Source organism: Litchfieldella qijiaojingensis (assembly GCF_014651875.1).
Taxonomy (GTDB): Bacteria; Pseudomonadota; Gammaproteobacteria; order Pseudomonadales; family Halomonadaceae; genus Litchfieldella; species Litchfieldella qijiaojingensis.
Window position 1 is genome coordinate 57,672 of record NZ_BMXS01000004.1, and the last position, 111,516, is coordinate 169,187.

The 111,516-nt window shown below is 61.0% G+C and carries 117 protein-coding genes (1 of these 117 cut by a window edge); 45 read left to right on the forward strand and 72 right to left on the reverse strand.

All coding sequences use genetic code 11. The features are described from left to right. The 3 genes from IE093_RS05875 to ehuR all read right to left on the reverse strand — a co-directional run. On the reverse strand, nt 1-83 hold the beginning of the coding sequence (locus IE093_RS05875; RefSeq protein ID WP_189467127.1) for a nicotinamidase. The gene continues 487 nt to the left of window position 1, outside the view; 83 of the gene's 570 nt are visible here — the first part of the coding sequence; the start codon lies at nt 81-83; its stop codon lies off the left edge, out of view. 246 nt (nt 84-329) lie between these two features. Beyond that, nucleotides 330-1,256 carry a 2-hydroxyacid dehydrogenase gene (locus IE093_RS05880; RefSeq protein ID WP_189467129.1) on the reverse strand — a complete coding sequence of 309 codons (927 nt, stop codon included), beginning with the start codon at nt 1,254-1,256 and terminating at the stop codon, nt 330-332. Nucleotides 1,257-1,274: 18 nt separating this feature from the next. Further along, nucleotides 1,275-2,681 carry a MocR-like ectoine utilization transcription factor EhuR gene (gene ehuR / locus IE093_RS05885; protein ID WP_189467131.1) on the reverse strand — a complete coding sequence of 469 codons (1,407 nt, stop codon included), beginning with the start codon at nt 2,679-2,681 and terminating at the stop codon, nt 1,275-1,277. A 279-nt stretch (nt 2,682-2,960) separates the two neighbouring features. Between ehuR and doeA the strand changes: the two genes are divergently transcribed. The 12 genes from doeA to IE093_RS05945 all read left to right on the forward strand — a co-directional run bounded on the left by doeA (nt 2,961) and on the right by IE093_RS05945 (nt 18,524). Next, nucleotides 2,961-4,160 carry an ectoine hydrolase DoeA gene (gene doeA, locus IE093_RS05890; protein WP_189467133.1) on the forward strand — a complete coding sequence of 400 codons (1,200 nt, stop codon included), beginning with the start codon at nt 2,961-2,963 and terminating at the stop codon, nt 4,158-4,160. A gap of 55 nt (nt 4,161-4,215) precedes the next feature. Then, nucleotides 4,216-5,229, forward strand: a complete 1,014-nt coding sequence (doeB, locus tag IE093_RS05895; RefSeq protein WP_189467135.1) for a N(2)-acetyl-L-2,4-diaminobutanoate deacetylase DoeB — start codon at nt 4,216-4,218, stop codon at nt 5,227-5,229. Between the two features lie 5 nt (nt 5,230-5,234). After that, entirely contained in the window at nt 5,235-5,705 is a 471-nt protein-coding gene (locus IE093_RS05900) for an Lrp/AsnC family transcriptional regulator (RefSeq protein WP_189467138.1), read from the forward strand. Nucleotides 5,706-5,889: 184 nt separating this feature from the next. Then, nucleotides 5,890-6,759, forward strand: a complete 870-nt coding sequence (locus tag IE093_RS05905; protein ID WP_189467140.1) for a carbon-nitrogen hydrolase family protein — start codon at nt 5,890-5,892, stop codon at nt 6,757-6,759. 195 nt (nt 6,760-6,954) lie between these two features. After that, a complete protein-coding gene (locus IE093_RS05910) occupies nt 6,955-8,418 on the forward strand; it encodes a biotin carboxylase (RefSeq protein ID WP_189467142.1) in 1,464 nt (487 codons plus the stop codon). 71 nt (nt 8,419-8,489) lie between these two features. Further along, a complete protein-coding gene (locus tag IE093_RS05915) occupies nt 8,490-9,488 on the forward strand; it encodes a C45 family autoproteolytic acyltransferase/hydrolase (RefSeq protein ID WP_189467144.1) in 999 nt (332 codons plus the stop codon). A gap of 99 nt (nt 9,489-9,587) precedes the next feature. Continuing rightward, nucleotides 9,588-12,374: an aminotransferase class I/II-fold pyridoxal phosphate-dependent enzyme gene (locus tag IE093_RS05920; protein ID WP_189467146.1), complete on the forward strand. Its 2,787-nt coding sequence runs from the start codon at nt 9,588-9,590 to the stop codon at nt 12,372-12,374. A gap of 238 nt (nt 12,375-12,612) precedes the next feature. Continuing rightward, on the forward strand, nt 12,613-14,094 hold the full coding sequence (locus tag IE093_RS05925) for an NAD-dependent succinate-semialdehyde dehydrogenase (protein ID WP_189467149.1): 1,482 nt from the start codon (nt 12,613-12,615) through the stop codon (nt 14,092-14,094). A 124-nt stretch (nt 14,095-14,218) separates the two neighbouring features. Further along, nucleotides 14,219-15,625 carry an aspartate aminotransferase family protein gene (locus IE093_RS05930; RefSeq protein ID WP_189467151.1) on the forward strand — a complete coding sequence of 469 codons (1,407 nt, stop codon included), beginning with the start codon at nt 14,219-14,221 and terminating at the stop codon, nt 15,623-15,625. Nucleotides 15,626-15,693: 68 nt separating this feature from the next. Beyond that, nucleotides 15,694-16,692 carry a hydroxyectoine utilization dehydratase EutB gene (gene eutB, locus IE093_RS05935; RefSeq protein WP_189467153.1) on the forward strand — a complete coding sequence of 333 codons (999 nt, stop codon included), beginning with the start codon at nt 15,694-15,696 and terminating at the stop codon, nt 16,690-16,692. A gap of 98 nt (nt 16,693-16,790) precedes the next feature. Then, entirely contained in the window at nt 16,791-17,738 is a 948-nt protein-coding gene (locus tag IE093_RS05940) for a cyclodeaminase (protein WP_189467155.1), read from the forward strand. 105 nt (nt 17,739-17,843) lie between these two features. After that, the gene (locus tag IE093_RS05945; protein ID WP_189467157.1) at nt 17,844-18,524 is read left to right on the forward strand and encodes a haloacid dehalogenase type II; all 681 of its coding nucleotides are present in this window, start codon (nt 17,844-17,846) and stop codon (nt 18,522-18,524) included. Nucleotides 18,525-18,579: 55 nt separating this feature from the next. Here the strand turns inward: IE093_RS05945 and IE093_RS05950 are convergent, their stop codons facing one another. Further along, a complete protein-coding gene (locus IE093_RS05950) occupies nt 18,580-19,248 on the reverse strand; it encodes a DUF3047 domain-containing protein (protein WP_189467159.1) in 669 nt (222 codons plus the stop codon). Nucleotides 19,249-19,559: 311 nt separating this feature from the next. Here IE093_RS05950 and IE093_RS05955 point away from each other — a divergent pair, with 311 nt between their 5' ends. The 4 genes from IE093_RS05955 to IE093_RS05970 all read left to right on the forward strand — a co-directional run bounded on the left by IE093_RS05955 (nt 19,560) and on the right by IE093_RS05970 (nt 24,066). Next, nucleotides 19,560-20,018, forward strand: a complete 459-nt coding sequence (locus IE093_RS05955) for a DoxX family protein (RefSeq protein WP_268247388.1) — start codon at nt 19,560-19,562, stop codon at nt 20,016-20,018. A 135-nt stretch (nt 20,019-20,153) separates the two neighbouring features. Then, on the forward strand, nt 20,154-21,554 hold the full coding sequence (locus IE093_RS05960) for a sodium:solute symporter family transporter (protein WP_189467164.1): 1,401 nt from the start codon (nt 20,154-20,156) through the stop codon (nt 21,552-21,554). Beyond that, on the forward strand, nt 21,554-22,501 hold the full coding sequence (locus tag IE093_RS05965) for a metallophosphoesterase family protein (RefSeq protein WP_189467166.1): 948 nt from the start codon (nt 21,554-21,556) through the stop codon (nt 22,499-22,501). Before IE093_RS05960 ends, IE093_RS05965 begins: the two co-directional genes overlap by 1 nt. A 242-nt stretch (nt 22,502-22,743) precedes the next feature. After that, entirely contained in the window at nt 22,744-24,066 is a 1,323-nt protein-coding gene (locus tag IE093_RS05970; RefSeq protein ID WP_229803286.1) for a DcaP family trimeric outer membrane transporter, read from the forward strand. Between the two features lie 136 nt (nt 24,067-24,202). On the opposite strand, the gene IE093_RS05975 is transcribed toward IE093_RS05970, so the two are convergent. The 20 genes from IE093_RS05975 to IE093_RS06065 all read right to left on the reverse strand — a co-directional run bounded on the left by IE093_RS05975 (nt 24,203) and on the right by IE093_RS06065 (nt 38,617). Further along, the gene (locus tag IE093_RS05975; RefSeq protein ID WP_189467168.1) at nt 24,203-24,817 is read right to left on the reverse strand and encodes a class I SAM-dependent methyltransferase; all 615 of its coding nucleotides are present in this window, start codon (nt 24,815-24,817) and stop codon (nt 24,203-24,205) included. Between the two features lie 143 nt (nt 24,818-24,960). After that, the gene (locus tag IE093_RS05980; protein WP_189467170.1) at nt 24,961-26,004 is read right to left on the reverse strand and encodes a cytochrome c oxidase assembly protein; all 1,044 of its coding nucleotides are present in this window, start codon (nt 26,002-26,004) and stop codon (nt 24,961-24,963) included. A gap of 40 nt (nt 26,005-26,044) precedes the next feature. Beyond that, nucleotides 26,045-26,503: a c-type cytochrome gene (locus tag IE093_RS05985; RefSeq protein ID WP_189467172.1), complete on the reverse strand. Its 459-nt coding sequence runs from the start codon at nt 26,501-26,503 to the stop codon at nt 26,045-26,047. After that, a complete protein-coding gene (locus IE093_RS05990; RefSeq protein WP_189467174.1) occupies nt 26,496-27,362 on the reverse strand; it encodes a WD40/YVTN/BNR-like repeat-containing protein in 867 nt (288 codons plus the stop codon). The genes IE093_RS05985 and IE093_RS05990 overlap by 8 nt, the downstream gene beginning before the upstream one ends. Nucleotides 27,363-27,385: 23 nt before the next feature. Beyond that, nucleotides 27,386-28,129, reverse strand: a complete 744-nt coding sequence (locus tag IE093_RS05995; RefSeq protein WP_189467175.1) for a cytochrome c biogenesis CcdA family protein — start codon at nt 28,127-28,129, stop codon at nt 27,386-27,388. A 17-nt stretch (nt 28,130-28,146) separates the two neighbouring features. Continuing rightward, complete coding sequence (locus IE093_RS06000; RefSeq protein ID WP_229803288.1) at nt 28,147-28,527, reverse strand: hypothetical protein; 381 nt, start codon at nt 28,525-28,527, stop codon at nt 28,147-28,149. 9 nt (nt 28,528-28,536) lie between these two features. Next, complete coding sequence (locus IE093_RS06005) at nt 28,537-29,088, reverse strand: TlpA family protein disulfide reductase (protein ID WP_189467177.1); 552 nt, start codon at nt 29,086-29,088, stop codon at nt 28,537-28,539. Nucleotides 29,089-29,103: 15 nt separating this feature from the next. Further along, nucleotides 29,104-29,544 carry a DUF411 domain-containing protein gene (locus tag IE093_RS06010; protein WP_189467180.1) on the reverse strand — a complete coding sequence of 147 codons (441 nt, stop codon included), beginning with the start codon at nt 29,542-29,544 and terminating at the stop codon, nt 29,104-29,106. 67 nt (nt 29,545-29,611) lie between these two features. Further along, complete coding sequence (locus IE093_RS06015; RefSeq protein ID WP_229803290.1) at nt 29,612-30,307, reverse strand: SCO family protein; 696 nt, start codon at nt 30,305-30,307, stop codon at nt 29,612-29,614. A gap of 75 nt (nt 30,308-30,382) precedes the next feature. Beyond that, entirely contained in the window at nt 30,383-30,637 is a 255-nt protein-coding gene (locus IE093_RS06020; protein WP_189467182.1) for a hypothetical protein, read from the reverse strand. Nucleotides 30,638-30,881: 244 nt separating this feature from the next. Continuing rightward, entirely contained in the window at nt 30,882-31,613 is a 732-nt protein-coding gene (locus tag IE093_RS06025) for a sulfite exporter TauE/SafE family protein (RefSeq protein ID WP_189467184.1), read from the reverse strand. A gap of 31 nt (nt 31,614-31,644) precedes the next feature. Beyond that, nucleotides 31,645-32,154 (reverse strand): protein-disulfide reductase DsbD domain-containing protein, encoded by a 510-nt coding sequence (locus IE093_RS06030; protein ID WP_229803292.1) that lies wholly within the window; start codon nt 32,152-32,154, stop codon nt 31,645-31,647. After that, entirely contained in the window at nt 32,151-32,963 is an 813-nt protein-coding gene (gene lgt, locus IE093_RS06035) for a prolipoprotein diacylglyceryl transferase (protein WP_189467186.1), read from the reverse strand. The genes IE093_RS06030 and lgt overlap by 4 nt, the downstream gene beginning before the upstream one ends. 65 nt (nt 32,964-33,028) lie before the next feature. Beyond that, nucleotides 33,029-33,223, reverse strand: coding sequence for a c-type cytochrome biogenesis protein CcmI/CycH (locus tag IE093_RS06040; RefSeq protein WP_189467188.1), 195 nt, complete (start codon nt 33,221-33,223; stop codon nt 33,029-33,031). Next, the gene (locus IE093_RS06045; protein ID WP_189467190.1) at nt 33,214-33,738 is read right to left on the reverse strand and encodes a DsbE family thiol:disulfide interchange protein; all 525 of its coding nucleotides are present in this window, start codon (nt 33,736-33,738) and stop codon (nt 33,214-33,216) included. The genes IE093_RS06040 and IE093_RS06045 overlap by 10 nt, the downstream gene beginning before the upstream one ends. An 80-nt stretch (nt 33,739-33,818) precedes the next feature. Next, a complete protein-coding gene (locus IE093_RS06050; RefSeq protein ID WP_189467192.1) occupies nt 33,819-34,517 on the reverse strand; it encodes a TVP38/TMEM64 family protein in 699 nt (232 codons plus the stop codon). Nucleotides 34,518-34,575: 58 nt separating this feature from the next. Continuing rightward, entirely contained in the window at nt 34,576-35,406 is an 831-nt protein-coding gene (gene dsbG / locus IE093_RS06055; RefSeq protein WP_189467194.1) for a thiol:disulfide interchange protein DsbG, read from the reverse strand. Nucleotides 35,407-35,470: 64 nt separating this feature from the next. Then, complete coding sequence (locus IE093_RS22635; protein WP_268247387.1) at nt 35,471-35,605, reverse strand: hypothetical protein; 135 nt, start codon at nt 35,603-35,605, stop codon at nt 35,471-35,473. A gap of 26 nt (nt 35,606-35,631) precedes the next feature. After that, the gene (locus tag IE093_RS06060; RefSeq protein ID WP_189467196.1) at nt 35,632-38,121 is read right to left on the reverse strand and encodes a heavy metal translocating P-type ATPase; all 2,490 of its coding nucleotides are present in this window, start codon (nt 38,119-38,121) and stop codon (nt 35,632-35,634) included. Between the two features lie 88 nt (nt 38,122-38,209). Beyond that, nucleotides 38,210-38,617 carry a heavy metal-responsive transcriptional regulator gene (locus IE093_RS06065; RefSeq protein ID WP_189467198.1) on the reverse strand — a complete coding sequence of 136 codons (408 nt, stop codon included), beginning with the start codon at nt 38,615-38,617 and terminating at the stop codon, nt 38,210-38,212. Nucleotides 38,618-38,975: 358 nt separating this feature from the next. Between IE093_RS06065 and IE093_RS06070 the strand changes: the two genes are divergently transcribed. From IE093_RS06070 to IE093_RS06080, 3 genes are all read left to right on the forward strand, one after another. Then, complete coding sequence (locus tag IE093_RS06070; protein WP_268247389.1) at nt 38,976-39,674, forward strand: cytochrome c biogenesis CcdA family protein; 699 nt, start codon at nt 38,976-38,978, stop codon at nt 39,672-39,674. A 201-nt stretch (nt 39,675-39,875) separates the two neighbouring features. Further along, complete coding sequence (locus tag IE093_RS06075) at nt 39,876-42,275, forward strand: heavy metal translocating P-type ATPase (RefSeq protein ID WP_229803294.1); 2,400 nt, start codon at nt 39,876-39,878, stop codon at nt 42,273-42,275. A 40-nt stretch (nt 42,276-42,315) separates the two neighbouring features. Next, the gene (locus IE093_RS06080) at nt 42,316-43,944 is read left to right on the forward strand and encodes a multicopper oxidase family protein (RefSeq protein WP_189467204.1); all 1,629 of its coding nucleotides are present in this window, start codon (nt 42,316-42,318) and stop codon (nt 43,942-43,944) included. Between the two features lie 246 nt (nt 43,945-44,190). Here the strand turns inward: IE093_RS06080 and merA are convergent, their stop codons facing one another. Genes merA through merT form a run of 4 tightly spaced genes read right to left on the reverse strand, consistent with a single transcriptional unit; the run spans nt 44,191 to nt 46,730 of the window. Beyond that, a complete protein-coding gene (merA, locus tag IE093_RS06085; protein WP_189467206.1) occupies nt 44,191-45,840 on the reverse strand; it encodes a mercury(II) reductase in 1,650 nt (549 codons plus the stop codon). Beyond that, a complete protein-coding gene (gene merF / locus IE093_RS06090; RefSeq protein ID WP_189467207.1) occupies nt 45,833-46,078 on the reverse strand; it encodes a mercury resistance system transport protein MerF in 246 nt (81 codons plus the stop codon). Before merF ends, merA begins: the two co-directional genes overlap by 8 nt. Beyond that, nucleotides 46,075-46,368, reverse strand: a complete 294-nt coding sequence (gene merP / locus IE093_RS06095) for a mercury resistance system periplasmic binding protein MerP (protein ID WP_479691156.1) — start codon at nt 46,366-46,368, stop codon at nt 46,075-46,077. The genes merF and merP overlap by 4 nt, the downstream gene beginning before the upstream one ends. Before the next feature lie 11 nt (nt 46,369-46,379). Then, the gene (gene merT, locus IE093_RS06100; RefSeq protein ID WP_189467209.1) at nt 46,380-46,730 is read right to left on the reverse strand and encodes a mercuric ion transporter MerT; all 351 of its coding nucleotides are present in this window, start codon (nt 46,728-46,730) and stop codon (nt 46,380-46,382) included. 72 nt (nt 46,731-46,802) lie between these two features. On the opposite strand from merT, the gene merR reads away from it, so the two are divergent. Further along, the gene (merR, locus tag IE093_RS06105; protein WP_189467211.1) at nt 46,803-47,276 is read left to right on the forward strand and encodes an Hg(II)-responsive transcriptional regulator; all 474 of its coding nucleotides are present in this window, start codon (nt 46,803-46,805) and stop codon (nt 47,274-47,276) included. On the opposite strand, the gene IE093_RS06110 is transcribed toward merR, so the two are convergent. Further along, nucleotides 47,252-47,680 (reverse strand): hypothetical protein, encoded by a 429-nt coding sequence (locus IE093_RS06110; protein ID WP_189467213.1) that lies wholly within the window; start codon nt 47,678-47,680, stop codon nt 47,252-47,254. The genes merR and IE093_RS06110 overlap by 25 nt on opposite strands. Before the next feature lie 156 nt (nt 47,681-47,836). On the opposite strand from IE093_RS06110, the gene IE093_RS06115 reads away from it, so the two are divergent. Then, nucleotides 47,837-48,370 carry a TetR/AcrR family transcriptional regulator gene (locus tag IE093_RS06115; RefSeq protein ID WP_189467215.1) on the forward strand — a complete coding sequence of 178 codons (534 nt, stop codon included), beginning with the start codon at nt 47,837-47,839 and terminating at the stop codon, nt 48,368-48,370. A 107-nt stretch (nt 48,371-48,477) separates the two neighbouring features. After that, nucleotides 48,478-49,041 (forward strand): carboxymuconolactone decarboxylase family protein, encoded by a 564-nt coding sequence (locus IE093_RS06120; protein WP_189467217.1) that lies wholly within the window; start codon nt 48,478-48,480, stop codon nt 49,039-49,041. A 90-nt stretch (nt 49,042-49,131) separates the two neighbouring features. Here the strand turns inward: IE093_RS06120 and IE093_RS06125 are convergent, their stop codons facing one another. The 10 genes from IE093_RS06125 to IE093_RS06170 form a co-directional block, all read right to left on the reverse strand. After that, a complete protein-coding gene (locus tag IE093_RS06125; protein ID WP_229803296.1) occupies nt 49,132-50,079 on the reverse strand; it encodes an NHL repeat-containing protein in 948 nt (315 codons plus the stop codon). Between the two features lie 44 nt (nt 50,080-50,123). Continuing rightward, entirely contained in the window at nt 50,124-51,041 is a 918-nt protein-coding gene (locus IE093_RS06130) for a transporter (RefSeq protein WP_189467221.1), read from the reverse strand. Between the two features lie 17 nt (nt 51,042-51,058). Beyond that, on the reverse strand, nt 51,059-51,382 hold the full coding sequence (locus tag IE093_RS06135) for a heavy-metal-associated domain-containing protein (protein ID WP_189467223.1): 324 nt from the start codon (nt 51,380-51,382) through the stop codon (nt 51,059-51,061). Nucleotides 51,383-51,500: 118 nt separating this feature from the next. Then, nucleotides 51,501-52,067, reverse strand: coding sequence for a gamma-glutamylcyclotransferase family protein (locus IE093_RS06140; protein ID WP_189467225.1), 567 nt, complete (start codon nt 52,065-52,067; stop codon nt 51,501-51,503). After that, entirely contained in the window at nt 52,067-53,323 is a 1,257-nt protein-coding gene (locus IE093_RS06145) for an MFS transporter (RefSeq protein ID WP_189467227.1), read from the reverse strand. Before IE093_RS06145 ends, IE093_RS06140 begins: the two co-directional genes overlap by 1 nt. After that, on the reverse strand, nt 53,310-54,368 hold the full coding sequence (locus IE093_RS06150; protein ID WP_189467229.1) for a lysylphosphatidylglycerol synthase transmembrane domain-containing protein: 1,059 nt from the start codon (nt 54,366-54,368) through the stop codon (nt 53,310-53,312). Before IE093_RS06150 ends, IE093_RS06145 begins: the two co-directional genes overlap by 14 nt. Then, complete coding sequence (locus IE093_RS06155; protein WP_189467231.1) at nt 54,365-56,863, reverse strand: heavy metal translocating P-type ATPase; 2,499 nt, start codon at nt 56,861-56,863, stop codon at nt 54,365-54,367. The genes IE093_RS06150 and IE093_RS06155 overlap by 4 nt, the downstream gene beginning before the upstream one ends. Nucleotides 56,864-56,872: 9 nt before the next feature. Continuing rightward, nucleotides 56,873-58,342: a hypothetical protein gene (locus tag IE093_RS06160; protein WP_189467233.1), complete on the reverse strand. Its 1,470-nt coding sequence runs from the start codon at nt 58,340-58,342 to the stop codon at nt 56,873-56,875. Beyond that, a complete protein-coding gene (locus IE093_RS06165; RefSeq protein WP_189467235.1) occupies nt 58,339-59,019 on the reverse strand; it encodes a cytochrome c biogenesis protein CcdA in 681 nt (226 codons plus the stop codon). The genes IE093_RS06160 and IE093_RS06165 overlap by 4 nt, the downstream gene beginning before the upstream one ends. Then, on the reverse strand, nt 59,016-59,423 hold the full coding sequence (locus IE093_RS06170) for a MerR family transcriptional regulator (RefSeq protein WP_189467237.1): 408 nt from the start codon (nt 59,421-59,423) through the stop codon (nt 59,016-59,018). Before IE093_RS06170 ends, IE093_RS06165 begins: the two co-directional genes overlap by 4 nt. Before the next feature lie 167 nt (nt 59,424-59,590). On the opposite strand from IE093_RS06170, the gene IE093_RS06175 reads away from it, so the two are divergent. Then, nucleotides 59,591-60,637, forward strand: a complete 1,047-nt coding sequence (locus tag IE093_RS06175; protein WP_189467239.1) for a DUF3179 domain-containing protein — start codon at nt 59,591-59,593, stop codon at nt 60,635-60,637. Continuing rightward, nucleotides 60,634-61,170 carry a hypothetical protein gene (locus IE093_RS06180; RefSeq protein WP_189467241.1) on the forward strand — a complete coding sequence of 179 codons (537 nt, stop codon included), beginning with the start codon at nt 60,634-60,636 and terminating at the stop codon, nt 61,168-61,170. The genes IE093_RS06175 and IE093_RS06180 overlap by 4 nt, the downstream gene beginning before the upstream one ends. 79 nt (nt 61,171-61,249) lie before the next feature. Here IE093_RS06180 and IE093_RS06185 read toward each other — a convergent pair whose 3' ends face one another. Together IE093_RS06185 and IE093_RS06190 are read right to left on the reverse strand one after the other, a co-directional pair. After that, nucleotides 61,250-61,474 (reverse strand): zf-HC2 domain-containing protein, encoded by a 225-nt coding sequence (locus IE093_RS06185; RefSeq protein ID WP_229803298.1) that lies wholly within the window; start codon nt 61,472-61,474, stop codon nt 61,250-61,252. Next, entirely contained in the window at nt 61,474-62,064 is a 591-nt protein-coding gene (locus IE093_RS06190) for a sigma-70 family RNA polymerase sigma factor (RefSeq protein WP_189467243.1), read from the reverse strand. The genes IE093_RS06185 and IE093_RS06190 overlap by 1 nt, the downstream gene beginning before the upstream one ends. Before the next feature lie 300 nt (nt 62,065-62,364). Between IE093_RS06190 and IE093_RS06195 the strand changes: the two genes are divergently transcribed. Then, nucleotides 62,365-62,775, forward strand: a complete 411-nt coding sequence (locus IE093_RS06195; protein WP_189467255.1) for a hypothetical protein — start codon at nt 62,365-62,367, stop codon at nt 62,773-62,775. A 26-nt stretch (nt 62,776-62,801) separates the two neighbouring features. Here IE093_RS06195 and IE093_RS06200 read toward each other — a convergent pair whose 3' ends face one another. Together IE093_RS06200 and IE093_RS06205 are read right to left on the reverse strand one after the other, a co-directional pair. Further along, complete coding sequence (locus tag IE093_RS06200; RefSeq protein WP_189467263.1) at nt 62,802-63,458, reverse strand: TIGR04282 family arsenosugar biosynthesis glycosyltransferase; 657 nt, start codon at nt 63,456-63,458, stop codon at nt 62,802-62,804. Continuing rightward, on the reverse strand, nt 63,448-64,140 hold the full coding sequence (locus IE093_RS06205; protein WP_189467265.1) for a TIGR04283 family arsenosugar biosynthesis glycosyltransferase: 693 nt from the start codon (nt 64,138-64,140) through the stop codon (nt 63,448-63,450). The genes IE093_RS06200 and IE093_RS06205 overlap by 11 nt, the downstream gene beginning before the upstream one ends. Nucleotides 64,141-64,325: 185 nt before the next feature. On the opposite strand from IE093_RS06205, the gene IE093_RS06210 reads away from it, so the two are divergent. The 11 genes from IE093_RS06210 to IE093_RS06260 all read left to right on the forward strand — a co-directional run bounded on the left by IE093_RS06210 (nt 64,326) and on the right by IE093_RS06260 (nt 74,775). Then, on the forward strand, nt 64,326-64,640 hold the full coding sequence (locus IE093_RS06210; RefSeq protein ID WP_189467267.1) for an EthD family reductase: 315 nt from the start codon (nt 64,326-64,328) through the stop codon (nt 64,638-64,640). 23 nt (nt 64,641-64,663) lie between these two features. Continuing rightward, on the forward strand, nt 64,664-65,443 hold the full coding sequence (locus IE093_RS06215; protein ID WP_189467269.1) for a YiiX/YebB-like N1pC/P60 family cysteine hydrolase: 780 nt from the start codon (nt 64,664-64,666) through the stop codon (nt 65,441-65,443). A gap of 607 nt (nt 65,444-66,050) precedes the next feature. After that, complete coding sequence (locus IE093_RS06220) at nt 66,051-66,719, forward strand: cytochrome C peroxidase (protein ID WP_189467561.1); 669 nt, start codon at nt 66,051-66,053, stop codon at nt 66,717-66,719. Nucleotides 66,720-66,811: 92 nt separating this feature from the next. Continuing rightward, complete coding sequence (locus IE093_RS06225) at nt 66,812-67,513, forward strand: DUF6969 family protein (protein ID WP_189467271.1); 702 nt, start codon at nt 66,812-66,814, stop codon at nt 67,511-67,513. 382 nt (nt 67,514-67,895) lie between these two features. Beyond that, nucleotides 67,896-69,455 (forward strand): NfeD family protein, encoded by a 1,560-nt coding sequence (locus tag IE093_RS06230; protein WP_189467273.1) that lies wholly within the window; start codon nt 67,896-67,898, stop codon nt 69,453-69,455. Between the two features lie 6 nt (nt 69,456-69,461). Then, nucleotides 69,462-70,244, forward strand: a complete 783-nt coding sequence (locus IE093_RS06235) for a slipin family protein (protein WP_189467275.1) — start codon at nt 69,462-69,464, stop codon at nt 70,242-70,244. Further along, a complete protein-coding gene (locus IE093_RS06240) occupies nt 70,241-71,158 on the forward strand; it encodes a DMT family transporter (RefSeq protein WP_229803302.1) in 918 nt (305 codons plus the stop codon). Before IE093_RS06235 ends, IE093_RS06240 begins: the two co-directional genes overlap by 4 nt. A gap of 387 nt (nt 71,159-71,545) precedes the next feature. Beyond that, nucleotides 71,546-73,036 (forward strand): SulP family inorganic anion transporter, encoded by a 1,491-nt coding sequence (locus IE093_RS06245; RefSeq protein ID WP_189467277.1) that lies wholly within the window; start codon nt 71,546-71,548, stop codon nt 73,034-73,036. A 109-nt stretch (nt 73,037-73,145) separates the two neighbouring features. Beyond that, nucleotides 73,146-74,000, forward strand: coding sequence for a universal stress protein (locus tag IE093_RS06250; protein ID WP_189467279.1), 855 nt, complete (start codon nt 73,146-73,148; stop codon nt 73,998-74,000). A 43-nt stretch (nt 74,001-74,043) separates the two neighbouring features. After that, nucleotides 74,044-74,385, forward strand: a complete 342-nt coding sequence (locus tag IE093_RS06255; RefSeq protein WP_189467281.1) for a TraR/DksA family transcriptional regulator — start codon at nt 74,044-74,046, stop codon at nt 74,383-74,385. 30 nt (nt 74,386-74,415) lie between these two features. Continuing rightward, a complete protein-coding gene (locus IE093_RS06260) occupies nt 74,416-74,775 on the forward strand; it encodes a RidA family protein (RefSeq protein WP_189467283.1) in 360 nt (119 codons plus the stop codon). Nucleotides 74,776-74,780: 5 nt separating this feature from the next. Here the strand turns inward: IE093_RS06260 and IE093_RS06265 are convergent, their stop codons facing one another. From IE093_RS06265 to IE093_RS06370, 22 genes are all read right to left on the reverse strand, one after another. Continuing rightward, on the reverse strand, nt 74,781-75,389 hold the full coding sequence (locus tag IE093_RS06265) for a hypothetical protein (protein ID WP_189467285.1): 609 nt from the start codon (nt 75,387-75,389) through the stop codon (nt 74,781-74,783). A 98-nt stretch (nt 75,390-75,487) separates the two neighbouring features. Beyond that, a complete protein-coding gene (locus IE093_RS06270) occupies nt 75,488-76,180 on the reverse strand; it encodes a LolA family protein (protein WP_189467287.1) in 693 nt (230 codons plus the stop codon). A gap of 72 nt (nt 76,181-76,252) precedes the next feature. Further along, a complete protein-coding gene (locus IE093_RS06275) occupies nt 76,253-76,849 on the reverse strand; it encodes a 4'-phosphopantetheinyl transferase superfamily protein (RefSeq protein WP_189467289.1) in 597 nt (198 codons plus the stop codon). 5 nt (nt 76,850-76,854) lie between these two features. Continuing rightward, nucleotides 76,855-77,298 carry an excinuclease ATPase subunit gene (locus tag IE093_RS06280; protein ID WP_189467291.1) on the reverse strand — a complete coding sequence of 148 codons (444 nt, stop codon included), beginning with the start codon at nt 77,296-77,298 and terminating at the stop codon, nt 76,855-76,857. 72 nt (nt 77,299-77,370) lie between these two features. Beyond that, a complete protein-coding gene (locus tag IE093_RS06285; RefSeq protein WP_229803304.1) occupies nt 77,371-78,630 on the reverse strand; it encodes a beta-ketoacyl-ACP synthase in 1,260 nt (419 codons plus the stop codon). Next, nucleotides 78,630-79,355 (reverse strand): 3-oxoacyl-ACP reductase FabG, encoded by a 726-nt coding sequence (gene fabG / locus IE093_RS06290; protein WP_189467293.1) that lies wholly within the window; start codon nt 79,353-79,355, stop codon nt 78,630-78,632. The genes IE093_RS06285 and fabG overlap by 1 nt, the downstream gene beginning before the upstream one ends. After that, a complete protein-coding gene (locus IE093_RS06295; protein ID WP_189467294.1) occupies nt 79,352-79,846 on the reverse strand; it encodes a hotdog family protein in 495 nt (164 codons plus the stop codon). The genes fabG and IE093_RS06295 overlap by 4 nt, the downstream gene beginning before the upstream one ends. Continuing rightward, nucleotides 79,839-81,032: a beta-ketoacyl-ACP synthase gene (locus IE093_RS06300; RefSeq protein ID WP_189467296.1), complete on the reverse strand. Its 1,194-nt coding sequence runs from the start codon at nt 81,030-81,032 to the stop codon at nt 79,839-79,841. Before IE093_RS06300 ends, IE093_RS06295 begins: the two co-directional genes overlap by 8 nt. Then, the gene (locus tag IE093_RS06305) at nt 81,017-81,586 is read right to left on the reverse strand and encodes a DUF3261 domain-containing protein (RefSeq protein WP_229803306.1); all 570 of its coding nucleotides are present in this window, start codon (nt 81,584-81,586) and stop codon (nt 81,017-81,019) included. The genes IE093_RS06300 and IE093_RS06305 overlap by 16 nt, the downstream gene beginning before the upstream one ends. Nucleotides 81,587-81,591: 5 nt before the next feature. Continuing rightward, nucleotides 81,592-82,851 (reverse strand): NAD(P)/FAD-dependent oxidoreductase, encoded by a 1,260-nt coding sequence (locus tag IE093_RS06310; protein ID WP_189467297.1) that lies wholly within the window; start codon nt 82,849-82,851, stop codon nt 81,592-81,594. 4 nt (nt 82,852-82,855) lie between these two features. Continuing rightward, on the reverse strand, nt 82,856-85,180 hold the full coding sequence (locus IE093_RS06315; RefSeq protein WP_189467298.1) for an MMPL family transporter: 2,325 nt from the start codon (nt 85,178-85,180) through the stop codon (nt 82,856-82,858). Next, nucleotides 85,177-85,737, reverse strand: coding sequence for a LolA family protein (locus IE093_RS06320; RefSeq protein ID WP_189467300.1), 561 nt, complete (start codon nt 85,735-85,737; stop codon nt 85,177-85,179). Before IE093_RS06320 ends, IE093_RS06315 begins: the two co-directional genes overlap by 4 nt. Next, a complete protein-coding gene (locus IE093_RS06325) occupies nt 85,734-86,174 on the reverse strand; it encodes an acyl-CoA thioesterase (protein ID WP_189467302.1) in 441 nt (146 codons plus the stop codon). Before IE093_RS06325 ends, IE093_RS06320 begins: the two co-directional genes overlap by 4 nt. Continuing rightward, nucleotides 86,164-87,735, reverse strand: a complete 1,572-nt coding sequence (locus tag IE093_RS06330) for an HAL/PAL/TAL family ammonia-lyase (protein ID WP_189467304.1) — start codon at nt 87,733-87,735, stop codon at nt 86,164-86,166. The genes IE093_RS06325 and IE093_RS06330 overlap by 11 nt, the downstream gene beginning before the upstream one ends. Beyond that, complete coding sequence (locus IE093_RS06335) at nt 87,719-88,660, reverse strand: LpxL/LpxP family acyltransferase (RefSeq protein ID WP_189467306.1); 942 nt, start codon at nt 88,658-88,660, stop codon at nt 87,719-87,721. The genes IE093_RS06330 and IE093_RS06335 overlap by 17 nt, the downstream gene beginning before the upstream one ends. After that, entirely contained in the window at nt 88,657-89,415 is a 759-nt protein-coding gene (locus IE093_RS06340) for a glycosyltransferase family 2 protein (protein WP_189467308.1), read from the reverse strand. Before IE093_RS06340 ends, IE093_RS06335 begins: the two co-directional genes overlap by 4 nt. Next, a complete protein-coding gene (locus tag IE093_RS06345; RefSeq protein ID WP_189467310.1) occupies nt 89,408-91,111 on the reverse strand; it encodes an ApeI family dehydratase in 1,704 nt (567 codons plus the stop codon). The genes IE093_RS06340 and IE093_RS06345 overlap by 8 nt, the downstream gene beginning before the upstream one ends. Continuing rightward, on the reverse strand, nt 91,108-91,644 hold the full coding sequence (locus tag IE093_RS06350) for a COG4648 family protein (protein WP_189467312.1): 537 nt from the start codon (nt 91,642-91,644) through the stop codon (nt 91,108-91,110). Before IE093_RS06350 ends, IE093_RS06345 begins: the two co-directional genes overlap by 4 nt. 3 nt (nt 91,645-91,647) lie before the next feature. After that, complete coding sequence (locus tag IE093_RS06355; protein ID WP_479691158.1) at nt 91,648-91,914, reverse strand: acyl carrier protein; 267 nt, start codon at nt 91,912-91,914, stop codon at nt 91,648-91,650. Further along, nucleotides 91,904-92,173, reverse strand: coding sequence for a phosphopantetheine-binding protein (locus IE093_RS06360; protein WP_189467313.1), 270 nt, complete (start codon nt 92,171-92,173; stop codon nt 91,904-91,906). Before IE093_RS06360 ends, IE093_RS06355 begins: the two co-directional genes overlap by 11 nt. Next, on the reverse strand, nt 92,145-92,933 hold the full coding sequence (locus IE093_RS06365) for a lysophospholipid acyltransferase family protein (RefSeq protein ID WP_189467315.1): 789 nt from the start codon (nt 92,931-92,933) through the stop codon (nt 92,145-92,147). The genes IE093_RS06360 and IE093_RS06365 overlap by 29 nt, the downstream gene beginning before the upstream one ends. Continuing rightward, entirely contained in the window at nt 92,930-93,601 is a 672-nt protein-coding gene (locus tag IE093_RS06370) for a beta-ketoacyl synthase chain length factor (RefSeq protein ID WP_189467317.1), read from the reverse strand. Before IE093_RS06370 ends, IE093_RS06365 begins: the two co-directional genes overlap by 4 nt. Before the next feature lie 152 nt (nt 93,602-93,753). Between IE093_RS06370 and IE093_RS06375 the strand changes: the two genes are divergently transcribed. Then, nucleotides 93,754-94,479: a YajG family lipoprotein gene (locus tag IE093_RS06375; protein WP_189467319.1), complete on the forward strand. Its 726-nt coding sequence runs from the start codon at nt 93,754-93,756 to the stop codon at nt 94,477-94,479. A 98-nt stretch (nt 94,480-94,577) separates the two neighbouring features. Here IE093_RS06375 and IE093_RS06380 read toward each other — a convergent pair whose 3' ends face one another. Beyond that, complete coding sequence (locus IE093_RS06380; protein WP_189467321.1) at nt 94,578-95,432, reverse strand: MurR/RpiR family transcriptional regulator; 855 nt, start codon at nt 95,430-95,432, stop codon at nt 94,578-94,580. A gap of 276 nt (nt 95,433-95,708) precedes the next feature. On the opposite strand from IE093_RS06380, the gene zwf reads away from it, so the two are divergent. From zwf to IE093_RS06400, 4 genes are all read left to right on the forward strand, one after another. Then, entirely contained in the window at nt 95,709-97,202 is a 1,494-nt protein-coding gene (zwf, locus tag IE093_RS06385) for a glucose-6-phosphate dehydrogenase (RefSeq protein ID WP_189467323.1), read from the forward strand. Between the two features lies 1 nt (nt 97,203). Further along, the gene (pgl, locus tag IE093_RS06390) at nt 97,204-97,869 is read left to right on the forward strand and encodes a 6-phosphogluconolactonase (protein WP_189467325.1); all 666 of its coding nucleotides are present in this window, start codon (nt 97,204-97,206) and stop codon (nt 97,867-97,869) included. Between the two features lie 24 nt (nt 97,870-97,893). Then, entirely contained in the window at nt 97,894-98,556 is a 663-nt protein-coding gene (locus IE093_RS06395; protein WP_189467326.1) for a bifunctional 4-hydroxy-2-oxoglutarate aldolase/2-dehydro-3-deoxy-phosphogluconate aldolase, read from the forward strand. Nucleotides 98,557-98,967: 411 nt separating this feature from the next. After that, entirely contained in the window at nt 98,968-99,462 is a 495-nt protein-coding gene (locus IE093_RS06400; protein WP_189467328.1) for a hypothetical protein, read from the forward strand. Between the two features lie 182 nt (nt 99,463-99,644). On the opposite strand, the gene IE093_RS06405 is transcribed toward IE093_RS06400, so the two are convergent. The 6 genes from IE093_RS06405 to edd all read right to left on the reverse strand — a co-directional run bounded on the left by IE093_RS06405 (nt 99,645) and on the right by edd (nt 107,073). Next, complete coding sequence (locus IE093_RS06405; protein ID WP_189467330.1) at nt 99,645-100,604, reverse strand: carbohydrate kinase family protein; 960 nt, start codon at nt 100,602-100,604, stop codon at nt 99,645-99,647. Continuing rightward, complete coding sequence (gene pgi, locus IE093_RS06410) at nt 100,601-102,265, reverse strand: glucose-6-phosphate isomerase (protein WP_189467332.1); 1,665 nt, start codon at nt 102,263-102,265, stop codon at nt 100,601-100,603. The genes IE093_RS06405 and pgi overlap by 4 nt, the downstream gene beginning before the upstream one ends. A 127-nt stretch (nt 102,266-102,392) precedes the next feature. Further along, nucleotides 102,393-103,268, reverse strand: coding sequence for an aldo/keto reductase (locus tag IE093_RS06415; protein WP_189467334.1), 876 nt, complete (start codon nt 103,266-103,268; stop codon nt 102,393-102,395). Next, nucleotides 103,265-104,173: an aldose epimerase family protein gene (locus IE093_RS06420; protein ID WP_189467336.1), complete on the reverse strand. Its 909-nt coding sequence runs from the start codon at nt 104,171-104,173 to the stop codon at nt 103,265-103,267. Before IE093_RS06420 ends, IE093_RS06415 begins: the two co-directional genes overlap by 4 nt. Further along, nucleotides 104,170-105,138 (reverse strand): glucokinase, encoded by a 969-nt coding sequence (glk, locus tag IE093_RS06425; protein WP_189467338.1) that lies wholly within the window; start codon nt 105,136-105,138, stop codon nt 104,170-104,172. Before glk ends, IE093_RS06420 begins: the two co-directional genes overlap by 4 nt. 48 nt (nt 105,139-105,186) lie before the next feature. After that, nucleotides 105,187-107,073 carry a phosphogluconate dehydratase gene (gene edd / locus IE093_RS06430; protein WP_189467340.1) on the reverse strand — a complete coding sequence of 629 codons (1,887 nt, stop codon included), beginning with the start codon at nt 107,071-107,073 and terminating at the stop codon, nt 105,187-105,189. 199 nt (nt 107,074-107,272) lie between these two features. Between edd and gap the strand changes: the two genes are divergently transcribed. From gap to IE093_RS06450, 4 genes are all read left to right on the forward strand, one after another. Continuing rightward, entirely contained in the window at nt 107,273-108,274 is a 1,002-nt protein-coding gene (gene gap / locus IE093_RS06435) for a type I glyceraldehyde-3-phosphate dehydrogenase (RefSeq protein ID WP_189467342.1), read from the forward strand. A 316-nt stretch (nt 108,275-108,590) separates the two neighbouring features. Beyond that, the gene (locus IE093_RS06440; protein WP_189467345.1) at nt 108,591-108,914 is read left to right on the forward strand and encodes a hypothetical protein; all 324 of its coding nucleotides are present in this window, start codon (nt 108,591-108,593) and stop codon (nt 108,912-108,914) included. 64 nt (nt 108,915-108,978) lie between these two features. Beyond that, the gene (locus IE093_RS06445; RefSeq protein ID WP_189467347.1) at nt 108,979-110,286 is read left to right on the forward strand and encodes a sensor domain-containing diguanylate cyclase; all 1,308 of its coding nucleotides are present in this window, start codon (nt 108,979-108,981) and stop codon (nt 110,284-110,286) included. A 102-nt stretch (nt 110,287-110,388) separates the two neighbouring features. Further along, the gene (locus IE093_RS06450; protein WP_229803308.1) at nt 110,389-111,510 is read left to right on the forward strand and encodes a GNAT family N-acetyltransferase; all 1,122 of its coding nucleotides are present in this window, start codon (nt 110,389-110,391) and stop codon (nt 111,508-111,510) included. Nucleotides 111,511-111,516 lie beyond the last annotated feature (6 nt).

Sequence of the window (111,516 nt, forward strand, 5' to 3'; positions counted from 1 at the left end):
GCCCCTCCTTCACAGAAATCGTTCTGCATGTCGACGATCAACAAGGCATCGTCGGGGCGATATGTCACCTGTGGTTGCGTCATCGCTGCCTCCCCCTGGATTATCCAGTGTGGCTAAGGAAACACTGAATAAATGCCTGCACGGTTCAATCGCTGCGTTGCGCGGTGCGCGGAATCCTCACACCTATACCCCATAGGCTCCGGTTCCTGTGCTCCGGGCGCCTTGCGCTTGATGCCGTTCGTCGATTTATTCAGTGCTTCCAAGGCTTGTTTCTCAGCGTAACGCGTTGACGCTCAGCTTTGTAGGGCTTTGCGAACCTATCCTGGAAGTCAGTAGCCGGCTTCCGGGTCGACGCTTGGCACCGACTCGCCCGCTTCCCAGGCACGAACGGTTTCGACGACCTGTTCGACAGCTTCGTCGAGCGGGGTTGGCGCGGCCATGTGCGGCGTGATCCGCACTCGAGGGTGGGCCCACAGCGGGCTGTCGGTTGTTAACGGCTCCTCGGGGAAGGCATCGAGCAGCGCTCCGCGCAGGTGGCCTTCTTCTTTGTCGGGACCCAGAGCCTCGAGCAGGGCCGTTTCATCGACCAGGGTGCCGCGTCCCGGGTTGATCAGGGTCGCTCCGTTGGGCAGAGCCGCGAGGGTGTCGGCATTGACGATATGCCGGGTCGACGGGGTATCGGGCAGCAGCGTGACCAGGGTATGCACCTGACCCAGCAGCTTGCGCAGGCCGGCATCTCCATGGTGACAGGTCACTCCCTCGATTCGCTTGGGTGAGCGGCTCCAACCGTGTACGGGAAAGCCATCCGCGGCCAGCGTCTGGGCGACATGAGTACCGATGGCGCCGAGGCCGAGAATGCCGACTCCCCAGTCCCGCTTGGCGACAACCGGAATTTCCCGCCACAGCGCATCGGCTTCCTGGCTCAGGTAGCGATCGAAGTCGCGCTGGAAATGCAGCACACCGTAGCGCACGTAGTCGGCCATCAATTCTCCCATGCCGGCATCGTGCAGCTTGACGATGGGCACTCCCTTGGGCAGCCCCGGATTGTTGAGAAGAGCATCGACACCGGCTCCGAGATTGACGATACCCTTGGCGCCGGCGTGGCGTTCCAGCAACCTGGCCGGCGGCTTCCATACGGCTAGGTAATCGATGCCTTCGACCTCCTGGTCGCTGGTGAAAACCTCTGCTTCCGGCATACGCTTGGCCAGGGTTTCTCGCCATAGCTCGGCATCGTCGATGTGAACCAGAATGCGCATGCTTCCTCCCCTCTCGGTTCAGTATACGATCTGCATCATGGGCGGTGGCGCTTCGTCGAGCAAGCCGGCCAGGTAGTGCAAGCCCTCTTCCAGACGGGCGATGTCCGGCTCGGCACCCAGGCTCAGGCGGACCCGCTTCGGCGGTGGCGATTGCTCGACCATGAAAGGTTGCGCGGTGGTAATCGCCAGGCCTTCCTGTTCGGCCTGTTGCTGGAGTTCCTCGGGACGCCATAGCGGTGGCAATGACACCCAGACATGCAGGCTGGTGGGGCGTGATGATAAGTGGTGGGCCTCCAACAGGCGGGCGGCCAGGCGTTGCCGCTCGGCCAGCAATTCGCGCTGTTCCTGGGCCAAGGTCTCGACCGTTCCGTTGGCCAACCACAGGTCGGCGATCTCGAAGGTCAAGGGTGTGGCCATCCAACTCGTGGCGCGCAAGCGGGGCAAAGTGTGGTGAAGCTGCGAGCGGGGCACGCTCAGGTAGCCGGCCCGCAATCCCGGTACCGTGGCCTTGGTCAGGCTGGTGACATGGAAAGTCTGGCGCGGCAGGTAGGCGGCCAGTGGCATCAGGCCTGGCGGTTCGAGCAGGGCGTGCACGTCGTCCTCGATCAGCCATATGCCATGACGGTTGAGCACTTCGGCCACGGTGTGGCGTCGTCGCTCGCTCATGGTCGCTCCGGTGGGGTTCAACTGGGTTGGGGTCAGGCAGACGGCACTTGGGTGGAAGCGCTGGCAGGCGACTTCCAAGGCATCCGGAATCACGCCTTCGTCGTCGATGGAGACACCACGAAGCTGGAAGCCCAGGGTGCGCGACAGGGCGATCAGACCGTGGTCGGTAAGGGCCTCGGTGAGTACAACGTCCCCAGGCTGGACGACGGTGGAGATTGCCAGCATCAGACCGTGGGCGGCACCGTTGCACAGGATGCGATCGTCCACGTCACCGGGCACACCCAGGCGCCTGTGCAGCCAATCGTTGGCACGTTCGCGCTGGTGGACAAGGCCGGCGATCGGCCGACAGGCGCTGACCACGTCGGGATTGGCATGCTCGCTGAGCTCGGCCAGGGCCTCCCGAAAGCGCAGGTGATGACGCGGTGTGCAAACGGGGTGGGCGATCGACAGGTCGATCAGTGGAGTCTCGCGACGGGGTTCCAGGCCGCGCAGGTATTCAGACTCGCGGCTATCATCGAAGGCATTGACCCAGGTGCCGCTGCCGACCCGTGCCTGCACCAGACCCATTTTTTCCGCTTCGGTATAGGCCCGAGAGACGGTTTGTACGCTGACTCCGAGGGATTCGGCCAGTTGCCGGTGGGGAGGGAGGCGGCTGCCTGGAATCAAGCCGCCCTGACGTATCGCCTCGGAAAGCGCACGAGCGATGGCCAGGTACTTGGGGCCGTGAGTGGGAAGATAGGGGGTCAGGTCAATTGTCATGATCCAATAAAGCCTTTGACGGCGGGCTCAGGAGAGATGCTAGTATCCTCGTTAGGGCATTGACTGGCAATTGTCATGTTTTTGTTTATAGCAAATCATGACAATGATAACGCCAAATTTTCAACCGGCGTCCAGCACAGGTTCTGGCAATCAAGTAGTACCCGCCGTCGGCAATACCGGCGGTTTTTTCAGGCTCAGCAGGTCTGAAGCAAAGGGCTCGGCATTCTCAATTGACTGGGAAGGGCCGGTTTTGGCGATTTTTATTATGGCGAGTGGCCCATGATCGAGGTTTCCCTGCCTTTCACTCGTGAGGAATATGCACAGCGCCTATGGAAGGTGCGTGCAGAGATGGCCAACCGAGGCATTGATGTGCTGATCGTCAGCGACCCATCCAACATGGCCTGGTTGACGGGCTATGATGGCTGGTCTTTCTATGTGCACCAGTGCGTACTGCTTGGTCTGGAAGGTGAGCCGGTGTGGTACGGCCGACGCCAGGACAGCAACGGCGCCTTGCGCACCTGCTGGATAGACCCGGAGAACATCACCCACTACCCGGATTACTACGTGCAGAATCCGGATATGCACCCCATGGACTACCTGGCCCAGTCCATCATGCCTGATCGAGGCTGGCATGAAGGGGTGGTGGGAATGGAGATGGATAATTACTACTTCTCGGCCAAGGCCTATCAAAGCCTGTTGCGCGAGTTGCCGCATGCCCGCTTCCAGGATGCCAACGCCTTGGTCAACTGGTGCCGGGCGATCAAATCGCCACGCGAGATCGAGTACATGCGCATCGCGGCGAAGATCGTCGAGGGCATGCATGCGCGGATCCTGGAGGTGATCGAGCCGGGGTTGCCCAAGAGCAAGCTGGTCTCGGAAATCTATCGGGTCGGTATCGAGGGGTGGACATCACCGGACGGTATCGTCTACGGCGGCGACTATCCCGCCATCGTGCCGCTTTTGCCCACCGGCAAGGATGCGGCAGCGCCACACCTGACTTGGGACGATACGCCGTTTCGCGAGGGCGAGGGCACTTTCTTCGAGATCGCCGGATGCTTCAAGCGCTACCATGCGCCACTGTCACGCACAGTGTTTCTCGGTAAACCGCCACTGGACTTCGTGCGTGGCGAGTCGGCTCTGCTCGAAGGGATCGAGAATGGCCTGGCAGTGGCCAAGCCCGGCAATCGTTGTGCCGATATCGCCATGGCACTGGGTGCGGCAATGGACAAGTATGGCTTCGATCGCGGTGGCGCGCGTTGTGGCTATCCCATCGGCATCAGCTACCCGCCGGACTGGGGCGAGCGCACCATGAGTCTACGTCCTTCCGACGAGACGATTCTCGAGCCAGGAATGACCTTCCATTTCATGCCCGGTATGTGGATGGAAGACTGGGGGCTGGAGATCACTGAGTCTATCCTGATCACCGAAACCGGCGCCGAAACACTGGCCGATTTCCCGCGCCAGTTGTTCGTCAAGTAATGCCCTGGCCGTTGTGTTTCCCCACGCCAGCCAGGCGTTCGAGGAGAACGATTCCATGAGCAAGCGACCCAGTCCGATTTCCGCCACCGTCGACTTCGAGGCCGATGGTGTTCAGCATGGCTACCTCAAGCTGCCGATCTCGAACGACGAGTCGGCTTGGGGAGCGGTGATGATTCCCATCACCGTGGTCGCCAATGGCACCGGCCCTACCGCTTTGTTGACCGGGGGCAATCATGGCGACGAGTACGAGGGCATTACCGCCCTGTTGAAGCTGGCCAATACGCTAGAGCCCAAGGACGTGCACGGGCGGGTGATCATCGTACCGATGATGAACGCGCCGGCGGCGATGGCCGGAAGACGTACCTCGCCGATGGACGGCGGCAATCTCAACCGAAGCTTTCCGGGTGACCCGGACGGCACGGTGACCGAGCAGATCGCCGATTACTTCACACGCTACCTGGTACCGAAGTGCGACGTGGTGCTGGACCTGCACTCCGGCGGGCGCACCCTCGACATCGTGCCGTTCGCCGCCTCGCATGTACTGGAAAACAAGGACCAGCAGCGCCAGGCGCTGGATGGCGCCATCGCTTTCGGCGCGCCCACGGCGATGATGATGTTCGAGCTCGACGCCGCCAAACTGTTCGACACCGCTGTGGAAAGCCAAGGCAAGATCTTCGTTGCCACCGAGCTGGGCGGCGGCGGTACCACTACGCCGGAACGCCTAGCCATCGCCGAGCGCGGGGTGAAGAATTTCCTGATCCATTACGGTCTGATCGAAGGTGAGATCGAATCGCCCAGCGAACCGCAGGTCTACGTCGACATGCCGGATGCCAGTTGCTATGTGCAGAGCGAACATAGCGGGCTGCTGGAGCTGACGGTGGCGTTGGGCGAGGCGGTGGAGAAGGGCCAGGTGATCGCCCGCGTCTACGACATGACGCGCACCGGCACCGCTCCCGTGGAATATCGTGCCAATCGCGGCGGTCTGTTGGTGGCGCGGCGTTTCCCGGCCCAGGTCAACATGGGCGATACCATTGCGGTGATCGCCGAAGTCGTCGACTCCTTGGGTTAAAACGCATGAAGCTCGATCGTTATGACCTGAAGATTCTCGAGATCCTGGCCAAGGACGGCCGTATCACCAAATCCCGGCTGGCCGAGGCCATCAACCTTTCGGTCAGCCCTTGCTGGGAGCGGGTGCGCCGGCTGGAAAAGGCAGGAATCATCGAAGGCTACGGCGCCCGTATCAATCCACGGGTGTTGGTCAGGCGCACGCCGGTCTGGGTACAGGTCGAGCTGAAGCAGCACAATGCCGAGAGCTTCCAGCGCTTCGAGGCCGTAGTGCGCGACACTCCCGAGGTCACCGAGTGCGTGGCAGTGGGTGGCGGGGTCGATTATCTGGTCAAGGTCGAGGCCGACTCGATCGATGCCTATCAACGGCTAATGGACGCTTGGTTGATGTCGGATCTGGGCATCGAACGCTATTTCACCTATATCGTGACCAAGACGGTCAAACAAGAATCACCGCCGATTCAATTGGATAGCCAGTGAGTCGGTGCTCCTCTCCCACCTTAGCACCTCCTGCAAGTGTTTTCTGACGGCGGCGTCAAGTATGACGCCTCACTTACAAGTGGTAATGATCTGGCATAAGCTAGATTCGTGCCTTGTGCACGGAGGCGATGTCGCCGGTCAATCAATGTGAGTGTGTTCAGGCGATCGCCGTCAGAGGAAGCTTATGTCCTACTTCACGATTGCGGGGGTGCAGCTGTATGCCCTGCAACACGGTGACAACACCGATGCCATGCGTCACCGTATCGACTTGCTGATGTCCCGTTTTCCCCAAGTGCAGATGGTGCTGTTCAGTGAGTTGGTGGCCAATGGGGCATCCACCCACCATGCCCAACCCATGCCCAGCGCCATGGAGACGTTGTTCTGTCAGCTTGCCCAGGAATATCGTATCTGGCTGATTCCGGGTTCGATGTTCGAACGCGTCGACGACAAGGTCTTCAACACTCTGAGCGTGATCAATCCCCGCGGCGAAGTGGTCACCCGCTACCGCAAGATGTTCCCGTTTCGGCCCTACGAGAAGGGTGTGGAGGGAGGTAGCGAGTTCGTGGTCTTCGACGTGCCCAATATCGGCCGCTTTGGGGTCTCGATCTGCTACGACATGTGGTTCCCGGAGACCACCCGAACCCTGGCGGCGATGGGCGCCGAGGTGATCCTGCACCCGACCATGACCGACACCATCGATCGCGATATCGAGCTGTCCATCGCGCGGACCAATGCCGCTATCAACCAGTGTTACTTCTTCGATATCAATGGCGCCGGTGCTATGGGCAACGGTCGCTCCATTGTGGTGGGGCCGTCCGGTGATGTCATTCATCAGGCAGGTATCGGAGAGGAAATCATCCCCATCGAGATCGATCTCAATCGGGTACGCCGGGAGCGCGAGAGTGGCCTGCGTGGATTGGGACAACCTCTCAAGAGTTTCCGTGACCGGCAGGTGGATTTCTCGCTGTATCGCAGCGAAACGGGCTCCACTCAGTTTCTGGATACCCTGGGGCCGCTGGTCAAGCCGACCAGGGCCGATATCGAGGAGCACTGACGCCTTTTGGGCTTCCGCTTCAGGATGGCGTAGAACGAGCGAGGGTTTGCCATGGCCAATCATTTCATCGAGCGACTGCGACGCTTCCTTTCCCATTGGATCGCGCCCCGCGACGACCACCGGCCAGCGAAGGCCGTCGCGGGCCGGTCTCCCTCAACCGCCGAGATGGAAAGCACAACGACAGGAGCGATGGCGATGAACAAGATCACGAGCATCTCCGACGTACGGCGCTACTTTCACAGCAACAAGGAGCCGATCTACTTCATCTCGGCCACCAACTTCAACCTGTTGGGGATTGGTGACTGGGTGGGGAATTTCCGGCATATCAACTATATCGACTGCTTCGATGGGCGGCAGAAGAACGTCTTCGTGCCCAAGGAGAAGTTTCCTCGCGACTTCGAGAGCATCGAGGACATCAACAACTATCTGCTCGAGCACAAGGAAGTCATCGACTATCTGAAGTCGCGTGGTGGCAACGGGACCGCCTCCTTTCTCATGTTCGATGAGCACACCGAGGAGATCTGCCGGCAACTGGGGCTGAAAGTGGCGTTCCCGCCAGCGGCGCTGCGCAACAGGATGGACAATAAGATCGAGACGGTGCGCATCGGCAACAAGGTAGGGGTGCCCAGCGTGCCCAACGTGCTGGCGAAGGTGGGGAGCTACCAGGAACTGCAGGAGGTCAGCAGGGAACTGGGGAACGATCTGGTGGTGCAGACTGCCTTCGGCGATTCGGGCCACACTACCTTCTTCATCGCCAACGAGGACGACTACTACAAGTATGCCGAGGAGATCGAGGCCGAGCCCGAGGTCAAGATCATGAAGCGCATCAACTGCCGCGGCTCGGCGATCGAGGCATGCACCACCCGTTGCGGCACCGTGGTCGGTCCACTGATGACCGAGCTGGTGGGTTTCAAGTCATTGACCCCCTACAAGGGCGGCTGGTGTGGCAACGAGATGTTCGCCGGAGCCTTCACCCAGGAAGTACGCGACAAGGCTCGCGAATACACCTTCAAGTTCGGCGAGGCGCTGCGCGACGAGGGCTATCGCGGCTATTTCGAGCTCGACTTCCTGATCGACATGGAGTCCAACGATGTCTATCTGGGCGAATTGAACCCACGGGTGACCGGTGCCAGCTCTCTGACCAACGTGGCGGCCTTCGCCCATTCGGACGTGCCGCTGTTCCTGTTCCATTTACTGGAATTCTCCGGCCAGGACTTCGATATCGACATCGCCGAGCTCAACGATCGCTGGTCGCATCCCGACAGCATCGATAGCTGGAGCCAGTTGGTGATCAAGCATACCGACGAGTCGGTGGACCTGTTGACCCAGGCGCCTCAGTCCGGGGTTTGGAAGATGGCCGACGATGGCAGCATCTCCTACGACCATTACAGCTATCATCCGCATGCGGCCGAGAGCGAGGGGGAAGCGTTCTTCCTGCGCATCAGTGGTGTCGGCGACTTCCGGTACGAAGGGGCGGATCTGGGAATTCTGATCACACGTGGCCGGTTGATGGATGACGACTTCCAGCTCACCGAGCGGGCCAAGGCCTGGATCGACGGCATTCGTGGCCAGTTCGCCGGGCAGGCGCTACAGGACCCGGTAGTCGAGGAAGTGGCCGTTAACCATGCGATCGGCGGCGGCAATTTCAAGATCCTGTAATTACAGGAATTGACGACGGAGTGAGAGGTCTGGCGTCGCCGGGACATGCAGGCGATGGCAGGCGGGATGACATGAACAAGCAGCTCGAATTCCGTACCGTGCATGAGCTCGATGCAGGCGAGAAGTGGCGTGCACTTTTCGACCTGCATTGGCCGGCGTATGAGCGCTGGTATCTGTCGGAAACCGAGCGCGAACGCCCCGGCTATCTGGCTTGCTACAACGCGCTCAGCAAGCACATGCCGGAACTGGTGCCGACCTACGAGCGGCTGTGCGAGCTGGCCGGTGGCGGTGACCTGGCCGCCCGCATGCTGAGCCTCTATCGTCCACCAGCCTACATCACCGGTTGCTCTCAGGCGGTGCTGGCCAATGGCCACGCCAACGTGCTGGTACGCAACTACGATTATCCCCCTGAGCTGTGCGAGGGGACCATCTTCTACAGCCGCTGGAACGAGCGGCGCGTCATCGCCATGTCCGATTGCCTGTGGGGGGTACTGGACGGTATCAACGACAGCGGGTTGTCGGTCTCATTGGCTTTCGGCGGGCGCAAGGTGGTGGGGGATGGCTTCGGGGCGCCGATCATCCTGCGCTATATCCTCGAGTTCTGCGAATCCACCCCGGAAGCGGCCAAGGTGCTGGCTCGAGTGCCGACCCACATGGCCTACAACATCACCGTGGCCGATGCCCAGGGACGCTACATCACGGCGATGATCGCCCCCGACAAACCGACGTCCGTCAAGCGGGTGGCGGTCGCGACCAATCATCAAAAGAAGATCGAGTGGTATGCCCATGCGCTGGCGTCCGAGACGCTGATTCGCGAGCGTCAGCTATCGATCCTGGTGGATGACGATGCGACCACCGAGGAACGGCTGATTTCAGCGTTCTTCTCGCCACCGCTTTATCGCGGCGATTATCGGCGTGGGCTGGGCACCGTCTATACCGCGGTCTATCGCCCGGCTCAGGGCGAGGCCGAGTTTCACTGGCCGCAAGCCAGCCTGGGGCTGTCCTTCGACTGTTTCCCCGAAACGACTGTGAACATTCACTACACCAGCCGCGCCACTCAGGCGAGCTGATGGACAGGGAGGTCCGAGCGACACTTTGCAAAAACCTGAGGATGCCTGGGACCAGGGTCAGGCGAGACGTTAACGAACGGGGCACAGTCAGGTGACATCATGAGCGAGAAGACAGGATCGGATACGCCATACACGGCGCTTGGGTTTTATCACAAGATTTCCCAGCTGCGCGCCGATACATGGAACGCCTTGAAGCGCGATCTGGGCAAGTTGGTGCGTCTGGATGATGAGGGGCAGCGTCGCAACTTGGTCAAGGCCATGGATGTCAAGCTGACACGGCTCGAGATCATCGAGGATTATCACGCCTTTCCTTCGAAGGAAGATTTTCGCCACCTGTGGACGCTGTACGATCGCGAGGAGTTCGTGCTGCTCGAGAAGGTCGTCAAGCGCCTGGTGAGAGCTCTGATCAGCGAGTCCTATCGGCGCCGACATGTGGACCTCAGCGAGATCGATGCCGATGCCGAGGATCTCGAGACCATGGATGCCCTGGCCCAGCTGCGGCGTGGCCATCCAGCCTCCAACAGCGCGGCACAACCCTATTTCGAGCTATTGATCGTCGATGCCATGTCGCAGCAGGAAGAGGAAGTGGTGCGCGAGGCGTTCCACAACATGCGTCGCCCCGAGGACAAGTTCGTCTACGACGTGGTCACGGTCAGGAGCTTCGAAGACGCGCTGATCGCCATCCTGGTCAACCCCAATATCCAGGCCTGCCTGATCCGTTATGAGTTCCCCTACAAGTCGAAGTACAACCTCAGCGCCTTGCGCAACTACCTCGAGGGCCTGTCGGAGAAGGAGCTGGAACGTCAGTCGGAGGCGGAGCGCAGCATCCTGCTGAGCAGCATGATTCGCGAGATTCGCCCGGAAATCGACCAGTTCCTGGTCACCAGCGGCGATGTCGAGGCCACCGCCAGCAAGGATATCCGTCACTTCAACCGGATCTTCTACCGCGAGACCGACTACATCGAGCAGCACCATACGATCCTGCGCGCTATCGACGATCGCTATCGCACGCCGTTCTTCGACGCCTTGCGCGAGTACAGCCGCAAGCCGACCGGGGTCTTCCATGCCATGCCCATCTCGCGCGGCAAGTCGGTGACTCGCTCGCACTGGGCCGGGCAGATGATCGACTTCTACGGCATCAACATCTTCCTCGCCGAGACCTCGGCGACCTCCGGCGGACTGGACTCCCTGCTACAGCCCTACGGGCCGATCAAGAAAGCTCAGGAATACGCCGCGCGGGCCTTCGGGGCCCGACAGAGCTTCTTCGTCACCAACGGCACCTCGACGGCCAACAAGATCGTGGTCCAGGCGCTGGTCAAGCCCCGCGATATCGTGCTGGTCGACCGCGACTGCCACAAGTCGCACCACTATGGCATGGTGCTGGCCGGGGCCCACGTTGCCTATCTCGACTCCTACCCGCTCAACGATTACTCCATGTACGGGGCGGTGCCGCTCAAGGAGATCAAGAAGACATTGCTCGAGTTCAAGCGCAGCGGTCAGCTCGACAAGGTCAAGATGCTGTTGTTGACCAACTGCACCTTCGATGGGGTGGTCTATAACGTGCGCCGGGTGATGGAAGAGTGCCTGGCGATCAAGCCTGACCTGGTATTCCTGTGGGACGAAGCCTGGTTCGCTTTCGCCACCTTCAATCCCACCTATCGGCCACGCACCGCCATGCACGCGGCACGCACGCTGCTCGAACGCTACCGCAGTGAGGCTTACCGCGAGGAGTATGCCGCCTGGAAGGCAGAGTTCGACCAGCTCGACCCGGAAGACGACACCACCTGGCTGGGACAGCGGCTACTGCCGGATCCCGAGGTGGTGCGGGTGCGCGCCTATGCCACCCACTCCACCCACAAGACCCTGACGTCGCTGCGCCAGGGCTCGATGATCCATGTCTACGATCAGGACTTCCGTCAGAAGGTCGAGGCACCGTTCCACGAAGCCTACATGACGCACACCTCGACCTCGCCGAACTACCAAATCGTCGCCTCTCTCGATGTGGGGCGCATGCAGGCCGAGATGGAAGGTTTCGAACTGGTGCATGCCCAGGTCGAGGCCGCGCTGTCGCTGCGCGAGCAGCTGTATACCAACCCGCTGCTGCAGAAGTATTTCCATGTACTTAGAAACAGCGACATGGTGCCCGCGGAGTATCGCCAGTCCGGGGTGGAAACCTACTATGACCCGGTCAGCGGCTGGAACAAGATGGAGGAGGCCTGGGCGCGGGACGAGTTCGTGGTCGATCCCAGTCGGATCACCATGGCGATCGGCAAGACCGGGGTCGATGGCGATGCCTTCAAGAACGAATACCTGATGAACAAGTTCGGCATCCAGATCAACAAGACGTCGCGCAACACCGTGCTGTTCATGACCAATATCGGCACCTCCCGGGGGGCCATTGCCTACCTGCTGGATGTATTGATCAAGCTGGCCAAGGGCTTCGATCGCCGTTGGGAGGAGAGCAGCCGCCCCGAGCGCAAGGTCATCGAACATCATGTTAGGTCGCTGACCCAGGAGCTGCCGCCGTTGCCGGATTTCAGCCGCTTCCACGATGCATTTCGCCCCAAACCGGGCGGCGGCACACCGGAAGGGGATATCCGCCGTGCCTACTTCCTCAGTTACGATGACGAGAACACCGAGTATCTGCGCTTTGACAATGGCGAGCTACAGCGCCAAATGGGTCAGGGGCGTGACGTGGTCTCGGCGAGTTTCGTGATTCCCTACCCGCCGGGTTTCCCGGTGCTGGTGCCGGGGCAGGTGATCAGCGATGACATCCTGCATTTCCTGCAAGCGTTGGACGTCAAGGAAATCCATGGCTATCGTCCGGAACTGGGCTTGTTGGTATTCACCGAGGCGGCGCTTGAAACGCCCCACGACACCGACTGATGCCGGCTGGCGTCCGACGTTTCACGCCTGGCGTGAGGCGTTCGGCGCCGGCCAGAAAAATTTGCGTATGGCGGGTTAGAGACAAAAAAAACCGCAACCCGCAGATGCTCGGAACAAAAACTCTCCTCCCTCCAAAGCCTTTACCCTGTGCCTATCAGGTGGTCACGGGCTACCTGGCCCATTTTCCATCGCCGGGCAGCCTTGTCGGCAGTGACCGGTGCGTCAGGGGAGGTGTCATATGACTATGTCCAACAAGCTAAGCGATCCGCGTCTGTTTCGTCAGCATGCCTATGTGGACGGCAAGTGGACATACGGCGACGGCGGTCGCGAGGAGGCCGTGAACGATCCGGCCACTGGCGAGGTGCTGGGTCATATTCCCTGGCTGGAAGCCGATCAGATCCGTAGTGCTGTGGATGCCGCCGAGAAGGCCTTTCCGCAGTGGCGGGCGCTGCGCGCCGACGAGCGTTGCGAGCGTCTGCTGGCCTGGTACGACCTGTTGCAGGCCAACCGTGAGGATCTGGCTACCATCATGACCCTGGAGCAGGGCAAGCCGCTGTCGGATGCCCGCGGCGAGGTCGAATATGGTGCCAGTTTCATCCGCTGGTTCGCCGAGGAGGGCAAGCGCACCTTCGGCGAGACCATTCCGAGCCATATCCCCAATGCGGCACTTGGCACCATCAAGGAGCCGGTGGGTATCGCCGCACTGATCACGCCGTGGAACTTCCCGCTGGCGATGATCACCCGCAAGGCTGCCGCGGCCATGGCCGCCGGCTGCCCCGTGATCGTCAAGCCCGCTGGCGAGACGCCGTTCTCGGCGCTGGCTCTGGCAGAACTGGCCGAACGTGCCGGGATCCCGGCCGGCATCTTCAACGTGGTGCTGGGAGAAGCGGCACAGGTTTCGAAGCTGCTGTGCGACGACGAGCGGGTCAAGGTGCTCTCCTTCACAGGCTCCACCCGCGTCGGACGGCTGCTGCTCGAGCAGTGCGCCAACACCGTCAAGCGGGTGTCGCTGGAGCTGGGTGGCAACGCTCCCTTCATCGTCGGTCCGGACATGGATCCCAAGGAAGCGGCCTACGCAGCGGTGGCGGCCAAGTTCCAGACTGCCGGTCAGGACTGCCTGGCGGCTAACCGCATCCTGGTCCACGAGTCGATTCATGACGACTTCGTCGAGCATTTCGCCGAACGCATGTCGGCACTGACCGTGGGCAACGGCCTGAACAGCGAAGTCGACCTTGGGCCGCTGATCCATGGACAGGCGGTGGACAAGGCCGCCCAGATCGTCGACGACGCGATCTCCCAGGGGGCGACGCTAGTGGCCGGTGATCAGTCGCAGGCACCGGGACCCAACTTCTTCATGCCGGTGTTGCTCACTGGAGTGACCCCGAAGATGAAGGTCTGGCGCGAGGAGAACTTTGCCCCGGTGGCCGGCGTTACCGCCTATAGCGACGACGACCAGGTCATCGAGATGGCCAACGATACCGAGTACGGCCTGGCGGCGTATGTCTACACCCACGACATTCGCCGTATCTGGAAGCTGCTGCGCGCACTGGAGTACGGCATGGTGTCGGTCAATTCCGTGAAGATGACCGGCCCGCCCATTCCCTTCGGCGGCGTCAAGCAGTCCGGCCTGGGGCGTGAAGGCGGCACCAGCGGTATCGAGGAGTATCTCGAGACGAAGTATTACTGCCTGGGTAGCTTGGGATCGGTATCAGGGAGCTGAGCCTTTCGATCGTGGGAGCGCAGCGAGCTGCGCTCCCACCAAGCTCCAGCATGCAGAAGAACGCTGAACAGAATTCGGGAACAACCTCCCCGGCATGAGAGCCGGGGACATTCAGGAGAACGACATGAGCTTGCACAAGGAACTGATCGAGCGCGACCGCAAGGTCACTTTCCATGCCTCCACCCACCTGCGCGATTTCGCGCATGGTGACGCGCCGGGTCGTGTCATCACTGGTGGCAAGGGCATCAATATCGTCGACAAGGACGGCCGCGAATTCATCGACGGTTTCGCCGGGCTGTACTGTGTCAATATCGGTTATGGCCGCACCGAAGTGGCCGAGGCCATCTACAAGCAGGCATTGGAACTGTCCTACTACCACACCTATGTGGGGCATTCCAACGAGCCGCAGATCGAGCTCTCCGAGAAGATCCTCAAGCTCTATGGCCCCGGTATGTCCAAGGTCTACTACGGCATGTCCGGCAGCGACGCCAATGAGACCCAGCTCAAGATCGTGCGTTACTACAACAACGTGTTGGGTCGCCCGCAGAAGAAGAAGGTCATCTCGCGGATGCGTGGCTATCACGGCTCTGGCATCGCCTCCGGCTCGCTGACCGGTCTGAAGGCGTTTCACGATCACTTCGATCTGCCGATCGAGACCATTCGCCACACCGAGGCGCCGTATTACTACCATCGTGGTGCCGATCAGCAGGGTATGAGTGAGCGCGAGTTCTCACGTTACTGTGCCCGCAAACTCGAGGAAATGATCCTCGACGAGGGACCGGACACCGTGGCCGCTTTCATCGGTGAGCCGGTGCTGGGTACCGGTGGTATCGTGCCGCCGCCCGAAGGCTATTGGGACGAGATCCAGGCGGTGCTGGCCAAGTACGACGTGCTGCTGATCGCCGACGAGGTGGTATGTGGTTTCGGACGCACCGGTACCGAATTCGGCAGCCATCACTATGGCATCAAGCCCGACCTGATCACCGTGGCCAAGGGCTTGACCAGCGCCTATCAGCCGTTGTCCGGCGTGATCGTCGGTGACCGGGTGTGGAAGGTGCTGGAGCAGGGCACCGGCGAGTACGGCCCCATCGGCCACGGCTGGACATACTCCGGCCACGCTCTGGGCTGTGCCGCGGGCCTGGCCAACCTGGAGATCATCGAGCGCGAGGGCCTGACCCAGAACGCTGCGGAAACCGGTGCCTATCTGCAACGGCAGATGCAGGTTGCCTTCGGTGACCATCCCATCGTCGGCCAGGTACGCGGCGTGGGTATGCTGGCGGCGCTGGAATTCTCGCCCAACCCGGCGTCTCGCAAGCACTTCGATCCGGCGCTCAAGGTCGGCCCGCGTATCTCGGCGGCGGCATTGGACGAGAACCTGATCGTTCGTGCCATGCCCCAGGGTGACATCCTCGGCTTCGCTCCGCCGCTGGTTGCCACGCGCGGGGAAGTCGACGAGATCGTGGCGCGCACCAAGCGCGCGGTGGATCGCGTCACCGATGAGTTGGCCGCTTCCGGCGACCTGAAAGGCTGATTCGTCACTTGCTATGCTTATCGCCGCAGGGGGCAAACCCTGCGGCGATTCCGTGTGGAGAACTTCATATGCCCGAACCCATGCATGGTGTGACGCTGGCGTCGATCTATGCGGCTCGCAAGCGCATCGCCGGCCAGGTGGCACGCACCCCGCTGATTCGTTCGCAGGCACTGTCCGAGCGCTTCGCGGCCGAGGTGTTTCTCAAGCTGGAAACCTGTCAGCCCACCGGTGCCTTCAAGTTGCGCGGTGCCACCAACATGATTGCGGCACTGATCGAGCAGCACGGCTACGATGCCTTGGCCAAGGGGGTGACCACGGCGTCGACCGGCAATCATGGCCGTGCGGTGGCCTATGCCGCCGCTCGTCTAGGGGTGCCGGCGACGATCTGTCTGTCGCAACTGGTGCCGGCCAACAAAGTGGCCGCCATCGAGGCGCTGGGAGCCACGGTGCGGCGAGTCGGCCGCAGCCAGGACGAGGCCTTCGAGGAGGTGGCGCGGCTGGTGCGTGAGGAGGGCATGACACTGATTCCGCCCTTCGACGATCCGCTGATCGCTGCCGGACAGGGCACCATTGGGGTGGAGTTGCTCGAGGATGAGCCACAGCTCGATCGAGTCCTGATCGGGCTTTCCGGTGGAGGTCTGCTAGGCGGCATCGGTGCCGCGCTCAAGGGCATTCGCCCCAGTATCCAGGTGACCGGTATCAGCTTGTCGCAAGGCGCGGCCATGTGGGAAAGCCTGCAGGCGGGGCACCCGGTCGAGGTCGAGGAAGTCGAGAGTCTGGGCGATTCGCTGGGTGGCGGTATCGGCCTCGACAATCGCTGTACCTTCGCCCTGGTGCGTGAGGTGATGGACGATCACCATCAGGTTTCGGAAGCGGCCATCGCCAATGCCATGGTCGATATCCTCGAGCAGGAGAAACGACTCGTCGAAGGTGCCGCCGTGGTCGGCCTGGCGGCCCTCGAGGAACATGGCCTGGATATTCGTGGCCAGAAGGTGGCACTGATCCTTTCCGGCAATGGCGTTTCGCTCGAGACCTTCGACCGGGCGAGGCAGATCGCCGAACGCTAGCTGTCAGCACATTTTTTCGTGGGAGCGCAGCTTGCTGCGCGATAATCGCCAGTCACTGCGCTCCCCGAAGAACGAAACCGATTTTTGAGGGGGTTCAGATGCAACTTTATCATCGCGACGCCATCGAGGCGGCGGTCAAGATCGACCAGGAGGCACTAGCCAAGGTGGAGTCGGGTTTTGCCGCCCTGGGACGTGGCGAGGTGGTACAGCCGCCGATCCTGTCGATGTCGATGGAGGAGTTCAATAGCGAAGTCGACGTCAAGACCGCGCATATTCGTGGCTGGGAACGCTTCGCCATCAAGGTCAGTACTGGCTCCTTCGACAATCCCAAACGCGGCTTGCCGAGCCTCAATGGATTGATGATGGTCTTCTCGGCCGAGACCGGCCTGGTCGATGCGGTGCTCTTCGACGAGGGATATCTGACCGCGGTGCGCACGGCGCTGGCCGGGGCTATCGCCGCCAAGCATCTGTCACGCAAGAATAGCCGCCGAGTCGCAGTACTGGGGGCCGGAGAGCAAGCCGAGCTGCAGGTCGAGGCGCTGCGCTTGGTGCGCGATATTGATAGCATCGATGTCTGGGCGCGTCGGCGCGAGGCGGCCGAAGCCTATGCCGACAAGATGCGCGACAGTGGGCTCGCCATCGAGGTGCATGACAGCGTCAAGTCGGCCTGTGCGCAAGCCGATATCGTGATCACCACGACACCGTCGCGTGAGCCGATTCTTCAGGCGACCGACCTGCCCGAAGGCGTGCATGTCACCGCCATGGGCTCCGATAGCCCGGATAAGCGTGAACTCGACGACGAAGTGATGATCCGCGCCGATGCCTTCGTCTGTGACACTCGCGCCCAGAGCGAGAACAACGGCGAGCTCAAGGCCTTTGCTGGAAAACAGCCGCCGTTCAAGGTGTACGAGCTGGGCAAGGTGATTGCCGAGGGGCAGAACCTGCGCTTGTCGGATGCCACCATCACAGTCTGCGACCTCACGGGAACCGGGGTGCAGGACACGGCGATCGCCAATTTCGCCCTGTCCCGGCTGGCTGACGCCTGACGGAAAAAGAGACCTTGCGTCGTGATCGGGCCCTGGCCGAGTTGAGCCAGGGCCACCCCTGGGGCAAGCTATCGGCAACGACTCACGGGAAAGGGAGTGATTGGCATGGCGATGGTTCTGGCTTTCGATGTCTACGGCACCCTGATCGACACCCATGGGGTGGTCACCGAACTCGAATCGGTGCTTGGCGACAAGGCGATGGCCTTTTCCCAGCGCTGGCGCGACAAGCAGTTGGAATATGCCTTCCGCCGCGGCCTGATGGGCGCTTACGCGGATTTTGCCCAATGTACCCTGGAGGCCCTGGAATTCACCGACCGTGCCTTGGGAGCGGGCCTTTCCGAGACCCATAAGGATCACCTGATGGCGGCCTACACCAGGTTGCCTGCCTTTCCTGAGGCCACCGATGCCTTGGCAAGGTTGCACGAAGCCGGCGTGCGCTGCGTGGCCTTTTCCAACGGCACCCGTGAGGCGGTGGAGAGGCTGCTCATCCAGGCCAGTCTTCGCGAGCGTTTCGACGATATCGTCAGCGTCGACGAAATCAAGCGCTTCAAGCCCGATCCGGCGGTCTACTCCCACCTGCGCAGCCGGTTGGAATCCCGCGCTGACGACACCTGGCTGATCTCCAGCAATCCCTTCGACGTGATCGGCGCCAAGCATGCCGGCTTGCACGCCGCCTGGGTGAGACGCATTGCCGAGGCTCCTTTCGACCCTTGGGGCGGCGAGCCCGATCTCACCGTCACCGATCTGGAGACCCTGGCCGAACAGTTGATTGGTGCAAGAAAGTAACGCTTTGCGTTGTACGGTCGGTGTTGCTTTGGATGCCCTCCTTTGAGGGCATCTTTCATGCTGGACAGTCGGGCGGTTCCGGCGTGGCCGAGAAGCCCAGCTGCGTGAACCAGGCCGTAGCATCGACACCGGCATTGTCGCCATCGCTCATCAGTGCCACACCGTCGATCCTGTTCGGACGAGAGTCGAACAGGATCTGGAAGTCGTCACGAACATTCCGTACTTCGGCCATCCAGCGGCCGATATTCTCTTCACCACCCTGCAAGGCCAACAGATGAGCGCGTGACGTGAAGGCATTGGGCCAGTCGGTCCCCGCGGCCTGACTGGAGGACCAGACGTAGTTCACCGACTGCACCTGCCAAGGCAGCAGGCCGGTCTTGTAGACCACGTAGACCCTGGCGGGATAGTCATCGCCTGACTTGGTGGTCTCCTCCAGACCTGTGTGGGTATTTGACACCTGCCAACACCAGTGCAGATACGGTGTCTCGTCGAGGTCGATCTCGCGCTCGAGATACTTGGCTGAGGCCTGCCCTCGGGCACGAGCCTGGAGCACGGTCATACCATCGCGTTTCACCAGTCGATAGTCGGTCTCGCCTTTGAAAGACCGCGTTGGCCACTGGGCGATGTCCTGGGCGGAGAAGTGCAGTTCCTGGGCCTCGCTCGTCAACCCGATGGTCATCAACAGCCCGGCAGTGAGCAGGGATAGCTTACCAGCTGAATTCATGTGCTCTCCTCGTGGGGATGATGCAGCTCGTCAAGGAGGCTGCTCTGCCCGAGCGCTACATGATGTGATTCACGCGCCAGCGCAAGAGACCGTGCGCACCTCTCGATGGTCCCTGAGTCGCCTGCGGCCAGGCTTCCTTACACTGGCGAGGCATCGTGTGCCACTCCGCTTTCTCGCTGATTTTTGCCTTATCTGGCCATCGCTCGGCGACTTTTCGTACAAACCCTGGTAAGGAATCGGGTGTTGGAGAGACCAACTGGATGGGCAAACACAATGTAATACGACCATTTGACATCGTCGACGGGGGAAATATGGCCAAAGCGTGGACACTCTTGTTCTTGAGAGTCTCGATGGGTTGGTTGCTGGTCATATGGGGAGTCAACAAGATAGTCAATGTGGAACATAGTGTGGCAGTGGCCAACCATTACTATTTCGGATTTCTTGCCATGGAGGCGGCGTTGCCGATCGCCGGTATTTTCCAGGTGCTGATAGGACTCCTGGTGGTGATCGGCTTGGCCAGACGTTGGGTATATCCCATCCAGTTGCTGTTCAATGGTGGATCGCTCGTTGCGGTATTGCCCTCGGTGATTGACCCCTGGGGGTGGATATTCGAAGGCAGTAATGTCTTCTTCTATCCCTCCTTGATCATCTTCGCCAGTGCGATTCTATTGATCGTCTTCCGGGATCAGGACCAACTGGCATGGGATGCGCGGAGGCAGGCCAGGAGGAACAGGAGAAAAACCTGGACCGCGTCGCGCTGCAGTCATTGAATCCCGGCAAGCCTGATCGATCGTGGATCCGTATTTTCGGTCGGACTGGCTTCAGGGCATGCCACATCCGCGATGTAAGGAAACGGGGGCCCGCTTGACCAAGGGCTTGGACTGTATGGAAAGGGAACCGGTTCGATGACACTCGACCACTCGTTGATGTTCTGGGGCTTTCTGCTGGTCTACGGTGGCCTCATGTATTGGCTATCGCCGCGCAGTCATAGCGCGGCGTCGTTTTATCGTGGGGCGGATGCGCGGGGGAACCCGGTGGGTCAGTGGTCGCTGACAGCCAGCATTTTCATCAGTTGGATCTTCGCCAAGTCGGTAACCAATGCCGCCAACCTCGGCGAAGCCTATGGCGTGGTGGGCGGGCTTGCCTATGCCACCTACTGGTTGTCGATACCGCTGGCCGGGTACGTGATCTATCTGATTCGAACCCAGACCGGTGCCGAGAGCCTGACTCACTTCCTGACCTCACGCTTCGGACGCCTGGCGGCACTGAGCTTCGGTGTGGCAATCCTGATTCGCCTTTACAACGAGGTGTGGAGCAATACCGCTGTGGTCGGCGGTTATTTCGGCGTGCCAGGGGAGCCCGGTTACTATCTGGCTGCCCTGCTGTTCACCGCCTTCACCCTGGCCTACAGCCTCAAGGGCGGGCTACGTAGTTCGATCTTCACCGACATGATTCAGGCGGTGTTGTTCGTGTTTTTCGTCGGTGCGGTGCTGTTCCTGGTCATGCCCAGTACGGGCCCCAGCCAGTTGCTCACCACTGGCAGCTTCACCCTTGGCGGCGGCATGGACCTGCTGCTGGTGGCTGGGTTGCAGATATTCAGTTATCCCTTCCACGACCCGGTGCTCACCGACCGAGGCTTCGTCAACCGCGAGAAGACCATGCTCAAGAGCTTCATCGTTGCCGGCTTGCTGGGCTTCGTCGCAGTGTTCTCCTTTAGCCTGTTAGGAGTGCATGCTCAGTTGCAGGGTATCGAGGGCATGGGCAACACCCCGGCGGCGGTGGGGCAGGCACTGGGGCTCGCGGCCCTGGCGGCGATGACCATTATCATGATGACTTCGGCGGGCTCGACCCTGGATTCCACTTTTACTTCCTTCGCCAAATCGCTGGCGGTGGATCTGCCGCGCTTGGCCGGTCGTCTTCGGGGGCTTCCCAGTATGCGTGTCGGGGCCGTGGTCATGGTGGTCTTCGCCATTCTCGGCAACCTGCCGATGTTCGCCGGCACCGATATCCTCAAGGCTACCACCGTCAGCGGCACCATGGTCATGGGCCTGGCCCCGGTGTTTCTGTTCTACCGCCTGACCCGCTGGTCGCCATGGAGCTTTCATCTGAGCTTCTGGAGCGGGGTGGGGCTGGGCATCCTGCTTGCTGCCGGTCTGATACCCGAGGCCTGGCGGATCGGCGACGGTCCCTATGGTCTGCTGTTGGGTGTCAATGCCTGGGGGCTGCTGCTTAGCACCGGCGGGTTCTTCCTGCCGCTGGTACTGCGGCGCCTGGTGCGTTCCCCCCGACTCGGTGAGGCACCCTGATGAGTGCTGGCCGTCATTGCCCCTTGGCTTATCGTTATCGACCGGAGCAGGTGGTGGCGGCTGTCGAGCCTTGCGATGCCGACGTGCTCTATGTGATCGGTGGACTGTACGGCAACCCTCTCGCACTGGAGACCATCGAGGCGATGGCCGAGGCGGAGCGTGCCGAAGGCCGTCGTGTCGAGCTGATCTTCAACGGCGACTTTCACTGGTTCGATGCCGAATGGCGAGCCTTTCAGGCGATCAATGACCGCGTGATGCGCCACACGGCAGTACTGGGTAATGTGGAATTCGAGCTGGCTGACGCGCACCCGGGGGCTGGTTGCGGCTGTGCCTATCCCGATCATGTGGACGACGGCGTAGTGGAGCGCTCGAACCGTATCATGGCGCGGTTGCGGGAGGTGGCGGCTGGGTGTCCTGAGCAAGTCGCCGAGTTGAGAAAGCTACCGCGCTATCGCTGCTTCGAACTTGCCGGGCAGCGTGTGGCGATCGTGCATGGCGACCCAGAGTCGCTGGCCGGATGGGGGCTGTCCCTGGAGGCGCTGCGCGATCATGGCCACCACGCCACGCTGTTGCACTGGTTCGAGCAGATGGGGGTGAGCGTGATCGCTGGCACCCATACCTGCTTGCCCGCCCTGTGGCGTGCAGATGAGCGAGTGATCATCAATAACGGCAGTGCCGGAATGGGCAACTTGCGTGACGATTCGCGCGGGTTGATCAGCCGGATTGCGGTCGGCAGCTCGCATCCCGATGCCTTGCTGAGCAGCAGAACTGGCGTATTGACGGTGGAACTGCTTCCCGTGGTGTTCGATATCGAGGCCTGGCGGGTGTTGTTTTCCCACTGGTGGCCAGCAGGTAGTGACGCGGCGTTGTCCTATGCCGAACGGATACGAAGCGGGACTCGGCTCGATATCGATCAGATGCATATCGCGCTTGGCGCTTGCCGATGACGTGATGTGGCGAACTCATGAAAGCTGGCCTATGTTTCTAGAACGCTTATATAACCTTCATGAAGTACAAAGTGAGAAAAGGAGATAAAAAAACCGACTTTTCGGTAAGTATACGAAGATTATGACGACTAACCTTTCAGGCATGTTGTTTGTTTGAATGTGCCTGGTAACTGGTAAAGAAGGGGCACACCTCTAAAGAAGAGGTCGTTTATCTTTATAATCATAAAAAGGGGTAAGTCATCATGGGAATCAATAATGTCACAAAAAGCTTCTCCCTATGGGGTGGTGCGCTGGGTATCGGCAGTGCGTTGATACTGGTGCCGCCTGCTATGGCGCAAGATACTACCCTGGAGGAGTTAAGAGCTCAGATGGCGGAGATGCAGCGCCAGATAGAGCGTCTGGAAAGGGAGCAACAGGCCGACAGGGAACGACTGGCTGCCGCTGAAAGGGCGCCAGCCAATGTGGTCACTGGTGGCGATATGCCGGGAAGCTTCAAACTGCCGGGTACCGATACCTCGGTGCTGATCGGCGGTTATGTCAAGCTGGATGCCATCTACGACCTGGATCAGGATCTTGGCGATACCTTGTTTGCCGATGGTATCGATGCCACCGATGAAGACAGCGACACCTCGTTCCGGGCCCATGCCCGCCAGTCGCGGCTCTATCTCAAGACCTCCACCCCCACGTTCCTGGGGGATGCCACCACTCATATCGAAGGCGACTTCTTCGGAGGTGGGGGTAACGAGGTGTTCTCCAATTCCCGCGGTTTCCGGCTGCGTCATGCCTATGGTGAAGTCGCGGGTTTCCTGGCCGGCCAGACCTGGTCGAATTTCATGCATTTCACCGCTTACCCGACCACCGTCGATTTCGATGGCCCGGTGGGCGTGAGCTTCATTCGCCAGGCCCAGGTGCGCTACACTCTGCCGGTCGGCCCCGGCAACCTGTCGTTCGCCGCGGAAAACCCCGAGAGTACTGGCTTTCCGGGATCCCGGGATACGGCTCCCGATGTGACCGCGCGTTACCACTGGACTGGCGACCAGGCCGCCGTCGAAACCGCCGCCTTGGTACGGCGCTTGGAAACGGATGATGCCGCAGCCTCCAGTGACGATTCCACCATCGGCTATGGCCTTATGCTGGCGGGCAGCATTGATGTGACCAACAGCACCACGCTGATGGCCGGGGCCATCTATGGGGACGGTGTCGGCCGCTACCTCTACACCGCCAACGGGGTAGACGATGGTAGTGACTCCATTGGCGCGGCGTTCATCGATGCCGATGGCGAGCTGGACACCATCGAGGCCTATGGCTTCAACGTGGCCGCGACGCAGCAGTGGACCGACAAGTTTAGTTCCGTCCTCTCCTTTGGTCAGGTGCGGGGGGATCGTCCCGAGGACCTCTTCCCGACCTCGACGCGTAAGCTGCAAAGCATCCACTTCGGCCACTTCTACCAGTGGACCGACCCGGTAATGCTGATGTTTGAAGTGTCACACGCCCAGAAGGAGATTCAGAGCCGGGATGAGGAAGGTAACACCCGGCTGCAGTTCGCGGCCCAGTACAACTTCTGAAAACCCTGTGCAACGAAAGCGCCACTGACATCAGTGGCGCTTTTTCCTTCAGCAACTGGTTGGCACAGATGCCCGGGGATGTATCGCTCACGAGGCCTCGAGTGGCGATGGATTCTTGTGTCGCTGCGTTATGCCATCACCTTGGCCTTGCGCGTCCTTCATAGAGAAAGGTCATCGGCTTTGGCCCTTTCATGTAACCGGTCTCGATCTGCGCCATATCGAAACCGTTACCTTCGATCATGGTGTGAATCGGCCGGTTCAAGTGACAGCCGCCGGCAATGCGCTTCCAGGCCGGCGTCAGCCGATCCTGCCACCTCTGGACACTCACCTCCGGCGCCCGTCCATGTTCCACGAACAGCAGTTGTCCTCCCGGCCTGAGCACACGGCGCATCTCGTGGAGCGCCAGTTCGGCATCGGGTATCGAGCACAGCGTCCAGGTGAGGATCACGGTATCGATGCTGGCATCGTCCAGCGGGATTGCTTCGGCGGAACCTTCGATAAAGGTCACGGGGAGCGACGATCCTGCCGCTTCCCGTTGAGCCATTGAGATCAATCGCGGCACCGGCTCAAGTCCGATCACCTCACGCACATGGGGTGAAAAGTACGGCAGGTTGAGACAAGAGCCGATCCCGATCTCAAGCACGCGCCCCTCCGCACCACCAATGACACGCTTGCGGTATGGCAGCAGTTGGCGATTGCGCATCATGAGGTTTTGCAAGTGCGGCAGGACTCGATCCTGATAGAAACCCATGGCGTCGCTCCCCTATATCGACTTTCAATTCATTGCTGCCCGTTTGGCCCGAGCCTGGCCGGTCAGTCGTCGTCGGTTCTGGCATGATGGGCGGTGGTCGCGCATCATCCAGTTCCGAGAAAGAACGGGCAAGGCAAAGGGGATTACCCTCTGACCGCGAGGGAAAGAAACATCACCGATATCAAGGTAAGGAAGACCCCACCACTGAATAGCCCTAGCATCCAGCCCAGGCGCCGGGTATTTTCCGCTGCATCTCTCGGCTCGTTACCAACCGCATCACCACCAGCAGAGGCTGGAATCGTCCTTTTCTTTCCTATTCGGTCCTTCTTGTAGCCCCAGCGTCTGAGAATCACCAGAAACGGCACCAGCGACATCATGCTGCCAAGGATCCAGACAATGAGCCCTCCCAACAGCTCATCCATTTCGCCATCCACCCACAGTCGTCCGAGTTCATCGTAGACTGGATACAATACGCTTGACTTCATCGTCAGATAGGCACCCAGGGCAATGCTGGCGGTCGTGGCAAACCACAGCATGGCCAGTCGAGTTCCATAGCGCGTAGTAGCCGAAGGACGAGTATCGAAGATGCACCACCAGAACAACAACCCGGACCCCAACATGGTGACATGCATCAGGTAATGCACCATGTCATTGCGTAAAGCCAGCTCGAAATAAGGGGGATATTGCCATACATAAGCCAGGCCTGCGAATAACAGGGTCACGGTCACTGGATGAGCCAGTGCGCTCAGCCCAGCCAAGCGCCCCACTCGAGCCAAGAATCGCCGAGTCTTCGTGTTCAAGCCGGACACGAAGGTGGTCTGAGGGGAGGGGAGAAATAACAGCATGGGTCCCAGGGCGCGTAATAATAAATGCTGCACCTGGTGCATGGAAAAGCTTCGCTCGCCAAGCGGGTCGATGGGTGACTGGAGGGCCAGAAAAAGCATGAAGAGCCCCAGAAATACCAGCGAGATTTCTCGATGACTCGTGGGCCGTCCCCGTTGTTGGCGTTGCCGTACACCGCGTAGATAGATGAAGCACACTAGCGCCAGGGGCAATAGGAAATCCAGCTCAAAGGACCAGGCAAACCAGACATTAGCCGCCAACGCACCATCGCTATGCGCTGTCGCTGGTGTCGCAAGCAGTGCCAATGGCAGGCACAGCCAGGATCGCTGTTTGGATTTGCCCATGACACTCATCCCTGGTTGAAAACATCGATCGAGCGCATCGCTACTCACTCTGCGCCGGAAATGGGGCTCCCTCGCTTTCTTCCGCTTGATGGCGGCGTTGCTCCGGCGTCCATAACGTCTTGAGGTAATTCACCACATCGCGGGTCTCGGCCGGGGTCAGGATCTCCTTGAAAGCCGGCATGGTCAGCCGTTCTGTCTTGTTCCAGGGATCACGCCATCCCTCGGAGACAATCCGGTAGAGCATGGCATCGGAATGCTTCCAGGTATGGCCCTCCGGCCCATGAGGGGGAGCCGGCAATTCGCCTTGGGCATTCTGGCGCTCCCAGTTCGGCATGCCCTCGCCCTCGATGCCGTGGCAGCTGGCACAATATTGCTGGTATATCTTTTCCCCGTCTTCCAGCAGAGTGGTATCGCTCGAAGGGGGGCCTCCCCCCGCCACGGCCTGACCGGTAGCACTTAACAGAAACCACGTCGTGACAAGGGTCCAGCGGTTATGCATCGGCGATTGTCCAGGTTTGCCCCTGGTCTTCGCTGCGCATGAGCTCCCCGTCGCGATCCAGCGCGTAGAGCGTTCCCGCCGGGGCAAGAGTGAGAGCGACTTTCTCCGTGCCGTCACCATTCACCCGTTGCCATTCCTGGCCGCCATTGTCGCTGCGCCACAGGCCCTGATCCGTGGTCACATAGACGCGTTCGGGATCGTCGAGATCGTAGGCCACATCATAGACCCTGCCGGCATCGAGCTCTCCGGTCGGCCGCCAGCCGCAGAAGCAGTCCATCGACAGTCGCACTGCATCGTCGGACACCGCGTAGAGCCAGCCGGTCTGCATGCTGCCCTCCATATCGGAGTGGAGGAGTCGGCGAATAGTCTGAGTTGGGCCGCTATCCATCTTCTTCCATGACTTACCGGCATCCTCGCTTTGGTAGAGGCCGTCATCGACGACCACGGCATAAAGCGTTTCTGGCTGGTTACGGTGCACGGTGAATGCGATAACGTCTTGGCTAGGTAGTCCCTCATCGACCTCGTGCCAGCTTTCTCCATGATCGGTGCTACGCTGCACCCCGATGGATGGACCCGCGATGTAGAGCGCCTTTTCGGCGGTTGCCGGTACCGCTGCCGTTACCACCCGCCCCTCCTTCCCCTCTTCAGGCAAGGGAATCTCTCTCCAGGTCTCGCCGCCATTTATGCTCTGGAAAAGCTGGTGGGAATCCACCTTGAGCAGCCGTTCGCCTGTTTGGTCATAACTCAGCGACGGCAATGCCTCCTCGGCGGCCCCGGCCACACCGACGATGCCCAGGCTGGCCACGACCAAGCTCGCCAATGACAGAGCATGCAAGAAGCGACTCGCGATATTTTTCATATCAGTAATTCCTTGAATAACGGCTAGCCAATGCTGCCTAGGGCAGGGAAGGTGCGCAATAACCAATAGGACAAGTCGGTCAGTTTTCCGGTGATCATCAAGATGCCCATCAGGATCATGATCAGCCCAGCCGCCATATGCATGACCCGCCCCCAGCGGCGCAAGAATTTCTGGTGTTGCAAGAAACGATCGAGCGAAATGGCACTCAGCAGAAATGGCACACCCAGGCCCAGCGAATAAATGCCGAGTAACGCCACGCCGCTCGAGGCATTGGCCGTCGAGGCGCTAACGGTCAGAATGGCGCCCAGGATAGGGCCGATGCAGGGGGTCCAGCCGAACGCGAACGCCACGCCTAGCAGATAAGCCGCACCGCGCCCGCCACCCTCTTCCTTGAGCCTGCCGATAAACCGCCATTCTCGCTGTAACCAATGCAGCGGGATGAGCCCGGTCATGAAAGCACCGAACAGGATGACGATGAGACCGCCGACAAGATTCGCTTCCTGGCGATAGATCAGCAGCAGGCGGCCGATGGCCGTGGCACTGGCCCCAAGCATCAGGAACACCGTGGAGAACCCGAGCACGAACCATATTGACTGGGTCAACACCCGGAGTCGCTCGCGCCGGTCCGCTTCCTGTATCTGCCCAAGCGAGCGCCCGGCCACGAAGGAGAGATAGCCAGGCACGAGCGGCAACACACAGGGCGAAACGAACGAGATCAAGCCGGCCAGAAAGGCAGTGACCAGGCCGATATTGGCAATTTCCAACATCACCCCTTACCCCGCGGCTAGGCTTGGAGCTTCGACACGGGCCGCTCGGTCGGCACGTTGTGATCCACTTCGTGGCGAGTGGCGGTTTCTGTCTCCCTTGACGCTGTCGGAGAGGCTTCCGCGTTGGCTTGTACGTCAGAGGCTTCGCCCTGCTCGGTAGCCTTACCTTTCTTGTCCTTGCATTTCATCATGCACATTGCTCCGCACATAACGAGGCAAGGCAAGAGGCTCACCAGGACAGGGGCGATACCGAGCAGGACCAGTTGATCCCAGCCCATGGCAAGGCCACCAGCCACGACCACGGCACCCAAAAGCATCCAACGGCGTGGTCCTGTCACCCAGCCTTTCAGGCCGGACTTCTCCTGCCCCTGCGGGGTCTTGTCGTCACAGCAACTCATAGCGCTTCCTCATTTAGTGGTTTCTATCGTTTCGGTAAGAAACTCGATCATCTCGGGGGTATCCCATTCGGCTTCCCCGACCAGGCGTCCGATCTCCATGCCCTGGCGATCGAGCAGAAACGTCGTGGGAATACCCACGGCACCCAGGTCCGCGCTGGCCATACCGGTTTTATCGACATACGGGTCGAGATGCTCGATACCTACCTCTTGATAAAACTCGTTTACGACATCGATGCCCTGGCGATCGATCGATAAGGCGACCACCTCGAAGTCATCGCTCCCCAGCTCAGCCTGGAGGGCATCAAGGGTGGGCATTTCCTTGCGGCAAGGGCCGCACCATGTCGCCCAGATGTTGAGCAGGATCAGCTTCCCTTCGAAGTCGGCCAATGTCAGTGGAGTGCCCTCATCATCCTCGAAGCTGATTTCAGCCACGTCGCGCGGGCTTTCCCAGAGAAGAAATCCATTCGGCCCCACTCTTTCGGGAGGTTCGGCGGCGGCCGAGGAGGTAATAGCTCCCCACAATGCCGCCGCTAACCAACTGGCTCCGGTCAGTTTTCTCATCACCAAAGCTCACCTTCAGTGGGCGGCGTAAATCTCAGGGGTATCGGTCGGCTGGAAAGCCAAGGTGTAGACCTCGAGTGGGCCTTGTTTCTCGCCCGACATCCCCGGTGAGCCAAGCGGCATCCCCGGTACGCTCAAGCCTTTGATGAAGGGCTTTTCTTCGAGTACCTTGGATAGGCTTTCCACGGGCACATGACCTTCGAAGACATAGTTGTCAATGAGCGTGGTGTGGCAGCCATGTAGCTTCTCGGGAACATTGTACTCGGCTTTCATCTGGGCGAGATCATTGGTATCGATCGTCTCCACTTTAAACCCGTTTTGTTCCAGATACTTGGCGTATTCAGCACAGCATCCACAGTTGGGATTCTTGTAAAGGGTCGCCGATGTCTCGGCTGCCAACCCCGTCAGGGGGAAGGTCAGCAACGCGGCCATGGTGAGTTTCTTCAAGTGCTTCATGTGTCTGATCTCCTTGGAAAGCACTGGTGTCGAGCCTAAATGTCAGGTGTGGACGATTCCGTAGGAATTAGCTGAAAATCTTCTCAAAATAGTCATGAATACGGTCCCAGAAACTATCGGATAATGCCTCGGGACCTTTCACCAGCACCTGCACATAGGAAACCAGGTGCTCAGGCGCGAATTCCAGGCCATGAAAGCGGGCGCGCATACGTCCCGACTGATCGATGACATGAGTCACGACGCCGTGGGCCTGGACGCCTTCAGCCACATCGTCGAACCTGAGGCCATAGGCTTCCGCGACCTGGCGTGTGGTGTCGGCAGACTCGTTTTCGCTCCGATAAAGAAAGCGCCAATTGGCGGGATCCAGGTCGAAATTCCTGCCGTAGGCCCGCATGTTGTCGCGCGTGCCGGCGATGTCCTCGCTATCGGTGGCGATAGTAATGAACTCGACCTCGTCACCCAGGCCGGCGTCGTTGACTTGCTCCTGCACCTCTGCGATCAAGTTCATATGCACCGGGCAGGCTTCCTGGCAGCGCGTATAGATGAAATTGAGCACAACGACGCTCTCCTCCAAGTCGGAGGAGGAGACAATATTGTCGTCAACATCGGTCAAGGAAAATGCCGGCGCTGGTTGGTCGACAAACTGGGCGTAGCGTTCCCGCTCTTGCAACTCTGCTTCGGCGTCCTCAAGGGAATGAGCAAAGGAAGGAGAACTGGTCATCAGCGATAGGATAAGTAGCGGAGCATATATTTCTTTCTTCACGCACTGTCCTCCTCTCGCCTCGCCAAAACCGTAAAGCGGCTGCTCCTGTGCGGAGCAGCCCCTGCCAATGTCCCGTCAGGCGTTACTGTCGGTCGCATGGCCCTGTTGCATGTTTTCCATCATGGCATTGCATTTTTCCATCATGGAATTCATTTCACTCATCATTCCCATCATGCCGTGCATGCCGCCTTCTTGCATCATGTCACCATGCATGCCCTTGCCTTCCATTGGCTCCTGCTGCGCCTCATCTTGTGCAAGAAGCGAGCTGGCCCCGAAGCCGCTGACAACGATGATGGCGGCAGTCAAGATCGCGTTACGACGTTTCCACATGACACTCTCCTTTCTTCCTGTGAATCCCTCTGCCAAGCAGGCAGGCGCCAAGGGGCTGTCCTGTTTGCGCTCGGCAGGAATACCGCTTGCTGAAAAAAGGTATCCTTAAAGCCCACTTCAAGGTCAAGCGTCTTTTTTAGAACCGCCGTTTTGGGGCCGGTTTTAGCAAGGGCAGGTTGCGCATCACAGTGGGTCGTGATCCCTGAGTAGCTCTACGGCAGCAGGCTGCGCTCTCAGTGACGCATCAGTGATGCGACGGCGTCATGCTGGCCATATCGTCCATGCCGGTCATGGACTGCAGATGCCAGAGTTGCCAAACGGCAAACGAAATGATCAGCAACGCCGCGATCGTGCGGGTCGCCGGATGCCGAATCCATAGCGAAACGCGACGCGCCGCCACGCCGGTCGCCAGGACGACGGGCAGGGTGCCGAGCCCGAAGGCGCCCATCATCGCCGCAGCGCGCAACGGCTCGGCCACAGCCAGACTCCAGGCCAGCATCGAGTAGATCAACCCACAGGGCATCCAGCCCCAGATCGAGCCTAGCGCAACGGCCTGGGGCACCTTCACGACGGGCATCAAGCGTCGGCCAACCGGTTCGATACGGCGCCACAGAGAGCGACCCAGGGCCTCGACATGAAGCAAGCCCTTCCACCAGTTGGCGATATACAGCGCCATCAGAAGCAGCATGACAGCCGCCAGGATACGCAGCGCCAAGGCGATACCGTCCAGGGCATGATTGAGCACGGAGCCGAGCAACGCCACCAGGGCTCCGGCGATCATATAACTGCTGATGCGGCCCATATTGTAGCCGAGCAACAAGCCGGCCAAGTGTCCCGGCTGCCGCATGCTGGGGGGCACGGCAAAGGTCAGGGCACTCATGATGCCGCCACACATGCCAATGCAGTGCGCGCCCCCCAGCAAGCCGAAGACGAAGGCTGCCGCCAACGGCGGCAGGCTCAGGTCTGTGGGATCCATTCAAAGCGCTCCTTTTTCGCTATCCCCAATATCACGAGGGGGGGCTGGTGGCGAAGGCCGCCGGAGGCGAGCCGTGAGGCGCTTCGAGCTCGATCTGTTCGGGCGGATAGCAAAGTCCCTGATCGGAACAGCCCTGAAAGGTCACCGTGATAGCCAGCGGCTCGGTAGCGGCTTCGACCGCTTCAATGGGCGCACTGAATACCACTTGGTCATAGAACACATGGATCTCCCCCAGAGACGCGTGCATCATGCGTTTGCCGGGGGGCAAGGCCAACTCACCGAAACTGACGCCCGGGGAGCGGCTTTCCAGTGCGAATTGGTGGCGGTGGAGGTAATAGTCCTCGGCGTTAATGAAGCCGACATATAGCTGCTCATCGTCTCGCCAGGCACTGGCCTGGAAGGCTTCATTAGCCGGCAGGAATTTCCGCTGAACCGGGTCGCTGAAAGGGTTGCTCTTATCACGGCCCACGGGAAACTCCCCGCGGGCCAATACCGGCGTGGCGACGAGCAGAATCAGGAGAACAGCGAAGGTCGTCTTCATGATGCCACCGCCACTTTCGCCTTATCCACCGGCTGATGCCTCGACCAGATAAGCAGGGCAAGGCCCGCGATGAGCATTGGCAGGGTCAACAGTTGCCCCATGGTCAGCCAGCCGAAGGCGATGAACCCCAGTTGGGGGTCGGGCAGGCGCACGAACTCCACGGTGAAGCGGAAGGCGCCATAGAATATCAGGAACAACCCGGAGATCATGCCCCGCTGGCGCGGTCGGCGCGACAGCCACCACAGCACGGCAAATAGCACCACCCCTTCCAGGGCGAACTCGTAGAGCGCCGAGGGATGCCGTGGCTCCGGCCCCAGCCCCATCATGGGGGGAAACACCATCGCCCAAGGAACATCGGTGATGCGCCCAGGTAACTCGTGATTGATGAAATTTCCGAGGCGCCCGGCACCCAGGCCGATTGGCACCAGCGGGGCGATGAAATCGGTCAGCTGAAAGAAGGCCAGGCGGTGCCTGCGGGCAAACAGCAACGCCGCAATCAATACGCCGGCAAGCCCGCCATGGAAACTCATACCCCCTTCCCAGATATTGAATAGCCACAACGGGTTGGCCAGTAGTTGATCGAGCCCATAGAACAGCACATAACCCAGGCGGCCACCGACTACGACCCCCACGGCACCATAGAAGAGCAGGTCACCGATATCGTCGTGACTCAAACCCAGGCGGTGGGCACGTCGTCGACCCAGCCACCAGGCGGCGATGAAGCCCACGACATACATCAGGCCATACCAGTGAATCTGTATTGGTCCAAGGGAGATGGCAACGGGATCGATCTGAGGATATTGCAGCATGGTTCTTCCTTAATGTTCTGGCAGCCAAGTCGCGTCGCCGAGTCAGCGTTTGCGATCAGCCTGGCTTACTCAATGATGCGATCGATGGTGACTTCGACTGGCGAGTCGGCCTCACCGAGCGTCACCGGTCTCGCCTCGCCGACCAGGTCGCCTGGCTGCGGGGTGGCCTCGCCCGACGAGGAGATGCTCGCCTCGATGGCCGAGGTTACCGGCGCCGACTGCATGGTCAGCAGCATGCCTGTCCAAGTCGTTATCGCCACTTTTCCACCTCCTGCATGACCTGCTCGACATCCTCGGGGGTGATATAGCCCGTGTGCTTATAGCGAATGACGCCCTCTGCATCGACGAGGAAAGTCTCCGGCACGCCGTAGACACCGAGTTCGAACCCCAGATCGCCAACTGGATCGAAAATATTGACTTCGAAGGGCTGGCCAAACTCGTCAAGAAACTCCTGCCCCTTGGCGCGGGTGTCCTTGTAGTTGATGCCGACCAAGCGTACACCGCGTTCAGCTAGTGTCAGCAACTGGGGCATCTCTTCCTTGCAGGTCGGGCACCACTCGGCCCAGACATTGACCAGCGTGACCTCACCCTCGAGCAGGGACTCGTCGACACGGCGTGAGGGGTCTTCCAGGGTCGTCAGGGTAAAGGGTGGGAACTTCTGGGCCAGCAGTACCGAATCGCGGGCGCTTGGATCCATTCCCAAGCCGCGATAGAGGAAGAAACCCAGCCCCAGAAAAATCAACAGGGGTAAAAGTAGTAACAATCGCCGTTTCACGTGTGAGCCTCACGGGAGAGGATGGATTCAGGTGGCACTGAGTGTTGACGACGGTAGCGACGGTCGGCCTCTTCAGCCCCTCAATTCGAGCTATTCTTTCGTTTTCGATGCCATGCCAAAACGAGTCTTGCCAGGATCGGCAACAGCGTGATTCCGCTGATCAGAATCAACGCGACCGTGAGGCCACGGGAGTCGGCGGTAATCAGTACTTCGCCGAACATGACGATCAGGTACGCCGTCGGAATCACGCCAGCCAGCGTGGCGATCAAGAAACGCCAGAAGGCAAGCGGTGTGAGGCCCGCCGCGTAGCTGACCGCATCAAATGAAATGAACGGCACCAATCGCGATGCGAAAATAACGATCATTAACCCAGTCTGTGAGCGATCCTTTCCCAACCAGTCCAGTATTGGGCGTACACGCGCCCAGCGTTGCATTGCCTCGTAGCCAAACAAGCGCGCTAGGCCGAAGGCGATCAAAGCGCCGGCCTCGGCACCGATGACCACATACACTGTTCCCCAAACAGGGCCGTAGGACGCACCGGCCACCAGGGCAATCGGTCCACTGGGTATCGGGCTCATGACAATGGCCGCTATCATCATGGCGATAATGGCCAGCGGTCCCCAGAAGCCCAACTGATCGACCCACTCACGCAAGGCTTGCCTATTGGTGAGCGTCGATAAGGCGCCGGTCTCCCTCAAAACCCAATAGAGAGCCGCCAAGCCAATCAGTAGGGTGGCCCCCAATACGAGCCTATGCTTTACACCAAGCTTGCTTGCCATGCCCATCTCAAGTTGTGTGGGATGACATTTCATGTCAGTCCTTTACCGTTATGGTGTGTCATTCGATACCCAGTATTCCGCGAAGCTGGTCGGTCGACACTGCGCCGTCGATACGCTGCACATTACCTTCTTCATCGCGGTAATAACTGGTCGGTGTCCCGGTGGCGCCTGCCTCGCGCATGAGCTGGGCATGCCGTGTCAGCAATGCTCGACTCTCCTCCGATGGCGTCACCGGCCCGATGCCGCCATCGCGGAAGTTCAACTCATGGGTTTCGAGGGCAATGGCTGGGTTATTCGATTCAAGAATCGCGGCAGCCTTGCGGAAACTATCTTCTGACAGAACGCCGACCAGCACATGACGAAGCTGAAGCTCGCCTTGCTCGATTAGAGGCCGTGAACTTTTCCACAGCGCGTTGCAGTAGGGACAATTGGGGTCGGTCAGTGTATACACGATATGTGACGCATCATCGGCCCCTTCCGGGATGAAGCGAGTATCTTCAAATGCGCTCCAGGCAGCCTCCAGTATTGGTCCCACTACGAGGGTGTGAACCCGGCTCCCCATCACATCTTTGCCCTGAGGGTCGATTAATTTACCGACGATAGCGTAGTCAGCAGTAGAGGGAACATAGGCTGGTATAGGCTGATTATTATAGGATAAGGCGTATCCTTGGATATCGCCGGGGGCATTGAAGGTTCCGTGGAATTTGAATCCTTGATCCAATAATGCCGTAATCGATTCGGGCAGGGGAGCCCCAGTATCGGCTGCGCTACTGACTTGGTGGCCTTCATGGGAATCGGCCTCCTTTTCCTCCGCCTGAGCAGAGAGTGAGATGAAACCGAACAGCCCTACAATAGCAAGGCAATAAGTGGAATAGATGATTTTCTTCATGAACGGCCTCTTTATCACTCTCTGATCAACCCAGGGAATAACGTCAATAGCAGGCGATTGATTTTCAGCTATCGCGCTTCTTGTTGAAGAACAGGTATTTGACGAGCGCAGCCACGCCAAGTACCAGCGCAACAATCAGCAGGATGGAAATCAGCCCCATCCCCGCCATCCCCCACGTGCATGCTTCGCTTCCCATCATCTGGGTCTCCTGTTGACTTTCGCTGCTTAAGCTTGAGGGGCTTGACCCACCACGGGTTCACCGCTTGTCATTGGCGAAACGTCGTCGATATCCGGCGTGAAGTGGCGCAACCGCAGCGAGTTGGTCAGCACGAAGACGCTGGAGACGCTCATGGCGGCAGCCGCCAGCATGGGGTTGAGCAATACGCCGACGAACGGATAGAGCACGCCCGCCGCCACGGGAATCAGGGCCAGGTTGTAGCCATACGCCCAGACGAAATTACCGATGATGGTCCGGTGGGTACGCTTGGAGAGCGCCGTGGCATTGACGATGCCTCGCAGATCGCCACGCATCAGCACCACGTCACCGGCCTCGATCGCGATATCAGTCCCGGTGCCGATCGCAATGCCCACATCGGCCTGGGCCAGCGCCGGCGCATCGTTGATCCCGTCCCCCACGAAGGCGACACGCTTGCCCTCCGACTGGAGGCGCCGTATCTCCGCCGCCTTCTGGTCCGGCAGGACCTCGGCGAGCACCCGCTGAATGCCGGCCTGCCGGGCGATGGCGTCGGCCGTGGCGCGATTGTCGCCGGTGAGCATGGCCACTTCCAGACCGAGTGCCTTGAGTGCCGCGATGGCCTCGGCCGAGCCCCCCTTGAGCGGGTCGGCCACCGCGATGATCGCAGCGAGCCGACCGTCCATTGCGGCATAGAGCGGGCTCTTGGCGTCTTCGGCGAGCGCCTTGGCGCGCTCTTCCACCTTGCCAAGCTCAATGCCTAGCCGGTTCATGTAGCGATCGGCCCCCACGTGAAGCCGGTGACCGGCGACGTCGGCCTCGATACCATAGCCCGGTTCAGCGCTGAAATGGCTGACGGCCGGCAGCTCAAGTCCACGCTCCTTGGCACCGCGCACGATGGCCTCGGCAATGGGGTGCTCGCTCTGCGCTTCCACCGCCGCTACCAGTCGAAGCACCTCGCTCTCGTGACCGTCGATCGCTTCGAAGTCGGTCAGCTCGGGGCGGCCTCGGGTCAGCGTGCCGGTCTTGTCCAGCACCACGGTATCCATCTTGGCCAGCGTCTCGAGCGCCGCACCCTTGCGAAACAGCACACCCATCTCGGCGCCCTTGCCGGTGCCGACCATGATTGCGGTCGGGGTGGCCAAGCCCATCGCGCAAGGGCAGGCGATCAGCAGCACACTCACAGTCGTGACAAAGGCGAAGGATAGGGCCGGCGCCGGCCCGACGGCTAACCACACCCCGAAGGTAATCAGGGCGATGGCGATAACCACGGGTACGAACACCCCAGCGATCTTGTCGGCAAGCTGCTGGATCGGGGGCTTCTCGGCCTGAGCCGCTTCCACCATCCTGATGATTTGCGACAGTACTGTGTCGGCGCCGACCCGCGTGGCGCGGAAGGTGAGCGCACCATTCTTGTTGATGGTGCCGCCGACGACTTCGGCATCCTTGTGCTTGGCGACCGGTATCGGCTCACCACTGATCATCGACTCGTCGACGTAGGAATGCCCCTCTTCAACGACGCCGTCCACCGGGATACGTTCACCCGGGCGGGCCAGAATGCGATCGCCGGGTACGACGGCCTCGATCGGCACCTCGACCGCTTCGCCATCACGGATGACGCGGGCGGTTTTTGCCTGCAGTTGCAGAAGCTTCTTGATCGCCTCCGAGGTACGGCCCTTGGCGATATGCTCGAAATAGCGTCCCAACAGAATCAGTGTCACGATCACCGCTGCTGCCTCGAAGTAACTTTCGGCGGTGCCAGCTGGGAAAAAACCAGGCACCAGCAGGGCAGCGACCGAATAGAAGTAGGCGGCGCTCGAGCCGATCATGACCAAACTGTTCATGCCTGGATTGGCATGCCTGAGTTCGGCATAGCCGGAGCGGTAAAAACGCGCCCCGGCGTAGAACAGGACAGGAGTGGTGAGCAGCCACTCGATCCCCATCCAGCCTCGGTGTGGCATCAGGCTCGAGAAGAGTGCCTCCAGCGCCGGGATCATCTTGCCCATGGCGATGATGACCACCGGGATCGTGAACACTGCAGCGAGCACGACCCGGTGGCGAAGCTGCCGTCCTTCCCGATCCTCGCTGTCCGCTTGCTGTGGCGTATCGACATCCTGCGGCTCATAGCCCGCCTCCTGGATGGCATGATGGATACGCGACAACGACACGGCACCCGGCAGAAAACGTACGAAGGTCTTCTGTGTGGCGAGATTGACACTCACTTCCACCATGCCAGGCAGCTTCGCGAGCGCTCGCTCTATCCGCGAGACGCAGGATCCACAGCTCATGCCGGTGACGGAAATGTCGATGCTTTCCACCACCGGCTGATAGCCTGCGGCTTCGATGGCATCCACCAGGCTAGCAGTCGTAGTGTCTCCCTCAACCTCGATGGCCGCCTTCTGCGAGGCCAGGTTCACCTGAGCATCGATAACGCCTGGCTGCTGACCGAGTGCCCGTTCCACACGACCGACACAAGACGCACAGGACATGCCCCGAATCTCGATATCGACGTTTTCTGCCATTATTGTTGCCTCCCAAGTTCGTTTTTCACCGACCGGGTATGCGAGTGGCGGGCGCCAGGTGTGACGCTGCTCATGATCATGCTTCCGATCACTCTTCTTGTCCGGCGATGGCCTCAACGATCGGGCAGCCTTCCTGCATCGGCCCTTCGCCTGTGCATTCGGCAAGGGTTCTCGACAGCACAGCCTCGATCCGCGAGAGATGCTTGATTTGCTCGCGGATCTTGTGCAGCTTCTCTTCGGCGATGCGCTTGGCCTGCGCCCGGTCACCGTTGGCATCCTGGAGGATCAGTAACTCGCGGATCTCATCGAGCGTGAAGCCCCACTGCTTGGCGTGAACGATGAATTGCAGCCTGGCCACGGCATCCATGGGATAGCGCCGGTAGTTGGCTTCCGTCCGCTGAGGAGCGGGCATGAGCTTTTCTTTCTCGTAAAAGCGAATCGCCTGGTTGGCGACCCCGCTGAGTTCGGAAAGCTCCCCGATACTGAGTGTTTGCATGGATTCACCTATGCTGCATCCCAATTGACGAGATTTGGCAGTCAACAAAATCGCTTAATCCGGTTGTTGCAGGATTTTCTAATATTTCTGGCTAGAGTACCTGGCTATCTCTTGGGAACGATAACCTTAAAGTCAACTATAAGGTCAAGCGTATTCGGCAATGCAAAAAGCCCTGTTTTGGTATATGGATATTCAATAATTCGTAGTTGACCTTTAAGCAGACAAAGGCTTTAGAATTTAACTATCGTTGAACTCAATGTGAAACAGGCAGCCCTGCTGCCAGAGCAGGACGGTTCGTTCATCGCATGTTGACAGCCTCAGGAAGCGTAACTCCTTGGAATCTCTCTCTTCTATCGGTTTGCTTGGTGCTTTCACCGGCGGTCTGATCTCCTTTTTTTCTCCATGTACGCTACCGTTGCTGCCAGCTTACTTGTCAGTAGTGACGGGCGGTAGCGCCGGCAAAGCCGACAAACGTCTAGAAGCGCTGATTCTCAGTGCCTTCTTCGTCGTAGGTTTTAGTATCGTGTTCATCTTGCTGGGCCTCGGTGCCAGCAGTGCCGGCCAACTGCTACGTGGTTATCGCCAGGAATTCAACTGGATCGCCGGCTCCGTGGTGATCGTGTTGGGCCTCTTCATGACGGGGGTGTTCCGCTTGCCGCTCCTCCAGCGCACCCTTCAGTTCACCCCCAGCGTTCAAGGCGGTTCCCCACTGGCGGCGACGGTATTCGGTGTTTCCTTCGCCATTGGCTGGACGCCCTGTATCGGCCCCATCCTGGGTACCATCCTGATGGCCACGTCCACTGCCACCAATGCCCAGGCCGGCATGGTCTATCTCAGCACCTACTCGGTGGGGATGGCGTTACCGTTCCTGGCCAGCACGCTATTCCTCAATAGCCTGAGCCAGCATACGCGGCGGCTTTCTCAGTGGAGTGCCTACACTCGGCCAGTTGCCGGCACGATCGTGATCCTCATGGGCGTCGCTATTGTCTCGGGCACCATGACGCGGCTCTCCAGCATCATGGTCGACCTGTTTCCGTCCCTGGCGACTCTGGGCTAGTCATTTCAGCGGTGTATATGCCCTCATGCAAGCATGGGAAGCACTGCCTCCGTCCATTGAAAGACCCAATGAGCCACCGCAAAGGTTTTTGATCCTTCCTTTACCTTCTCACCGTGGCAAGGTTTAACATGTTCATATCAGCAAGGAGGTGAGGGTAACCAACCACGCATCATGAACCTTTTGCGCAATGGAGGGTTCGTCATGGAGAAAGACCCCGTTTGTGGCATGAGCGTCGACCCTGCATCAGCGGAAAGCGTCGAACATGGCGGGGAGCGTTACCATTTCTGTAGTAGCCACTGCGTCGAGCGCTTTCGCGAGGATCCGGACGGTGTGCTTGCCGATACTTCGGCGGCTGCGTCGGAGCCCAGTGGCAATGTCAGCTATGTCTGCCCCATGTGCCCTGGCGTGGAAAGCGACGAGCCGGGGGATTGTGCCAAGTGTGGCATGGCACTGGAGCCCGCCAGGCCGAAATCGTCGTCGAAAGTCCAGTACACTTGCCCGATGCACCCGGAAGTGAGGCGCGATGAACCCGGCGACTGTCCCAAGTGCGGCATGGCGCTCGAGCCCACCCGCGTTTCCGGAGAGGAGCGCAGCGCCGAGTTCATCGACATGTTTCGCCGCTTCTGGGTGGGCGGCCTGCTGACGTTGCCGGTGCTGTTCGTCGCCATGGGCAGCATGCTGCCCGGTATCGGCCCCTGGCTGGAAGAGGTACTGCCCGCCGGCGGTGGTCACTGGATCGAGCTGATCTTTGCCACGCCCGTGGTGTTGTGGGCCGGATGGCCATTCTTTTCGCGTGGCTGGAAGTCCATCGTCACCCGCAATTTGAACATGTTCACGCTGATCGCCCTCGGTGTGGGGGCGGCCTATGGCTACAGTGTCGTCGCCACGCTCGCGCCGGGCGTCTTCCCGGACACCTTCCGCGCCGCCGATGGTACGGTCGGCGTGTACTTCGAGGCGGCAGCGGTGATCGTCGTGCTGATCCTGCTCGGCCAAGTGATCGAGGCCCGCGCCCGCGAAAAGACCGGCAGCGCCTTGCGTGCGATTCTCGATCTCGCCCCGCCCACCGCGCGGCGCATCGATGCTGAAGGCAACGACCGAGAGGTCTTGCTCGACGAGCTGCATGCCGGTGACCGTTTGCGGGTACGCCCCGGCGACAAGGTCCCGGTCGACGGCGAGGTGCTCGAGGGCAGCAGTACGGTGGATGAATCCATGGTGACCGGGGAGTCCATCCCCGTCGAGAAGCGCGAGGGCGAAACGGTCATTGGCGGCACCGTGAATGGCCAGGGCAGTTTCATCATGCGTGCCGACAAGGTCGGGGAGGATACGGTTCTCTCGCAGATTGCGGAAATGGTGGCCGAAACGCAGCGTTCGCAGCCGCCCGTGCAGCGGCTTGCCGACGTGGTTGCCGGTTACTTCGTTCCCGCGGTGGTTACCGTGGCGATACTGGCGTTCGTGGCTTGGGGGCTCTGGGGACCGCAGCCGGCGATGGCCCACGCGGTCATCGCCGCAGTGTCGGTGCTGATCATCGCTTGTCCCTGTGCCCTCGGCCTGGCAACGCCGATGTCGATCCAGGTCGGTGTCGGTCGCGGTGCCCGTGGGGGCGTGTTGATCAAGAATGCCGAGGCGCTGGAGCGTTTCGAGAAGGTCGATACGCTGGTCGTCGACAAGACCGGCACTCTCACCGAAGGCAAGCCTCATGTCGTCTCGCTCGAGCCGGCTGCCGGCATTGATGACGCGCAGTTGCTGCAGCTTGCCGGCAGCCTCGAGCGAGGCAGCGAGCATCCATTGGCCGAGGCCATCGTCGGCGCGGCGCAAGAGCGTGATGTCGTGCTCAGCGATGCCAGCGACTTCGAGGCAGTGACCGGCATGGGGGTGACCGGTCGGGTCGAAGGGCGTGATCTTGCGCTTGGCAATGCCCGGCTGCTCAAAACGCGTGGCGTGGAGATGGCGGAGTGGGCGCAACGCGCCGAAGCGCTGCAATCCGAGGGGAAAACCGTGATGTTCCTGGTGGCCGACGCTCAGGTCATGGGGTTGATCGGTGTCGCCGATCCAATCAAGGAAACCACTCCGCAGGCAATCCGCTCGCTCAAGGAGGGCGGCCTGCGCCTGGTCATGCTCACCGGTGACAATCGCGCCACTGCCGAGGCCGTGGCGCGACAGCTTGGTATCGACGAAATCGAGGCGGACGTGCTCCCCGAAGACAAGGGCCGTATCGTGCGCGAGCACCGTGAGGCCGGGCGAGTGGTCGCCATGGCCGGCGATGGCGTCAATGATGCCCCCGCGCTGGCGGAGGCCGATGTCGGTATCGCCATGGGGACGGGGACCGACGTCGCCATCCAGAGCGCGGGCGTGACCCTGGTACGGGGAGACCTCGCCGGGATTGCGCGCTCCCGCCATCTCAGTCGCCGGGTGATGCGCAACATCCGCCAGAATCTGTTTTTCGCCTTCGTGTACAACAGCCTCGGGGTGCCCGTGGCCGCCGGAGTGCTGTTTCCGTTCACTGGATGGCTGCTTAGCCCTGTCTACGCCGCTGCCGCGATGAGCCTGAGCTCGATCTCGGTTATCTCCAACGCGCTACGGCTACGCGCCGCCAACCTATGAGCGGGAGCCGCCGACCACCGTAGAAGAAGTGGGGAACGTCATGGCCGATGTCGACCTGCAACGACGCATGGTATTACGCCGAATCGGCGGTGTAGTGGCGTTGTCGACTCTGGCGGGGGGCGGGGTATGGTTCGGAGGATACCGCCCCAGCTCGCTGGCGGTGGCCGAGTCCACGTCAACGGCCGTGAAGGAGCCCTTCGACGTCGACTTGCGCTTGCGAGCCCACCCCGACAAGGTTTCTATTCTGCCCGGCGCAGCGAGCGAGGTTTGGCGTTACACGGCCGAGCGAGTCGCCGGGCCTGAAGGGAGCCTCACCCCTGTCGGTGATAGCTATACAGGTCCGCTGATCCGGCTGCACCGTGGCCAGCGCTTGCGTGTGCGCATCGACAACGGCCTGCCCGAAGACACCACCGTCCACTGGCATGGCCTGCACGTGCCATCGGACGTGGACGGTCAGCCGCGCTTGCCGATCGCGCCGGCGACGAGCAAGACGGTCGCATTCGATGTCGTGGATCGTGCCGGCCTGTACTGGTACCACCCCCATCCCCACGGCCCTGACGGTGGCCGGGTCGGCTTTCAGAGTTACGCCGGTCTCGCCGGCCCACTGTTGATCACCGACGACACGGAGCGTGCCCTCGGTCTGCCCGACGGAGAGCAGGAGTTGGTGCTCATTCTGCAGGACCGTACCTTTACCGATGGCAACGAGCTTCAATACCTCGGGGCGGGCATGGGCTCGATGATGACCCGCATACGGGGCTTTCGGGGAGAGCGGGTGCTGGTGAACGGTCGTCCGGACGCGCGCCGCGAGGTGGCGACGCGGCCCTACCGATTGCGTCTGCTCAACGGCTCCAACTCGCGCATCTACAAGCTGGCCTGGAACGACGGCCGGGCGGTGACCGTCATCGGCACCGACGGTGGGTTGCTCGCCAAGCCCGAACGGCGCCGCTCGGTCACGTTGGCGCCGGCCCAACGAATCGATCTTTGGGTCGATTTCGGCGATACCGGGCCTGGAGAGTCTGTACAGCTCGTGAGTGAGGAGTACCAGCTCGGCATGATGGGCGGAAGAGGGATGATGGGTGGCGGTGGCATGATGGGCCAAGGAATGATGGGTGAGCAAATGGGCGACATGATGGATCGGGGCATGATGGGCGAGATGATGGGGAGCGAGCGGATCCCGCTAGTCACCTTCGCTGTCGTCGCGCGGGCGAACGATTCCGCAACTCTGCCGCAACGTCTCGCCCAGGATCTGCCGGCATCCCCGGTACAAGCCGATACGCCAGTACGCCGCTTCGAACTGGGCATGCGCATGATGCAAGGTTTCACGATGAACGGCCGGCGGATGGAGGGCGCGACGGTGGCGGACGACGAGATTGTCCGGCTAGGGCAGACGGAAGTCTGGGAGTTCGTCAACAATACCATGATGCCGCATCCCATCCACGTCCATGGACTGCAGTTCCTGGTTCATGAACGGATACCGGCGGGTGGCAAGACGGATCTGCATGATGGGATCATTGATGCGGGATTGCACGATACGGTGTTGGTGTTCCCGGAGGAACGGGTGCGCATCGCTCTGACCTTCGAAAGCTTCGAGGGACTGTACATGTACCATTGCCACAATATGGAACATGAGGATACCGGCATGATGCGCTACTTCAAGGTAGTGGCATAGCGAACCGGCGTATTTCGATCACGAAACGACCGCAAGATTTCCTCCATTTGTCGTGTGGCAACAAGGTGGTCGCCCGTCAACACGCGGCAGTTGTGCCGGGTGGCTGCAATCTCAACCGCGCCATACCCGAGCTCATCGAACACGCTGGCTTCGGTATCCAGCGCATGGAGACGGGCTTTCTGCCGAAGGTTCCGAGGTTCGCCGGTTTCAACTTCTGGGGAGCCGTCGCTCCCCGTTGACGAGATTTTATGCCGCACAGCAGGACAGTTGCGTGACATCCTTGGTGAACGTCTGGGCGCACAACTTGAGCCCCTCGACCATGGTCAGGTAGGGGAACAGCTCACCGGCGATGTCGTGTACGGTCATTTGCGCGCGCAACGCCATGGTCGCCGTTTGAATGAGTTCGCCCGCCTCGCCGGCGACCGCTTGGACACCCAGCAAGCGTCCTGACTCGCGTTCGGCCACCATCTTGATGAAGCCACCAGTGTTGAAGTTGACCAGTGCCCGCGGCACGTTGTCCAGTGTCAGGGTGCGGCTCTCGGCGTCTATGCCTTGGGCTTTGGCTTCACTCTCCGTCAATCCCACAGTGGCCACTTGAGGGTCGGTGAAGACCACCGCCGGCATCGCATCGAGATCCAGCCTGGCGTTACCGCCAGTCATGTTGATTGCTGCCCGGCTACCGCCGCCGGCGGCAACGTAGACGTACTGTGGCTGGTCGGAGCAGTCGCCTGAGGCATAGATATCGGGAACGCTCGTTTGCAGGTGATCGTCGACGACAATGGCGCCCTGTACCGTTTTCACCCCGATGGCTTCCAGGTTCAGGGTTTCGATGTTGGGAGTGCGGCCGGTGGCGACCAGCAATTGGTCGGCACGGATACTTCCGGCGTTGGTGTCGAGTATGAATTTGCCATTTCGGTAGTCGACGCGACTGGCTTGGGTTTCGTTCAATACTTCGATTCCTTCGGAGCGGAACGCGGTCTCCAGGGCTTCACTCACGGCGAGGTCTTCCCTGGACAACAAACGACTGCGGGCGAGTATCGTGACCTGGCTGCCCAGCCGGGCGAAGGCCTGGGCCAGCTCCACGGCGACCACCGAGGCACCGATCACTGCCAGGTGTTGCGGTATCGTCTCGCTCGCCAGGGCGGTGGTGGAGGTCCAGTAAGGCGTCTTGGCCAGCCCCGGCACGGGCGGAATGGCGGGACTGGCGCCGGTACCGATAAAGGCCCGGTCGAAGATGACGCTTTGCTCGCTGCCGTCATCGGTACGTACGCTCAGGGTATGGGCATCGACAAAGCGGGCTTCGCCGCGCAGTACGGTGATGGCTGGATTGCTGGCCAGGATCGTTTCGTACTTGCCATGGCGAAGTTCCTCGACCCGCCCCTGTTGCTGAGCCAGGAGTTCACGGCGATCGACCACCGGGAGCCGGGCACTCAGGCCCGCGTCGAAAGGGCTAGCACGGCGCAGGTGGGCGATGTGCGCGGCACGAATCAGTATCTTGGACGGCACGCAGCCGACGTTGACGCAGGTGCCGCCGAGGGTGCCGCGCTCGACCAAGGTGACCCGAGCCCCACGCTCGACGGACTTCAAGGCAGCGGCCATGGCGGCACCGCCGCTGCCGATCACGGCGATATGGAGGGCGTCTTCATCGCGACCCTTGAAAGCCGATGTCTCTGTCGGGGAAGGTGTCCCAGTGCTGGCCAGTCGGGCCTGGTAGCCAAGCTTGGTCACGGCGAACGTCAACGCCGGGGCCGGTGTTCCCGGCTCAGCCGTCACCCAGGCCATACCCTGCGGATAGGATACTTCGACCGACCGCACGCCGGGCATCTTCTCCAGGGCTTCCCTGACATGAACCGCACAGCTGTCACATGTCATGCCACTCACCTTGAGTTCAATCATCACGTTTCTCCGGGGATTCATGGGTAGAGGCGTCCAACTTCTGCTTGCGGTACAGGGCATAGAGGGTCAAGCCGATGAAGGCGGCCAGGGCAGGGAACAGCACGTAGTCGAGATAGCCCGTCAACGCCGCCAGACCTACCGTGCCAAGCAGGATCACGAGAATCGGAGTGAAACAGCACAGTGCGACCACCACTGTGCCGATCACACCAATGCGTAGTAGGGTCTTGGGGTTTTTCATGGCGATTCCTTTTCCTTCACCGAGCTCGGATACCCCGCGTTGGCCGTGGCCTGGAGCAGGGCCTCAATCGTGGTCTTGGCATCGTCGAAGGTGACTACGGCCTCGCGCTGTGAATAGCTCACCTCGGCGTCACTCACCCCCTCGACCCTGGAGAGGGCCATCTTGACGGTGATAGGACAGGCGGCACAGGTCATTCCCGGTACCGAGAGTGTCACGGTCTGCATGGCCGCCCAGGCAGGCGTGCTCAGGGTGGCGGTCATCACTAGCAAGGCAGCGAGACGTTTCATCATGGGTCTCCGGGTCAATAGAACAGTGGTAGCAGATAGGGGAAGACGAGGGCGAGCAGTACCAGCGCCGCAACCAGCCAGAAGATCGCCTTGTAGGCGGTTTGTACTCGTGGTATCGCACACACTTCCCCCGGCTTGCAGTGTCGAGCTGGCCGGTAGATGCGGCGCCAAGCGAGGAACAGCGCCAGCAGCGCCACGCCGATGAAGATCGGCCGGTACGGCTCCAGTGCTGTCAGGTTGCCGATCCAGGCACCGGACAATCCCACGCTGACCAGCACCAGCGGGCCAAGACAGCAGGCGGAGGCCAGGATCGCCGCAATACCGCCGGTGGCCAATGGGCCATGACCTTTCCTCGGGTTTGGCATAGAGGCTCCTCTTCTCGGGATGTCGTGACTAAGGTAAGGTTACTTCCGTAGCCAGGTACGGATGCAAACGCCATGCAGAAAGAAGCGGAGACCATGACCATCGGCGGCTTGGCCAAGGCCGCCGGCGTCAATGTCGAGACCATCCGGTACTACCAGCGCCGAGGGTTGCTGCCGGAGCCGGAGCGGCCGTATGGCAGCATCCGGCGTTACAGCAACAGTGACGCAGAGCGTCTGACCTTTATCAGGAGCGCCCAGCGTCTGGGTTTCAGCCTGAACGAAATCGCCGAGTTGTTGCGCCTGGAGGATGGCACCCATTGCGAAGAGGCCAGCGCCCTGGCCGAGCACAAGCTGGAAGATGTACGCAAGAAGCTGGCAGGGCTGCAACGCATTGAGCGCACACTGGTTCGCCTGGTGGAAGCCTGCCATCAACACAACACTAACATCAGCTGCCCGCTGATCGCGTCACTGCATGAGGGTTTGTCGACTGGCGCCGATGAATGTCTGGCAACTGATGTGTGTTGTCATGAGAACAGCAGATCTCCGTAGCTCCAGATAAGGGTTCCCATGACGATTGCCAGGTAGCAGACGTAAGGAGTGGAGCGCCAGAAACGCGTGATCAGACGAGCCAACATCTGTGATCTTCCAAAAGGCCTTACCTCTCCCGGATCGAGGCACTCCGGATCGACGCAGTGCATCACTTGACTGCGGTGATACTCCACCCCGATCGAGAACAGGATCATCAGGGCACCGGAGCGCTGAAACCAGTGACCTTCCCCGGTCACGAAGCTGGCGTAGGCGGAGATCAGCACCGGGACGACGGCCAGCAGCATCAGCGTCGCTTCGACGACATAGTCCCGAGGGGCAGGTTTTTGCGAAGCTTGTAGGGGTTCGGTTTGTGACATCTCGATCACCTCACGACGCTGAACCTGCTTGCCCAGCCATTGCACCATCACTCTCGTGACGTCTCTGTCGACCTCCGGGAAGCATCCTTACAGCCAATTCGCGACCGGCGTCCACTTGATTTATGGAACGATCGGTTCTAAATTGTCCGCATGACACGAGGACGCCCCATCGCATTCAATCCCGATCAGGCCGTGAGCTCTGCCATGCAGGTCTTCTGGGCCAGAGGCTACGATTCGGCTTCGACTCGAGACCTGCTGGAGGCGATGCAGCTCTCGCGCAGCAGCCTGTACCAGGCATTCGGCAGCAAGGAACAACTGTTCCTCGAGGCCCTGCGCTGCTATCGGGAAAACTTGATCGGCCGGCTTCACCGGCAACTCGAGGCCTCGCCCTCGGCGATGGTCTTCCTGGAAGGGCTGTTTCGCGACACGGCCCGGGATGCTGGCAGCGACCGTGCCGCGATCGGGTGCCTGATCTTCAATTCCGCCAGTGAACTCGGCCAGCGCGGCGACTTGCCGTCCCGCGAGGCCAGCGAGAGTGTCGGGGCCATCACCGAGCTTTTCCATCAAGCGGTGGTGCGTGCCCAGGCCGAGGGCGACATCGATCCGCAGTGCGATGCCCGGTCATTGGCCACCTACCTGACTTTGGGAATGGCGGGGTTGCGGACGCTGCTGAAGAGCGGGGCTGATGCCGGCGAAGCCACTCGCGCGGTGGAACTGGTCCTCGCCACCCTGCGCTGAATTGCCTTCGGAGGTAATGAAGCGCATTTTTTCGCCATATATGGATCGAACGTTCCATATATGACTCGACACCATCCGGTGTCTCATCATGCAAGGAGGAATGACCCATGGCAGCCGACTATCAGATGAAACTCGCTCCCCAGACCCTTGAAAATGCCGATGCCAAGGCGAAGCCGTTGCTCGAGAAGGCCCACGCCAAGCTGGGTTTCGTGCCCAAGATGTACGAGGGCATGGCTAAGGCTCCCGGGGTGCTGGACACCTACCTGCATGGCTATACGCTGTTCCGCGAAGAATCCGGCTTTGCACCGCCCGAGCAGGAAGTGGTGCTCCTGACTATCAGCCGGCTCAACGGCTGCAAGTACTGCATGGCGGCCCACAGCATGCTAGCGGAAAAGATGTCGCAGGTACCCGCCGATGTGATAGAGGCCATCCGTAATGACCAACCGATCCCCGATGAGCGCTTGGCGGCCCTGAGCGCGTTCACCAAGGTGATGTTCGAGACTCGGGGCATGCCCACCCAGCGTGACGTTAACGCCTTCCTGGAGGCTGGTTTCGAGGAACAGCACGTGCTGCAGATCGTGCTGGCGCTGGCCGTGAAGACATTGAGCAATTACTCCAACCACATCAATCATCCCGAGCTGGACGAAGCCTTCGCAGGCCACGTCTGGTAAGGATGAGCCATCGCTGATGCGCTTCACCGCCGGTCCTGCAAGTCGCGATTCATCGACGGCTTGCAGGACCGTATGCTCTGTTTATTTCCCCTACTTTCTGACCGGGCGCCATTTCTCGATGCGGTTGTTCTGGAAGTCGGCAACAAATACCGTACCGTCCGGTGCGATATCCAAGGCGATGGCGTGGTTGAACTGTCCTGGACCGTTGCCTGTTTCACCGAAGGTGTTGAGGAACTTTCCCTCGGCGGTGAATACCTGGATCCGATCGTTGTAAAAGTCAGCGGATAATACCCGCTCGTCCGGGCCTATTGCGATGCCCGTCACTGTGGTAAGCCAGCCATTGAACGGGCCATAGATGCCGATGGCGAAGGGACCACCCCACTTGCGTAGGAACTCGCCCTCGGCGTCGAACGCCTGCACGCGGTTACCATAGCCGTCCGCCACATAGAGGGTTTCGTCGGCGGCGAGCGCGACATCGGTGGGGTAGGTGAACTCGCCGGCTCCTCGCCCTGTTTCCCCCGTCGTCCCCCATTGCCGAACGAACTCACCATCCGCGCGCAAGCGCTGCACGCGCTGATTGTAAAAGTCGGCCACGAAAAGATCGCCGTTCGCGGCAACGGCGACACCTCCCGGCGAATCGAATTCGCCAGGTCCCTCTCCGGGGCCACCAATCATACGTTGAGAGTCGCCACTCAGGCTAAAGACCTGAATCCGATCGTTCATGTACTCAGGCACATAGAGCATTCCCTTGTGGATCGTCAGGTTCATCGGTCGCCCGAGTTCACCGGGGGCATCGCCGGGGGTACCGAAGGCACGTTTGAATTGTCCTTCATGATCAAAGACTTGGATTCGCCCATTACGCGCATCGGCGACAAACACCTCATCCGCGGTGACGGCAACGCCGGTCGGATCATCGAATTTCCCCGGCTCGTTTCCCTGGCTACCCCAAGCCCCGACGAACTCATAGCCAGGTCCCTTCTCGCGGGGAATGAAGGCAGCACAGGAGGCAATGGTGGCAACCGCCACCAGGCCTGCCACTATCGCCCCAATCTTGAATAATCGCTTTGCTTTCATGGGAGGCCCTAAAAATTAATACGGAAACCAATCCGGGTAATGAAGTCATCTTCCAATGCCGCGCCATTCAAGTCTTGTGCGGCGGGGAGCTGGACGATGCCCTCGATGATCCAGCGGCGGGTCACATACTGCAGGCCCGGTGAAAGGAAAAGCTGGGTTCCGCCTGAGTCCGCATCCCGCATCCCATTCACCTCATTCTTTTCATGGTGAATCAGGTTCGCTTCAAGCACCCCATACAAGAAGCCGGGCACGCCGCCGCTCAGCTTCCGTGGCCAGAGCCGATACTGGAGGGAGCCGTCGAGACGCGCCTCATCACCGAACTTGAAACCATTGGCCTCGGTATTTGCCTGATAGGCGAACTGGGCATCGAGCTGATAGGCGAGCGTCTGGTAGGTCAGTACCACGCCACCAAATGGGTCCCAGGAGCCAGAACCGGACTGTAGAGGCTGCGGCAACCGGCTGAAACGATCTCTTTCGTCGTCGTCTCCGGTCGGCGTTTCCACACCGAGAAACGGCGCAATGCGGAAGGTACGGCCCGGTGCATCGTCTCTAAACGCTGTGTAGCGTGCAAACAGGCGCGCATCGCCGAGCCCGCGGCTGCTTCGCTCGATGCGCTGCCCGCCGGGTCCATCGAGATCGAACTCCTTGTCGAGATAGGGAAGGGCGCCGAACAGGGCAAGGTCACTTGTGAGGCCATAACCGAGCACCGTGATGGCACCGTTGACCCGCAGGTCCCGACGGGCAGGGCTGGGGTCGTCATCGGCCTTGCGGTACAAGAACTGCTCGCGTAATACGACGTTCCCTTCCGCGACAGGTAGCGCCGTGTTGAAGGTCTGGGGAGCTGCCTGAGTCAAGCCGGACGCCACCATCGCCGCCACGGCGAATAGTCGATGTCCGGATGCTGTCTTATGTCGATGATGCGTCATGAATAACGCCCCTCTCGTCATTGACCATTGGTAGTCGGAGAGGCGTCGAGTGGTTCGAAGCTGCCCAGCGTGAATCCGGCCCGGTCGACAGCCTGCTCTGCGCGTGACTCGTCGAGCGTGTGCCCGTCGTCCATGGTGACGATCACCCTGCCAGCCTCGATATCCGTTTCGATCGTCTGCACTCCTTCAATTTTGCCGAGCTGCTTCTCGATCCCGTAGGCGCAGAAAGGACAGGCGAGTCCTTCGACCTCAATCTGATAGCTTGGTCCGGCAGCAAGGGCCGTTGTCGAGACGACGGCGGCAGCCAGTCCCAGAAATAACGTGCGAATTGTCGATGTCATGACAGCATCCCTCGTTGGCAAATGGCGTTATGACCAAGGGTAGGGCCCGTACCAGACTACGGAGTCAAGCGTAAATGTAGTTCGAACAACGTCCCTAACCCCATGTTGAAGTTCCGCATCATTCTGCGTGCTTTACCTGCTTGAGCATCCGAACCCAATGCTCGGGTAGCCCATGTGCGCGAGCGCCGTCCCGCAGGAGCGTGATATAGCGCAGGGACGGATTGCCGTCGATTTCCTTGCCTTTGGCGATATAGGTGACAGCCTCTACCGGCTGTCCGTTGGCGTCCTCGGCATCGAGCCAGATCTGGCGATAACGCCGGCCGGGCACTCCTTCGGTGCTGTCCAGCCAGATCAGGTCGCGCCGGGTGATCTTATAGAGCACGCCCCAGACTTCGTCGCCGGGACAGGATTCGATATTGGCCGGCGCCGCTTTTCCTTTCGGACGTCCCTCTAGATTGAAGCGCAGGCGGTAATCGTTGATCCGCCCGACCCGCCATTCGAGGGGACGCATGCGACGGCGTTCGCGGAACGCGCTGTCGTGCATGTTGGCGCCAAAGGCGAAGTACCAGACCTCGTCGTCGGGGCGGCCCGCGATCGATAGGCCGTTGAGTCGGTACCACAGCTTCGACAGCCACCATGACCGGGCGACGTCGCGCCGGAGTCTGCGTTTCAAGGTCAAGAACATCAGGCCGTCCTCCCCTCCTCGACATGGCGGAGATGCCGGACCGCGACGACCTGGCCGACAGCAGCCACGGCGCCCGCCACGAATACGGTCGATAGGCCGAGCGTCTCGACGACCGCCGCACCTGCGATCGGCGACAGCGCCGCCGGCGCCACCAGCGCATTGAAGTAGCCGCTGTAGGCAGGCCGGCGATCGTCCGGCGAGATCTCCCAGAGATAGCCGAGATGGGCGATGTTGCCGCCGTTGTTCACCGCGCCGAGGATTAGGAAGATCGCCGCGAAGGCGGGAAGGCCTGAGGTTCCGCCCGGCGGCACGACGCCCATCCAAACGACCGTAAGCAACGGCGCCGCGATCGCGAGCACCGCCGTGACGCCGAGCAGTCGCCGCTTGCCGAGCCGGTCGCCCCACCAGCCCCAGAGCGGGTTGGACAGGAGCGCGCCTGCCGTCTGCGCTCCGAGCAGCGTCGCGACCTCCGCTGCGGTGACCCCAGCCTGCGTCGCCGTCACCACGTAGAAGGGCAGCGCCATCATGACGGTGCCGTCGAGCCAGCGCACGCCCACGAACAAGCGAAAGCGCCGGTCCTGCCGGAACACGTCGAGGCCGTCCCGGAGGAATCGCCCGAAACCGGTCGCTTGTGTGGGCTCGGGCGCCAACGGCTCGCCGGCGGACACGAAGGAGATCGCCGAGACCAGCAGCAGTCCGGCTCCCGTCAGCAAAACGATCGCGTGCCCGGCGGGAAACGCCAGCGCGTCGATCGCCTGACTGGCGACGGCAGCGACGCCGAGGGCCAGCAGTCCGCCCGCGAAGAACCGCAGGGCCAGAAGACGGCTGCGCCGAGCCGATGGAATGGAGCGGGCGACGATGTCGTTGTAAGGAACCGCGAGGATGCCGCCCACAAACGCATAGAGCGTCCACAATGTGAAGAACGCGACAACCAACGCGGATGTTGGCCTGGGACCGGCCATGAGGACGATCCCGCCGACGCCGATCAGGCAAGCGACCCGACCGAACGCGCCCAGGGCGTAGAGCGGCATGCGCCGCCGCCGAGCTTGAGCGAACCAGGCGACGAACAACTGGGGGAAGAGCCAGCCGTAGCGGGCGATCGCCGCTGCCGCGCCGACCGCGACGGAGCTGCCGGTGAGGCCATGGACGAGGCTCGCCATGATCGTGCCGGTATCGACGGCGGCGGCGCCGCCCTGGAAGAAGGCGCCGGCGGTGGCGATGCGCACGAAGCGGCGAGAGGGTTCACGGGCCGGCATCGTCCGCGACCTTCCTCCGGCCGAGATCGCTGAAACCGACACCGTGATTCCAGAGCCCCCAGCCGCCAAAGACGGCAACGGCCAGCATGTTCGCCACCATGACCACGGTGACCATGGCCAGAGCGGTGGCGTTGTCCACCCCGAAGAGGCCAAGCGAGAACACGGCGCCGACGACGAAGCCGGCGGGCACCCTGGCCATGTGGGCGAGGATAACGATGAAGCCGAGGATTGCCAGCAGGGCGAGATAGACGAGCGGCTCCAACACCACGCCGAATGCGAGACCCGCCCAGAAAAGATGCGAGGCCGCGATGAGCTTGATGACGATGCTGGCCAGCACGATGGCGACACCGCGCCAGCGCTCCCGTGGCCAGACGATGCCGTCGGCGAAGGCGAGCGCGAGTGATCGCGCGCGGACCGCGAAGCGCCCCGGCAGACGGTCGGCGAGGGCGAGGAGAATCCCGATGCCGGACGCCGATCGGCGCTTGTGGTGCGCGAGCAGCAAGAGTACCCCCACGATCGCCACCGTGCTGCCGCCGGCGCCGAGCAGCAGGCCAAGGCCGATATTGCCGTTCGGGTCGGGGATAATCGCGGCGAACACGACGACAACGACGAAGGCCGCGAACACCAGCCCGTCGACCAGACGGTCGATGGCGACTGTGGCCAGCGCGCAGCTCATTGAAATGTGCTGTTTGCGGGCGACTAGCCACGACCGAACGAAGGGGCTGAGGCCCAGCGGTACGAGGAGGTTGGCGAGATAGCCAGCCATGGTTGCGCCGAACAGATGCGATGTCCGACAGTCGCAGAGCGGCGTCAGGATCTGGCGCCACTTCCAGCCTCGGATGACCTGCTCCAGCGTGATCGCCAGGAAGGTGGCAAGCACGAACTCCGGCCGGGCGGATTGCAGCACCTCGGCGAACTGGCGCCAGTCGAGCCGCCAGGCGAGAAGGGCGATCAGGCCAAATCCTATCGTCGTGCCCAGCCAGTTGAGCCAGCGGCGGCGCTTTCGCGTCTCCTCCGCGGTGACAATTGGCGTCGCGTCCGTCATGGCCGCTTCTCCACCCTGTGCCCCAGCCTCGTGACTGCGGTCTCTATCGCATCTGGGGAGGTGGCGGAACCGTAGTAGACGACGCGGATTGTTTTCGTCTTTACGTCCCCCTCGATACGTCCAATCCCCGGCTCTAGCCGCAGGTTGGCTTCGATCGTCTCGACGCATCCCTGGCAGTGAATACTGGGCACCGAGAGGATGAGCGCCGCCTCGCCCGCCGGAAAGCGGTCTTTCTCTGATGACCTGATGCTTGGGCGCTTGAATACCCGGCCGCCGAATGAGTTGGCGAGCACCAGGGTGACGCTGGCTGCCATCGCCGCCATGGCCCAGGACGGATGGACGACGCCGGTGGCGGCGGTGGGCACGCCGACGCCGTTGAAGAAGAAGGCGAGCCAGAGATTCTGCACGGTCTTGCGGTAGCTCATGCCGCCGATCGTGATCGCTTCTGGTACCGCCCCGAGGCGCTCGCCTATCAGCACAACGTCGGAAGACTCGATCGCAATGTCGGTGCCGGCACCGATGGCGATGCCGACATGCGCCTGCATCAGCGCCGGGGCGTCGTTGATGCCGTCGCCGACCATGGCGACCCGCGCGCCTTGCTCCTGCAATCCTCGCACCCGTGCCGCCTTGTCCTGCGGAACGACCTGGGCGTGCACCTCGTCGATCTCCACGGCCGCCGCCACGGCCCGTGCCGTGCGCTCGTTGTCGCCGGTCAGCATCACCGGCGTGATACCCCGACGCTTGAGCTCCGCGATGGCGTCCTTGGCATCCGGCTTGACCGCGTCGGCGATGGCGAGCACGCCGGCAACGGCCCCGGCGATGCTGACGAGTACAGCGGTGTGCGCCTGGGCCTCGTGCCGGTCGAGAACCTCTTGGGCCGGCGAGACATCGACGTCCCGCGATCGCAGGAAGCGAGACGTCCCAACCAGGATCCGGCGCCCTTCAACGGTCGCCTCGATGCCCTGTCCGGCGGTGGCCTGGAAATCGCCCGCCTCCGGCATCTCGAGTGCCCGTTCTTCGGCGGCATCGACGATGGCACGCGCGAGCGGGTGTTCCGAGGCCGCCTCGGCTCCCGCGGCCAGGCGCAGGACCTCGTCCCGGCCAAGGTCGCTTACGGCCTCCACGGCGACGAGCCGCGGTTTTCCCTCGGTGATCGTGCCGGTCTTGTCGAGCACGACATGGGTGATGTCCTTGAGGATCTGGAAGGCTTCGCCGGAGCGCATCAGGATACCGCGTTCGGCTGCCATGCCGCCGCCACGGATGAGCGCCAGCGGCGTCGCCATGCCAAGGGCGCAGGGATAGCCCATCACGAGGACCGTGACCCCGGCGTAGATCGCCGTCACCCACTGCATGTTTCCGGCCCAGGCGAGTGGTGCAAAGCCCCAGAACAGCAGTGACGCCGCAGAGATGCCGAGCACGGCCGGCACGTAATAGAGGAGCACTCGGTCGACCAGGACGATGATGCCGGGCTTCATCGCCTTCGCTTCCTCGACGTGGCGGGCGACCTGACGCAGGAAGCTGTCCTCGCCGGTGCGTGTCACGCGGATGAGCAGCGTGCCAGTCTGGTTGACGCTGCCACCGATCACTTCATAGCCGGCCTGCTTCTCCTCGGGGATCGGCTCGCCGGTCACGATCGATTGGTCGACCACCGATGTGCCGTCCTCGACCACGCCGTCGACGGGTACACGGTCGCCCGGGCGGACACGCACGAGTTCGTCGACCATGACGGTCTCGATTGCGACGTCTTCCTCCCCGCCGTTCCGCACTACCCGCGCGGTCGGTGGCTGCATCTCGAGCAGGCGGCGGACGCTCTCCGACGCCTTCGTCCGCACCACCAGGGCGACGTAGCCGGAAAGCAGGTGATAGGTGGTCAGGAACACCACCACGCCGAAGAAGTCGACCGGCGGGAAACCGACGAAGCCGTACCAGCCGAGAAGCGGCACCGGCGCCCCGAGGAGGCCGCCGATAAAGGCGCCGATGGCACCCACCGACAGCAGCACATGCTGGTTGGTAATGCCGCGCCGGGCGGCGCCCCACGCCATGCGGATGATGCGACGACCATTCCAGACGAAAACGTAGGTGGCGAATGCCCATGCCGTCCAGGCGTGCCAGTCCTGCATTTGCCACAGATCGAGCCACATCGCCACCATCGCTGCGAACATGACGAGAGCGAGGCTCGCCGCGGAGATCAGGTCGTTGCGCTCCTTGCGTTTGAGCTCGAGTTGTTCGTCAAATGCACCGACCTTGCGCGGGTCGCGGACGATGTAGCCGAGCGAGTGGAGGACGTTCTTTATTCTGGTCTCATCGGTCTCATCGGGCCTGAACCGGATCAGCGCCTCTTCGTGGGCCAGGGAGACGTGCACCTCCTCGATGCCCTTTTCGCGGCCAAGCCCGCGCTCGATGGCATTCGAGCAGAACGAGCAGCTCATGCCGCCGATCTTGAGCTGGAGGCTTTCGAGGGGCACGGCTTGCTGTTGTAGTGTCGCGTCAGTCATGGCGTCCTCCTATCGCCGAAGGTCCGCGAGCCGCTCCGCCGGCAAGAACGGATCGGCCCGGTCTTCGTGCGACATCACCAACATGTTGGCAAGGAATAATGCCGCTGCCGTGTGGAAGTGTCGGTCCGAGACATGCCACGTCCCGTCTTCACGAACGACGCCGCCGGCGAAGACGGGGGCGACGCCGGTCTCGACCGGCGCAGGCAAGTCGGGGTGTGCAAAGGCGCCCTCGGGATGGTCGTCGCGGTAGTCGGCGGGAACCAGCGGCAATGGGCTCGACAACAGCAGCCCGCCGTGCACGAGCACGGTTTCGAGGAATTGCGGATAGCGCAGGGCTGCCTCTTCTGCCAGATCGGCCGGCCCATGCCAGCGCATGGCGTTCAGCGCGGCGACCACGGCGGCTGTGGTCTCTGGCGTGTAGGCGGTCCGTCCGCCGGTTGCGAATGCACCGAGCCGATCATCCCACGTCGGCAGGAGCGTCTGCCGGAACAGCACGCCGGCTGCCTTCGGATACCTCTCGTCGGCTAGCAGGCGGCCGGCCTCGGTGAGTCCATAGATGGCCAGGGCAGTATCGCTCAAGGAGGCCTCCCCAAGCTGCGCCAGCGCATCGGCGTGGTTTCGCGCCAGCGTCAGGGCTTTCTCGCGCCGGTCCGCGTCCTCCGTGGCGAGCGCATAGCGGCCCAGCGCTTCGATGGCCAACGCCTGCCCTGCGGTCGATGTCGGCGGCAGGGACTCGACGGCGTCGAACGCCAGCGTCGCGAGTTCGCGGTAATCGTTCGCGTCGACGAGATCGCGATAGGCGGCGTGCCAGTAATCGTCGCGGGAACTCGTCGCCGCCAGGATCAGGTTGGAAACGCCCCACAGGACGATAGCCTGATCGCGGGCGACCGGTTCCGCGAAGGCGTCGTCGGCACCTCGGGCCGCGAACAGGCCTTGCTCCGTTAGCAGCTTCGTTTCAAGCGTATGCGCCTGGGCCTGGGCCTGTGGCAGCATCATCAGCGCGATCCGCTTGTCCGCCTTGCGGGCGTGGAAGGTGAGGTGGAACTCAGGGCTCGTGATCTTGATAAGTGCCCAGGCTTGGGCTGCCGGGTCGAGCGTCCGGTCGAAGGTTTCCGGATCCCAGCGCAGCGTCGCCGGATCGGAAAAATCGGGCGTCTGGATGAAGCCGGGATCGCCCGCGGCGTAGACGACCCCGACTGTCGCCATGTCGGGCATCGGTGGCCGCGCGACGTAGCCTGCATGCTTCAGGATGTCGTCGGTGGTCGACATGGAGATCGAGAGCGGCTCGCCCAGTCCGCTGAACATTACGGCGTTGGCGAGGGTCGAGCGCGCCGCCCAGTGAGCCGCGACGTCGACGGTCTCGGGCCCGTAATGGAAACCGTCGTCAGCGTTGGCGGGCATAGCCGCGACTAGGGTGGTCAGAGTGAGGCCGATGCAGGCCAACGTCAGGACTCGAGGGGTGCCGATGCGTGACATCATGACCAATCCTCCAGATTGACGAGGAGGGCGAAGCTGATCGACCACAGGCCGAGCGCGATCAGCACCAGGCCGGTCCAGACAGGAATCCGTCGTGACAGGCCTGCGAGCCGGTCGAGCGCACGCCGGACCGGTGCGAAGGCGGCGGCAAGCACCAGCGGCAGCGACAGCGCGAGGCCGAAAAGTGCGAGTGAGACAAAGCCGACAACGATTGGCCGGCCGGCGGCGCCGCCCGCGGCCGCCGCGCCGAACAGCGCGAAGATCAGTGGTGCAGCGCAGGCCGGGATGTTGATGCCGAACAGCACGCCGAGCGTGGCGGAGCCGCGGCCGCCCGAAATCGTGGAAAGACGCGGGCCAATGGTGCGCATCAGGAAGCTGGCCTTACCCAGCATGTAGAGCAGCCCGATCGCGGTATAGATCGCGCCCAGGACGATCCACGCTGCTTTCTGGAAGCCAAGGAAGGCGGTGCCGAGCCAGACCGCCGATGCGCCCAGCAGGCCGATGAACAGGCCGCGCGTCAGCGCGAAGACCGTGACTTGCGACAGCTTGGCGAGCCGGTCCTTGCCTTCGAGGTATTTGACGAAGACAAGGCTCGAGCCGACCGAGCAGGGCTCGACGAAGCCGAGCAGCCCGAGCCCGATCGGCAGCAGCACCAGGTTCAGCAGGTCGATGCCGCTCACTCGTTGTGCTCCAGGGCGCCCAGGATGGAACAGCACTGTAGCGCACCCTCGCCGGGACAATGCGCGAGCAACTCGGTGAGCTCCTGGCGAATGTGTTGCAGGCGTTCGATCTTTTCGTCCACATCCTGCAGCTTGGCCATGGCGCGACGCCGTACGTCACCCGCATCGGCATGAGATGCCAGGCGTAGCGACAGCAAGTCGGCGACTTCACGCAGTGAGAAGCCGAGTTCCTGGGCACGGCGAATGAAACGTACCCGTCGCACCGTGTCATCGGGATAGACACGGTATCCGCCGTCGCGAGGCTTGGGAGGTTGTGCGATCAAGCCTTTTCGTTCATAGAAACGAATGGTCTCGACCCCGACACCGGCGGCCTTGGCGGCCTTGCTGATGGTCGTGGCGTTCATGGACGTAGCCTCTCAATCTCCGCTCTGATCAAAGTAGGGGCCGTACCGTGGTACGGAGTCAAGGGGGCGGGCAGGTAACGACCGCGACCGGAGAGTCGTGTAAGGAACGAAGCGGCGTGGCGACGAATAAAGTGACGTGCCTGAAGGTTACTGCCGTGAGGTGTCGCATGCCATCCCTGAGTGCTTTCAAGGTTTCCTTGCCCTTGGCAGTATTGTTGTTGCCCCTGTCCTCGGCACTGGCCAGCCCACCGGTGGTCGACCCGCCGCAAGTGCCCATCGCCTATTCGCTGGAGGCGTTCCGCTCGGCGGTGCGGTCTGGCGGTCCCGGAAAGGATGGGATTCCCTCCATCGACAGGCCGCGCTTCCAGTCCGCCGAGCAGGCCGATGGCTTCCTCGATGACGAGGATATCGTGATTGGTGTCTATCGCCATGGCGAAGCCCGTGCCTATCCGCAGCGGATCCTGGTCTGGCACGAGATCGTCAATGACGAATTCGCCGGCGAGCCGGTCAGCATCACCTATTGCCCGTTGACTGGGACGGCGCTGGGCTTCGCCCGGGGCGACACTGAGCTGGGGGTGTCGGGAAATCTGGTCAACAGCAACCTGGTGATGTACGACCGTGCCACCGATAGTGAATGGCCGCAGATTCTCGGGGTGGCCATCGATGGCCCCCTGAGCGGGCAAGGGCTCAAGGAATTCCGTGTGTTCTGGACCACTTGGGGGCAGTGGAAGGCACGTCATCCCGATACTCAGGTGCTTACCGACCAGACCGGCTATGTGCGTAATTATCGACGTGATCCCTATGGTAGTTATCGCCCCCTATCGGGGTATTACCATCCCGATAGTCGCCGGCTCTTTCCGGTCATGACCCGTGACGCGCGCTATCCACCCAAGACGATGGTCCTGGGGGTGCGCACTTCGGATGGGGCTATCGCCATCGACAAGGATGCCTTACGCGAGGAGGAGGTAGTCGACGTTTCTCTGAATGGCAGCCAGTATACCGTGGTACATGATCCGGGGCTGGATACCGGTTGGGTGTTCCGCAATCCCGACGATATCGACATCGAGGCATCGAACCTGACCTTTGGTGCTGAAGGCGTCAGCGGTGCCGGGCTCGAGAACCTGGAGACGGTCAACGCCTTCGAGGCCATGTGGTTCGCCTGGGCGGCCTTCTATCCGGAGACCACCGTATACGAAGGACGGGGGGCGCCATGAAGGCCATGTTGGCATTATCGGCCACTTTGCTGGAGCATCCTGGCACGCGAGCCGTCATTGGCGTGGTCGCGATTGGCTATGCCTTGCTGTACCTGTGGCTGAGCGGCGATATCGCCGGGGGCGGCAGTGGCGTGCATGCCAGCTTTCCGGCCTGGGAACGCGTGTTCGAATGGCGTGCACCGTTCCAGTTCGAACCGATCGGTCTGATCGCTTTGGGGCCGCTGGTGTGGACCTTCAGTCCGATCAATGCCTTTCTGGCGCTTATCATGGGAACACTGGTGGGGCTGAATCTGGCGGCCGGCTGGCTGGCTTGGCGGGCACCGCGCGTTTGCCGGACGCGGGGGGCTAGTGCTGGTTTCTTCGCTGCGATTCCAGCACTGCTCGCTGGTGGCGCCTGTTGCGCACCGCTGGTGTTGATCTGGTTGGGGCTGCCGATTGCCGGTGCCGTTGCCGGTATCGCCCCGGTCTTGATCCCCGCTGCCATCGTATTGCTACTGGTGGGGTTGTGGGGGCTGTCAAGATCGCTGGCTTGAGTCGCCTCTCTCGCTTGGTTTGGAGGCGAATATCGCGTTACGAGGGCGATTATGTGGTGATGTTCGTTATCTCGCCATGTCACTCGTTGTGAGCACCTCCCCCGTTGTCGGGAGTATCGCTCACGAATACTTCGAATCTGTGTCCCACTTCATGCAGCAAGGTAAACTGCTTGTTGCATTCCGTGCACGCATCACACATGGCGAGGTGCAGCTTCAGTGAAAGTTTCTCCTGGAAACTCAAGGGGGCATCCAGACGTTTGGACATCAACCGAGTGGCTTCTTTGCACATCATCATCTTGAACATCAGTTCTCCTCCGACAGCCAGCCGCGTTCGATGCAGGCACGTAAGCGGAGCCTGGCACGATGCAGGATGACCCAGCAGTTGTTCTCCTTGATACCTGCCTCCCTGCAGATTTCCTCGGTGGTCAGTCCCATCAGTTCCCTCATCGAAAATACCCGGGCGATATTGTCCGGAAGGGCGATCATGCAGGTATCGAATACTTGCCAAAAGCGCTCATTGAGGAAGGCCGCTTCAGGGTCTCCCCAACTGGCAGGCTTAGCCTCTTCCTGCCATCTCCCGTTCTGCTGAAACAGCCTGTCGATAGCATCTTCATCCAGTTCGTGCTCGAGAGGTTGCCATCTGCCATCGCGTCGTTGGGCGCGCAAGGCGTCGAGTATCTTGTACTTGAGGATGCCGAAGACCCAGGTCTCGTAACCCGAGCGGCCGGAGAAGCTTTCATCCTTTTCAATGGCGGCGGCAAGCGCTTCCTGAACGGCATCTTCGGCCTGAGCGAGGTCTCGGAGCTGTAGGCGGGCAAACGATACCAATCGTGGCCTGACCGCACTGAGGCGCTGCATCCTCTCGTTCTTCTCTTCACTCTCTGATCCCGACATCTCATGACTTCCATCTGGGTTCAATGGGTCATGATGAACATCTGGTGTTAAAGGTCAAGTGGTTTGCAATGATTTTGTCGTGTCATGAGGGAGATGCCTTACACCTATAGCTAAAAATATTATGTTATGTCTTGGACTGTTTTTTTATATGAAAATGAGAGACATGTGTAATGAATGCGTCACTTTTTCTACTAAGCAATATGGAGTCGTTGGGGGATGACCCATATCGGGCCATGTGGTGATGTGAGAATTCCAGAAGGACGTGGGTTTTCGCTGATTGAAAGATGAAGGGGAAATGCCATGAACCGCTCGAACCTTGTGATCAGTCTTTCTGTTGCATTGATGCTTGGTCTTGGTGGCGTGGACTATGCGCTGGCAATGTCAACGCCAGAACTACCGCATAATGGTGCTTCAAGCCTTCGACTTGTTCCTACGTCATACGTGGACCGCTACTTACTGAATGTTGATTCGCCAACACGGATTAGAATAAGTAGTGAAAGTTGGGGGTCCATAGGTGTTAATATGATAATAAAGGCGTGTTTATTGGATCAGGATAATAATGTGGTAAGTACTGCCAGGCAGCGTGATGGGAACTTTGTGATTGACGAAACCTTGCGGCCGGGCCGTTATATTCTGGAGGTGGAAGGTCAGGAGATGAGTGATAGAATACAAACCAATAATCGATATAGTGTCAGGACTATAATATTTTAATTGTGTTTTGTTTTAGTTAAGGGCCGTCAAGCATAGTCGCTTGGCGGCTCTTTGCATGACAGCTCCCAGCGCTCGATATCTTCCGGGCGATCGATGTCCCATACCTCGGCAGGGCAAACGATGTTCCAGCCCAGTTCCTCGGCGCGTCGACGGGTCTGGGACATGACACGTTCGGTTCCCCAATCTATATGCTCGAAGAGACGAATGTGGGAATGATGCGTACCGACCAGTGCATAGCCACCATCTTCCGCCGGAAGAAACACGGCATCGGCGTTTTGCAGAGCACTCCAGCATTGAGACAACAGGGTAGGTGACAGCACTGGGCAATCACAGCCAATGACGAGACCGGGTCCCGGCATGGAGAGCAGGGCGTAGTGCATGCGCATACCCAGGTCACCTTCGGGCTGAGGATGTAACGCAATGCCGTGATGCTCCGCCAACTCCAGAAACAACGGATGCGAATGGTCCAAGGCTGTCCACAGCACGATGTGGTGCGCTGAGGTCGCCTCGAGGGCAACAGCCAGTGTATGGCGTAGTAGGCGTTCGTGCAGTTGGGCGGCGCCTTGCTCTCCGAGGTGTGGAATCAAGCGTGTCTTGACGCGCCCTGGCACCGGTGCCTTGGCCAGGATGGCGAGTGGGAAATCCCTCGGCGTATGGCGGTCATCGTGCCTTCTATCGTGCATGCCGGTACTCCTTGGCCAGTTGTTGGCTATCGGCGCCGCGCCAGTACCGGTAACGCAGACACCACATCAGCCATATGGTGGACCACAGGCCGTGACGCTCCCAGCGCCGAGCGGAACTGACCACGTGCGCGCGCAGGCAAGCCGGGCGTGATAGTCGTTTCAAGCGCTTCGAGATCTCGATATCTTCCATCAGCGGCTGTTCCGGAAAGCCACCCACGGCCTCGAAGGCGCGGCGCGTCATGAAAAGCGCCTGATCGCCCGTGGCGATACCGCTGAGCCGTGAGCGAACGTTCATGGCCAGCGCGATGACCTTGAGCATTGGGTGGTGTCCTTGGAGCCGGATATTGAACCTTCCCCATTCGTAATCATCGGACAATGCCTGTTGGATCTCGTCAATCGAGCCATCGGGCAAGCGGCTATCGGCATGCAAGAACAGCAGGATGTCGCCTTGGCTGGCCTGGGCTGCGCAATTCATTTGTACCGCGCGCCCGGGGTTGCTGGATATGACATGAGATGCCAGGGGGGCGGCAAGCGTGGGGGTATCATCGCGGCTTCCACCATCGACGACGATGATTTCAATCCTGTCATCTCCGAGCGCTTGCAAGCCGGCTAGCTGGGCTTCGATGCGCTCGGCTTCGTTCAAGGTCGGAATGATGATGCTGATGAGGGAGGAATTGGTCATATCGAGTCCCAGCGAAATCCATTTAGTCGTGCCGATGACAAAAAGCTTACACCGACCCTGCCTTCCCCTGTTGATTTTTCCGGTACGAAGGTCAGTAAGGATCCGCTGATTACCAAGACAAAGAGATGACGAGGACAGGCCGTGGAATGCTCGTGTCTAGAGGACGACAAGAAAAGGTGGCGGCGATGATAGACATTCTGGTGATGTATCCGAACAGGGATGGGATGACGTTCGATGAGGACTACTACTTGGATCATCACACACCCTTGGTCGCTCGTTTGCTCGGTGACTATGGGTTGAAATTCATTCGAGTGGTCAAGGGTATCGAGCGCGACTCCCCCTTTTTCCTTGTGACACACATTGGGTTCGAAGCCAAGGAGGAATTCAATAAAGCGATCGATGAAGTTGGGAATGAATTGTTCGAAGATATTCCCAGATTCACCGATGTCGAACCCTTGATACAAATAGGAGAGCTGATGGTGAATGATCGTATACCATAGCTCTTGAAATAGGAGTAGCGAACATGAACTCGCTACTGCACCACATAGGGTACCGCCTTGGCTGTTGGCTGACATGTCCGAGGCCGCAATATGAAATGTTGCTAAACTATCAGCCCGATAGTTTGATGAGGTGCTTGCGCCCGGGAGACGTACTCTTGGTTGAAGGTACATCAAGAATCAGCACGGCGATCAAATATCTGACCCAATCTTCCTGGTCGCATGCCGCGCTTTATGTCGGTAAGGGCAGGGCAGGTGGTTCTCTACACGGTTGCAGTGATGAATTCGTCGAAGCGGATGTCGTGGAAGGAGTCAGGGTTGTCGGTTTTGACGAATTCAGAGGCTATAACCTGCGTATCTGTCGACCGGTGGGGCTGCGACAGGAAGATATCGAAGCAGTGGTTGAATTCATGTGTCAGCGTGTTGGCTATCAATATGACTTGTGTAATATCTTCGATTTGGCTCGTTATCTGCTGCCTATTCCTCCCGTGCCGAGTCGCTGGCGGCGACGAATGTTGGGGTTGGGCAGCGGTGAGCCGACGCGAGCGATATGCTCGACATTGATTGCCCAGGCGTTTCAAGCTATCGACTATCCCATTCTTCCCGAGCATGTCTGGAAAGACGATGAATCACTTTGCCAGGGTTGCCGAAGAAGGGTGCTGAAAAAGCGGCACTATACGCTGTTCACGCCAAGAGATTTCGACTTTTCTCCCTATTTCCTGATCGTCAAGCCAATATTGGAAGCCGGTTTCACGCCTTATGCCCTGAGCTGGACGGAGGAAGAGCGTCTCGTCATCCCGGATTAAGCGTCCCCGTTCGATCAATACGTTGCGCGCTATATTCAAATTTGTAATAAATATATATTAAAATATGCTAAGCGGGGGAGGTGGAGAGTGTAAGACATCCCCGTTGCTTTCTACCAAAGAGCGACGCGCAACGGTGAGGCGTCTTTCCCTGACGACTTTTTCCTCACAACAAACGATGGAGCGAGAGCCATGATATTCAAGAAACGCTTTCCTTTCTCTTGTACCAGCAAGATGACATGTACGCTGGCGGGGGCCTTGCTGACCATATCGATGGGCGGGGTCGCGCTACAGGCGGCGGCATCCAGTGGCGACAACCCTTGTGCCGGAGCCAACCCGTGTGCCGTGATGCAGACTTGTTGTGGAGCCAACCCCTGCGCTGGGAAGAATCCATGTGCCGGGGCCAACCCCTGTGCCGAGACGAATCCGTGCGCTGAAAAGAATCCGTGTGCCGAGGAGTACCCTTGTGAGGCGAACGGCTGTGGTGCCTGCAGCCCTTGTGGTGCCAACCCCTGTGCCGAGAAGAACCCGTGTGCTGGAGCCAATCCCTGTGCCGAGAAGAATCCCTGCGCTGTAGGGGCGTCTTCCTGACAACAACGGAGCGAGAGTTATGACATTCAAAAAACGCTTCCCCTGTACCGGCAAGGTGGCGTGCACGCTGGCAGGGACATTGTTGACCATATCGATGGGCGGAGTCGCGCTACAGTCGGTGGCAAACAGTGACGCACCCAATCCCTGCGCCGGAGCCAACCCTTGCGCCGTGATGCAGACTTGTTGTGGAGCCAACCCCTGCGCTGGGAAGAATCCATGTGCCGGGGCCAATCCCTGTGCCGAGAAGAATCCCTGCGCCGCCGCCTGTGGTGCGTGCAGTCCATGCGCGGCGGAAGGTAAGAACCCCTGCGCGGTCAAGCGTCCCGAAGGCTACACTCCGGGATACAGCGAGTCCGATGAAAATCCCGAAGCCTTGATCGCTCAAGGCAAGGATCTGTTCCAGGATACGAGTCTGAGCACCAATGGCATGTCCTGCTCAAGTTGCCATGGGGCCGATGGCGATCAGGGCTATCAAGCCACTTTCGGCCAGGCGTTTCCCCACCGAGTTGCCATGGGCCAAAACCTCTATGGTATGGAGGTGGTACATGCCGACGAGATGGTCCAGATATGCATGATCACTCCGATGGCAGCAGACCCTTTGGCCTGGGATTCGGATGAGTTGGCGGCACTCTCCGCCTACACTGTGGAATTGCAGCGGCGCGAAGCTGGAGAGCCTCATAGCCTATAACACGCACCCTTCGGTGATTGCCGCAATGGCGGGTATGGGGAAGCCCATGCCCGCTGGGGCGTGTGTGGTGGACTCCTAGGCAGGAGATACTCATGTCTTCACTCGAAGCGTTTGCCATCGGTGAACCTATTTCGACCCCAAGCCTCGAGAGTTATTCCCGGGAACAATTGCAAGCCATGGCAGAGGCTGCAAGGGAGGCTCTGGAATGCCAGCGGGTATTGAAAAAAGTCGGCCTCAACCTGGTTGGTGAGATCCTCAAGGGGCAGGGCAAATTCGTACAGTTCAACCATTATCCCGACGGTGACGTCTACGACCGCGATACCGGCAGCCAGTACTATTATCATGCCCACCGCGAAGGCGAGCATGGGCACTTTCATCTATTCAATCGTCCTGCCAGGGACAATCAGCAGGGCAAGGTCAAGACACCCACTCACCTGATCGCCATCTCGATGGATCCTTGGGGGCTGCCGATCGGGCTGTTTACCACCAATCGCTGGGTGACGGGGGAGAAATGGCGCCGCGCCGACAAGACACTGGCGTTGGCCGATGCCTTCGAGATCGACCATGCCTGGCCGTCTTGGCCGGTCAACCGTTGGGTCACGGCCATGCTGCGCTGCTATCGCCCTTATCTGGAGGTATTGTTGGCGCACCGGGATCGCGAGATCGAACGCCTGCAGGCATCGCAAGACGATGTGTTCGAGAATCGTGACGTGGAAGTGATCGGTCAACTGCCGATCGACCTGCCGAACTGGTCGAAGCAGTTGGAGGAGACCTTGTCCCGAAGGGCGGCATGAACGTTCGTCCACCCCGGTAATCACGTCAGGGCTTTGTGGGCCTGCAAGGTATCAGGGGGCACGCAGGGGGCGCTGCTCAGGCAGCGCCCCCGTTTTACGTTTAAGGCAACCCTTCGACAGGAAAATCGTCAAACCTCGAATCTTATCTATCTTTATGAGGTATATAGCGATGAATGGAGCCTGACGGCATACGGCGAAGCCGCCATTGGACGGGAGCATGATGTCATCTGACCGTCGACCGGCTCGTGGAGCGTGACAAGGACCGACATGCGGAGCACCGATCTGAACGTGGGGAGGTCATAATGAGAGACGCAGGGCAGTGAACTAAGCCTCCTGGGCTTGCATCACAAAGAACGAAGGCCATTGCCGTAGGGAGCTTGACATGGGCACGTCCGATACCGGTATCCGAGGCAAGGTGCTTGCCGTCTGCAGTCTGCTATGCCTGGTATTGGGGGTGGTGCTGGCTTGGCAATCCTGGGCACAGGAGGATACGCAGAAGGCCGAGCGGCGCAGCGCCTTGGTGATGACGATCGACGGCGCCATCGGCCCCGCCATCAGCGATTACTTCACGCGCGGGCTCCGCGAAGCCGAGAAACGCAATGCCGAGATCGTCATCGTAGAGATGAATACGCCGGGTGGACTGGATGCCTCCATGCGCGACATGATCAGTGCCATGCTGGGGTCACCGGTTCCTGTGGCTATCTACGTTTCCCCCAGCGGCTCGCGAGCGGCTAGTGCTGGCACTTACCTCATGTACGGCAGTCATGTCGCCGCGATGGCGCCTGCCACGCATCTTGGTTCGGCGACGCCGGTACAGATAGGCGGTGGCGGCGGGTCACCCTTTGGGGGGGGTGATGAAGAACCTGACGGTGGTGGAAGTGACAAGGAGTCTGGCGAGGAAACCACCCAGGGCGAGGGGAACAATGACGGTGGCGAGCAGGCTGCCGACGAGAAGGCTAGCGACGAAGAGCAGGCCAAGCCCGAGGCGTCACCCCGGCGCGGGGAAACCGCCATGGAGCGCAAGGTGCTCGAAGATGCGGTTTCCTATATCCGCAGCCTGGCCGAACGCCACGACCGCAACGCCGACTGGGCCGAAGCCGCAGTGCGAGAAGCCGTCAACCTGACGTCCAACGAAGCACTGGAGCGCAATGTCATCGATGTAGTGGCCAGCGATATCAACGATCTGCTGGCGCAGATCGATGGGCGCGAGGTGGTCATGGATCGCGGTGAGTACCTGCTACAAACCGCGGACCTGACGATCGAACGCTTCGATCCCGACTGGCGCACCAAGCTGCTGGCAGTCATCACCAATCCCAACGTGGCCTACTTCCTGATGATCATCGGCTTCTACGGCCTGATCTTCGAGCTTTCCAGCCCGGGTAGCCTGGTGCCCGGCACTATCGGCATCATTTGTCTGTTGCTGGCGTTGTTCGCCTTTCAGGTGTTGCCGATCAACTTCGCCGGGCTGGCGTTGATCGTGACCGGTATGGCCCTGATAGTAGGGGAGGCGCTGATGCCCAGCTTTGGCATCCTGGGGATCGGCGGCATTATCGCATTCGTCATTGGCTCGGTGATTCTCATGGACGCGGAAAATCTCAGTATTTCCATTCCGATGATCGGGGGGATCGCCCTGCTGGCGGCGATACTCATGTTGTGGACCATGACTCGCTTCATGGGGCTTCGCAAGCGCAAGCCGCGAACCGGCCAGGAAGAGCTGCTCGGCTCGCGTGCCGTGGCGGTCAGCGACTTCCAGGGCGACGGTCGAGTCAGACTGCATGGCGAGCTATGGAAGGCGCATGCCTCTATGGAGGTCCACAAGGGAGACGAACTGACCGTGGTCGGGATCGATGGTCTGACGGTCGAAGTCGCGTCCTGTGATGAGGCGTCACGATCCAGCGAGTCACCGTCGTCGCGGAGCAGTCAATCGCAAGCCAAGGAGTAGAGAGCCATGTTGATTACCTATCTCGTACCGCTAGTCCTGGTGCTGATGTTTCTGGCGGCCTCGATCCGCATCCTGCCGGAGTACAGGCGCGGTGTGGTGTTCTTCCTGGGGCGTTTCCAGGCCGTCAAGGGGCCGGGGCTGTTCATCGTCATCCCCGCCATCCAGAAAATGGAGGTGGTCGATCTGCGCGTGATCACCATGGACGTTCCCGAACAGGACGTGATTTCCAAGGACAACGTCACGGTGAAGGTCAATGCGGTGCTGTACTTCCGGGTGGTCGATCCGGAAAAGGCCATCATCCAGGTCGAGCATTTCGTCAACGCGACCAGCCAGTTGGCTCAGACCACCTTGCGTTCGGTACTCGGCAAGCACGACCTCGACGAGATGCTTTCCGAACGCGACAAGCTCAACGATGATATCCAGGAGATCATCGATGCCTCGGCCGAAGGCTGGGGGATCAAGGTCGCCAACGTCGAGATCAAGCATGTCGACCTTGACGAAAGCATGATTCGTGCCATCGCGCGCCAGGCCGAGGCCGAGCGCGAACGGCGCGCCAAGGTGATTCATGCCGAAGGCGAATTGCAGGCCTCCAAGAAGCTGGTCGAGGCCGCCCATGTCATGTCGGCCAACCCGGCGGCCTTGCAATTGCGCTACTTGCAGACCATGAACGACATGAGCAACAAGAACGCCTCGACGATCGTCGTACCATTGCCCATCGATCTCATGGAGGCTTTCCGGTTCATGAGACAAGCCAAGAGAGCGAGTGACCAGGGTACTTCTCAGGAGTGAGTCGGACCGTTCTTTCCCATCACCAGCAAGGGCTAGTGATGACTGCTGGCGGTGCGCTGATCATTTCTCCGGATGCCTTGTTGATCAAGCTGATCGCGCTGCCTGATGCACAGATACTGCTCTGGCGTGGGCTGCTTACTGCGTTGGGCTTCGTGATCATCGTCGCACTGCGCAACGGGCGGAACTTTCTCAGTGCTTACCAGCGTTGCGGCTGGACCGGCATCGGCGTGGCGGTGCTATTCAGCTTTTCGACCTTCGGGTTCGTACTCGGCAATCAATACACCAAGGGCGGCAATGTGCTGATGATCCTGGCCGGGGCGCCGTTGATAGCAGCACTGCTGTCGCGGGTCTTCCTGCGTGAACGTCAGCCGCTGCGTACTTGGATTGCCATCGGCCTGTGCATGCTGGGCACCTCGCTGATCGTGGTCGATGATGCCGGTACCGGTTCCTGGCTGGGCAACGGCTTCGCGTTGCTGGCGGCTTTGGCCCTGGCCGCCAACTTCACTCTCTGTCGTACTCGTCTGGGAATCGACATGAGCCCTATGCTGACCCTGTCGGGCGTGCTGGTGGCGTCCATGGCCGCGCTGGTCGGCGGGGCCACCCATGGTCTGGCCTGGCCGCCAGTGGAGAGTGCCGTCCTGTTGGTACTGCTGTGTCTATGCCTGCTGCCTCTGGGGTTCACCCTGATCCAGCGAGGCCCCCTGTACTTGCCTGCCGCCGACGTGGGGCTGCTGATGCTGATGGAGGTGGTGGTCGGAACGCTGTGGGTATGGTGGATCCTTGGCGAACGGCCGGCCCCCATCGCCATGTTCGGTGGGGCTCTGGTGCTGGGCACCTTGTTCGCAAAGGGGCTGATCGAACGGCGTCGTGAGCGTCGGTTGAGACTTGAGGATGCGGGTGGGAGGCTTTCCTGATAGAATCCATCGCTCGTGATTAAGACCGTGATACGACGAAAGTCGAAAGCGGCATTTATCCTCAGACGAGCAACGGGATTCGACTTACCGTGATTGGTAACACTGCATACCACGTGCCCCTGACCGGGTGCACTCCGCCCTAGCGCGTATCTCCCTCTCTTCGCGGTAACGGTTCCGAGACCTCCTGCAAGGTCTTCATGGAAGCGTCACCGACTGGCATCAAGCTGATGTCGTCGCGCAATACCGGGTTAACCGAACAACCCGAATGTCTGGCTGGCGATGCCTGCTTCCCCATGTGGGAGCGTAGCTGAGTTAGTCTCGCACCCTGTTGCCGTTTCACCCCCCTGGCGCCTTCGGGCATGACTTGACCCTCGACTGGACCGCAGAATGATACGATCCATCAAGCAAGACTGGTTTTCCAATCTCAAGGGCGACACCCTCTCCGGCATCGTGGTGGCACTGGCGTTGATCCCGGAGGCCATCGCCTTCTCGATCATCGCCGGCGTCGATCCCAAAGTCGGCCTCTACGCTTCCTTCTGTATCGCTGTCGTCATCGCCTTCACCGGCGGGCGACCGGGCATGATCTCGGCGGCCACTGGCGCCATGGCACTGCTGATGGTGACTCTGGTGCGCGACCATGGTCTGGAGTACCTGCTGGCCGCGACGCTCTTGACCGGGGTGCTGCAAATCACCGCCGGCTACCTCAGGCTGGCCGACCTGATGCGCTTCGTGTCGCGCTCGGTGGTCACTGGGTTCGTCAATGCCCTGGCGATCCTGATCTTCATGGCCCAGTTACCCGAGCTGACTGGTGTGACCTGGCATGTCTATGCCATGACCGCTGCCGGATTGGCCATCATTTACCTGTTCCCCTATTTGCCGGTGATCGGCAAGAGCGTACCGTCGCCGTTGGTCTGCATCGTGGTGCTGACCGTCGTCTACATGGTGTCGGGCATGGAAATCCGTACCGTGGGGGATATGGGTGAGCTACCCGATACGTTGCCGGTGTTCCTGTGGCCGGACGTGCCGCTGACCCTCGAGACACTGATGATCATTCTGCCAACCTCGGTGATGCTGACCGTGGTGGGGCTGCTGGAGTCGATGATGACCGCCACCATCGTCGACGACCTGACCGATACGCGCAGCGACAAGAACCGTGAATGCAAAGGTCAGGGCATCGCCAATATCGGTGCCGGTCTGCTGGGAGGTATGGCGGGCTGCGCGATGATCGGCCAGTCGGTGATCAACATCAAGTCCGGCGGTCGTACCCGGCTGTCATCGCTGATTGCCGGCGTGGTGCTGTTGATGATGGTGGTGTTCCTCTCCGACTGGGTGTCGCAGATTCCAATGGCGGCCCTGGTGGCGGTGATGATCATGGTCGCCATCGGTACCTTTAGCTGGAGCTCGATCCGTGACCTCAAGAAGCACCCCCTGAGCACCAATATCGTCATGGTGGCCACGGTGATCGTGGTGGTGGCGACTCATAACCTGGCGATCGGCGTCTTCGTCGGGGTACTGCTGGCGGCGATGTTCTTCGCCAACAAGGTCGGCAACATCCTCTATATCGGCTCTCGCGAGATCGAGGAAGGTCGGGGCCGCGAATACCAGGTGGTGGGGCAGGTGTTCTTCGCTTCCTCGGCACGCTTCATGGACGCGTTCGACTTCAAGGAAAGCGTCGAGAAGGTCATCATCGACCTCTCGCGCGCCCATTTCTGGGATATTACCGCGGTCGAGGCCTTGGATCGGGCGGTGATCAAGTTCCGACGCGAGGGCACCGAGGTGGAGATCATCGGCCTCAACGAGGCCAGCGCGACCATCGTCGATCGCTTCGCCATCCACGACAAGCCCGATGCCGTCGAGAAGCTGATGGGTGGCCACTGATCGTTGAGGGAGGCATAGTGATGCAGGGTGTTCAGTACCGGCACAATATTGTAGAACGGAATACCAGCGCCGGTTTCAAAGAAAATAAACGCCAGCAAGGAAAATGACGATGACCGATCAAGTGATGGCCGCCATCGACGGGTCGCAGTTCTCGACGGCGGTATGCGACTACGCCGCCTGGGCCAGCTTGGCGCTCGGTGCGCCACTGACCTTCTTGCACGTGGTCGACAACCATCCGCAGACAGCCGAAGCCGATCTATCCGGCAACATCGGCCTGGGGTCGCGTGAGCATCTGCTGGAAGAACTGGCGTCACTGGACGAGAAACGCGCCAAGCTGGCTCAGGAGCAGGGGCGGTTGATGCTGGATGCCGCCAAGTCGCGTGCCATCGAGGATGGCGTCACCGAGCCGGGGACCCGGCAGCGCAACGGAGAACTGGTGGAAACGCTCACCGAGCTGGAAAACGACATTCGGCTGTTGGTGATCGGCAAGCGTGGCGAGACGGCGCATCAGGCCAGCGAACACCTGGGGTCCAATCTGGAGCGGGTGGTACGCAGCCTGCACCGACCGATCCTGGTAGCGCCTGAGACCTTCGAACGACCTCAGCGGGTGATGATCGCTTTCGATGGCAGCAAGACCACGAGCAAGGGCGTGGAGATGATCGCCAGGAGCCCGCTGTTCAAGGAGATCGCCGTGCATGTGGTGATGGTCGGGGCCGAAGTGGCGGATATGCGCTCCCAGCTCGACTGGGCACTGAGGACTCTGAGCGATGCCGGTTTCGAGGCGCATGGCGAGATTCGTGCCGGTGAAGTCGAGGAAAGCCTGCGTACCTATCAGCAAGAGCACGACATCGATCTGTTGGTAATGGGGGCTTATGGCCACTCGCGGATTCGTCACCTGCTGGTCGGAAGCACGACTACGGCCATGTTGCGCAAGGCCACGGTGCCGGTGCTATTGTTGCGTTGAGTGTTTGGTGCCGCACGGAATTTGCCGTGCATAGGGGGAAAGGGTGAATCATCCCGAACTCGATATCGACGCTATTGCCGAAAAGCTTCGCGAGAATCGTGCTCAGTTGCTCGAATCGAGTGAGTCCACACGTGATGCGCGTAGCACTGTGGAGTTGGACCAGACCTCGGTGGGCCGCTTGTCGAGGATGGATGCCATGCAAGGCCAAGCCATGGCCAAGGCCGAGGAGGAGCGCCGGAAACTGGCCGTCCGACGCATCGATGCCGCGCTCTTGCGTATCGAGCAAGGCAACTTCGGTGAGTGTATCGAGTGTGGGGAATGGATTGCCGCCAAACGACTGGAGTGGGATCCCACGGTGCTGAAATGCATCGATTGTGCGGATTGAGCCACTTGTAAATGAAGACAAGGAACTTACATGACCATCATTCGACATGATGCCCAGGCACGTATGAGCCGTGCCGTGATTCACAATGGCGTGGCCTATCTGTGTGGCCAGGTGGCGGGCCCGGAGGCCCGGTACGGCGACATTACCGCCCAGACCGAGAGCATGTTGGCACGCCTCGATGCCCTGCTCAAGGAGATCGGTTCCGACCGCGAGCGCCTGCTGTCGGCGACGATCTACCTCAAGGATGGCGAGGACTTTGCTGCCATGAACGCGGTTTGGGATACCTGGGTACCGGAAGGCCATGCCCCCGCGCGTACCTGTGTCTGTGCGCCGATGCCCGCCGATGAACTGAAGGTCGAGATTACCGTCACAGCGGTGGTACCGAGCTAGGGAACCTAACCTTCCTCTTCGATGGGGAGCCTACGCGGCTGGTGGCGCAGGAAGGCTGCCAGCCGCTCGTCCTCGCACTCTCCCACCTGACAGAGCTGGCTGGCGAGTTCGGCATACTGGCGTAGAATCGGCTCGATCAGGCGCATGCGCGTCGCATCGCCCTTGGCCTCCTCGGCTTCATTTGCCAACCATTCGAACAAGCGCCCCAAACGCGCAATGTTGGGGTCGCCACGACCGGTATTTTTACGCAGGGCATCGACGGCGAGACAGCGCAGCACGCTACGCTTGTTGGGGTCCAGGCTCTCCTTGGCGAGCAGGGCTTCGGCTTGGTGCACGAAGCGTTCCATGAGCTGTGCCGTTTCCACTGCACGAAGTTGACGGCTCTGTGCCTCGAGGCTCGTGGCCAGGGCCTTGTGCTGGGCTCGCAGGCCACCGATCAGCGCGACCAACATGATCAACAGGCTCATGATGGCAGCCAGGGCCAGCACGAAGAGCCCCAGGGGAGCCAGATGTTCCGGCGCCAGTGGCCAGCTTAGTCCGCTGACGGCGATTCCCAGCGTTCCTATGGCGAGCGTGACGGCAATGATCAATATCCAGACGGCGGTGGATGGCATCCCTGGAACTCCTGGTACGGCCAGCGCAAGAAAATGAAAAGGCATATGGGGTTATCGGCAGGCCACTGGGATACCTGAAGCCCGATGACCATGGACGGTTATTTCTCCTCCTCCGCGTCCCCCTCTTCTTCATCTTCGGTCTCGCTTTCTTCCGTGTCGTCGCCAGGTTGCTTGAACCATTCACTGAAAAAGGTCTGCAAGGAGACATCGACCAAGGTGCGCTGGTTTTCGAACTCGACAGTCAGTTCATCGCCGTTGGCGGCCAGTAGCGTGATTCGCTCGAGTAACTCCGCCCCTTCCAGGGTCAGCGTGCCGAGCCAGGTTTCCAGTGGTGGAGCCAGTGGGGTGAGCTGTACCTGCCACTCATCGGGCTCTCCCTTCAGCTTGATATGATAGTAGTGTGAGAGTGCCGGCCAGTTGCCTCCGATCAGGTCGACCAGTTGTTGGGCGAAGGCGAACCGGTTGGCCAGCGCCATGATATCTGCCGCGTCCTCTTCTTCCTCAGCGTTCCATGCCCGTGGAGCTGTCATGTCGGCGTAGAACGATACGGTGGTGTCCACGGGGGTGAGTAGTTGCCAAATCACCCGCTGGTCGCGTTGGTAGATAAAGCGCCCCTGGCTGTAGAGTCGCGTTTCCTGATCGGCCAGCCAGCTACGTTGCTCGAACTGCCCCTGAATGGTGGTAGGCTCGGACAGTTGGGAGCGTAGCGCTTCGAGATCGAAGGCAAGCGCCGATGGGGCAATGACGGATAGTGAAAACAGCGCTGCGATGACGTGTCTTGGCAAAATCACGATCTTCCGAAACGAGCGGCGTCAGTCCAAAGGGATGGAAGGCTCTTATCCTACTCCTTGCTGGGGCGTTTCTCACGCCCATTCATGCTTGGTCAACGAGATATCAGGTAGGGTATGAATCGTCAGGCTTTTCGAATAAGAGGTGATGGCCAGCGTCCAGCCGTTAGCCTGCCACAGCCACGCATGGACATCCCCGCGCGGGGCAAGTCGCTCCAGGCGGGTTGCGAATATGCTGGTGGGGGACTCCTCGTTCAGGCTTGCCAGCTTGTAGAGCGCTTCGTGCAAGGTCCAGGCACGGTAGAAGGCATCGAGAGGAGGGGTGGCGGCAAGGATAGTGCGTTGTACATCGGGCTCGGGCAGCAGATCGACGAGAGACGCGAGACGCGAGGTATGCCGAGATCGTGCGTGCTCGAGGTCGATTCCGACCGGGGTGGTGGCAAGCCCCGCGACGACGCGCCGGTCACGGTGACTCAGGCACGCCTGCCAGGGTGAGGGAAGGGATGGATGCCGTGGTGCGCCGCTTCCTCTGGGCGACCAGCCATCCAGGGGGCAGTCGAAGCCATGGCGTGCCGCGAGCCGGGAGAGCAATTCTCGCCCCAACCGCGACAGGCAAGCCCCGCTGCTACCAGCGGGGGCTTGTGCCAAGAGCAGGTCGAGGCGATCTGTCATCCCGTTCAGCGCAGGGTGACGACATCGCCACGCAGAGCCACACCGGCCATCAAGGCCCCGGCATGACATTCGTATTCGGTGCGTGACACCATGGGATGGCGTTTGTAGAAGCTTTCGATGTTGATGACGGCATTGCCACCTTCGGACTTGACACGTTCCTGCAAGCCAAGCAGTGCCGAGAGCATTACCCACCGACAGGCTTCCTCATCGGTTTTGTTGAAGGCGTTGGTCTTCTTGTTGGTAATGTAATTGCCGTGTCGCGCAACGACTTCGCCATGCGGGCTGTCGGCAAAGAAGAAGCGGATGCTCGGATCGAGTCGTTCCTGGGCCGCGGGCGTGTTCATGGCCTCCTCGATGGAAAGCATGTGTTGGGTATCCCGGGCTTGGCTCGTCGTGGCCACTAACAGGCTGCCGAAAAGGATGCCGAGTGCAAGAAGTCCCTTGGTCATCTGGTGTTCCCTTCTTCATGGTCAGGTTATGGAGCTGGTTGTCAGCCCCGTGAAAGACGCCTGATGGCGTCATCATGGCCAGCGGCGGAAAATCAGCGAAGTGTTGATGCCGCCGAAGGCAAAGTTATTGCTCATCACGTATTCGCAGTCGATGCGCCTCGCTTCGCCACATAGGTAGTCGAGATCCGCGCAAGCGTCATCGGGCCGCTCGAGGTTGGCAGTGGCATGAAACCACCCTTCGCGCATCATCTCGATGGCAACCCAGGCTTCCAGTGCGCCACAGGCTCCTAGCGTATGGCCGGTAAAACTCTTGAAGGCGCTGATCGGCAGCCTCGAGCCGAATACGGCATGCGTGGCGTGACTTTCGGCGATATCGCCACGATCGGTGGCGGTACCGTGTGCGCTGACGTAGCCGATCTGTTGCGGTCGTAGCCCGGCGTCGTCGAGTGCCTGGCGAATGGCCTGTTCCATCATAGTGGCGTCGGGCTGGGTGACATGGCGGCCATCGCTGTTGGTGCCGAAGCCAACCAATTCGGCGTAGATATTGGCACCGCGCGCCTTGGCGTGTTCGAGCTCTTCGAGAATCAGGGTGCCGGCACCTTCACCGATTACCAGCCCATCGCGCTTGGCATCAAAGGGGCGCGGTGAGGTATGGGGAGCATCGTTGCGCGTGCTGGTAGCGAACAGCGTATCGAAGACCGCGGCCTCGGAGGCCGATAGCTCTTCGCATCCGCCGGCAATCATCGCTGTCTGACGGCCGAAGCGAATCGCTTCGAAAGCGTAGCCAATGCCTTGACTGCCTGACGTGCAGGCGCTCGAGGTAGTATGGATGCGTCCACGCACGCCGAGGAAGACGCCGATGTTGACCGGAGCGGTGTGGGCCATCATGCGGATATAGGAATTGGCATTGAGCCCATCGGTCGACTTGTTGATCAGCATGTTGCCGAAATCGGCCACTGCATCGGGCTCTCCCGCCGATGCGCCGTAAGCGATACCCATCTGGCCGCTACCCACCAACGGGGAGTCGAGCAGACCTGCATCCTCCAGTGCCAACTCGCTGGCACGAGTGGCCATCTGTGCACCCCGGCCCATGCTGCGTAGCGTTCGCCGGTTGTAGTGGCTGGGAAGGTTGAAATCAGTGACCGGAGCGCCAAGGCGAGTATTGAGCCCCTCGTAGACGTCCCAGTCGTCAATGCGTTGGATGCCGCTCTTCAATTGGGTGAGGCGCTTGCGTATGCTCGGCCAATCATTGCCGATCGGCGAAAAGCCGGCCATGCCCGTAACCACCACACGGCGGCCGAGTCCATCCTTGCGTAGCATGTCGCCTGGCATCAGCACATTCCTCCATTCACGGCGAACACCTGCCGAGTGATGTAGCCGGCATCGTGTGAGCACAGGAAGCCTACCGTGGCGGCGACTTCCTCGCTGGTGCCGGTGCGGCGCATGGGAATCAACTTGAGCGCTTCCTCGGTGACCAACTCGTCGGTCATGTCGGTCTCGATCAGTCCCGGAGCCACGCAGTTGACCGTGATTCGGCGCTTGGCCAGCTCTACCGCCAGCGCTTTCACCGCACCGATCAGGCCGGCCTTGGCGGCGCTGTAATTGACCTGGCCGCGATTGCCCATCAACCCCGAAACCGAGGACATCACCACGATACGGCCTGGTGCACGGCGGCGAATCATCGGCATGACCAAGGGTTTGACCACGTTGTAGAAACCATCGAGATTGGTGTGGATGACGCTATCCCAGTCCTCGTCGGAGAGGGCGGGAAAGGCGCCATCGGCGGTGATGCCGGCGTTGCAGACCAGTGCGTAATAGGCGCCATGAATCTCGATATCGGTTTCGATGGCATGCCGCGCCGCTTCGCGGTCGGCGACATCGAAGCACAGCACACGGGCGCTGCGCCCCAAGGCGCGAATGTCGTCGGCGACCGTTTCCGCGGCCTCCTTGCGATGACGGCAATGCAGCACGATATCGAAGCCATCCCGCGCCAGACGCAAGGCAATGGCACGACCGATGCCGCGGCTCGAACCGGTGACCAGAATGGTATCGGTCATGGGTTGCTCCCTTGTTGAATGGCCTCCAGCGCCTGTCGCGACTCGGGCTGAAAGACGTTGAGCGTGGCGGTGGCGAGTTGTTGGCCGTCGTTGTCCAGCAATTGCCCGCGAAAGGCCCCCAGGCCGTTATCGGCGCGGAAATCGAGTTCGACCTCGATGCGTATCGGCTGGTCGAACGCGAACAGTGGCGTCTGGCATCGATAGCGTCGGGTGCCAAGCAGAAAGCCGATTTTCGGTGTATCTCCCTGGTTCACGGCCTGCACGCCAGCCCAGGCAGCAACGGCCTGGGCGAGCCATTCGAGTCCCACCCAGCCGGGTATGCCATTGGTGCCGGCGAACAGGTCGTCGCGGCGGGGAGTCACTTCGGCATGTAGATGTTCATCTCCCACCTCGAGCAGGGTATCGAGCAGGCACATGCCATGGTGGTGCGGCACGTAGGGGGCAATGTCGCAGGGCAGATCGAGCCTTTTGGGTGTCGGGGAATCAGTCATGAAAACGCTCCAACAGCAAGGCGATATTGTTGCCACCGAAAGCGAAGGCGTTGCTGAGCGCGCGGCTACAGTCGCGTTTCGCAGCCGTGGCGTAGGCCAGCGGCGGCAGTTCTGGATCGAGCTGGCCATCGTGAACCTGTGGCGGTAATCGACCGGCGTCGAGGGTCAGCCAGCAGAAGGCCGCTTCCAACGCCCCGCAGGCGCCCAACGTATGGCCGGTCAAGGGCTTGGTCGAGCTGCACGGCAGTGAGTCGCCGAAGACATGGGCGACGGCCAGGGCTTCCATGCTGTCATTCTGACGGGTCGCGGTACCGTGCAGGTTGAGATAATCGATGGTTGTGGCTGGTACTCGGGCCATATCCAGTGCTGCCTGAATGGCCGCGATGGCGCCCTGGCCGTCGGGGCGGGGAGCGGAGATATGATGGGCATCGCTGGTCTCGCCATAGCCGCTGAGCTGGATACCGCCGGATTCGGCGGTGACCAGGAACAGTGCCGCGGCTTCGCCCAGGTTGATTCCATCGCGGTTGGCCGAGAATGGCTGGCAGGGGCTGTCGCTGAGTGCCTCGAGTGAGGCGAAACCATTGACGGTCAGGCCGCAGAGACTGTCGGCGCCACCGGCGATCACCGCATCGCAGGCACCGCTTGCCAGCAAACGCTTGGCACTGGCCAGGGCTCGTGCGCTCGACGTGCAAGCGGTGGACAGTGTATAGGTCGGCCCCTCGAGGCCGAGCCGCTCGGCGACGAAACACGCGGGGGAACCGATTTCATGGCGCTGATAACGGAAGTCCGCTGGCCAGTCGCCTTCCCGTTGGCGGATGGCCAAGGCGATTTCGGTCTCACCAATGCCTGAGGTGCTGGTGCCGAGGACTACCCCGATGCGTGCCTGGGGGTTGCGCTGGCGAAAGGAGTCGATTGTTGGCTTAAGCCGTTCCAGTGCCGCGGCCAGCAACTGGTTGTTTCGGGAGCGGTGCGCCGGTGGCAAGCTGCTGGCATCGGGCAAGGAGGACGTTATCCGTCCCAGTGGCAGTGGGCGGCCAGGAGTAAAGGCGTCGTCGTACACCAGGCCGCGACGGCCGCTGAACAGGGCCTCGGAGATTGTCCCCAGGTCGTCGCCCAGGGGGCAGACCAGTGCCGGAGGCAAGAGACGGCAGGGCTGTGCCTGCAAAGGGGTCAATCGGCTGGGCATGTAGCTGCTATCCGGTCGGTGTCGTCGTCAAGTGGTGCGATATACAAGCGATAATCACCCTCGAAATCGTCGATGATACGGCATTTGGCGCTGCCGGTGATGCGAGCGATGGCTCGGTTCCGGTAGCGGATAGTACGGTCCTCGCGATCTTCCACCAATGACCAGTCGCTGGCAGCGAAGGCTTGTACCAACGCCGGTGACGGCCACAGGCTCCAGGCCATGCGGCTGGCAAGCCACTCAGCCGAAAACGGTGGATCGAACGCTGTGTTGGCAAGGAAGCGGGCGCCATGGTCGTCATGTACCAGGGTCAGCAAGCGTTGGCCTTGTGGGCTTAGCAGGGCCAGGCGCAGCGATCGTTCGTCGTGACGCAAGACGCCGATCAGTTCGTGGCGCTGGTCCTGATGGTGGAATGTCAGGCGTTGCATCCGCGTGTCCGTTTCGGGCAGTGCCGAGAACTTGGGCGGTGGTGGATTGAGTGGCTGTCCGGCACAGCCGACCAGCAATGCCAGAGCGGCGGCCAACCATGCATGGCGCAGAAAAGGATGAGACTTCACGGCAATCAGACCTCGCCGATGGCAGAGAAGGAGGTGTCGGTGCAGGCCACGGCTAGGCTGCTCAGCCGACGACGGCTGGCGGCAACGAAGGGGTTGTTTTCGTCCCAGGCATAGCCGGCAAGCACCGAGCTGATCATCGAGCGGATACGCGGCGTCTGTTGCTCGTTGAAAATGATGCGTGGCAGACGTCCGTCGTACCAGGCTTCCACGAATTCGCGGAAGGTGGCCACGCCACGTCGCAGCGGCTGTTCGAACTGGCTATCCCAATCGACCTTTTCGCCGGCGAGTTGACGCTCGACCAAGGGAGCGGCGCGCAGTGCCGAGTCCAATGCGATGGTCACTCCCGAGGAAAAGACCGGGTCGAGGAATTCGCCGGCATTGCCCAAAAGGGCGAAGCCAGGGCCATGCAATTGCGTGACATCGGCGGAATAGCCTTCCAAACGGCCGATGTCGCGAATGGCCTCGGCATTGGCCAGCAGCTCGGAGAACCGGGGCTCGGAATGAAGGAAGTGCCACAGGCGCTCGCTGTTGTCGACTCCGGCAGCTTCGAGCGTTGCCCGGTCGCCGACCACGCCGAGCGAGGCGCGTCCATGTCGGAAGGGAATCAGCCAGTACCAGACGCTCGGATGAGCGGGGTGCAGGCCGATCAGAATCTTCTCACGGTCATGACGCGGGCAGACGATGCGATCCTCGACATGGGTGAACAGCGCACAGCGCGATTCCAGGGTCGAGGGCCGGGCGAGGTCGGTGAGCCGCGCCAGGACACGTCCGTAACCACTGGCATCCAGTACGAAGCGAGCCCTGAGCGAGCGTCGCTCGCCGGCCGTGTCGACCAGTGTGAGGCTAGGCCGGTCGGTATCGGCGACGAAGGCCTCGACGCGGGTCTCGAATTCGACCTCGGCACCGGCCTGGCGTGCCCCTTCGATCAGGCGTTGGTCGAAATTGGCGCGCTCGACCTGCCAGGTGGTGCCGGGGCCGGGGCTGAACTTGTCACGGAAATCGATGGCGGTGTCCTGGCCGCGCCAGGTGAAGGCAGCGCCGTTCTTGGGTTGAAAGTCGCCGGCCCGTGCGGCATCGAGTAGTCCGCAGGCCTCGAGATGCTCCATGCATTGCGGTAGTAGGCTTTCCCCGATGGAAAAGCGCGGAAAGCGGCTGCGTTCGATGACCCGGACATGCAGGCCGCGCCGGGCAAGCCAGGCGGCCGCAGCAGCCCCGGCAGGGCCTGCACCGATGATGGCGACATCGGTAGTGTCATTCGATTCCATGCGATCATGTCTCCTGTTGGCCATCACGGCTGTGTTCGTGTTTGGAAATGAGCCGACTGGTATCCGCCCTGGCGAAGGGCACCAGGGCCCAGGTCGCGGCGAGGCCAATAAGGCAGGTCAGGCCCAGATAGTGCAAAGCCGGCGTGGTGCTGAAGGACAGCAAGCCGAAAGCCAGCAGGCTCGACGCGCAGGACAGGCTGACCGCCAGCCAGGCTGCCGGGCTATCGGGATGCTCGGTACTGAAGATGCCGGCATCGAGCCCGATGCCCAGCACCAGCAGCAGTCCCAGCAGATGAAACAGTGTCAGGCCGATGTTCAGGGCACTGAATAGCGCCAGTGTCGCGACCACCGCTCCCATCGGCGGCAGCAGCACGCGCCAGGCCTGAAGGCGATAGCGCAAGCCGAACAGTATCGCCAACCCCACCGCGGCGACTGCCAACCACATGGCGATCTGGTCGCGCAGCCGTGCCAGATGGTCGGATAACATCGCCACCCGGTCCTGGTAGTGGACATACGACGGTGCGGCGAGCCGGGTGAGCGCTTGCTGGGCAATCTCATCGGCGTCGCCCAGGGCGACCAGGGTCGCCAGTTCGGGATTCGCGGCGTCGGATGCGGACACCTCGCCAAGCCATAGCATGCTATCGGCACGTCCTGCTGACATCTTTAGCCATGCTTCGAGGGTCAGCAGCGGCACCGAACGTAGTGGCTCTCGAGCAGCCTCCAGTAGTGTCGGGGGGAGTCCGGCCCTGTCGATCCATTCGGGCAGGGCACTGGCATAGACCTGACGCACTCGTTCGAGATTGGTTTGCTGGGTGGCTGGGGAGGGCACCGCCTGGGCGAGATGTCGGTAGTGTGTCAGGTGCCCTTGCGCCTGCAGTTTCGCCAAGGGAGCTTCCAGGGCTTCCAGTCGTTCCAGAAGCTTGGCTTCATGCTCGGCGGTGACGACCAGGTAGCGGCTGCCGGAGGGGCGTTCCAGCAAGGACTGTACACGTTGCTGCTCGACGATCAGTGCGGTGGATGAGGGGTTGAGCTGACGTAAGTCGTCGTTGGCTGTCAGACGCGTGACGATCAGCACTCCCGCGAATATCCCGAGCAAGGCCAGCAGGCTCCAGCGGTATGGCGCTCGGGGCGGCAGGCGCAGCCGATCCAATCGGGTAGCGATGCGTGTCGTTGCGGAGTGAGGGCGTGGGGAGAACCACGGTAGCCACAGGCGCACGGTCAGCCACGCGCCAACCAATCCCAGCGCGGCGAAAGTGGCCATCTGACGCAGCCCCGGCAGTGGCGTGGCGAGTTGGGCGAGGTAGGCCACAAGACTGGATACCAGTCCCAGTAGCAACCCGGGCCAGACTCGTTCCAGCGCTCGCTCGGGAGCCAGTAGGCGAGCGCATTGCAGATGCAGGGCGTAGTCGACCGCGACACCGATCAGACTGGCGCCGAACGCCAGCGTGAGCAGGTTGAGCGTGCCGAACAGCGACCAGGTGAGTGGCAGCGCAAACAGCACACCACAAGCGACCGGCAGCAATAGGCTGGCCAGAATCGAACCGCGTCGAAACGTCCCCCATAGCAGCAAGCCGATACCCAGCAGCGATCCCAGGCCAATGGTGGAAATTTCCCGTTTGGCTTGATCCGCCCCGGCAGCGGCATGGAACACCAGGCCGCTGCGCAACAGTTCGGTCTGGGGATGAGCATCATGGAAACTCGACAACGCAGCGGTGAGGCGCTGTTGCAGGGTCATGTCGTAGGGGCTGGCGGACAGTTGGCCACTGACGATGAACCAGTGCTTCTCTCCATCGCTGATGGCAGGCAGGCCATCGACCAATCGGACGGGACTGTCGAAACGCTGTTCCAGCCAGGCATCGAGCAGGCCGAAAGGATCGCGCCGGGGATCGGCATCGCTGCCGGGGGTGAATAGTCGCGTTAGGCCATGCTGTATCCAGGCTTCTCTATCGGCGCTGGCCAGCGGCTCGGCCAGCAGACGATAGCGATACGGTGCCAGAGCGATGTCGGGACGTTGGAACGTGTCGTCGTCGAAGTCGACAACGCTTGCGGAATCTCTCAGGCGGGCCTTGAGGTCAGTAACCAGCCTACCTGGGGAGTCACCGCTGACCAGCAGCACGAAGCGATCCTCGAAGGCTTGGGTCAGACGTTGTTCGGCTTGTTCGATGAATGCCGCCTGGTGGGTTTCGGGGAGTAGTGCGGTGATGCGTGTATCCAGGGGCGTTCCCCGGCTCAGCAAGCCGGCCAGCAGGATGGCGCACCCCATCAGCAACCCGCCCCAGCCCCAGGCCGCGAGGCGCTCGGAATGGGTAGGGCGTTGCGCATCACTCACGGCGAAGGATTGCCATCGTCTAAGCTCTCGCAAGCGGCTGGTATCAGGGTGAGGTCGAGCCGATCGCCGTCATCGAACTCGAGTTCGACCTGCTCCACTTGCTGGTTGCCGCTTACGAGTAGCCGTGTAAGTCGTTCGGCGACAGTTGCTTCGCTGGGCACTAGCCTGGCTCGCCAGTCTTCCAGCTCACCGCTGAGTTCGATCGTGAAGTGATGCTCCAATGCCTGCCAGTCGCCGGACAGAAGGCCGGTAAAGACCGGTGCGATTACCTGAAAGCCCAGCGGTAGGGAATCGTTGTTCTGGCTCAGCACCACACGATCCTGGATTGGCGCGGTGGTCTGCCAGACGAGGCCATCTTCGCGTTGCTGAAAGTGGCCGCGACTATCCAGCCGCATTTCGAGGTCGGCCAGCCAGCGCGACTGCTCGAAGCGGCCGCATTGCGGGGCATGGGTGGCCAGGCGCTCGGCCAGAGCATCGCCATCGGGAGTCGCACCCACCGCCGGGCTGGCGATCAGACAAAGGGCGGCATACATCGCCCATGGGAGATGACGCATCATTGGTTGGCCTCCTGCCAGGCGAGCAGACGTTCGACCAGTGCCAGCGGCGATACCAGTCGCATGTCATGGTCGTCGAGCCCCACCGCGACCTGCACGCTCCAAGCCCGGGTCAGGCGTTTGCGTGTCTCGGCGTCTCGAATGGTGTAGTCGATCTTGAGACGGTGTTCCCACTCGCTCACGCGCGCTTCGATGGCGATACGTTGGGCGAATACCGCCGGGGCAGCATAGCGCAGGCGCAGGTCAATCACCGGCCAGGCGAACCCGGAGGCCTGCATCTGGGGATAGTTGTAGTCGATGGCATCGAGCAATTCGCAGCGGGCGATTTCCAGATAACGCACATAGTGGCCATGCCAAGCCACTTGCATCATGTCGATGTCATGGAAGGGGATCGTCAGCTCGGTTTCGCAATGCGGCAGCGGGCGGTCGTCAGGCGTCATACAGACTCCAGCGGCGTTGGCGAATCAGGCCACAGAGTGTGCGCAGTTCGGGTTCCAGGGCACGGTCTTCACTCAAGGCCGGAAACGTCGAACGGCAGGCATCGAGGAAACCGGCCAGGCGCTCGGGTAGTGGGGCTGCATCGGTCAGATGGCTGCGCAGTTCGACGGCCTGGCAGGTGGCGTGCAGGGTGGCGGCGGCGACCTGTTCGACGAGTGTCAGGACGCGCAGGGCATCGCGGGCGGCGATGGTGCCCATGCTGACCTTGTCCTGGTTGTGGCACTCGGTGGAGCGTGAGAAGACGCTGGCCGGCATGGTCAGTTTGAGCGCCTCGGCGGTCCACGCCGAAGCGCCGATCTGTACCGCCTTGTAACCGTGGTTGAGGCTGGCCCGTTCCGGCGTGGCGCCACTCAGGTTGCTGGGTAGGCCGTGGTTGAAGCGGGTGTCGACCAATAGCGCCAATTGGCGATCGAGCAGGTCGGCGAGGTTGGCGCAGGCTTGCTTGAGACTGTCCATGACGAAAGCGACATGGCCGCCGTAGAAGTGACCGCCGTGCATGACCTTGCCGTGCTCGGCGTCGATCAGTGGGTTGTCGTTGGCACTGTTGAGCTCGGTCTCGAGAAACTGGCGCCACCAGGGCAGGGCATCTTCCACTACACCAATCACGTGCGGGGCGCAGCGCGTCGAGTAACGGTCCTGCAGGCGGGGCGAGTTGCGCGGTGTATCGGGGGCATGCAGGTCGTCGCGCAGACGCTCGGCCACGCGGTTCTGTCCAGGATGTGGTTTGGCGGCGAACAGATCGGCGTCGAAATGATAGGGATTGCCGTCCAGTGCGTAGACCGACAACGCGGTGATGCGTGTGGCAAGCCGAGCCAGGTAGGCAGTCCGGGCGAAGGCGAAGACACCGAGTGCAGTCATCACCGCCGTGCCGTTCATCAGTGCCAGGCCTTCCTTGGGCTTCAGACGGTATGGCGAAAGGCCGCGCTCGGCGAAAACCTCCGAAGTGGCGCGGCGCTGGCCGCGGTCGAACACTTCGCGCTCGCCGCACAATACGGCGGCCAGATACGAGAGTGGCGTCAGGTCGCCGCTGGCGCCCACCGAGCCTTCTTCGGGAATGACCGGTACGACATCATGCTCGAGCAACCAGGCCAGGCGTTCGAGGAGTTCGACGCTGACCCCTGAGACGCCGCGGCACAACGACACCAGGCGCACTATGACCACGGCCCGCGCGGCTTCCACCGACAGCACCTCGCCCAGGCCACAACCGTGGAAGGTATACAACTGGCGCGGCAGCTGTTCCAGGTCGGATGCAGGCACTTCGCGGGTGCAGGAATCGCCATAGCCGGTGGTGACGCCGTAGACCACCCCATCTTCCTCGAGCAGACATTCGAGAAACGCACTGCCACGAGCGATGCGTTCACGGAAGTCGGGTGTCGTCGATAGGACGACGCGACGACGGCCTTCGGCGACTGCCAACACATCCTCGAGGGTGACGGTCGAGCCATCCAGAGTGAGTGGTTCGTTGGTGGTGGAGCCAGCGACCGGGTCATGGAATATCGTCATGAAGGTATCCAGTATCGTTCATCCAGAACGGGTAGTAATTGAACCACTGCAGAGGATGGCGTCGAACACGCTCGGCCAAATGGTCGGCATGGCGTTGCATGGCGTCGGCGATCCATGGCTCGCGCTGGCGGCGTGGCAGGTCCCGGGTATCGTCGATGGCTTCGAAGTCGATCCGGAACCTGTCGTTCTCGCGTACGCAGGCCAGGGTATACAGTGGACAGCGCAGCAGCGTGGCTAGCCGAAATGGGCCTTCGGGGAATCTGGCCTGGCCGCCGAGAAAGTCGAGGCACTGCGTTCGTCCCCCTGTCAGGGAAAGTCGGTCGGCGGCAATGACCACATAGCCGCCGGCGTGAATGCGTTCGGCCAGGGCTTGGGCGGTGGCCGGTGTGATCTCGCTGACTTCGAGGACATGCGGGCGGGGCCGCCCCGTGACGCGCTCGAGCAGGGCATTGAACTTGCGCGCATTGCGGGTATGCATCATCACCGTCAGTTCGAGCCCCGGGTGCCGCTCGGCGAGGGCATTGACCACGTCGAGATTGCCGTGGTGAGCAACCAGGATCAGGCCGCCCCGGCCGCTGTCGATGGCAGCACTGAAACGTTCGATGCCCGTGCCGGTCAGGCGCTCGTCGGCAATATCCCCGCTCCAGGCCGCGACCTTGTCCATCAGCGCATCGCCGAAGGCCAGGAAGTGGCGATAACTGTGCCACCAACGGGCGAGCGGCCGCTGGCCGAGATGGGGGTAGAGGCGTTGCAGGTAGGACAGGGAGGCGCGTCGCGCCGTGGCATGCATCAGGAAGTACCACAACATGACCGGCCATAACACCAGCCGGAAGGGCCAGCGCCCCAAGTGGCGTTGTATCGCCACCATCAGGGCCATGCCGACCACGGTGCCGCGCTCACCGATCCGCGCCCAGTGATGACTCATCGGCGCACCTTCACAGGCTGTCTTCGCAAACGTCGAGCCAGCAGGCGAGGCAAGCGCAGCAGCATGCCGAAGAACAGCCGGGTGTGCATGGCGGCGATCTGTCGGTTATCACGCCACAACGCGAAGTGGCTCACGCCATCGCGCGGGTAATGCACGCGTACCGGGCGGTGCGTCATGGCGCCGCCAGCCCAGCGCCAGCGCACCAGCACTTCGGTGTCGAAAGTCATGCGATCGCCGCAGGGATGGCGTGCCAGCAGGTGGTTGAGTGCGGCGACCGGATAGAGCCTGACGCCACACATGGAGTCGCGGATCTCCAGCGATAGGGTGTTGATCCACACCCAGACATGGGTCGCGTAACGGCCGTAGAAGCGTACTCGTGGAACGCTGACGTCATAGCGCGGATAGCCGACCACCAGCGTCTCGGGTGCCGTCTCCAGCTCGGCGAGAAAGGCCGGCAGGTCTTCGCTGGCATGCTGGCCGTCGGCATCCACTTGCAGGGCATGGGTATAGCCCCGGCGCTGGGCTTCCTGGAGCCCGGCACGTACCGCGGCGCCCTTGCCCTGGTTGGTGGCCAGGCGCAGCAAGTGGTGACCGTTCTCGGCTAGACGGTCGAGTTCGGCCGCGCACTCGGCATCACAGCCATCGTCCACCAGCAGCAGCGGTATCCCCAGGACGGCCAACTCATCGCATACCGGACCGATCGTGGTGGGGTGGTTGTAGACCGGTATAAGGATACAGGGACGAGGATCAGCCATGCCTCCCTCCGCCCTGGGCTTGCAGGCGAACCTGTCCGGCACAGTGTCGCCCTTCGTGCGAGTCGATGGCGAAGGCGATACCGTCGTTGCGACGCGTCAGTCGTAGCGTGAAACGCACCCCGGGGCGAAGCACACGCTGGAACTTCAAGCGCTCGACTCCCTGGAATTCGCCCAGTTCACCGAAGCTCTCGCCGGCGAGTTCGATGGCCCACTGCACCATGACCACCCCTGGCACTAGCGGATACTCTTCGAAGTGCCCTTCGAGAAAGATCAAGCGTTCCGGCACTTCCAGGGTCAAGAGGCAGGAAGAGGGATCCGGGTGGCGTTCTCCCAGCCAGCGTGGCGCCTTGGTGTCATCGAGGTCGGCGAACAGACGGTTGATCAGGCTGCGGTCGAGCTTGCCCTGGGCATTGCTCGGCAGGGCGTCGACGAAACGCCAGTAACGGGGAATGGCGACTCGCTCCAGATGGGGTGACAGGCGAGCTCGCAAGCGCTGGATCAGAGCGTAGCGAGTGTCGTGCTGGTGCGGTACGGCTTCGTCTTGCAGGGCGACCACGACACCTAGGCGCCCGTCGGCACGGTCGAGATCGACGCAACGCGCCTCGTGAACTTCCGGCATGTCGGCAAGCGTCCGTTCGACGCGATCCAGCGATACGCGCTTGCCGGCGATCTTGACCACGCGATCCACCCGCCCCAGCAGCTCGAAGCCGTCGGTCGTCGGTGCGACCCGGTCGGGTTGTTGCCACCAACTGCCGGGATCTTCAAGAAACGGCGAACGCAGGGTCAGGTGTTCGTTCGAGAGCGATAGCTGTACCCCGGGCAGGGCTTGCCAGGAGATGTCTTGCGTTTGTCGACGGTGCGCGATTCCTCCGGTCTCGGTACTGCCATAGATCTCGATCACTGTGGTCCGCAACAGGCGTTCAGCGTGCTGGGCATGCTCTGCCGCCAAGGGGGCGCCAGAAGAGAACACACGAGTGGGGTGGGGGGACTCGCCCCAGGGCAGATGCTCCGGCAAACGCGACAACTGAGCGGGGGAGCTCACAACCACTGGGGCGAGACCTGCATCGCCGGCCTCCTGAATGCGCGCGGCCAGCACTTCGGGGTAACGGCTCTCATCGCCACAAAAGAGGATGCCAGCGCATAACGGATGCAACACACCGGTGAGCAGGCCGTAGATGTGCTGGTGACTGACCTGTGAGATGACACAACTGCCGGTCAATGGCCACAGATCGGCATGGGCAGCCAATTCCGCATCGAGCTGGTCGAAACGCTTGGCCAGACGCACGGGGTCGCCGGTGGAACCGGAGGTGTACAGGACCACCGCTGTGGATGCGGGAGCAAGCGCCTCGGGGTAGGCAAGAGCGGCTGCTTCATGCTGGCTGACACTATGATCGCCGGGGGTATCGGGTAGCGTACCATCTGCCTCCGCAGCGAGCCGTGACAGGGTCTCGGGGCGGTCGTCGGCCGGCAGCACCGCGATGCGGCCACTTTCCCATAGCGCAATCAAGGCAGCGCAGAAGTCCTCGGGATGACGTTGGCAGAGTAGCCAGCGACCGCCGGGTTGGTCGTCCAGCCAGTGACGCCAGGCATCGATACGTCGAGGCAGCGAGATCGGATCGACCCAGTGATGAGGGAGTGAGCGATGATTCTTGTTCGCTCTACGCCAGGGCAGTCGGGTTAGCGGGACGAATGTCACGATAGGCTCCTCCGCAACCGATGACGTAACAGCCATTCACCGGCAAACATCAAGGCGATCAGAAGGTAGCTGATGACGCCGTTGTACAGCGACCAGGTTGCCAGGTCAGCGTATAGCGCTGTCCAGGAGGCAATGGCTCCGTTGAGGACAAAGAAACCGCACCATGCCCAGGTGACCCGGCGGGTATAGCGCACCCCGGCCGGGGGCAGGTCGGGTTCGCGCAAGCGGGCCAGGCGTTCGACGATTGGCATGCCCTGCCACAGGCTGGATATAAAGATAACCAGCATGATGGCGCTGACGGCGACGGGATAGGCGCGCATGCCAAGTTCGGCATGCCCTAAGCCGCCCAGCGCCAGCAATAGTGCCGCCACCACAATGGTCAGATAGCGAGCCTGGGGTATCCGCCAGGCGAGCAATGCGGCGCCGATCAACAGTAGCGGCCAGCTACCCAGGTGGCCGTGCAGGACGAAGACCAGCACCGGCCAGGCCATAACTAGGAGCGTGCAGAGCCACTTGATCGCTTGTTTCGGCATGTCTCAGCGTTGCATCAAGCGTTCGACGGCATTGACCACGTCATCGATGGTACGCACCGATTTGAAGTCGTCGGGGTTGATGCGTCGACCGGTGAACTGCTTGAGTTCGACGACCAGGTCCACGGCATCGATGCTATCGATGTCGAGATCTTCGTAGAGTCGCGCTTCGGGCTTGATGTCGCCAGCGTCGAGATCGAACATCTCAACTAGTGTCTTATGCACGTGAGTGAAGATTTCTGCGCGCTTGGCAGCGGCCATATCAGTCGACACGACGGGCCTCCACGAGTGACTGCAGGGCATTCAGGCTGGCGAAATGGTGGCGGGTCTCCTCCGCTTCGGCGTCGAGCTTGATGCCGTAGCGCTTTTGCAATGCCAAGCCGAGCTCGAGGGCATCGATGGAGTCAAGGCCCAAACCCTCGCCGAACAAGGGTGCCACGGGGTCGATGTCCACGGGAGTGATGTCCTCGAGTTCCAGTGTATCGATGATCAGACGTTTGAGTTCAAGCGACAGGTCTCGTGTCTCGTTCATTGTGAAATCTTTCCAGTTCCCTGTTGAAATGATTACTGAGCCGACGAGTCAATTGTCGTGCGGCCTGCCCGGTCGGCTGTTGGTTATCGTCGTTGACGGGCAGGTCGTCCAGCACGCGAAGCGTCATCCATACCTTACGTGCTGGTATACGATACCAAGGTTCACCCTTGGTCAACGTAGTGGGTGTGCAGTGTATCAGCACTGGCGTGATATTCGTGTTCGTGCGTAGTGCTATGTTGGCCCCGCCTCGACGAAACTTGATCGGGCGTCGTGGGGAAGTGCGGGTGCCTTCGGGAAAGAGAATCAAGGAACCGCCGTTTGCCAGGCTGGTCTTGGCGGCATCGAGTACGGCTTCAGGCTCATCGTTGGTGATATAACCCGCTGCGCGGATAGGGCCGCGAGTGAACGGGTTGTGTGCCAACCGCCCCTTGACGATGCAGTCGGCGTGGGGAATGTGTGCCAGCAGGAATATCACATCGATCAGAGAAGGATGGTTGGCCAATATCAACAGGCCGGGGCGTTGCAGCCGTTCCACGTGCTCGAAGCGATAATCCAGTACCCCGAGAGCTTGCATCAGGGCAACGAAACAGCGGAAACAGCGCTGAATCAATTGGCGCGCTATCCACTGGCGCCGTTGGTTATCGCGAATGCCGATTTGCAGGATGGGCGCGACCACGGCACCGATGAATAAGCCACCGATTCCGAATGCCATGAAGGAAATTGCGGTTCCTATCCCCCGGCGCCATTGGTCGAGCGTCATCTTTCCTCCAACTGCCACCGCTGCTGGCCGTCGAGATGGGGAGTGTCTGCGTTCAACCAGGCGATCACATCGAGTGGAGTAGGGCGAGCGGATTGTGAAACGTCGTGTGGCAGAAGCTTGCGGCCTGAGTCGAGTGTCAGGCGCATTCCGACCGCGCAAGGCGACTCGGGATATTCGGCATGTCCTTGGTAAGCAGCGGGGCGTGGGCCTTCGGAAAAGACGATGACCACTGCGGGATAGCCTTCCGTGAGGTAGCCCCTCGCTTCGCAGACCAGCGCATCGAACTCATGACCGCAGGCACCGAGGGCTTGCAAGGGGCGGTGGTGTCGACTGGCGATGGAATGCACGCCCAATACGGCGTTATGGACCGACATGGAAAAGCGGGTCGGCGATATCGGGTCACCTTGTGCCAATGCTTCCAGCATTTGTAGCGTATGCGTGGCATCGCCATGACGTGAGGCATGGATCAGTGGGCAACTGGCTTCGGGGTCAAGGGTTTTAAGGATCTCACAGGTGGCCCGCCCCACCTCATCGAGACGACGACGCAACATGGCCGGCAGCTTGGCAGCGCCGGGGTTGGTCGATATATCGTGCTGACTGTTTATTGCAACGCTCGCCTGAGCAGCGCTCCATGCTTGCCAGTCCTCAAGATGTAGGGCTGCGTGCATATTGTCATTCTTAGTGGATGAATGGTCGGTAATGTTAACTTGGCGGTGCTGATGCCTCAAGTTGTATGAGGCAATGCTTCGTTATGTTGGCTGGTCAGAAAAAAATGTGCGACGGAGCCTAAAGAATCAGGTTGGATTGCCGATAATACCTGATGCCTTGGGAAGGCTTTCCGGGCCTCAAGCGGGATATGAAAAAATCGAAAAAGGGATCTGAGGAAATGATGAGGACTCTGCTTTTTGCCATCATGATCGCTATGGTCGCACTGCTCTCCGGCTGTGCGACAAGTCGAAGTGAGATAGCGATATCGACTCCTCACGAAGAGTGGTCGCAGCCTGATAATATGATTGGGGAAGTGGTGATACGCACCGTTACCGATCAGCGGGTTTTCGAGGAGGCGCCGCCGGAACCAAGTACGCCTTCGCTTGGCTTTGAAGGGGCAGCGCAGGCAGCAGCGGATATCAAGGCAAGGGCTGTGGGGCGCAAGCGCAATACCTATGGTAAAGCACTCGGCGATATTCTGCTTGAAAATGGACAGACGGTTGAAGGGTTGGTACGTGAGAATCTAGTCGCAGCCTTTGAGAAATCTGGGTTCAAGGTGTCCAGCGAAACAGAGAGTCATGATCCTTCAGCGCTAGTCGTTGACGTATATATCAACGAGTTATGGGCATGGTTCAATCCAGGGTTTTGGGCGATTACTCTTAATACCCGCATTGCAACCGATCTGGAACTTCAGGGAGCCTCATCTCCCAAGACAATTAGCGTTCACGCAGAAGATAGACGCCAGGTGGCTACTGAAAGCGCATGGGTAGAAATAATCGAAATGGCGCTGCAGGAGTATCGAGACGAAGTCATTGCTCTTGCTCCCTCTTTGCGGTGATGCTTTTCTTCTTAAATAAGGCCCCTCAACTCAGTTGTTGGTAGTTCTAGTGATGCCAACCAATGCCGCCGGCCAACTCTTTGGTCGGCGGCGTTTTTTCAGCTGACAGGAAAACGTGTCGCCTGCAGGCTGTCCTTGATCTTCTTCAGGTGACCGAGGAAGTCCTCGCCGCGACGTAGGGTGACGCCGGTGGCCAGCACGTCGATCAGGGCCAGGTGGATCATGCGCGAAGTCATGGGCATATAGACATCGGTGTCCTCGGGTGCGATGACCTCGAGGGTTTCGGTGCATTCGGCAGCCAGCGGCGAACCAGGCGCGGTGATGCCGAGCACGATGGCGCCGTTGTCGCGAGCCAGGCGGGCGATCTCCACGAGCTCGCGTGTGCGGCCGGTGTAGGAAATGATCACCACAACATCGCCAGTATGGCATGACGCCGCCACCATGCGCTGCATCAGCACGTCTTCGTAGGCCATCACCGGGAGGTTGAAGCGGAAGAACTTGTGCTGGGCATCCTGCGCCACCGGGCCGGAAGCGCCCAGACCGAAAAAGTGGATCTGCTTGGCTTGGATCAGGTAGTCGACGGCGCGTTCGATACTCTTGGCATCCAGGGCGCGACGGGCATCGTCGAGAGCGGCAATGGTGGCACCGAAGATCTTGTCGCCGTAGCCCGCGGCATCGTCATCGCGCTCGACGCTACGGCTTACGTAAGGAGTCCCCCCGGCCAAGCTCTGCGCCAGCTTGATCTTGAAGTCCGGGTAGCCCTTCGCCTCGAAGTTGCGGCAGAAACGGTTGACGGTGGGTTCACTGACCGAGGCCGCCTGGGCTAGGGTGGCGATACTCATGCCGGTGGCGGAGGCGGGGTCCTGGAGAATAACGTCGGCGACCTTGCGCTCCGAGCGATTGAGTTCGTCGAGCCGTGTGCGGATACGATCGATCAGGTCGTGGCTGGCCATGGTGAGTGAGGCACTCCGTGACTGGGTAACATGAGGGTTGGCGCCGCCTGTGGACGGTAGCTGTGCCACAATGACGAGGTGTCGCCTTGAGAACCGATAAGACCATGTGGTGATTTAACTACATCTTCCACTATCCTAGCGTGAGGCGGGCGGTGTGGCCAAGTCGAGACCATGATCGATGTCGAAATGATCGTAAAGTTACATATAAATATTGATGGCTTTCGCCTTTTTGGTGTATTTTGTAAGTAAGTTAACCAGATTTTTAGGGGGCGTGGCATGAACCACGAAACCGGGCCGCTTGGCATGTCCAACTCCGAGGTCGATCTGGCGCTGTTCGGCGCCTTGGGTGATCTGGCGCTGCGCAAGCTCTATCCGGCGTTGTATCAGCTTGATCGGGAGGGACTCTTGCCAGAGACCACGCGTGTGCTGGGTCTGGCACGTCAGGAGTATGATACGGCTGCTTTCCAGGCCCGGGTCACCGAGGCACTGAAACAGCGGGTCAAGGCCAGTGAGCTCGACAAGGAGAGCCTCAAGCGCTTTCTAGCGCGTCTCGACTATGCCAGGGTCGACTTCAATCAAGTCGAAGGCTACGAGGCCATACGCGGTTGGCGGGAGGGGTCGCCACGCCCGATGATCGTCTATCTGGCGGTGCCGGCCAGCATCTATGGCTCGATCTGTCGCAATCTTCAGGCCAGCGGCAGTCTCGACGGCGAGACTCGGGTGGTAGTGGAGAAGCCCATCGGCTACGACCTGGAGTCCTCGCAGGAGATCAACGACGCCATCGGTGAAGTGTTCCCGGAGTCGCGGGTGTACCGTATCGATCACTATCTGGGCAAGGAAACCGTCCAGAACCTGATTGCGCTGCGTTTTGCTAATCCTCTGTTCGGCACCCAATGGAATCAGAATCATATCTCCCATGTGGAGATCACCGTTGCCGAGCAGGTGGGAATCGAAGGCCGCTGGGGCTATTTCGATCAAGCCGGGCAGTTGCGCGACATGGTGCAGAATCACCTGCTGCAACTGGTCTGTCTGATCGCCATGGATCCTCCGGCCAATCTCGATGCCGATGCCATCCGCGACGAAAAGGTCAAGGTGCTGAAGGCCCTGAAACCCTTCGGTACCGAATCGCTGGGACGTGACGTGGTGCGTGGACAGTACACCGCCGGGACCAGTGGCGGCCAGAGCGTGCCGGGCTACCTCGAGGAGGAAGGCGCCAATACCGAAAGTCACACCGAAACCTTCGTCGCCATGAAGACGGAAGTGGCCAACTGGCGTTGGGCTGGCGTCCCCTTCTACCTGCGCACCGGCAAGCGCATGCCGGAGAAGCTGTCGCAGATCGTCATCCACTTCCGTCAGCAGCCCCACTACATCTTCGATCCGGACCAGCGCAGTCTGGCGGCCAACAAGCTGATCATTCGCCTGCAGCCGGAAGAAGGGATCGCCCTGCAGGTGCTGACCAAGGACAGCGGGTTGGACAAGGGCATGCGTCTGCGGCCAGGGCCTTTACATCTGGATTTCAGCAGTGCCTTCCCCAAGTCGCGGATTCCCGATGCCTATGAACGCCTGCTGCTCGAGGTCATGAAGGGACAGCAATATCTGTTCGTGCGTCGTGACGAAGTGGAATACGCCTGGCGCTGGTGCGATCAGTTGATCGCCGCCTGGGAAGCCCATGATTCACCGCCACGTCGTTATCCTGCGGGTTCTTGGGGGCCGGTTGCGTCGATTGCCATGATTACCCAGGACGGGCGTAGCTGGTATGAGGATTACTGACATGTATGCTTCCCGCGAACGATTGGCTCGACAACTGGCCGAAGCGGTGGCTGAGGCCTTGAGAATCGATCTGGCCTATCAGGAGCGCGCCTTGCTGGTGGTATCGGGTGGCTCGACCCCGGTCCCCTTTTTCCAGGCGTTGGCTAACATCGAGCTACCATGGGAACGTGTCGACGTGACGCTTGCCGACGAGCGTTGGGTCGATGAGGCGGCGGAGGACAGCAATGCCCGCCTGGTACGTGAACACTTGCTGACCGGTGCGGCGGAGGCTGCCAATTTCGTGTCCTTGACCACCGCCGATGCCACTCCGGAGCAGGGGGTTAGCGTGGTGGCGTCGCGTGTCGAGCGACTGACTTGGCCGGCCAGCGTGGTGATTCTGGGCATGGGCGGCGACGGTCATACCGCGTCGCTGTTCCCCGATAGCCGTGAACTCGGTCTGGCGCTGTCCACCGACGACAGCGTTGTGGCCGTGCGTACCCCTAGTCAGCCTCAGGCACGCATTACCTTGAGCGCTGCTCGTCTGCATCAGGCGCGGCGCCATATCCTACATCTCAACGGCGAGGATAAGCGAGCCGTGCTAGCCACCGCCATGGCCGGCGACGATGTCCGCAAACTGCCGATTCGCGCCTTTCTGGCCTGCCCTCTGGCGATCTATTGGGCGCCCTGATCCCCTCTTTCTGGAGCAAGACACATGACGATTGACAAGCAGTTGCCTTCCACCCGCACTACCGAGCTCGACAGCATCTGCCTCAAGGCCGAGGTCATTCCGGTGATCACCATCGAGCGTCTCGAGGATGCCGTGCCGATCGGTCGCGCCCTGGTCGAGGGTGGCTTGCCGGTGCTCGAGATCACGTTGCGTACCGACTGTGCTCTGGAAGCCATCAAGCGTATGCGTGATGCCCTGCCCGGAGCGAGCATCGGCGTGGGGACCGTCCTGACGCCGGCCCAGTACCGTCAGGCTGAGCAGGTCGGTGCTGACTTCGTGGTCACTCCAGGGGCAACCGACGCCTTGTATCGTTATGGCGTAAGCAGCCCGGTGCCGATGTTGCCTGGTGTATCGACCATATCCGAGCTGATGACCGGTTGGCAGTACGGTTACCGCCGCTTCAAGTTCTTCCCTGCCGAAGCCAGTGGCGGTGCCCCGGCGCTCAAGGCTTTCGGGGCGCCGATTCCCGAGGCTCGGTTCTGCCCCACTGGAGGGATCACGGTGGACAATGCCGAGGAATATCTGTCGCTGCCCAACGTGATGTGCGTGGGCGGCTCATGGCTGACACCCAAGGCTCTGATCGAGGCCGAGGACTGGGACGGCATCCGAGAACTAGCCCGTCAGGCGGCGGAGCGCTTTCATCACTGAGCTACGAGCTACACATGATCTCTCTCGACAGCCTGTGCTGTTGTTCGACCCGCCGGATGGCGGGTCTTTTTTGCACCAAAAGTTGTCCAGGCCTGGCGCTTACAAGAACGATGTCGGTGCATCAGGCATTTGCCGGTAGTAGGAAGGCTTGTCCAGCCTGTGTAGAAGATACGCTTGTTGAAAGGTGCGCAAGCTCGGAATCGCCGCCAATGGGCATCTCACGGTAGTTGATGTGTATTAGCCATGCTTGAACCTGGCCCCGTGCTTGCTTTGGTTGTCTCGAGGCCGAGAAGAGGGAACTCCTCGAAAGCGGTCGGCCGGCATCCTCGAACCGGGAATGCGCGAACTGCCGTCCTGGCATTGCGGATGCTGGATCCTTTCGTCGTAACCCGGACATGGAGGCACCGACTTATGAACGACCTGAGAACACTGACGCTCCTGCCCCAGGAACAGCTCGACCTGGCAAGTCATCTCGAGACTCAGGCCTTGCAGCGCTATCGGCGACTGGCGCGTCATTTGCGCCCTCGCCATCCCGCTATCAGTCGCTTGATGGCGACATTGGGTCAGGAGTGTGCGTATCATCTCGCATCGCTGCGTGAGGCGGCGGAGAGTCTGGGGCTGAGTGCCTGTATCGACGGCGAGAAGGATGTGCCTACTAGCATGTCGCGTCGCTGCCTGCCGACATCCGATGATGGCTCCACCGGCAAGGCGGTCCAGGAAGCATTGGTAGCGGCCATCGACGGTCGTCGGTTGGCTCACCGGCTGCTGGAGGCCAATGGCACGCCCGAGCTGGAAGTGCCTCTGCTGGCCTTTGACAAACACAAGCAAACCGAGTGTCGATTGCTGGAGGAGTACCTCGCCGATGGCGAGAGACATATGGAGTCAAGGGCGGCACAGGCGAGCTGAGAAAAAGGCACCGGATGTCCTAGCCGGTGCCGATGTCAGGCTTTGCCCGAAAACTGCCTGCGCTTGCCCATACGGCGTTAAAAATCAGCTCAAAATGCTCATTTACAACTACTACGTAAACTCCGCTTTTTTGCTGATTTTTGCCTTGTCTGGCCATCGCTCGGCGACTTTTCGGACAAACCCTAGTTCAGCTGCTCCAGATCGTCGCGGGTTGGCAGTGCGGCATAGGCGCCCGGGCGGGTCACGGCATGGGCGCCGCAACGGCAGGCGGTCTCCACCGCCCGATGCAGGAAGGCCGTGTCCTGATGCCAATCCCCGTCGATACCGTGCTCGGCGAGCTCGGCCAGCAGCCCGCCGATGAAGGCGTCGCCGCCGGCAGTGGTGTCCACTGCCTGTACGCTTGGCGGCGTGACCCGGTCGTCGAGGCCGACGCCCTTCAGCGCCACCTCGCCGGGGCCATCAGTGATCACCATGAACCTCACGCCGGCAGCGAGCCGTTCGGCCAGCCAGGCATCTTCCGGATGATCGCCGCGCAGGAAGTCGAGTTCCTCACGGGATAGTTTGAGCAGTTGGGCGCGATCCAGCAGGCGGGTCACCAGGCCGATTTCGGCGTGCCCCTCGGGCCACAGGTTATGGCGAAGGTTGGCGTCGACGCTGACCAGGCAACCTGCCCGAGCAGCCATGTCGGCAATGGCCAGGGTGGTCTCGGCGATGGCGTCTTCGGTCAAGCTGTTGGTGCACAGGTGAAGGATCGCCGGCTCGCTGAAGATTCCCGGCGGCAGGTGCTCCTGGCGATACAGCAGGTCCGCCGCGGGCGGCCGATAGAAATCGAAGGTGCGTTCGCCATCGGCATCGCGGGAGACGAAAGCAAGCGCCGTGCGTGCGGCCTTGGTACGTATCACGCCCGAGGTGTCGACGCCGTGGGCCGCGAGTTCGGCGGCCAGGAAGTCACCGAAATGGTCTTCGCCCAGCATGCCGAGAAAACGGCTGGGCACCCCCAGGCGGGCGCAGGCCACCGCCACGTTGGCCGGCGCGCCGCCGGCATAGGGGGTGAAGGTCTCGGGGCCCTGGGTATCGCTCTCTCCCAGGCGGCTGGAGAGCATGTCGACCAGGGCCTCGCCGAAGGCGATGATCGGGGTCATGCGTGCTTCTCCTTCTTGGCTTGGGGCTTGTTCTTGCCTTTGCCCTTGTCGGCTCCGGCCGAGCTTTCCCGGTGCTCGTTGAAATGCCGACGCACCAGAGCCAGCAGGCCTTGGGTCGAGGCGTCGAAATCCTGGCTGTGCTCGTCGATACGCTCGCTGATCTCGCCGGCGATGCGCTTGCCGAGTTGCACTCCCCACTGGTCGAAGGAGTTGATGTTCCAGATCACGCCCTGGACGAAAACCTTGTGCTCGTAGAGGGCGATCAGCGCGCCCAGGTTGCGCGGGGTCAACTCGTCGAGCAGCAGTGTACTGGAAGGCCGGTTGCCTGGGCAGCTATAGGGGTCGAGCTGGCTGTCTTGCTGGCTGCCTTCCATGAAGGCGTTGGCCTGGGCCAGCATGTTGGTCAGTAGTGCGAAATGGTGATCCTCGAAGCCGGGTTCGGGTTTCAGCGAGGCGATGAAGTCGATGGGCACGTAGCGGGTGCCCTGGTGCAGAAGCTGGAAGAAGGCGTGCTGGCCGTTGGAACCGGTTTGACCCCAGACGATGGGGCCGGTCTTGTAGTTGACCGGGTGGCCGAAGATATCCACTGATTTTCCGTTGGACTCCATGTCGAGCTGCTGGAGGAACGACGGAAGCTGATGCAGCGCCTGGTCGTAGGGCACGATGGCTTGGGTCTCGGCACCGTGGAAGTTGATGTACCAGATGCCGATCAGTGCCATTAGCACCGGCATGTTCTCGCTCAACGGCGCCTTGATGAAGTGCTGGTCCATCTCGTAGGCACCTTCGAGCAGTTCCATGAAACCATCGAAACCGACCGACAGGGCGATGGGCAGGCCGATCGACGACCACATCGAGTAACGGCCACCGACCCAGGCCCAGAATTCGAAGACGTTCTCCTCGCGAATGCCGAACTCCATGGCGGCCTTGCGGTTGGTGGAGGCAGCGATGAAGTGGGCACCCACATCGGCGTCCTCGCCGGCATTGTCAAGAAACCAGCGCCGCGCGGTCTTAGCGTTGAGCAGGGTCTCCTGGGTGGAGAAGGTCTTGGTAGAGACGATGAACAGCGTGGTGGCAGGGTCGAGACGCTTGAGCACCTTCTGGATATGGGTGCCGTCGACATTGGAGACGAAGTGGAAGTTGAACTCCGGATGACGGTACTTGAGCAGCGCCCGGCAGGCCATGTTAGGTCCCAGGTCCGAGCCACCGATGCCGATGTTGACCACGTCCTTGATGCGTTCTCCGCTATAGCCTTTCCATTCGCCGCTGCGCACTTCCTCGGAAAATCGCTTGATTTGCTCCCGGGTACGCTGGATCTCCGGCATCACATCCTTGCCGTCGACCATCAGTGGTCCCTTGTCCAGGTTGCGTAGCGCGGTGTGCAGCACTGGACGATCCTCGGTGACATTGATGATGTCGCCGGAAAACATCTGAGCGCGCCGCTGTACCAAGGCCGAATGATCGGCCAGCTCCAGCAGCTTGGTGAGTACGGCATCCGAGACGTGGTGCTTGGAGTAGTCGAGGAACAGGCCGCCGACACGCAGGCTCATCTTGTCGAAGCGTTGCGGGTCGGCAGCGAAGTAGTCACGAATGCGGTCGTTGGCGGTTTCCCGATAGAGTCTTTCGAGGGCTTGCCAGGTCACGCTGCGAGTGAGTTGGAACATGCTGCGATCCTTTTGTTGTCTGTTGCTACATGGAAAGAGCGGTGACTCGACGATAGGTAAAAGTGAATCGTGTCACCTGGGCGATCGTACGCCGAACATGGCTGTTAGGTGATGCTTGCAAGCGCATTCAGGCCACCCGTTGGCTGCGGGCCTCCTCGAGCAGGGCGAACCAGGTTGGGCGGTCCAGCCTGATACAGGCGCCACTGAGCAGTTCATCGATTCGCTGCTCCCGGAGGGTGCCGATCACCGGTACCGGATGGCCGGGAAGGCCTCGCAACCACGCCAGGGCCAGGCCGGCCGAGCTGGTAGTGAAATCCTGGGCCAGCCGAGCCAGCGACTCTCCCAGCACATCCTCGAATACCGTGCCTCCACCCAGCGGCGACCAGGCCATGGGACGCATGCCATCCGCCAGAAGGGCGTCGTAGAGGCCGTCGAACAGGGGTTCGGGGTGGGCCAGGGATAGTTGCAGTTGATGGCTTACCAGGGGATGACGCATGGAAGCCTGCAAACGGCGCCATTGCTCGGGGAGGAAGTTGGAAACGCCAACAGCGCCGATCTTGCCGGCATCGATGGCCGCGTCCAGGGCACCCCCAGTCGCTGCGGCATCCATGAGCGGGTCCGGGCGGTGGAGCAGGAAATGGTCGAGGCGTTCGACGCCCAAGCGCGTGAGCGAAGCATCGATGGCCGCGGAGAGGTAATCCGGTGAGCTATCGTAGTGCTTGACACCATATGGCGAGGTATCTCGCGATGGGGTGACGATGCAGGCCTTGGTGACGATACGTACACGCGCCGCCAGTCCCGGGCGGGCACGCAACGCATCGCCGAATAGCGTCTCGCCCTTGCGGTCACCATAGATATCGGCATGGTCGAACCAGGTCAGTCCCTGGTCGAGACGGGCTTCGATCCAGTCCGCCAGGGCATTCGGGTCGTGCAGGGCCTCCCTCTCGTGCAGGCGCATCATGCCCACCAGGAAAGGCACCTCGATCCGCAGATCCTCGTTCATGGCATCTCCTCACACGTGATGGTCGTGGCCAGCAAGTGTTGGGCGCCGGGGACCAGCCACACCGGATCCAAGCGTGTACAGGCGGCCTCGATACACAGGAAGCGCCGTGCGACATCTGCCGGGGTGTCGGAGGGCAGGTCGTCGCCTGGGTGCCAGACCACGGTAGAGTCACTGCCCTGCTTGGCGATACGCAAGCGGCGTCTGCCGTCGTCGAGCATAACCACTCGGTTGGACTCGAAGATACGGTCCAGGGGGCCGCGAATGCCCAGTTCGCCCTGCTGGATATGCTCGGCGAATCCTTGGCGCTTGTCGAGGTAACGAGCACCGGCGAGCCCTTCGATGCGGCAGCGATGAGTGTCGGTAACGGCGAAATAACTATGCAAAGCGCCACTCATCTTCACTGGCGTCTCGCCACGATGTTCGGTAACCAGCTCGACGTGCAGGCGCTTGGCATTGGCTTGGATCACTGCGCGAGGCACAAGTTGCGTGTGCAGCCGGTCGACAGGCGACAAGTGCAACTCGATACCTTCCTCATGCTCGTCGGTGGCATCGAGACGCCACTCGGCCTTGCGAGCTGGGCCGTGCAGGGGGCCGGAGCGGTCCGGCGACTCGTCGGCGGTGTGCTCGTCAGCGAACCAGGGCCAGCACAGCGGGATGCCGCCGCGGATGGCACCAGGCGTTTCCTGGGGCGTGGGTGTGACCCACAGCCAGCCGTCATCCAGTGCCGGTGAGCCGGCCGCGGCAGCGGGCGCATAGGGCAGGTAGTGCAGAACCTGAGCGCCCTGCAGTGATACCGCCAGTTCACCCCAGCTCTCGCGGGCCAGCCACAGGGAGCGTCCAGCCCACTCGGCCTGACGTTGTCCGTGAGTCTCGTCCAGCAGAGTGCGCAGCGACGATGGGATCATGCCACCTCCTCGTTATGCAGGGCTTCAGCCGCCCCCAACAACCCTGTCCAGGGAGCGGTGACCACCCAAGTGGGAATGTCGGCATTGTAGGCGCTCATGCGCCCTTTGTCGGTAAAGGCCTCGCGAAAGCGGCTTTTCGGCAGCCAGTTGAGTAGTCGTGGCAGAATGCCGCCGCACAGATAGACACCGCCACGAGCACCCAATGTCAGAGCGGCATCGCCACATACGTCGCCGAGGATCTTGAGAAACCGTTTCACGGTATCCACTGCGATGGCATCGCCCTCGTTGGCTGCGCTCGTTACCTCGGCCGGAGTGGTATATCGGGGATTGGCCCCCTTGAGAGATGCATGGGCGCAATACAGGTCCAGGAGCCCTTGGCCACACAGGATACGCTCCACCGATACCCGGCCATAGCGTGAACGAAAATAGCGCAACAGGTTCTGCTCGCGTTCGTCGGTAGGCGCGAACGTTACGTGGCCGCCTTCGGTGGGCAGGGGTACCCAGGCATGCTGACCCGGAAAGACACCAGCCACGCCCAGGCCGGTACCGGGCCCGATCACCAGCCTTGCGCAGCCTTCGGTAGCCCGGCCCTCGCCGATGGCCACCAGATTGCTAGCATCGACATGCGGCACGCCCAAGGCCTGGGCGGTGAAGTCGTTGATGACCTTGAACAGCGTCAAGTCGAGTTCGCGCTGAACGTCGCGCCGGGAAAATTCCCAGGCGTTGTTGGTCATGCGTACCCGGTCGTCGTGGACCGGGCAGGCAAATGCCAGACAGGCCTCGCGAGGGGCGCTCTCGCCATCATGTCCGACCCGGGCCAGGTAGTCGCGTATCGCATCGACCAGGCTTGGATAGTCGGCACAGGGCAGGCTTTGAATGTCATGCGGTTTGAAAGTATCCGGCGTGACCAGCGCAAAGCGCGCATTGGTCCCGCCGATATCGCCGATCAGGGCTGGACGTGTCATGGGCGGCCTGTCCGGTCAGTTGTTGAATAATTGAATGTCACGCAAGCCTTAGGCATCCAGTTCGTGGATGAAGCCTTCCTGGCGCGCGAGATCGTCAGCCTCGAATCCGCCGAACACGCCGGCGCCTTCCTCGGCGCCTGCCGCTAGATGACGGAAGCCGCCGAACAGTTCACGCCCCAGGCCATAGTGATAGTGGTCCAGATTGGCCTCGACGATCTCGCGTCCGTTCCATTCGTGAGCATCCACCAGCACCTTCAGATCGCCCTTGTCGGCATCCAGGTGGATCACGTCGCCGTCGCGCAGCTTGGCCAGCGGGCCACCGTCGATGGCCTCCGGCGTGACATGGATGGCGGCCGGCACCTTGCCGGACGCACCGGACATGCGACCGTCGGTGACCAGCGCGACCTTGTAGCCGCGATCCTGAAGAACGCCGAGATAGGGAGTGAGCTTGTGCAGTTCGGGCATGCCGTTGGCCTTGGGCCCCTGGAAGCGCACTACCACGACTACGTCACGATCGAGCTCGCCGGCTTCGAAGGCGGCCTTGAGTTGGTTCTGATCGTCGAACAGTCGCACAGGCGCTTCGACGAGTCGGTGCTCGGGCTTGACCGCCGAGATCTTGATCACGCCACGGCCGAGGTTGCCGTCGAGCACGGTCAGCCCTCCGGTCGGGGAGAAGGGCTCGGCGACTGGGCGCAACACGTCAGCATCATGGCTCTCGGTCGGCCCCTCGCGCCATACCAGCTTGCCATCCTCCAGGAAAGGCTCCTGGGTATAGGCGCTCAGGTCGGTGCCAAACACAGTGGGAATGTCGCGGTGAATCAAACCGGCGTCGAGCAGTTCGCGGATCAGGAAGCTCATGCCGCCGGCTGCCTGAAAGTGGTTCACGTCGGCCTGACCGTTGGGATAGATGCGAGTCATGCTCGGTACCACCGCGGACAATTCGGTGAAATCGTCCCAAGTGATGGTCAGCCCCGCGGCGGCGGCCATGGCTACCAGGTGCAGGGTATGGTTGGTGGAGCCGCCCGAGGCCAGCAGGCCGACCATGGCGTTGACGATGGCCTTCTCGTCGATTTGCTTATAGAAGGGGCGATACTCTCCACCGGGCTCACTGTTGCGGACTGCCTGCTGGGCGGCGTAACGAGTCAAGGCCTCGCGCAGCGACGTATTGGGGTTGACGAAAGAGGCTCCGGGCAGGTGCAGGCCCATGATCTCCATCATCAGCTGGTTGGAGTTGGCGGTGCCATAGAATGTGCAGGTGCCGGGGCCATGGTAGGACTGGGATTCAGCCTCCAGCAGGTCGTCGCGGCTGGCCTTGCCTTCGGCATAGAGCTGGCGTATACGCGCCTTTTCCTTGTTCGGCAGACCGCTGGTCATGGGGCCGGCAGGGACGAACAGCGCCGGTAGATGTCCGAAACGTGCCGCGCCGATGAACAGTCCAGGAACGATCTTGTCACAAACCCCAAGGTAGAGCGCGGCATCGAACATGTTGTGTGACAGCGCCACGGCAGTGGCCATGGCGATCACATCACGAGAAAACAGCGACAGTTCCATGCCAGGCTGACCCTGGGTCACGCCGTCGCACATGGCCGGTACTCCCCCCGCGAACTGGGCTGTGGAGCCCATGGCGCGAGCCGCTTCCTTGATGATCTCGGGGAAAGGCGCCAAGGGCTGATGCGCCGACAGCATGTCGTTATAAGACGACACGATGCCCAGGTTGGCGCTGTTCATCATCTTCAGGCGCCCCTTGTCGGTTTCACCACAGGCGGCGAAACCGTGTGCGAGGTTGCCGCAGGAGAGGTCGCTACGGTGTACGCCCCGGCGATGCTGGTCGCTCATGCGCTGCTCGTAGAGGGCGCGACGCTCGTGCGAGCGCGTGCGAATGCGCCGGGTGACCCGGTCTACCGTGGCGTGCAGAGGAGGGGTCTGGGTGGCCATATGCTACCTCGCTTGGCGGTGTTGAATGATGATGTTGGTAAATTTAGCAACAAAACACTTGATTGTCGCCTCTTTTTGGGCCAGATTATCATGCAACCGTAGGATTATTTCACTAAGAGCCGTTCCGAATGGGTATTTAATGGGACCTTGAGGTGCGGCGCTCGACTCAAATACAGCATATAAGTACGAGGATGCCGCCATGACGTTACGTGTCGCTATCAATGGCTTCGGTCGTATCGGTCGCAATGTACTGCGCGCCCTTTACGAAAATGGCTATCGCGATCGGATCCAGGTTGTCGCGATCAATGACCTGGGTGACCCGTCCCTCAATGCTCATCTGCTCAAGCATGACAGTGTGCACGGCCATTTCCCTCACAAGGTGGCGCACGACGAGGAGAACCTCAGTGTCGATGGCGAACGGATTCGCATCCTTTCCGAGCGTGACCCCGCCAGGTTGCCGTGGCACTCGCTCGAGATCGACCTGGTGATGGAGTGCACGGGGCTGTTCACCAAGCGCGCCGACGCTGCCAAGCATATCGAAGCGGGTGCGAAACGCGTGCTGATCTCGGCACCCAGCCCGGATGCCGATGCCACCGTGGTGTATGGCGTCAATGAGCAGGTGCTGACTGCCGAGCACCGCGTGGTCTCCAATGCGTCATGCACCACCAACTGCCTGGCTCCGGTCGCCAAGGCGCTCAACGATGCCGTTGGTATCGAAAACGGCCTAATGACGACCGTGCATGCCTACACCAACGACCAGAATCTGTCGGATGTCTATCACACGGATCCGTACCGCGCGCGCAGCGCAACCCAGTCGATGATCCCCACCAAGACCGGTGCAGCCGCGGCCGTTGGCCTGGTGCTGCCGGAACTGGATGGCAAGTTCGATGGTCTAGCGGTGCGCGTGCCGGTGATCAACGTGTCACTGGTAGATCTGGTATTCACCGCCAGTCGCGACACCACCAAGGAAGAAGTCAATGCCATCGTCGCCAAGGCGGCCGAAGCGTCTCCGGTACTGGCCGTGAATGCCCAGCCATTGGTGTCCATCGACTTCAATCACGATGCCAACTCTTCCACTTTTGACGCCAATCACACCCGCGTCAATGGTCGCCTGGTCAAGGTCATGGCCTGGTACGACAACGAGTGGGGGTTCTCGAACCGAATGTTGGGTACCGCGCTGGCGATGCAGGCCGCTAGCTGATCGTGACTCGGCTGCGTCGAGACCTTCCGGGAGGAGGGAGCGTGGCCTGACCCTGTACGGACATCATGCCGTCGCGAACTCTTCGCGCACTCACGGCTCCGCTCGGAATGTCGCGTGGCATGATGTCCGACCTAATGTCCCGTCCAATGTCTTTGGGTGCCTCTGGCACCCTTTTTTGTGCCTCTTCGAGCGCTTGGTGGGGCGTTGTCAATAATCTTGGTGGTTAGCCCCTGCGCCGCGTGAGCAAGCTGCTAAGCTGCTGGTACATGGGATCACTTCGGTATCATCAGGATATGGTGGCTGGCGGCTCTGCGTCATGCACGATAGCGTAAATGGTGTTCATACCCTGCTGGGATCGCGATTGCGCGACGCTCGCCGAGGTCGCGAAGGGCGCATCGTAGGTGTCGATCAGACAAGACCGACACCGGCATTGCTGATCGTGTGGGAGGCAGGGCAAGGCGTCGAACGCGTCAGCCTGAGCAGCGGGGAGCTTCGGGCGCTGGTAGCATCCAGCCTGGGGCATCGCCCCCGAAGTCTCGAGGGCCAATCGCCCAAGGTGCGCAACGATGCCCATGCTGGCGATTCGCCGAGTCGTGTCGGTATCGAGCCGGTGGCGGGGGGAGTCACGGGGCCGCGTTGAGCCGTGATATCGATGTCATGCTGTTTATACCGGCGATCGTCATGTCGACGGTCGAGGGAACACCATGAACATGAATATGAATGCGCAGGCGACAGAGAACCTGGAGCTGTTGCGAAGGTTCGAGCGTCTCAGTGAACAGTTGCCGGGTACACTCTATCAGTGTCGTCTTGCGCCGGATGGCTCACTCGACTTCCCGCTGGTCAGCGCCAGAATGCGTTCGATGTTCGGAATCGACGCGGAAGAGGTGATGCGGGATCCGCAACGATTCCTGTCAGGGATTCACACCGACGATATCGATGCCATGTGGCGCAGTCTCCAGCGCAGTGCCTTGAAACTCGAGGTTTGGTATCACGAGTTTCGCTACTGTCATCCCCAGGGTGATACGCGCTGGGTCCGTGGCCATGCCACCCCGCAGCGGGAGAGGGATGGCAGCGTACTGTGGCACGGTTTCTGCGAGGACATCACCCAGTACAAGCGCTCGCAGCTTGCCTTGCGGGAAAGCGAGCGTCGCTATCGTTTCATCGTCGAGAATGTCTCCGACCTGATCGTGCTGATGGACGCCGACGGTACCTGCCGGTTCGCTTCACCTTCGGTGAGCGAGGTGCTGGGCTATGTGCCGGAGGCGCTGGAGGCGCATGAGTTGGTCGGTCTGATGCCGCCGGATGATGCCCCACGCGTGCAACGCTTGCTGCATGAGGCGGCGTGTCGTGGTGAAACGTTGCGTCTTGAGGTGCGCGTTCGCCATGCCAAGGGACACTACGTGTGGCTGGAAGCCAGTTGTTCCCCCTACCTAAGCCCGCTCAACGGCCGCTACGAGTGGCTGCTGGCGGTGGCTCGCGACATTACCGACCGCAAGCGTCGCGATATGCGTCTGCATGAATTGTCGACCACCGACAGCTTGACCGGAGCGCTCAATCGTGCGGCCTTCATGGGGTGCCTGGAGAGTTCGCTCGAATCGGCCAACCACACCAATGGCCGGCTGTCGGTGGTATTGTTCGACGTCGACCACTTCAAAGCCACCAACGATTCCTGGGGACACGCCGCGGGCGACCTGGTACTGGCCTGCCTGGGCGAAGTATGCCGGACGACTCTGCGCAGCAACGATATCTTTGGCCGTATTGGTGGCGAGGAATTCGCCCTGATCCTCAATGGCCAGTCGCTGCAGGAGGCGCTGGTGCTCGCCGAGCGCTTGCGTTGTAAATTCGAGCAGGTACGCGTCGAGTTCCATGGTCATTGGCTCAACTTCACCGTCAGTTTCGGCATCGCCGAGCGGCGTCGGGGCGAGTCCATGAAGGGTCTTTTGCATCGTGCCGACATGGGGCTATACGCTGCCAAGCGCTTGGGGCGCAATCGCGTACAGCAGGCCTCGTAGTGACTCGGGGGGCAGGGGATGACCCTTGGCAGCAGCATGCTGGACATGCTTTGCTCTTGGCGTCGAGGTCGCCAAGAGGGAAAGGAAATGCATGGCTTGTCGATGCAGAGCGTTTCTGCCATCGAGGCGTTACCTGCCGAGGCCTGGAATGCCTTGGTCGGAGACGCTTATCCGTTCCTGCGTCATGAGTTCCTGCATGCGTTGGAGGCCAGCGGAGCCGTCTGCGGTCGTAGTGGCTGGGAGCCTTGCCATCTGGCGCTGTGGTGGGGCGATGCGCTGGTCGGGGTAATGCCGTGTTATCACAAGTACCACTCCTTCGGTGAATACGTCTTCGACTGGGCCTGGGCCGATGCCTGGGAGCGGGCTGGTGGGCATTATTACCCCAAGGCCTTGACGGCGATCCCCTTCACTCCAGCACCGGGGCCTCGCCTGGCGCTGGCTGCGGGGATCGACCCGGTCGAAGCGCGGGAGTTGCTGGCCAGCGCCTGGGAAGACCGTGAGCTGTCGAGTTGGCATCTGCTGTTCGCGGAAGACGAGGAAGTCGATGCCTGGCGAGCGGCTCGCCCGTCACTGCTCGAGAGGCACAGCGTCCAGTTCCAGTGGCGGGATGCCGGTTATGGAGACTTCGACGGTTTCCTCGCTGTCCTGACATCGAAGCGACGCAAGGAAATTCGTCGCGAGCGACGGATCGTCGCCGATCAGGGAATTCGCCTGCGGCGTCTCGTGGGGCGTGACATCGACCGCGAAGCCTTGATGCACTTCTATCGTTGTTACCAGATCACCTACCTCGAACGCGGCCGGCAAGGCTACCTGAACCTGGAGTTCTTCGAACGCCTGCTGGCAACCATGTCCGATGCCTTGGTTCTGGTTCAGGCGTGCCTGGGAGAGCGGCCAGTGGCGGCCGCGTTGTGTCTGCAAGGGCGCGATACCCTGTTCGGGCGTTACTGGGGCAGCGAGGTGGAGGCAGATTGCCTGCACTTCGAGGCCTGTTACTACCAAGGCATCGAGCATTGTCTGGCGCACGGGCTGACCTGCTTCGACCCCGGCACACAGGGCGAGCACAAGCTGGTCCGAGGCTTCGCGCCGCGCCGGCTGCGTTCATTGCACCATATCGCCGACCCCCATCTTCACGATGCCGTAGCCCGCTTCTGTGACAAGGAGCAACGCTATGTCGCGGCATACCACGAGCGCGTCATTCAAGCCCTGCCCTTCAAGCGAGCCTGATACCAT

Excerpts from the sequence above, each read along its gene's own strand:
- IE093_RS06275 (WP_189467289.1), bottom strand. The coding sequence starts at position 76,849 with ATGACAGATCGCCTCGACCTGCTCTTGGCACAAGCCCCCGCTGGTAGC.
- IE093_RS06265 (WP_189467285.1), bottom strand. The coding sequence starts at position 75,389 with ATGCCATCCACCGCCGTCTGGATATTGATCATTGCCGTCACGCTCGCC.
- IE093_RS06135 (WP_189467223.1), bottom strand. The coding sequence starts at position 51,382 with ATGACATCGACAATTCGCACGTTATTTCTGGGACTGGCTGCCGCCGTC.
- IE093_RS06000 (WP_229803288.1), bottom strand. The coding sequence starts at position 28,527 with ATGAGTTGCTGTGACGACAAGACCCCGCAGGGGCAGGAGAAGTCCGGC.
- IE093_RS06145 (WP_189467227.1), bottom strand. The coding sequence starts at position 53,323 with ATGCCGGCCCGTGAACCCTCTCGCCGCTTCGTGCGCATCGCCACCGCC.
- IE093_RS05910 (WP_189467142.1), top strand. The coding sequence starts at position 6,955 with ATGAACAAGATCACGAGCATCTCCGACGTACGGCGCTACTTTCACAGC.
- IE093_RS05905 (WP_189467140.1), top strand. The coding sequence starts at position 5,890 with ATGTCCTACTTCACGATTGCGGGGGTGCAGCTGTATGCCCTGCAACAC.
- IE093_RS06130 (WP_189467221.1), bottom strand. The coding sequence starts at position 51,041 with ATGACGCATCATCGACATAAGACAGCATCCGGACATCGACTATTCGCC.
- IE093_RS06205 (WP_189467265.1), bottom strand. The coding sequence starts at position 64,140 with ATGACCAATTCCTCCCTCATCAGCATCATCATTCCGACCTTGAACGAA.
- IE093_RS06030 (WP_229803292.1), bottom strand. The coding sequence starts at position 32,154 with ATGAAGACGACCTTCGCTGTTCTCCTGATTCTGCTCGTCGCCACGCCG.
- IE093_RS06360 (WP_189467313.1), bottom strand. The coding sequence starts at position 92,173 with ATGAACGAGACACGAGACCTGTCGCTTGAACTCAAACGTCTGATCATC.
- IE093_RS06450 (WP_229803308.1), top strand. The coding sequence starts at position 110,389 with ATGCAGAGCGTTTCTGCCATCGAGGCGTTACCTGCCGAGGCCTGGAAT.
- IE093_RS06120 (WP_189467217.1), top strand. The coding sequence starts at position 48,478 with ATGGCAGCCGACTATCAGATGAAACTCGCTCCCCAGACCCTTGAAAAT.
- IE093_RS06320 (WP_189467300.1), bottom strand. The coding sequence starts at position 85,737 with ATGATGCGTCATCTCCCATGGGCGATGTATGCCGCCCTTTGTCTGATC.
- IE093_RS05920 (WP_189467146.1), top strand. The coding sequence starts at position 9,588 with ATGAGCGAGAAGACAGGATCGGATACGCCATACACGGCGCTTGGGTTT.
- merP (WP_479691156.1), bottom strand. The coding sequence starts at position 46,368 with ATGATGAAACGTCTCGCTGCCTTGCTAGTGATGACCGCCACCCTGAGC.
- IE093_RS06200 (WP_189467263.1), bottom strand. The coding sequence starts at position 63,458 with ATGCACGATAGAAGGCACGATGACCGCCATACGCCGAGGGATTTCCCA.
- IE093_RS06175 (WP_189467239.1), top strand. The coding sequence starts at position 59,591 with ATGCCATCCCTGAGTGCTTTCAAGGTTTCCTTGCCCTTGGCAGTATTG.
- IE093_RS06295 (WP_189467294.1), bottom strand. The coding sequence starts at position 79,846 with ATGACTGATTCCCCGACACCCAAAAGGCTCGATCTGCCCTGCGACATT.
- IE093_RS06235 (WP_189467275.1), top strand. The coding sequence starts at position 69,462 with ATGTTGATTACCTATCTCGTACCGCTAGTCCTGGTGCTGATGTTTCTG.
- eutB (WP_189467153.1), top strand. The coding sequence starts at position 15,694 with ATGCCCGAACCCATGCATGGTGTGACGCTGGCGTCGATCTATGCGGCT.
- IE093_RS06220 (WP_189467561.1), top strand. The coding sequence starts at position 66,051 with ATGACATTCAAAAAACGCTTCCCCTGTACCGGCAAGGTGGCGTGCACG.
- glk (WP_189467338.1), bottom strand. The coding sequence starts at position 105,138 with ATGACACGTCCAGCCCTGATCGGCGATATCGGCGGGACCAATGCGCGC.
- IE093_RS06080 (WP_189467204.1), top strand. The coding sequence starts at position 42,316 with ATGGCCGATGTCGACCTGCAACGACGCATGGTATTACGCCGAATCGGC.
- IE093_RS06225 (WP_189467271.1), top strand. The coding sequence starts at position 66,812 with ATGTCTTCACTCGAAGCGTTTGCCATCGGTGAACCTATTTCGACCCCA.
- IE093_RS06245 (WP_189467277.1), top strand. The coding sequence starts at position 71,546 with ATGATACGATCCATCAAGCAAGACTGGTTTTCCAATCTCAAGGGCGAC.
- IE093_RS06300 (WP_189467296.1), bottom strand. The coding sequence starts at position 81,032 with ATGCCCAGCCGATTGACCCCTTTGCAGGCACAGCCCTGCCGTCTCTTG.
- IE093_RS06330 (WP_189467304.1), bottom strand. The coding sequence starts at position 87,735 with ATGACGATATTCCATGACCCGGTCGCTGGCTCCACCACCAACGAACCA.
- IE093_RS06420 (WP_189467336.1), bottom strand. The coding sequence starts at position 104,173 with ATGATCCCATCGTCGCTGCGCACTCTGCTGGACGAGACTCACGGACAA.
- merF (WP_189467207.1), bottom strand. The coding sequence starts at position 46,078 with ATGAAAAACCCCAAGACCCTACTACGCATTGGTGTGATCGGCACAGTG.
- IE093_RS05915 (WP_189467144.1), top strand. The coding sequence starts at position 8,490 with ATGAACAAGCAGCTCGAATTCCGTACCGTGCATGAGCTCGATGCAGGC.
- IE093_RS05880 (WP_189467129.1), bottom strand. The coding sequence starts at position 1,256 with ATGCGCATTCTGGTTCACATCGACGATGCCGAGCTATGGCGAGAAACC.
- pgi (WP_189467332.1), bottom strand. The coding sequence starts at position 102,265 with ATGTTCCAACTCACTCGCAGCGTGACCTGGCAAGCCCTCGAAAGACTC.
- IE093_RS06445 (WP_189467347.1), top strand. The coding sequence starts at position 108,979 with ATGAACATGAATATGAATGCGCAGGCGACAGAGAACCTGGAGCTGTTG.
- IE093_RS06065 (WP_189467198.1), bottom strand. The coding sequence starts at position 38,617 with ATGCAAACACTCAGTATCGGGGAGCTTTCCGAACTCAGCGGGGTCGCC.
- IE093_RS05995 (WP_189467175.1), bottom strand. The coding sequence starts at position 28,129 with ATGTTGGAAATTGCCAATATCGGCCTGGTCACTGCCTTTCTGGCCGGC.
- IE093_RS05925 (WP_189467149.1), top strand. The coding sequence starts at position 12,613 with ATGACTATGTCCAACAAGCTAAGCGATCCGCGTCTGTTTCGTCAGCAT.
- IE093_RS06060 (WP_189467196.1), bottom strand. The coding sequence starts at position 38,121 with ATGGCAGAAAACGTCGATATCGAGATTCGGGGCATGTCCTGTGCGTCT.
- gap (WP_189467342.1), top strand. The coding sequence starts at position 107,273 with ATGACGTTACGTGTCGCTATCAATGGCTTCGGTCGTATCGGTCGCAAT.
- IE093_RS06415 (WP_189467334.1), bottom strand. The coding sequence starts at position 103,268 with ATGAACGAGGATCTGCGGATCGAGGTGCCTTTCCTGGTGGGCATGATG.
- merR (WP_189467211.1), top strand. The coding sequence starts at position 46,803 with ATGCAGAAAGAAGCGGAGACCATGACCATCGGCGGCTTGGCCAAGGCC.
- IE093_RS06310 (WP_189467297.1), bottom strand. The coding sequence starts at position 82,851 with ATGGAATCGAATGACACTACCGATGTCGCCATCATCGGTGCAGGCCCT.
- IE093_RS06170 (WP_189467237.1), bottom strand. The coding sequence starts at position 59,423 with ATGAACGCCACGACCATCAGCAAGGCCGCCAAGGCCGCCGGTGTCGGG.
- IE093_RS05970 (WP_229803286.1), top strand. The coding sequence starts at position 22,744 with ATGGGAATCAATAATGTCACAAAAAGCTTCTCCCTATGGGGTGGTGCG.
- IE093_RS05990 (WP_189467174.1), bottom strand. The coding sequence starts at position 27,362 with ATGAAAAATATCGCGAGTCGCTTCTTGCATGCTCTGTCATTGGCGAGC.
- IE093_RS06230 (WP_189467273.1), top strand. The coding sequence starts at position 67,896 with ATGGGCACGTCCGATACCGGTATCCGAGGCAAGGTGCTTGCCGTCTGC.
- dsbG (WP_189467194.1), bottom strand. The coding sequence starts at position 35,406 with ATGAAGAAAATCATCTATTCCACTTATTGCCTTGCTATTGTAGGGCTG.
- IE093_RS06005 (WP_189467177.1), bottom strand. The coding sequence starts at position 29,088 with ATGAGAAAACTGACCGGAGCCAGTTGGTTAGCGGCGGCATTGTGGGGA.
- IE093_RS06010 (WP_189467180.1), bottom strand. The coding sequence starts at position 29,544 with ATGAAGCACTTGAAGAAACTCACCATGGCCGCGTTGCTGACCTTCCCC.
- IE093_RS06405 (WP_189467330.1), bottom strand. The coding sequence starts at position 100,604 with ATGACCCCGATCATCGCCTTCGGCGAGGCCCTGGTCGACATGCTCTCC.
- IE093_RS06140 (WP_189467225.1), bottom strand. The coding sequence starts at position 52,067 with ATGTTCTTGACCTTGAAACGCAGACTCCGGCGCGACGTCGCCCGGTCA.
- IE093_RS06185 (WP_229803298.1), bottom strand. The coding sequence starts at position 61,474 with ATGTTCAAGATGATGATGTGCAAAGAAGCCACTCGGTTGATGTCCAAA.
- IE093_RS06325 (WP_189467302.1), bottom strand. The coding sequence starts at position 86,174 with ATGACGCCTGACGACCGCCCGCTGCCGCATTGCGAAACCGAGCTGACG.
- IE093_RS05950 (WP_189467159.1), bottom strand. The coding sequence starts at position 19,248 with ATGAATTCAGCTGGTAAGCTATCCCTGCTCACTGCCGGGCTGTTGATG.
- IE093_RS06195 (WP_189467255.1), top strand. The coding sequence starts at position 62,365 with ATGAACCGCTCGAACCTTGTGATCAGTCTTTCTGTTGCATTGATGCTT.
- IE093_RS06215 (WP_189467269.1), top strand. The coding sequence starts at position 64,664 with ATGAACTCGCTACTGCACCACATAGGGTACCGCCTTGGCTGTTGGCTG.
- IE093_RS06250 (WP_189467279.1), top strand. The coding sequence starts at position 73,146 with ATGACCGATCAAGTGATGGCCGCCATCGACGGGTCGCAGTTCTCGACG.
- IE093_RS06025 (WP_189467184.1), bottom strand. The coding sequence starts at position 31,613 with ATGGATCCCACAGACCTGAGCCTGCCGCCGTTGGCGGCAGCCTTCGTC.
- ehuR (WP_189467131.1), bottom strand. The coding sequence starts at position 2,681 with ATGACAATTGACCTGACCCCCTATCTTCCCACTCACGGCCCCAAGTAC.
- IE093_RS22635 (WP_268247387.1), bottom strand. The coding sequence starts at position 35,605 with ATGATGGGAAGCGAAGCATGCACGTGGGGGATGGCGGGGATGGGGCTG.
- doeB (WP_189467135.1), top strand. The coding sequence starts at position 4,216 with ATGAGCAAGCGACCCAGTCCGATTTCCGCCACCGTCGACTTCGAGGCC.
- IE093_RS06260 (WP_189467283.1), top strand. The coding sequence starts at position 74,416 with ATGACCATCATTCGACATGATGCCCAGGCACGTATGAGCCGTGCCGTG.
- IE093_RS06180 (WP_189467241.1), top strand. The coding sequence starts at position 60,634 with ATGAAGGCCATGTTGGCATTATCGGCCACTTTGCTGGAGCATCCTGGC.
- lgt (WP_189467186.1), bottom strand. The coding sequence starts at position 32,963 with ATGCTGCAATATCCTCAGATCGATCCCGTTGCCATCTCCCTTGGACCA.
- doeA (WP_189467133.1), top strand. The coding sequence starts at position 2,961 with ATGATCGAGGTTTCCCTGCCTTTCACTCGTGAGGAATATGCACAGCGC.
- IE093_RS06075 (WP_229803294.1), top strand. The coding sequence starts at position 39,876 with ATGGAGAAAGACCCCGTTTGTGGCATGAGCGTCGACCCTGCATCAGCG.
- IE093_RS05955 (WP_268247388.1), top strand. The coding sequence starts at position 19,560 with ATGGCCAAAGCGTGGACACTCTTGTTCTTGAGAGTCTCGATGGGTTGG.
- IE093_RS05900 (WP_189467138.1), top strand. The coding sequence starts at position 5,235 with ATGAAGCTCGATCGTTATGACCTGAAGATTCTCGAGATCCTGGCCAAG.
- edd (WP_189467340.1), bottom strand. The coding sequence starts at position 107,073 with ATGGCCACCCAGACCCCTCCTCTGCACGCCACGGTAGACCGGGTCACC.
- IE093_RS05945 (WP_189467157.1), top strand. The coding sequence starts at position 17,844 with ATGGCGATGGTTCTGGCTTTCGATGTCTACGGCACCCTGATCGACACC.
- IE093_RS06375 (WP_189467319.1), top strand. The coding sequence starts at position 93,754 with ATGCCTTGGGAAGGCTTTCCGGGCCTCAAGCGGGATATGAAAAAATCG.
- IE093_RS06210 (WP_189467267.1), top strand. The coding sequence starts at position 64,326 with ATGATAGACATTCTGGTGATGTATCCGAACAGGGATGGGATGACGTTC.
- IE093_RS06280 (WP_189467291.1), bottom strand. The coding sequence starts at position 77,298 with ATGACCAAGGGACTTCTTGCACTCGGCATCCTTTTCGGCAGCCTGTTA.
- pgl (WP_189467325.1), top strand. The coding sequence starts at position 97,204 with ATGTATGCTTCCCGCGAACGATTGGCTCGACAACTGGCCGAAGCGGTG.
- IE093_RS05965 (WP_189467166.1), top strand. The coding sequence starts at position 21,554 with ATGAGTGCTGGCCGTCATTGCCCCTTGGCTTATCGTTATCGACCGGAG.
- IE093_RS06440 (WP_189467345.1), top strand. The coding sequence starts at position 108,591 with ATGCACGATAGCGTAAATGGTGTTCATACCCTGCTGGGATCGCGATTG.
- IE093_RS06050 (WP_189467192.1), bottom strand. The coding sequence starts at position 34,517 with ATGGCAAGCAAGCTTGGTGTAAAGCATAGGCTCGTATTGGGGGCCACC.
- IE093_RS06285 (WP_229803304.1), bottom strand. The coding sequence starts at position 78,630 with ATGCCAGGCGACATGCTACGCAAGGATGGACTCGGCCGCCGTGTGGTG.
- IE093_RS06110 (WP_189467213.1), bottom strand. The coding sequence starts at position 47,680 with ATGGTGCAATGGCTGGGCAAGCAGGTTCAGCGTCGTGAGGTGATCGAG.
- merA (WP_189467206.1), bottom strand. The coding sequence starts at position 45,840 with ATGATTGAACTCAAGGTGAGTGGCATGACATGTGACAGCTGTGCGGTT.
- IE093_RS05930 (WP_189467151.1), top strand. The coding sequence starts at position 14,219 with ATGAGCTTGCACAAGGAACTGATCGAGCGCGACCGCAAGGTCACTTTC.
- IE093_RS06395 (WP_189467326.1), top strand. The coding sequence starts at position 97,894 with ATGACGATTGACAAGCAGTTGCCTTCCACCCGCACTACCGAGCTCGAC.
- IE093_RS06370 (WP_189467317.1), bottom strand. The coding sequence starts at position 93,601 with ATGCACGCAGCCCTACATCTTGAGGACTGGCAAGCATGGAGCGCTGCT.
- IE093_RS06365 (WP_189467315.1), bottom strand. The coding sequence starts at position 92,933 with ATGACGCTCGACCAATGGCGCCGGGGGATAGGAACCGCAATTTCCTTC.
- zwf (WP_189467323.1), top strand. The coding sequence starts at position 95,709 with ATGAACCACGAAACCGGGCCGCTTGGCATGTCCAACTCCGAGGTCGAT.
- IE093_RS06400 (WP_189467328.1), top strand. The coding sequence starts at position 98,968 with ATGAACGACCTGAGAACACTGACGCTCCTGCCCCAGGAACAGCTCGAC.
- IE093_RS06335 (WP_189467306.1), bottom strand. The coding sequence starts at position 88,660 with ATGAGTCATCACTGGGCGCGGATCGGTGAGCGCGGCACCGTGGTCGGC.
- IE093_RS06160 (WP_189467233.1), bottom strand. The coding sequence starts at position 58,342 with ATGATGTCACGCATCGGCACCCCTCGAGTCCTGACGTTGGCCTGCATC.
- IE093_RS06020 (WP_189467182.1), bottom strand. The coding sequence starts at position 30,637 with ATGTGGAAACGTCGTAACGCGATCTTGACTGCCGCCATCATCGTTGTC.
- IE093_RS06350 (WP_189467312.1), bottom strand. The coding sequence starts at position 91,644 with ATGCCGAAACAAGCGATCAAGTGGCTCTGCACGCTCCTAGTTATGGCC.
- IE093_RS06155 (WP_189467231.1), bottom strand. The coding sequence starts at position 56,863 with ATGACTGACGCGACACTACAACAGCAAGCCGTGCCCCTCGAAAGCCTC.
- IE093_RS06190 (WP_189467243.1), bottom strand. The coding sequence starts at position 62,064 with ATGTCGGGATCAGAGAGTGAAGAGAAGAACGAGAGGATGCAGCGCCTC.
- IE093_RS06380 (WP_189467321.1), bottom strand. The coding sequence starts at position 95,432 with ATGGCCAGCCACGACCTGATCGATCGTATCCGCACACGGCTCGACGAA.
- IE093_RS05985 (WP_189467172.1), bottom strand. The coding sequence starts at position 26,503 with ATGCATAACCGCTGGACCCTTGTCACGACGTGGTTTCTGTTAAGTGCT.
- IE093_RS06115 (WP_189467215.1), top strand. The coding sequence starts at position 47,837 with ATGCAGGTCTTCTGGGCCAGAGGCTACGATTCGGCTTCGACTCGAGAC.
- fabG (WP_189467293.1), bottom strand. The coding sequence starts at position 79,355 with ATGACCGATACCATTCTGGTCACCGGTTCGAGCCGCGGCATCGGTCGT.
- IE093_RS06340 (WP_189467308.1), bottom strand. The coding sequence starts at position 89,415 with ATGGCTGATCCTCGTCCCTGTATCCTTATACCGGTCTACAACCACCCC.
- IE093_RS06150 (WP_189467229.1), bottom strand. The coding sequence starts at position 54,368 with ATGACGGACGCGACGCCAATTGTCACCGCGGAGGAGACGCGAAAGCGC.
- IE093_RS05975 (WP_189467168.1), bottom strand. The coding sequence starts at position 24,817 with ATGGGTTTCTATCAGGATCGAGTCCTGCCGCACTTGCAAAACCTCATG.
- merT (WP_189467209.1), bottom strand. The coding sequence starts at position 46,730 with ATGCCAAACCCGAGGAAAGGTCATGGCCCATTGGCCACCGGCGGTATT.
- IE093_RS05960 (WP_189467164.1), top strand. The coding sequence starts at position 20,154 with ATGACACTCGACCACTCGTTGATGTTCTGGGGCTTTCTGCTGGTCTAC.
- IE093_RS05940 (WP_189467155.1), top strand. The coding sequence starts at position 16,791 with ATGCAACTTTATCATCGCGACGCCATCGAGGCGGCGGTCAAGATCGAC.
- IE093_RS05980 (WP_189467170.1), bottom strand. The coding sequence starts at position 26,004 with ATGGGCAAATCCAAACAGCGATCCTGGCTGTGCCTGCCATTGGCACTG.